We start from the raw sequence: 112,940 nt of genomic DNA, 5'->3' as shown, positions 1-112,940 counted from the left end.
CAAATCTTTGGTTTGCCTCATACGGCAATACAGTGGCGATGACGGGAATCGCCACATCGATTGGCATGATTGCCGGTGCTCTATTCACCAATGATTGGTTTTCTAAAATGGGGTTGATTCAATTGATTGGTTATACCTCCGTCATGATGGCACTGGCGGCAGTGAATTTCTTAGTGATTGGCAACCGCTGGTGGATGATGATCTCGCTCTTTGTTGTCGGTTATTTGATTGGTAAAATCAATCCGCGCCTTTCAGCCTATATCATTAGGGAAATCGATGAAAAACAACTAGCCCTCGTTAGCGGCTTTATCTCGACAGTGGTGATGTTAGGCGGGCCAATCGGTCAATTGGTCTTCTTAGGCATAGCGAACCGTTCATTGATCCTTTGGAGCTGGCTCCTATATATTGTTTTATCCATAACTGTTGCTGCTTTCGCCTGCTATACAGCATATAAAGCAAAAAGACCTGTAGAACGATCAAAAGTTGACATGTAACGATCACAAAAGCGGCCATCCTTCATTGAAAGATGGCCGCTTTGTTTATGCTAATATGATACTTTCCATAGATATAAGCCTTCAGGATGCGCTGTAGGTCCGGCGGCGTTGCGGTCTTTTTGGGCAATGATCTCTGGCAAGCTATCTGGCGCCATACGTCCGTTCCCGATTTTCAGCAATGTCCCTACCATGATCCGAATCATTTTATAGAGAAAGCCATCTCCGCGAAATGTAAATATCAATTCATCCCCAGCAGCATTGACCGCCATTGTTGCTTCATAGATTGTGCGGGTCTTATCTTCCACAGAACTGCCTGTTGCACAAAAACTGGTAAAATCATGGGTGCCTAGCAAATCTGGCAAGGCACGTTGGATTTTTTCTACATCCAATGGGTAAGGAAAATAACTGGCATAATGCCGCCGAAACGGGCTGCGGGGCTTACCGATGTCGACGCGAAATTGATAGGTCTTTTCCTGTACTAAATAGCGGGCATGGAACTGGTCATCAACGATTTCCACTTCTTTGACTGCTATATCCTCTGGTGTTTGGGTATCTAAACCGAAGCGCATTTTTTCGAGGACCCTCGTTTGGGGAAAATCGAAATGAATGACTTGGCCCTCTGCATGGACCCCTGCATCAGTTCGCCCTGACCCATGGATTTGGATAGGATGGCCATTGTTCATGCGGGTCAATGTTTTTTCAATCTCTTCTTGCACTGTCCGTCCGTTCGGCTGTCTTTGAAAGCCTTGGAAGTTGGTGCCGTCGTACGCAATCGTTGCTTTGTATCGTACCATTTCATTCACCTATTTCATTAAAATAAAGAACCGTTGCTTAGACAAATGCGCAGCGCTGAGGTCCTCGCCCACCCTTCATTCAACATGAGCGGTGCCAGCAATTCATCAGACTTGTGCTATATTGTCTTCAGCCACGGTCCTTTTTTTGTTTTTAGCCTCTTAAAAAAATCAGTGCTATCGTAAAGCATGCATAGACGACTACAACCCATGTATCTCGTTGATGCCAATGCAAGACACGATATTTCGTTCGGCCTTCGCCACCTTGATAGCCACGGGCTTCCATCGCTGTAGCCAAATCTTCTGCTCGATTGAAACTGCTGACAAACAAGGGAATCAACAAAGGAACGATGGCTTTCATTTTTTGCAATAGTCCACCTTCACCAAAGTCGACACCTCGGGCTCGTTGTGCATTCATGATTTTCTCAGTTTCATCCATCAATGTCGGAACAAAGCGCAATGCAATCGACAACATGAGAGAAATCTCGTGTACAGGAAAGCGAACAGCTTTTAGCGGCCGCAAAATATACTCGATCGCATCCGACAATTCTAACGGCTGTGTGGTCAGTGTCAATAATGTCGACATAAAGATAATCAAGACAAACCGACAGAAGATAAAGACCCCGTTTTGCAACCCATACTCTGTGATATTGAAGATCCACCATGACCAATACACAGTCCCGCCTGTCGTAAACAAAATCTGCAATGCGACAGTGAATAAGATCAGCCATAATAAAGGCCGTACGCCTCGGGCAAAGAAGCCAAAATCAATTTTAGAGAGCACAATACAACATACGGTAAACACGGCTGCCAGTAGATAACTCTGCCAGTTGTTGGCCAGAAAAATAATCGCGATAAAGTAAAAACTCGCAATCAATTTGACCCTTGGGTCCAAGCGATGAATCAGAGAGTCACCAGGAATGTAACGGCCAAATATCAATTTATTCATCATTGGCTGCAACCTCCTTTGCGACTAGGACATCCGCCAATTCGTCTGCAGTCAGCGGCAAGCCATCGAAAGAAATGCCCTTGGCTTGCAAATGCGCCGCAAACGCAGTCGCGGTTGGAACACCTAACTGCTTTTCTTCCAGCCACTTGATATCTTGAAAGACAACTGCTGGGGTGCCTTTTTTTACGATATGTCCTTTTTCTAAAACATAGACGTAATCCGCGTAATTGGCTACATCATCCATCAAATGGGTCACCAAAATGATGGTCATATTCTTTTCATTGTGGAGCCGTTCAAACATCTCCATCATATCTTTGCGACCTTGTGGGTCTAACCCTGCTGTAGGTTCATCTAGCACGAGCACCTCAGGTTCCATCGCTAGGACACCTGCAATGGCCACTCGGCGCATTTGACCACCTGACAAGTCAAATGGAGAGCGATCAAGGTAGCTTTCATCTAGTCCAACCAATTGAATATATTCTTTGGCTAGTCGTTGCGCTTCTTCTTCTGTCACGCCGAAGTTTTTAGGGCCAAATGCTATATCTCGAGCAACGGTTTCCTCAAAAAGCTGCGACTCAGGAAATTGAAAAACGATACCCACTTTTTTGCGCAGCGGTTTTAAGTTCTTGTTGTCAGTATCTGGCTTGATCACGCGCTCACCAATCGTTACTTGACCACTGGTTGGTTTTAACAAAGCATTCAAATGTTGCAACAAGGTCGATTTTCCACTGCCTGTATGGCCAACCAACGCCGTGTATGAACCTTCCTTGATCGTTAGATCAATATCAAAAAGAACCCGTTGTTCGAAGGGTGAATGCGGCTGATATGTGAAGCCTACTTGTTCAAAATGGATGTCCATAACCAATCCACCATCCCTTCTTCAGTCAAATAGTCCTTAGGCACACGGATCCCCCGCTGTGCCAATGCTGCTTTTAATTTTTCAGGAAAAGGCAGATCCAGCCCTAAGCCAATCAACTCTGGCCCAGCTGAGAAGATTTCTGCTGGTGTTCCCTCACGAACCAATTCCCCTTCTCGCATCACCAACACACGATTGGCATTGGCTGCTTCATCAATATCGTGGGTGATGGATAGGACAGTCAAGTTGTTTTGCTCTTTGATCTTTTTGATGGTAGAGATCACTTCTTCTCTTCCTTCAGGATCCAACATACTGGTTGCTTCGTCCAAAATAATGATATCAGGACGTAGGGCCACGACTCCGGCAATCGCCACCCGCTGCTTTTGACCGCCAGATAAACGTGCTGGTTCTCGCGTAGAAAATTCACTCATCCGTACTTGTTCCAAAGCGTCTTTGACACGTACCAGCATCTCTTCTCTCGGTATACCTTGGTTTTCTAAACCAAAAGCAACATCATCTTCAACAGTCGAACCGACAAATTGATTGTCTGGGTTTTGGAAGACCATACCGACCATTTTGCGTATTTGCCAGATATTGGCTTCATCCAAAGGCCTACTGCCTACAGAAACGGATCCTTCCTGGGGCAAAATCAAGCCATTGATCGTTTTCGCCAATGTAGATTTCCCAGAACCATTATGACCGATCAACGCCACCCATTCTCCTTGATTGATAGAAAATGATACTTTATTTAAAGCGGCACGGTCTTCTTCTTCATGATAACGCACAGTAATCTCTTTTAATTCGATGATTGGCTTCATAATAGACTCCTTCAAATGCGATTGATTCTTTCTAACACTACCAAAAAAGAGGGTGATTTTCAATCATTCTCATTGATTTGTAGACAGTTCTTTTTTCCACTTGCCATGACCTGTCAAGACAGGTAATCGAAAGTAAAAAAAAAGCACTTTATGATGAGTGCGTACACCTCGAAAAATCGAGGTGTATGCGCTGAGCTAGACTCGGAAAGGATCTTCCAACATCATAACACTCTTAATAAACATCTATAAAGTGATGATAAGTGTGATTTTAAACAAGTTCTAGGATAACCATTGGTGCAGAATCTCCGCGTCTTGGTTCTGTCTTCAAGATGCGTGTGTATCCGCCTTGGCGATCTGTGTAACGAGGAGCGATATCATTGAATAGTTTTTGCAAAGCAGATTCAATGACTACTTCTTCGTTTTCTTCACGAACGCTAGCAACTTCATTACGTACGAATGCGGCTGCTTGACGACGTGCATGCAAATCACCACGTTTACCTAAAGTGATCATTTTTTCTGCAGTTGAACGAACTTCTTTCGCACGCGCTTCAGTCGTAACGATACGTTCGTTAATGAATAAATCAGTTGTCAAATCACGCAACATCGCTTTACGTTGGCTAGATGTGCGTCCTAGTTTACGATAACTCACGTGGTTTCCCTCCTTCACTTTCGAAATGTTGTTTCGGTTAAACGAACCGAACTAACGCAGTCGAAAACGGTTTAATCGTCTTTACGTAATCCTAACCCTAAATCATGTAATTTCACTTTGACTTCTTCTAGAGATTTACGGCCTAAGTTTCTTACTTTGATCATTTCAGGTTCAGATTTGTTAGTCAATTCTTGTACAGTATTGATTCCTGCACGTTTTAGACAGTTATATGAACGAACAGATAAATCTAATTCTTCAATCGTCATTTCTAACATTTTTTCTTTTTGTGTTTCTTCTTTTTCTACCATGATTTCAGCGTTTTTCGCTTCATCTGTTAGGTTGACAAAGATGTCTAAATGTTCAGTCATGATTTTTGCAGAAAGACTCATTGCTTCTAATGGCTCAATAGAACCATCTGTCCAAATTTCCATCGTTAATTTGTCGAAATCATCACGACGGCCTACACGTGTGTTTTCTACTTGGTAGTTGACACGACGTACTGGTGTATAGATAGAATCAACAGGAAGAACACCGATCGGCATATCTTCTTTTTTGTTTTCGTCCGCTTGAACATAGCCGCGACCAGGTTTCACTGTTAAGCGAGCATGGAAGTTGGCACCTTCAGAAACGGTACAAATATACATATCTTTGTTAAGGATTTCTACATCGCTGTCAACGATAATATCGCCAGCAGTTACTGTAGCAGGTCCAGAAATATCGATTTCTAGGGTTTTTTCTTCATCCCCGTACATTTTCAATGCAAGACCTTTAATATTCAAGATGATTTGAGCAACGTCTTCCCGAACGCCCTTAACAGTAGAGAATTCGTGTAAAACTCCATCGATTTGAATATTGGTGATTGCCGCACCAGGTAAAGAAGATAATAAAATACGACGTAGGGAATTCCCTAGTGTAGTTCCGTAGCCTCTTTCTAGAGGTTCAACGATGAACTTGCCATAATCTTTGTCTTCATCAATCTTTGCGATTCTTGGTTTTTCGAATTCAATCATTCTTATCTTTTACCCCTTTCAAAACGAAAAGTGTCTTGTTCAATGACGTTTTTGTTACACTCAAAATGAGCAGCACTCATTAAACACGACGGCGTTTTGGAGGGCGGCATCCATTATGAGGGACTGGCGTCACGTCACGGATTGCACTCACTTCCAAACCTGCTGCTTGTAATGAACGAATTGCTGCTTCACGTCCAGAACCAGGTCCTTTAACTGTTACTTCTACAGTTCTTAATCCGTGTTCCATTGCTGCTTTGGTAGCTGTTTCTGCTGCCATTTGAGCGGCAAAAGGCGTAGATTTTTTGCTTCCTTTGAAACCTAATGAACCAGCTGATGACCATGCTAACGCATTACCATGAGTATCAGTGATCATAATGATTGTATTATTGAATGTTGAGTGAATATGTGCAATACCCGCTTCAATATTCTTTTTCACACGGCGTTTACGACTCACTTTTTTTGCTGCCATGAAGTTTAACCTCCTTCACTTAGAAATTATTTTTTCTTGCCTGCGACTGTTTTAGACGGGCCTTTACGAGTACGTGCATTGTTTTTCGTGTTTTGTCCACGAGTTGGCAATCCACGACGATGACGGATCCCACGGTATGAACCAATTTCCATCAAGCGTTTGATGTTCAAGTTCACTTCGCGACGTAAGTCACCTTCAACTTTTAATTTATCGATTTCCGCACGGATAGCGTCTGTTTGTTCATTCGTTAAGTCACGAACGCGAACTTCTTCAGAAACACCTGCGTCTGCTAAAATTTGTTTTGCAGTCGTGTTACCAATACCATAGATATAAGTAAGTGAAACGACCACACGTTTATCACGAGGAATATCTACTCCTGCAATACGAGCCATATTTGTTACACCTCCAATTATCCTTGACGTTGTTTATGTTTTGGATTTGCTGGGCAAATCACCATAACGCGTCCTTTACGACGAATTACTTTACAATGTTCGCACATTGGTTTTACTGATGGTCTTACTTTCATGATAATACCTCCTGTGGTTTTACGGAGTACAATTATTTAAAGCGATAAGTAATGCGGCCACGGTTCAGATCATACGGTGATAATTCCACCGTTACTTTATCTCCAGGTAATATACGAATGTAGTGCATCCGGATTTTACCAGAAACGGTCGCTAGAACTTGGTGTCCGTTTTCCAATTCTACTTTAAACATTGCATTCGGCAAAGTTTCGACGACTGTACCTTCGACTTCAATCATATCTTCTTTTGCCACGCACAGTACCTCCTTGTACTTGTGATTTTCACACGATAAAATGGCGGAAACGCGGTTCCCACCTGATATTCTCAAACTATGCTCCCACCCTACAAAAAAGGTAGAAGTCGGACTGATATATTCTACCATATCCTGTCAAAGGTTTCAAGAGAAAGTTTTAAGCTGCAAGTTGGTCTCGGGCAATCTATGATTAGTCAATGATGTGTTGCACATCTTCGAAGACAGCATCGATGTCGCGATCCCCATCAATTGATTGCAATAACCCTTGGTCTTTATAATAAGACAAGATTGGTTGACTGCTTTCAATATTGACAGCTAGACGATTTTTGACCGTCTCAGGCTTATCATCTTCACGTTGGTAGAAGTCATGACTTCCACAACGATCACAAGTTCCTTCCACTTTTGGCGGATTGAACAATTTATGATAAGTTGCCCCACAATTGCGGCACATGAAGCGGCCGGCTAAACGTTCTACAAGAACTTCTTCAGGAACATGGATATCAATCACTGCATCGATCTTTTTGTTGAGGTCTTTCAACATCTCGTCCAAGGCTTTGGCTTGATCCAATGTCCGAGGAAAGCCATCTAATAAGAAGCCTTTCTCCGTATCGGGCTCTGCCAAACGTTCTTTGACGATACCGTTGGTTACCTCATCAGGAACCAATGCACCTTGGTCCATGTATGATTTTGCTTTAAGGCCTAGTTCTGTTTCGTTCGCCATAGCAGCCCGAAACATATCGCCTGTTGAAATATGAGGAAGACCGTATTCAGCAACGATACGTTCTGCCTGAGTACCTTTTCCGGCACCAGGTAATCCCATTAAAATGAGGTTCATTCTAATTCCTCCTGTAAGTTTTTGAATAGTGTTGAGGAAATCCTCAACACCTCAATAACTTTAATTGATAAAACCAGTATATTTCCGTTTCAGCATAAGTCCTTCTAACTGCTTGGCAGTATCCAGAGCTACACCGATAATGATCAATAGACTCGTTCCACCTAACCCGATCGATTGCGGTAAATTCCAAACCATTTGTGCAATGATTGGCAGCAATGCAACCAAGCCTAAGAACACTGAACCGACAGTACTTAATCGCATCAATAAGCGTGATACATATTCTTCAGTTCCTTTACCAGGACGCACACTTGGAATATAACTTCCTTGTTTTTGCAAGTTTTCCGCTAATTTCTCAGGGTTCACTTGGACAAATGCGTAGAAGAATGTAAATGCAACGATCAAGACCGTGTATACGATCGCACCCGGTACGGTGTTATAACTAAAAATCATTTGAACAACGTCATACCATGTTTCGCCTCTGTACGAACTGCCTAATGCTTGAATGATCGCATTTGGTGTCGTGATCAAAGAGCTGGCAAAGATAACTGGGATAACACCCGCAGCATTTACTTTCAATGGAAGGTAACTGCTTGTTGGTGCGCCTGCTACTCGTTTGGTATATTGGATCGGAATCTTGCGTTCCGCTTGTTGAACATACGTTACAAATGTAATGACGATCAAAACAGCAACAACAAGAATCAGCATAAAGATGGCATTTAGCCAGATATCAGATTTTTCCACGTTAATGAAATAATCTTCAACCAACTCTTTGATGCTTGCCGGCAAGCGTGAAATGATCCCTGCGAAGATGATCATGGACACACCATTTCCAATACCACGTTCCGTGATTTGTTCGCCTAACCAAGTCACTAACATCGTGCCTGCAGTCAGAATCAAACCAATAACGATAAACGTAGCCACGTTGGGGTTGTTTACGAAGCCCAGTTGCGTGTAGTAGTTAAATCCAGCGGTCAATGTCATTGATTGGACAAACGCCAAAACCAATGTCAAATAACGGGTTGCTTGATTCAATTTCTTCCGACCGACTTCCCCTTGCTTAGACCATTCAACAAATTTTGGTACGATATCCATCTGCAGCAACTGGATCACAATTGAAGCAGTAATGTAAGGTGAGACCCCCATCGAGAAAATCGAAAATTGTTGCATGGCACCACCACTGACCAGATTCAACATGTTTAAGAATGGTAAATCGGCAATAGTAGCCAAGCGGCTTGCGTCTACGCCTGGCACAGTAATATGTGTTCCCAGACGAAAGACAAACAAGATAAACACGGTGAACAAAATTCTTGATCTAATATCTTTTACTTTAAAGGCATCCCTCAATAGTTTGATCATTAGATCACCTCGATTGATCCACCAGCAGCAACGATTGCTTCCTCAGCTGCTTTTGAAAATTTCGCTGCTTTCACAGTCAATTTCTTCGTTAATTCTCCGTTAGCTAATACTTTGATTCCTGCTTTTTCGTCTTTGACGATTCCAGCTTCGTGTAAAGCAACAGGTGTTACTTCAGCACCGTCTTCAAAGCGGTTTAAGACATCAAGATTGATGACTGCATATTCTTTGCGGTTTACATTGGTAAAGCCACGTTTTGGTAAACGACGGAACAATGGTGTTTGTCCACCTTCGAATCCTAGACGTACTCCGCCACCTGAACGAGCTTTTTGACCTTTTTGTCCACGTCCAGCTGTTTTACCGTTACCAGATGAAGTTCCTCGTCCAACACGGTTACGTACTTGGCGTGAGCCTTCTGATGGTTTTAATTCATGAAGTTTCATAGGTTTGGCACCTCCTTAATCAAACTAGATCTGCTGATCCTTAGACTTCTTCAACATCCACTAAATGAGAAACAGTGTTGACCATGCCTTTGATTGCATCGTTAGCAGGTTTTACAACTGTTGAGTTCATTTTCGTTAGACCTAACGCTTTTACAGTATCGCGTTGGTTTTGAGGACGTCCGATAATACTGCGTTTTAAAGTAATTTTCAATTCAGCCATTATGTTGTCCTCCTTAACCGATTAATTCTTCAACTGATTTGCCGCGAAGTGCTGCCACTTCTTCAGCGCGTTTTAATTGTTTCAAACCTTCAACTGTTGCGCGAACAACGTTGATTGGTGTGTTAGAACCTAAAGATTTAGATGTGATATCTGCTACCCCAGCTAATTCCAATACGGCACGAACTGGTCCACCAGCAGCGACCCCAGAACCTTCTACAGCAGGTTTCATTAGGATACGTCCGCCACCGAATACACCGATAACTTCGTGAGGGATTGTAGAACCAACCATTGGTACTTCAACCAAGTTTTTCTTCGCATCTTCGATTGCTTTACGGATTGCTTCTGGTACTTCTTGCGCTTTACCAGTACCGAAACCTACGTGTCCGTTTTTGTCACCGACAACGACTAAAGCAGCAAAGCGTAGACGACGTCCACCTTTAACAACTTTAGTAACACGGTTGATCGCAACAACGCGGTCTTCTAATTCCAAATGTTTTGGATCAATATAAACCATGAATGGTGTTCCTCCTTCTCTTAAAATTCTAGTCCATTTTCGCGCGCTGCTTCAGCTAAAGCTGCTACACGGCCATGGTAAAGGTATCCACCACGGTCAAAGACTACGACTTTAATACCTTTTGCTGCTGCACGTTCTGCGACTAATTTACCGACAGCTTGTGCTTGTTCAGTTTTGTTTGCACCTGAAACATCTTTGTCTAAGGCAGAGGCACTTGCTAGCGTCACACCCGCTACGTCATCAATTACTTGTGCGTAGATGTTTTTGTTCGAACGGAACACGTTTAAGCGTGGGCACTCAGCAGTACCAGAGATTTTGTTACGTACGCGACGATGTCTTTTTTGACGTGTCTTGTTTTTATCTGGTTTTGTAATCACAATTTGTCACCTCTTTATATTTGCTAGCCTAAGCTGCTAGTCGTAAAAGTTTACGACTATTTACCAGTTTTACCTTCTTTACGGCGTACAAATTCGCCAACATAACGAATTCCTTTGCCTTTGTAAGGTTCTGGAGGACGAACGCCACGGATATTGGCAGCCAATTCGCCGACAACTTCTTTATCGATTCCTTTGATGATAACAGAAGTGTTAGATGGCACTTCGATTTCAATGCCAGCTGGCGCGTCGATTTCAACTTGGTGAGAATAACCTACGCTCAATACAAGTTTTTTACCTTGTAATTGTGCACGGTACCCAACCCCGATCAATTCTAACGCTTTTTGGAAACCTTCAGAAACACCAACAACCATGTTGTTGAAGTTTGCACGGGTAGTTCCGTGGATAGTTTTCATTTCTTTACTATCGTTTGGACGAGTGAATGTTACTTCGCTTCCTTCGATATTCATTGTAATATCAGAAGAGAAAGTCCGTGTCAATTCACCTTTTGGTCCTTTAACTGTAATGTCGTTTCCAGCTTGTTTGACTTCAACACCTGCAGGAAGAACGACGATCTTATTACCGATACGACTCACTTAGAGGCACCTCCTTGTGTAATATTTTAAATTACCATACATAAGCGACTACTTCGCCGCCAACATTTTTTGCTCTCGCTTCTTTATCAGTGATTACACCGTCAGAAGTTGAGATAATTGCGATTCCTAGACCGTTCAATACTTTAGGTACTTCGTCAGCTTTGACATAAGCACGCAAGCCTGGTTTAGAGATACGCTTTAAGTTAGTGATAACACGTTCGCCGTTTTTGCCGTATTTAAGAAATACGCGGATCACGCCTTGTTTGTCATCTTCAATGTATTCAACATCGCGGACGAAACCTTCACGTTTCAAGATTTCAGCGATATCACGTTTGATTTTTGAAGCAGGTACTTCTAAGCTTTCGTGTTTAACCATGTTTGCGTTACGCACGCGCGTTAGAAAATCTGCGATTGGATCTGTCATGACCATGGGATAATTTACCTCCTTTATGCGAGTATAGTTTACCAGCTAGCTTTCTTCACGCCGGGAATTTGTCCTTTATAGGCAAGTTCGCGGAAGCAAATACGGCATAGATGAAATTTACGATAAACTGAATGTGGACGTCCGCAACGTTCGCAACGTGTGTATTCTTGAGTTGAGAATTTAGCAGGGCGTTTGTTTTTAGCAATCATTGATTTTTTAGCCACGTAGTTCGCCTCCTTTTTTTATTTTTGGAATGGCATGCCTAATTGTGTTAACAATTCACGAGATTCTTCATCTGTGTTTGCTGTTGTTACAATAACGATATCCATACCACGTACTTTGTCGATCAAATCGTAATCAACTTCAGGGAAGATCAATTGTTCTTTGATACCTAAAGTGTAGTTTCCGCGTCCATCGAACGCTTTTTTGCTCACACCGTGGAAATCACGGACACGTGGCAATGAAACACTGACCAATTTGTCTAAGAATTCATACATTCTTTCGCCGCGCAATGTTACTTTCGCACCAATTGGCATACCTTCACGTAAACGGAAGCCAGCGATTGATTTTTTCGCTTTAGTGATCAATGGTTTTTGACCTGAGATCAATTGTAATTCTTCAACAGCTTTGTCTAAGTTTTTAGCGTTTGACACAGCGTCACCTACACCCATGTTGATAACGATTTTATCAACTTGTGGTGCTTGCATGATTGAGCTGTAGTTAAATTTGTCCATTAATGATGGGACAACTTCTTTTGAATATTTTTCTTTAAGGCGGTTCATCTGTTAGCCCCTCCTTCCTTCATCTGATTATTTATCAAGAACTTCGCCGGTTTTTTTAGAAACGCGGACTTTTTTGCCGTCAACTTCTTTGTAACCTACACGTGTTGCTTCACCGTTCGAAGGATCAACCACCATCACGTTTGAAACATGAATGGGTGCTTCCATTTCGACGATTCCGCCTTGAGGAGCAGTTTGAGAAGGTTTTTGGTGTTTTTTCACGACATTGATACCTTCGACAACGACTTTGTCTTTTTTAGGAAACGCTGCTAGCACAACGCCTTCTTTATTTTTGTCTTTACCAGTGATAACTTTTACTTTATCGCCTTTTTTAACAAACATGTTTGTTTCGCACCTCCTTTAGATAAGACTCACTATTACAATACTTCTGGTGCTAGGGAAACGATCTTCATGAAGTTGCCTTCACGCAATTCGCGGGCCACTGGGCCAAAGATACGAGTTCCACGAGGGCTCTTATCATCACGGATAATTACCGCAGCATTTTCATCAAATTTGATATAAGAACCGTCTGTACGACGTGCTCCTGATTTTGTACGAACGATAACGGCTTTAACGACGTCACCTTTTTTGACAACCCCGCCTGGCGTTGCTTGTTTGACCGTAGCAACGATCACATCACCAATATTGGCAGTTTTACGACCAGATCCGCCAAGGACTTTGATCGTTAGGATTTCACGGGCACCTGAGTTGTCCGCGACTCTTAATCGGCTTTCTGCTTGGATCACGATGTGTATCCTCCTTTCAGATTTTGCAATTCACAATCTATATAGGAAAATCTCGTGTGATTAGATAATCACTGCCTTTTCAACAATCTCTACTAGACGGAAACGTTTCGTAGCTGATAATGGACGAGTTTCCATAACTTTCACGATATCGCCAACTTTTGCTTCGTTGTTTTCATCGTGTGCTTTGTATTTCTTAGAATAGTTCAGACGTTTTCCGTAGATAGGGTGGTTTTTCTTTGTTTCAACTACAACAGTAATGGTTTTATCCATTTTGTCGGATACCACGCGACCTTGGTAAACTTTGCGTTGATTTCTTTCTTCAGTCATACGCTAAATGGCCTCCTTCCACTATTACTTAGCTTGTTCACGCAAAACAGTTTTGATGCGTGCAATCGATTTACGTACTTCTTTGATACGTGCAGTGTTTTCTAATTGACCTGTTGCTAATTGGAATCTAAGATTAAACAATTCTTCTTTCAATTGTTTTTCTTGATCTAGCATTTCGGCAGTGGTTAATTCTCTGATTTCTTTAACCTTCATTCGATTCACCACCCATTTCCTCACGTTTTACGATTTTCGTTTTCATAGGTAATTTGTGAGAAGCAAGACGTAACGCTTCACGCGCCACTTCTTCAGATACACCGGCAATTTCAAACATGATTTTTCCACGTTTAACTGGTGATACCCATCCTTCTGGAGCCCCTTTACCTTTACCCATACGAACGCCAATAGCTTTTGATGTATATGATTTGTGAGGGAAAATTTTGATCCATACTTTCCCGCCACGTTTCATATAACGAGTCATGGCGATACGAGATGCTTCAATTTGGCGGTTAGTGATCCAGTGAGATTCAACAGCTTGCAAGCCGTATTCACCGAAAGCCACTTCTTTGCCGCCTTTTGCTTCACCGCGCATTTTACCACGGAACTCACGACGGTGTTTTACACGTTTAGGTACTAACATGATTATTTCCCTCCTTTCTCAGTGTTTTTTTTAGTTGGAAGAACTTCTCCACGATAAATCCACACTTTAACTCCTAGTTTTCCGTATGTTGTATCTGCTTCTTCCCATGCGTAATCAATATCCGCACGTAATGTATGAAGTGGAACAGTTCCTTCTGAATAACCTTCTGAACGGGCGATATCGGCACCGTTTAGACGTCCAGAAACTTGTGTTTTGATTCCTTTAGCGCCAGAACGCATTGTGCGTTGGATCGCTTGTTTTTGGGCACGACGGAAAGCCACACGGTTTTCTAATTGACGTGCAATTCCTTCGCCCACTAATTTTGCATCTAAATCTGGTTTTTTGATTTCAACAATGTTGATGTGAACTCGTTTGCCAGTTAAGCTGTTCAATTCTTTTCTTAGGTTTTCGACTTCAGATCCGCCTTTACCGATAACCATACCTGGTTTCGCTGTGTGGATTGAAACGTTCACGCGGTTTGCTGCGCGTTCGATTTCAACTGTTGACACTGCGGCATCAGCAAGTTTAGATGCGATAAATTTACGGATTTTCAAATCTTCGTGTAGAAATTCAGCATACTCTTTTTCAGCATACCATTTAGCATCCCAGTCACGGATGATGCCTACGCGCATTCCAATTGGATGTACTTTTTGACCCACTGATTGTCCCTCCTTATTTTTCTGATACGACTACAGTAATATGACTTGTACGTTTGTTGATTGGTGATGCTGAACCTTTCGCACGTGGACGGAACCGTTTCATAGTTGGTCCTTCGTTAACGAATGCTTCAGAAACGATCAAGTTTTCAACATCTAAGTCAAAATTATTTTCTGCATTAGCGATAGCTGACATCAAGACTTTCTCGATGATTCCTGCAGCTTTGTTTGGTGTGAACTTTAAGATCGCGATTGCTTCAGCAACGCTTTTCCCTCTGATTAAGTCAATAACTAGACGTGATTTGCGAGGAGAAACGCGGACTGTTTTAGCAGTTGCTTTCGCTGATGTAATTTGTTCTGCCATTTTTGGATATCCTCCCCTCAAAATTAGCGTCTTGTTTTCTTATCATCGGCAGCATGTCCGCGATAAGTTCTTGTTGGTGCAAATTCACCTAATTTGTGTCCTACCATGTCTTCTTGGATGTAAACTGGTACATGTTTCCGTCCATCATATACTGCAATAGTATATCCGATAAAATTCGGGAAAATTGTGGAACGACGTGACCAAGTTTTGATCACTTTTTTCTTTTCAGCGCCTTCTTGTGCTTCAACCTTTTTCATCAAATGATCATCGACGAAAGGTCCTTTTTTCAAACTACGACCCATGGTGTACCTCCTCTCAAAATATGTGACACACGGTCATAAATGTTACTTGGTTTTACGACGAACAATAAGTTTGTCAGATTTTGCTTTTTTGTTACGAGTTTTGTACCCAAGAGCAGGTTGTCCCCAAGGAGAAACTGGTGCTTTACGTCCGATTGGTGCTTTACCTTCACCACCACCGTGTGGGTGATCGTTAGGGTTCATTACGCTACCACGAACAGTTGGGCGTTTACGCATCCAACGAGAGCGTCCAGCTTTACCGATGTTGATCAATTCATGTTGTTCATTACCAACAGCACCGATCGTTGCACGGCAAGTAGCCAAGATCATACGTACTTCGCCTGAGTTCAAACGAATCAATACATATTTGCCTTCTTTACCAAGTACTTGTGCACTTGTACCAGCTGAACGGATCAATTGTCCGCCTTTGCCAGGTTTCATTTCAATGTTGTGGATAACTGTACCAACTGGAATATTTTCAAGTGGTAATGCGTTCCCTACTTTGATATCTGCTTCTGGACCAGAAACGATCTTTGTGCCAACTTCTAATCCTTTAGGTGCTAAGATGTATGCTTTTACTCCATCCTCGTAATGTACTAACGCAATGTTAGCAGAACGGTTTGGATCATATTCAATCGTTTTAACTGTAGCAACGACATTGTCCTTGTTACGTTTGAAATCGATTATACGGTATTGACGTTTGTGACCGCCACCTTGATGACGAACCGTGATACGTCCGTTGTTGTTACGACCAGCATTGTTTTTCAAAGGAGCTAACAATGTTTTTTCTGGTGTTGAAGTTGTGATTTCAGCGAAATCAGAACTTGTCATATTACGACGGCCGTTCGTGGTAGGTTTGTACTTTTTAATCGCCACGTCTTTTTCCCTCCCATGTAAAATTTATACGTAGACTACTTATTCAGCAGCTTCGAAAATTGTAATTTCTTTTGAACCTTCAGTTAAAGTCACAACAGCTTTGCGACGTTTTTTTGTATATCCTGCATATTTACCCATGCGTTTGAATTTAGGACGAACGTTGATGATATTCACGTTAGCCACTTTCACACCGTCAAAGGCAGCTTCTACAGCTTGTTTTACTAAAGTTTTGTTTACTTTTGTGTCCACTTCAAAAGTATATTTCTTGTCATCCATGGCAAGCATTGATTTTTCAGTGATCACTGGGCGTTTAATAACGTCTAGTAAGTTCATTATGCAAGCACCTCCTCGATCTGAGTAAGAGCAGTTTTCGTTACAAGTAATTTGTCACTTGAAACGATGTCAAGAACACTAATGTTGTCAGCAGTTACTACAGAAACTTTCGGCAAGTTGCGCGCTGATAAAGCGGCAAAGTCGTTTTCAGATTCAAGAACTACCAATACTTTAGAATCAATTGTCAAGTTAGCAAGAACTTGTTTGAATTCTTTTGTTTTAGGTGCATCAAAGCTTAATCCTTCGATTGCTACCAAGTTATTTGAAGCAACTTTTTCTGACAATACAGATTTCATTGCTAAGCGACGAACTTTTTTAGGAAGTTTGTAGCTGTATGAACGTGGTGTTGGTCCGAAGACTACGCCACCTCCACGCCATTGTGGTGAGCGGATCGAACCTTGACGGGCACGACCAGTTCCTTTTTGGCGCCATGGTTTACGGCCACCGCCTCGAACTGCACTGCGGTTTTTCACAGCGTGTGTTCCTTGTCTTAATGAAGCGCGTTGCATGATGATTGCATCGTAGACAACTGTTTCATTTGGTTCAATTCCGAAGATTTCTTCGTTCAATGTAATTTCGCCATTTTGGCTTCCATCTTGTTTGAATAATGCTACATTCGGCATTCCTTAGTTCCTCCTTTCTTCCTATCTGTTTATTTAGCTTTCACAGCTGATTTGATTGTAATCAATGATTTTTTCGCGCCAGGAACGTTTCCTTTGATCAGAATAACGTTGCGTTCTGCGTCTACACGTACGATTTCCAAGTTTTGGATCGTGATACGATCGCCACCCATACGGCCAGCAAGACGTTTGTTTTTGAAGACACGGTTTGGAGCTACTGGACCCATTGAACCAGGACGACGATGGTAACGAGAACCGTGAGACATTGGTCCGCGGCTTTGTCCGTGACGTTTGATAACGCCTTGGAATCCTTTACCTTTCGAAGTACCAGTTACATCAATGATGTCTCCTGCTTCAAAAATATCAACTTTGATTTCTGATCCTACTTCTAAGCCCTCAAGCTCTACATTCTTGAATTCGCGAATGAAGCGCTTAGGAGCCGTGTTTGCTTTCGCAACATGACCTTTCGCAGGTTTGTTAGACAAAACTTCACGTTTATCTTGATAGCCGACTTGAATTGCTTCGTAGCCGTCATTTTCGATTGTTTTCACTTGTAGTACTACGTTAGCAGTAGCTTCAACTACAGTTACTGGAATCAATTCGCCAGACTCAGTGAAGATTTGTGTCATTCCCACTTTTTTCCCTAAGATTCCTTTGGTCATGATTACACCTCCAATTTAATTATAGTTTGATTTCGATGTTTACACCGCTTGGCAAGTCTAGCTTCATTAAAGCATCAACTGTTTTTGGTGTTGGATTCACAATGTCGATTAGACGTTTGTGTGTACGCATTTCGAATTGTTCGCGTGAATCTTTGTATTTGTGCGTCGCACGGATGATCGTGTACAAGCTGCGTTCAGTTGGTAATGGAATTGGACCAGATACGCCAGCTCCAGTTCTTTTTGCAGTTTCTACGATTTTATCCGCTGATTGATCTAAAATACGATGTTCATACGCTTTTAAACGGATACGAATTTTTTGTTTTGCCATTGTTTTCCCTCCTTCGCCTATTTTGAAAAGTAGACATAGCTCCACGAAAATTTTCCGTCACGCTCGTCCATGGCAAAGCGTCCGGGCGTGTCGCAACCTCTCGTTTCGTAGCCGGCAGAAATTTCTTTGCTGCCAGTGTGACTTACGCATTTTACGTAAACAGCACCTTTATGATTATATTACGGATAAACATTGATTGCAAGCTTTTTTTATTGGAAATGCGCGATTCTTTTGCATTTCTTTCTGAAAACTTTCTTCAATTATACGAAATAAAAAAAGAAGCATTGTACACTTCTTTTTTATCCATTTATTCTACCGCGAAATGTACGATCCATCGCTGCTTTCAATGGGAAATAAAGTATGGCCACCAGCACGATCGTCACCGTCACATTGATCACCGTCGCCGGCAGTTTGACCAGCGCTGCCGCCCACGCATGTGAGAAGGCACTCCCCATAAACCACAACATCACCGTGTTCTTGATTTGTGTCATCGCTAATTTGGCGATTCCTGTTGCCAGTCCAATAACGACCAATTGCCAGACACGATAGGGTTTCTTTTTAAATAGAAGAAAGGCACCGTACGCTGCTGCGCCAACAATAAAACTTTCCAGGATGAAATAGGGCGCTTCTGCGGCGTAGCCATTCAAGACATCAAAGATGGCAAAACCCAACCCACCTGCCAGCGATCCGTTGATATAGCCCAATAACAATACCGCCAGCAAAAGAACCGCATTCCCTAAGTGGACGAAGGCACCGGTCGGCAGTGGAATCTTAATCATTGTACCAATCACAGTCAACGCGGCAAAAAGAGCGACCAGTACCACCCGTTGAATCTTCCGATCATTCATGGTGCATCCTTCTTTCTGCTTCATTATACGCCCCATGCCATACATGTCCGACATACGGGTTGATTGATACTCCTTGTTCGATCGCAGCTGCCACGAAGGATTTCGCCACACGAACACTATCCAACACTGTCCATCCTTTGGCTAAACCGGCTGTCACAGCTGCCGAAAAAGTACAACCCGCACCATGGTTAAAATCCGTATCGATACGAGGTCCCTCTAACACTGTGAACGTCGATCCATCGTACAAGACATCGATCGCTTGGCTGCCTTGTAAACGGTGACCACCTTTCACCACTACATTTTTTGCTCCTAGATGATGGATCTTCGCGGCAGCTGTTTTCATCTCTTCTACCGTCCTTAGATCCCCTAGCCCAGACAATATACCGGCCTCAACCAAATTCGGTGTAGCGACTTCGGCAAGCGGCAATAAATCCGCAATGATTGCCTCTACACTTTCTGGTTGCAAAATATGCGCGGTACCTTTACAAGCAATCACTGGATCGATGACAACCTGTTTGATCCCGCGCTCTTTGATTACACGCGCCGCCACTTTGATATTTTGTTCATTGCCTAGCATTCCTGTTTTCACTGCATCCATGGCTTCCCCAGCTAGTGCTGAGATCAATTGTTTTTCAACCAAATCCGCTGCTATAGCTGTTACCTCGTGTTGCCAACCCGTCGTCGGATCCATCGTGACAATCGATGCCAACGAAGCAAATCCGAATGTGCCATACTCTTGAAATGTCTTCAAATCGGCTTCGATCCCCGCCCCGCCTGTTGAGTCAGAGCCTGCAATCGTTAATACTTTTTCCATCTTCATGCCCCCTTTTTTCTCAGTATAGTCAATCTTCCCCTTGACGAAAAGAGCCATTTGGCTTATTTTAGAACCATCCAATTGATAAAAGGTGGGTTGTCATGGTACACAAAATCGATAAAAAGAGCAAGCAGCCTCTTTACCAACAAATCGTCGCCTATTTCATTGATCAAATTCAGAGTGGTCTTTATGGACCTGGAGATCGTCTACCGCCCGAGCGGGATCTAGCCGCTGATTTTTCTGTCAACCGTTCGACTGTCGTCAAAGCGTTAGATGAACTCAAAAGCCTTGGCTGGATCTCAAGGAAACAAGGTAGCGGATCTAAGGTGTTGGAAGGACGTTGGGGCAGCAGGCAAGCACCCCTCTCTTATTTAAGAGCTTCTTTAGATAGCCCTTATTTACAACAAGATCCCTTCGTCACAAAGATTCAGCAATTACGACAGGACACTGAGGCCCTTGATTTATACACTGGTGATCTCCCTCCTGACTTGATGCCTAACTTTACGTTCCCGGCATTTACTTGGGAAGAAATCCGTCAAGAAAGTCAGCACCTATCCGCATCTGGTTACCGACCACTAGAAGAAACCTTATTGCGTCACTTGGTGGATTCCTTCGCTTTACCCACTAGTGGTCAAAAATTAGTGATTACCGCAGGCTCCACACAAGGAATCACACTTTTGATGCAAGTATTGTTGCGTTCTGGGGATTGCATTGCCGCTGAAGACCCTTCTTTCTTATTTGCATTGCCGCTTTTTTCAACAATGGACGTTCAACTGGTAGGCATCAAGCAAGACGATGAAGGCATTTTGCCCCTTGCATTAGAACGTACGTTAAAGGAAAAGAAAATCAAGTTTCTTTACTTAAACCCAAGCTTTCAAAATCCAACTGGACACACGATGGGTTTAAATAGGCGGAAAGCAATCATCGCCCTGTGTCAAAGGTATCAAGTTCCAATCATCGAAGACGATGTCTTTGGTGAGTTGTCTTTGTCAGAAACACCACCAAAATTAAAAACGTTAGCCCCAGAAACGGTGATTTATCTAGGTTCCTTGTCAAAACTATTGGGTGCAACGATCAAAATCGGGTGGCTATTGGCACCTGAAGCATTGGCAGAACAGTTTGCTCAAGCAAAACGTCGTATGTCGATTGATACAACCATTTTCCCGCAAGTTTTAGCAAACAGCGCCTTGCAATCACCTGAATTTTTTTCCCAAAAACACCTATTGCTGCAAGAAATGGCGCACAGAAAAACAGCCCTCGAACAAATCCTATTGCCTTTTAAAGATGATTGGCAATGGCAGTCGATCAAAGGCGGGCTTTATTTCTGGTTACAGTGGCGACACCCATCATTACACCGCCACGATTGGCAAGTATTGTTGCGCAATTCACTCTTAGGGGCCCCTGCTTTTTTGTTTAGCAACGAAACGAACGCAGTACGACTGAATTACACACGGTTATCTGAAAAAGACCTCTCGCTGTTTACAGAGCGGTTTCAAAAAGTCACTTCACAATTAAAGGAGCTATCACATGAACGAAACCATTGAACTTTTACAAAACCACAGAACCTATCGTCAATTTGATCCGCAACATCAACTGCCAAAGGAGCAATTACAAGCGATTCTAGAAGCTGCTCGTCAAGCCCCTAGCTGGATGAACGGCCAAGCTTACTCGATCATCGTGATTGATGATATGGCCATTCGTGAACAACTGGTGGCTTGGAATCCAGGAAATCCCCACATCGCTGCAAGCTCTGTTTTCTTGTTATTTCTAGCAGATCTGCAACGGACCAAGCAAGTCGCCGATGTCAAAGGCACGCCTTATTTGGTCGATGAAGGATATCAACCACTCCTGATTGCCACTACGGATGCAAGCATCGCGTTGCAAACAGCATCGATTGCTGCCGAATCTCTAAGTTTAGGGACTGTGATTTCCGGCAGCGTCAGAAAAGATAGTCAAAAAATTGCAAAACTCCTCGATTTGCCAGAGTATGTTTACCCTGTTGCTGGCTTGAGCATTGGAAAACCAATCGTCGACATGAAGGTCAAACCACGCATACCCGAAGCAGCGGTCATCCACTATAACGGCTATCAACCGTATCCATATGATTTGATTGCTGCCTACGATCAAACCATGGCTGCATTCGGGGAAGCGAGAGAAACAAAGACTTGGTCTGATAAGTTCGCTGGGTTTTATAGTCATACGCCTGACCAAGGGTTCGATCATTTTTTGAAAGAGCAGCATTTAACAAAATAACGCAAAAAAAGCAGAAGCGCATGCGCTTCTGCTTTTTGATTCAATCTAATTAAGCTTGGATTGAAGATACAACGCCTGAACCAACAGTACGTCCGCCTTCACGAATAGAGAAACGAGTTCCGTCTTCGATAGCGATTGGGTGGATCAATTCAACGTCGATAGCAACGTTATCACCAGGCATAACCATTTCGATTCCTTCTGGTAATTCAACAACACCAGTTACGTCAGTTGTACGGAAGTAGAACTGAGGACGGTAGTTAGTGAAGAATGGCGTATGACGGCCACCTTCTTCTTTTGTTAAAACGTAAACTTCAGCTTTAAATTTTGTATGAGGTGTGATTGTACCAGCTTTAGCTAATACTTGTCCACGTTGGATGTCTTCACGAGCAACACCACGTAGCAATGCACCAATGTTATCCCCTGCTTCAGCATAGTCTAACAATTTACGGAACATTTCAACACCAGTTACAGTTGTTTTCGCAGTTGCTTCAGCAATACCAACGATTTCAACTTCGTCACCAACGCGAACTTGTCCACGTTCAACACGGCCTGTAGCAACAGTACCACGTCCAGTGATTGAGAATACGTCTTCGACTGGCATCATGAATGGTTTGTCAGTGTCACGTTCTGGAGTTGGAACGTATTCGTCAACTGCAGCCATCAATTCTAAGATTTTTTCTTCGTATGAAGCTTCGCCTTCTAGAGCTTTCAAAGCTGAACCAGCGATTACAGGAACGTCGTCGCCTGGGAAGTCATATTCTGACAATAAGTCACGAACTTCCATTTCAACTAATTCAAGTAATTCTTCGTCATCGACCATATCCATTTTGTTTAAGAAAACAACGATGTATGGTACACCAACGTTACGAGATAACAAGATGTGTTCGCGTGTTTGAGGCATAGGACCATCAGCAGCAGATACTACTAAGATCGCGCCGTCCATTTGAGCAGCACCAGTGATCATGTTTTTAACGTAGTCCGCGTGTCCTGGGCAGTCAACGTGGGCATAGTGACGTGCTTCTGTTTCATACTCAACGTGAGCTGTAGAGATAGTGATTCCGCGTTCGCGTTCTTCTGGAGCGCCATCGATTTGGTCATAAGCAGATGCTTTTGCCAAGCCTTTTTTAGCTAATACAGTTGTGATTGCAGCTGTAAGTGTAGTTTTACCATGGTCAACGTGTCCGATCGTACCAATGTTAACGTGGGGTTTAGAACGGTCAAATTTTTCTTTTGCCATTTTAAAATGTTCCTCCTAAAAAAAAGATTATTTTTATATTTTGATAGGTAGGGAGCAAAAGCTCCCCATCCCTTATCATCGATAATATTGTACACGAAACTCTCCAAAAAATATAGCATTTTGATGAATTTCGTAGAGCTACATCAATTATTCAGCTTTGCCGCCGTTTTTCTTGATGATTTCTTCTTGAACAGATTTAGGTACATCTTCATAGTGATCAAATGTCATCATGAACGTACCGCGACCTTGTGTAGATGAACGTAATGTTGTAGCATAGCCAAACATTTCTGCCAATGGTACGATTGCATTCACGATTTGTGAATTACCATGTGCTTCCATTCCTTCTACGCGTCCACGACGTGCTGTTACGTGACCCATTACATCACCTAAGTAATCTTCAGGGACAGTGATAACAACTTTCATCATTGGTTCAAGAATAACTGGTTTTGCTTTCTTAGCAGCAGCACGTAAAGCCATAGATGCTGCAACACGGAAGGCAGTTTCACTTGAATCGACATCATGGTATGAACCATCATAAAGTTTTGCTTTGATGTCTACTAATGGATAACCGGCTAAGACACCGTTCGCCATTGAGTCTTCAAGACCTTTTTCAACCGCTGGGATGTATTCACGTGGAACCACACCACCGACGATCGCGTTTTCGAATTCGAAGCCTTTACCTTCTTCGTTTGGTGTAAATTCGACCCATACGTGACCGTATTGACCTTTACCACCAGACTGACGTACAAATTTACCTTCCGCTTGTGTTGCTGCACGGAATGTTTCGCGATAAGAAACTTGAGGCGCACCTACGTTTGCTTCAACTTTAAATTCACGACGCATACGGTCAACTAAAACGTCCAAGTGAAGTTCTCCCATACCAGCGATAACAGTTTCGCCTGTTTCAGCGTTTGTTTCCACACGGAATGATGGATCTTCTTCAGCAAGTTTTTGTAAAGCAATACCCATTTTATCTTGGTCAGCTTTTGATTTAGGTTCAACAGCGACTTCGATAACTGGTTCTGGGAATTCGATTGATTCAAGGATAACTGGTGATTTTTCGTCACACAATGTATCCCCTGTTGTTGTATCTTTCAAACCAACTGCTGCCGCGATATCGCCTGAGTAAACCGTTTGGATCTCAGCACGTGTGTTGGCATGCATTTGCAGGATACGACCGATACGTTCGCGTTTGTCTTTTGATGCATTCAATACATATGATCCAGAGTTCAAGACACCTGAATATACACGGAAGAATGTCAAACGACCTACGAATGGGTCAGTCATTACTTTAAATGCTAATGAAGCAAAAGGTGCTTCATCGTCAGCTGGACGATCAGTTTCTTCGTCTGTTTTAGGATTGATCCCTTTGATCGCAGGCACATCAAGTGGTGAAGGAAGATAGTCGATGACTGCATCCAACATCATTTGAACCCCTTTGTTTTTAAAGGCAGATCCGCAAAGTACAGGGAAAAAGTCAACTGTTAATGTTGCTTGACGGATACCAGCTTTCAATTCTGCTTCAGTGATTTCTTCACCGTCCAAGAATTTCATCATTAGTTCTTCGTCAGTATCAGCAACAGCTTCGATCAATTTTTCGCGCCATTCTTCAGCTAATTCGGTATAATCTTCAGGAATTTCAGTCTCTTGGATTTCAGTTCCTAAGTCATTTGTATACATTTCAGCTTTCATTTTAACTAAGTCGATGATACCGACAAAGTCATCTTCCGCACCAATTGGTAATTGGATTGGATGCGCATTTGCTTGCAAGCGATCATGTAAAGTTGATACAGAATATAAGAAGTCTGCACCGATCTTATCCATTTTGTTACAGAATACAACACGTGGTACGCGGTAGTCTGTCGCTTGACGCCATACTGTTTCAGTTTGAGGTTCTACACCTGATTGTGAGTCCAAAACTGTTACAGCACCATCTAATACACGCAATGAACGTTGCACTTCAATCGTGAAATCCACGTGTCCTGGTGTGTCGATGATGTTTACACGGTTTTCTTTCCATTGCGCAGTTGTCGCAGCAGAAGTGATCGTGATTCCGCGTTCTTGTTCTTGTTCCATCCAGTCCATTTGAGAAGCACCTTCATGTGTTTCACCAATTTTATGGATTTTACCAGTGTAATAAAGGATACGTTCAGTTGTTGTTGTTTTACCAGCATCAACGTGGGCCATGATTCCGATATTACGAGTTTTTTCTAGCGAAAATTCTCTTGCCATTCTAGGTTGTTCCCCTCTCATTCATACTTAACTTGCGTTAAGGTCGTATCTCAGCACCTTCAAATAAAAAGCAGTGAGGATCTTACCAACGATAGTGAGCAAATGCGCGGTTGGCTTCCGCCATTTTGTGTGTGTCTTCGCGTTTTTTCACAGAAGCACCAGTGTTGTTCGCTGCATCCATGATTTCTTTCGCTAAACGTTCTTCCATTGTGTGTTCGCCACGCAAACGCGCGTAGTTAACCACCCAACGAAGACCTAAAGTCGTACGACGTTCTGGACGTACTTCTACAGGGACTTGGTAGTTAGAACCGCCGACACGACGTGCTTTAACTTCCAATACAGGCATAATGTTTTTCATTGCTTGTTCGAAAACTTCCAATGGATCATTACCTGTAGATTCTTTGATAATGCCAAAAGCATTATAGATAATATTTGCAGCAACACCGCGTTTACCATCAACCATTACACGGTTGATCAAACGAGTTACTAATTTTGAGTTATAAATAGGATCTGGTAAAACATCACGTTTTGCAACAGGACCTTTACGAGGCATCCGTAACTCCTCCTTCCGAAATATCAGTTCTGATTTAAATACGATTCATTTGATCGGTTTGTTTTAAAGATTAAGCTTTAGGACGTTTTGTTCCATATTTAGAACGAGATTGTTTACGGTCGTTAACGCCGGCTGTATCCAATGCACCACGAACGATATGGTAACGTACCCCTGGTAAGTCTTTTACACGTCCACCACGTAGCAATACCACGCTATGTTCTTGTAAGTTATGACCAATACCTGGAATATAAGCTGTCACTTCAATCAAGTTTGACAAACGAACACGCGCATATTTACGTAGAGCCGAGTTCGGTTTTTTCGGTGTCATTGTTCCCACACGAGTTGCTACCCCACGCTTTTGAGGTGAGTTAACATTCGTTTGAGCTTTCTTGAAACTGTTATATCCTTTGTTCAATGCTGGTGAATTTGATTTTTCAACCTTGGATTTACGAGGTTTACGTACTAATTGATTAATTGTAGGCATCCCTAGTTGTCCTCCTTCCTTGATTCGCTTTATAGTCCCACACATCCAGGTGGTTCTTTTTTTGCGATAAAAAATAATGCAGTTCCTGCATTCGTATCAAACTATGCTTTGATAGACAGTCAGCACGTCTCCAACGAGAGACCTGTAGATAAAGCACCTTTGATAGAATACCATGCTTCAACATTACTGTCAACCTTTTGCCTGCGCTTCTTTTTAAGTTTTCTTGAAATGATCCAACAAAAAATTATTTCTATTCTGTCCTCCTTTTTCACCCATCTTCTATTATAATAGAAAGCAGTAAATGAATTTTTTTAAAGGCGGGGAATAGATGAACTTAAAAGAAATGGTCGGAATCGAAGCGGCGGGTCATGTGAAAGATGGCATGGTCGTCGGATTAGGGACTGGTTCTACAGCTTACTATATGATTGAAGAATTAGGCCGACGTGTAAAAGAAGAAAATTTGTCGATCATTGGCGTACCTACTTCTTTTGCGTCAAAAAAACAAGCAGAATCATTAGGTATTCCGGTACGTACGATCGATGAAGTAGACGCTGTTGATTTGACGATTGACGGTGCCGATGAAATCAGCAGTGACTTTCACGGAATCAAAGGCGGCGGTGCTGCTTTGCTATTCGAAAAAATCGTTGCCACATATTCAAAGAAGGTCCTGTGGATCGTTGATGAATCAAAAATGGTCGATACCCTAGGTGCTTTCCCACTACCTGTGGAAGTTATTCCTTACGGCAGCCAACAGGTTCTGCATCTTTTTGAAAAGAAAGGCTACCACCCTGTACTCCGTGTCAATGAAGACGGCGCACCAATCAAAACTGATTGCCATAACTATATCATTGACCTTCACTTGCAAACGATCGCAGATCCAGTGACTTTGGCTGCTGATTTGGACAAGACAGTGGGCGTGGTGGAACATGGGTTGTTTTTGAATACTGTCCATACAATTATTATTGGCCAACCTGCAGGACCGGCAACAAATCATGTCCGTGAATAAAAAAAGGTGAAATCCCTTTTTTTATTCAAAAAAAAGCTTATGTTTTATTTTTTGTGCAAATTGACCTATCGTTTTCATGTGGTTTGTGCTATATTCAAATAAAAAAGAGAGGCAGGAGGAACTATGAAAGTCATTGGCTACGCCCGCACGACGATTACGGATGATCATACAAGTGAACAATTAAACAAGCTCAAACAATTCGGTTGTCATGAATTTTATCATGATACTTATTCAATCAAAGATGATGAACGCCATACGTTAGAATCAGTAGTTGCCCGCATGCAGCCTGGTGATATGCTTGTGGTTACTGAGCTGCACCGTATCGGTAAAACCACCAGACAATTGACTGAATTAACTGAATTATTGAAGAATAAGCAGATACACCTTGTGTCATTGCAAGAAGGCATCGATACCAGTCAATCGATGGGCTCTATTTATTTCAATTTAATGGAAGGGCTTGCGGTCATGGAACGGTCGTTGATCAAAGAACGGACATTGGTTGGCTTGAACAACGCCCGCAAAAAAGGCAAGATCGGCGGACGCCCAAAAATCGATCCCAAAACAGTCAAAAAAATTCGCCATTTATATTATGAGAAAAAAGAAACGATCCAATTTATTTCGACAAAATGCAATGTTTCTGTAGGTACATGTTATAAGTACATAAAACTACCAGAAGACGAATGGCAAAAATTATTATCTTGATATCACAGAGGCGCCTCCCCTGCAGCCTCTTTTTTTATTTTTTGTTTACTTAAGGATTTTCAGTTAGGTTTTCCGCTAAAATCATGGAAATTCTTTGAGAAAGAGTGTACAATAAACAGGGAATTGAAAATTTCAGAAAAATATCGACTATCTAAAGGAGAGTTTTACATGCCAAAATTAGTATTTTCTCGTCATGGACTAAGCGAATGGAACAAATTAAACCAGTTTACCGGTTGGGCTGATGTTGATCTAGCGCCAGAAGGTGTCGAAGAAGCAATCGAAGGCGGACGTAAAATCAAAGAAGCAGGCATCGAATTCGATGTAGCTTACACATCAGTATTAACTCGTGCCATCAAAACTTGTAACTATATTCTAGAATATTCTGATCAACTTTGGGTACCAACAATCAAATCTTGGCGCTTGAACGAACGTCACTATGGTAAATTACAAGGTTTAAATAAACAAGAAACTGCTGAAAAATACGGAGATGAACAAGTCCACATTTGGCGTCGTTCATACGATGTATTGCCTCCATTGATGGAAGCAACTGACGAAGGTTCTGCTGCAAACGATCGTCGTTATGCAACACTTGATCCTCGTGACGTACCTGGTGGCGAAAACTTGAAAGTCACATTAGAACGTGCTTTACCGTTCTGGCAAGACGAAATCGCGCCTGCTTTGAAAGATGATAAAACTGTTTTAGTTGCTGCACACGGCAACTCATTACGTGCCTTAGCAAAACATATCGAAGGCATTTCTGATGAAGACATCATGGATCTTGAGATCCCAACTGGTCAACCACTTGTTTATGAATTGAACGATGATTTAACAGTTGCGAAAAAATACTATTTATAATATTTCTATCACGACTGTTTCACTTTCTTAGTGAAACAGTTTTTTTGGGTTTCTTTTCTCCCCTGATTCCTCTATAATAAACACCAGATTGAAAGCGTATAAAAAAGGAGATTCTATGGAATTTTACCAAAAAGACACCTGGTTATTTTTAGGAGATAGCATCACCGATTGCGACCGAAACCGCCAAGACCCATACGACTTAGGTCATGGCTTTGCGCACATGACTGCGGATCAACTCAATCATATGTATCCAGACGGCGACTTCACTTTTTATAATCGCGGCATCGGCGGCAACCAATCCCATGATGTTTTGGCACGATTACAAGAAGATTGTCTTGATTTGAAACCTGATATTTTGGTCTTTTTGATTGGCATCAATGATACCTGGCATCATGTCGGCGCAGCAGATTTTGGTTTTGCTGATCGTGGACATCAATTCGAGGAAACCGTCAGACAGATACTGACAAAAGTCACTGCAAACGGGATGACCCGCATCTTATTATTAGAACCTTTTCTGCTTCCCTATCCAGTTGATCGCACGTCATGGCGTGTGGATTTAGACCCAAAGATCCACTGCATCCGACAACTAGCAGCAGAATTTGCGTGTCAATTGGTGCCTCTGGACGGTATGTTTGCTGAAGCAGCCGTTGCACAAGGACCACAAGCTTTGACAGGTGAAGATGGTGTTCATCCGACAACCGCAGGCCATCAACTGATCACCCAAGCATTGCTTGACCGTTTATCTTATACAGACAAATAGTAAAAACGCCATCCCTTCTGGAATGGCGTTTTTTTTATAGATAATTTGATGGTGTTTGCGCATCCTGATAAATGGCGATAACATCGTCAACAGATAGCGGCACATACGCCTGTTGACTAATTGAACTAAAGGCAACTGCTTGTTTGGCCATTTCCTCAAAGTGTTGATCATCTTTGATCCCTACTTCTGGCAATGTCATCGGTATACCGCAAGAAGCAAAAAAGTCATAAAGTTTTTGGATGCCCATCCGTGCAGCCATTTCTGGGACTGACTCTTGTACACCAAAGACCTCTCGGGCAAAACGCGCCAATTTAGGTGCTGTTTCTTCATTTAAGACATGCAGCATCCAGCGTGGTGTCAAAATAGCTAAGCCAACCCCGTGGGTAATATCATAAAAAGCACTCAATTCATGTTCCATTGGATGACAAGACCATGCACCGCCTTTGCCACTGCCCGTCAATCCATTTAAAGCCAACGTACTTGCCCACATCAAATTGGCCCGTGCATCATAGTCATCTGGTGTGTCTAAAGCAATAGGCAAATTCTTGATAACAGCTTTCAGTAAGCCTTCTGCCACCCCGTCTTGCACATCGGTCTGCGGTGTTGCACTAAAGTAATTTTCAATCAAATGGCTCATGATATCCGCTGACCCTGCAGCCGTTTGATAGCGACTGACACTGAACGTTGTCGTTGGGTCTAAGAAAGATACTTGTGGTAAAAAATGCGGACCATGAACACCAAGCTTTTTTTTGGTTGTTAAATTAGAAATGACCGCACCACGGTTCATCTCACTTCCTGTAGCAGCCAGCGTCAAAATCGTCACTAATGGAATTGCTGGTCCTTGATAATTGCGATTCAATACAAGATCCCAAGGTGCCAACTCACTGAATGCTGCCCCAGCGATCACTTTGCTGCAATCGATGACCGATCCGCCACCGACAGCCAGAATCACATCAATGTGATTGTCTCGGCATAGTTGCGCGCCCTCACCCACGGTTTCGATTCTAGGATTTGGATCTACTCCAGATAATTCAGTTACTTTGTTATGATTGGCCGTCAATTGTGCCATGATCGTATCATAAAGACCATTCTTTTTGATACTTCCTCCACCATACACCAATAGCACATTTTTCCCAAAAGTATTTAAAACATCGGGCAGCTCACCTAACCGTTCTTTGCCAAAACGGATATCTGTACTGACATGAAACGTAAAATTGTTCATTTTGTCATCTCCTTTGCATTCTTCTCTATTAAACCACTTTTTGTTGAAAGTGCAACTTTGACCAACCAAAAAAACCTGCCCTCATAGGCAGGTTTTCAAAAAGATAGATTAGCCAATCGCTGTTTCTAAGCCGACTCTGATCATATCGTTAAATGTTGTTTGGCGCTCTTCAGCGGTCGTTTCTTCACCGGTGATGATATGGTCGCTCACCGTACAAATCGCTAAAGTTTGAACGTGGAATTTGGCACCTAAGTAATACAAAGCAGCTGCCTCCATCTCAACACCCATTACACCTAATTCTGCAAGTTGCAGCGTTTCAGTCATATCATCTTTGTAGAATGTATCTTCGGATAAGATATTCCCCACATGGGTAGTAAAACCAGACGCCGTTGCTGTTTCATATGCTTTACGCAATAGATCGAAGTCAGCGATTGGCGGGAAATGGAAACTTTGGAAGTTTTTCGCTACCATGGATGAACTTGTTGCTGCCGCCTGGGCAATCACCAAATCTCTGACATGGACATCTTTTGAGATTGCCCCGCACGTGCCGACACGAATCAGTTTTTTGACACCATATGAGTTGATCAGTTCATGGGCATAAATGGTAGCAGACGGCATCCCCATACCTGTTCCCTGTACAGAAACCCGCTCTCCTTTGTAGGTACCTGTATAGCCTAACATTCCTCGAACATTGTTATAACAAACGGGGGCTTCCAAAAAAGTCTCCGCAATATATTTTGCCCGCAACGGGTCGCCTGGCAATAAGATTTTATCTGCAATCTCACCAGCTTTGGCTTCGATATGAACACTCATTTTTTTCTCTCCTTCACTTTCACTTCTTTATAAAACAGCTAGCGTTTCTTTGATCAACGCTTTAAATTCAGCTTTGACACGTTCAGTGGTTTCCACGACTTCTTCATGGTTTAGGCTGGCTTGCATGCCCGCCGCAAGATTCGTAATACAAGAAACACCTAGCACTTTCAAACCACTATGAACAGCCACGATCACTTCAGGGACTGTCGACATCCCTACCGCATCTGCACCGATCGTCCGGGCAAAACGAATCTCTGCAGGCGTTTCATACGTTGGACCCGAGAAGCCCATATAGACGCCTTCTTTTAGGTGTAATCCTTTCGCTGCGCCAACTTCTTTGGCGGCATTGTGGTAATCGACATGATACGCTTGACTCATATCTGGGAAACGTGGGCCCATGGCTTCATCGTTTGTCCCAATTAATGGATTGGCACCCATGAAATTGATTTGATCGGTGATCAACATTAAGTCTCCCGGTTGGAAGGATTCATTGACCCCACCACAGGCATTGGTCACAACGAGGGAATGGGCATGTAGTGCAGCCATCACACGGACTGGATATGTCACGGTTTGCATAGAATGACCTTCATAGTAATGGAAGCGTCCTTGCATCGCCAAGACTTTCTTGCCCGCCAATGTACCATACACCAATTGTCCGGCATGACCCACTACTGTCGATACTGGGAAATGCGGGATATCGTTGTACGGCAAGATGATTGGGTTGTCGATCTCATCTGCTAATTCGCCCAGTCCTGAACCCAAAATCAAGCCAAACTCAACTTCGCCGACCCCGCTGTCCTTAATAAATGTGGTTGTTTCTTGTAATTTTTCTTGCAATGTTGTCATGTCTTCACCTCTAATTTAAATGATTTAAAAAGCTTTCGCCATTTTCTGTTGCTTGAACCCCGAAGTTTTCGGCGATCGTTGCAGAAATGTCTGCATAATGACCTTGCGGCAAAGCCCCTTGATTCTTGAATTGCTTGCTATAAGCCAACAATGGGACATATTCTCTTGTGTGGTCTGTTCCTGGGAAAGTGGGGTCATTTCCATGATCCGCTGTAATCAAGAGCAAGTCATCTTCCCCCATTGCATCCAAGATTTCTGGAATGCGCAAGTCAAAGTCTTCAATGGCATGGGCATAACCAACAACATCACGACGATGGCCATATAAAGCATCGAAATCAACCAAGTTGGTGAAACTCAAACCAGTAAAGTCTTGTTTCATCACATTTAGCAGTTGATCAACACCATCCATATTACTCTTCGTCCGAACAGAATCAGTTATCCCTTGTCCATTGAAGATATCATTGATTTTCCCAACAGCAATGACAGCTTTACCGGCATCTTTCAATGAATCTAAAACCGTATTGCCAAAAGGATCCAATGCATAATCATGACGGTTGCTGGTCCGTGTGAAGTTACCAGGCTCTCCTAGATATGGACGGGCGATGATTCGTCCGATCATATATGGTTCATCTTTGGTGATATCCCGGACATATTGACAGATGCGGTAGAGTTCTTCTAAAGGAATGATCTCTTCGTGGGCTGCAATTTGCAGCACTGGATCTGCTGACGTATAGACAATCAAATCACCCGTCTTCATTTGATGTTCACCAAAATCATCAATGACTGCAGTACCAGAGTAAGGCAAGTTACACACCACTTTACGGCCAGAAAATTCTTCGATTTGTTTTAATAACGCATCTGGGAACCCTTCAGGAAAAACGCGGAAAGGCTTTTGGATATTCAGCCCCATGATTTCCCAATGTCCAGTCATGGTATCCTTCCCAACAGAGATTTCTTCTAATTTTGTCGCATAACCTTGATGGTCCGCCACATGTTTGACACCCTCCAACGGTCGGATCGTGCCCAATCCAAGTTGTTCCAAATGGGGAATCGTCAATCCGGCTTCTTTCGCAATGTGCCCCAACGTATCTGACCCAGTATCACCAAAATCCGCAGCATCCGGTGCTTCTCCGATTCCGACTGAGTCCATGACGATCAAGTGTATTCGTTTAAACATATCTATTCCCTACTTTCTTTTAATGTTTTCCTTACTATCATACTAAATTCAAGCAAAAAATGCTGAATTGCTTATTTTTTGAATGGTACCGATGTCTACAACAACATAGAAAAAGGGCAGGACATAGCAACACATTCATGTCCCATAGCCCCACCCTTTCATACTGAAAATTATTTAGATTTAATATAATTCTTCCCATTTGCTTTCGGACCAGCTGCTTTTCCAAGGAAAAGAACCAAAACGATGATCGTCAATGCATACGGTGCCGCTTGCAGATAAACTGCTGGGATAGAAGAAATTACTGGCAACTGTCCACCAACGATACTGATGTTTTGCGCGAATCCAAAGAAAATCGCCGCACCCATCGCACCTAGTGGATTCCATTTACCAAAGATCATGGCCGCCATCGAGATGAAACCTTGACCAGCAATTGTCGTGACTGCAAAACGTCCAGAAATTGATTGGGCAAACAATGCACCACCCATACCGCCAAGAAAACCGGAGATCAATACACCTGAATAGCGCATCACATACACATTGATACCCAAAGTATCTGCCGCTTGCGGGTGTTCTCCGACAGAGCGCAAACGCAAACCAAAGCGTGTTTTAAAAATAACGAACCATGCAATGATCGAGATCAAGATGGCAAAATAAGCTGGCAAAAATGTTTGGTTAAAGAAGATTGGGCCAATGATTGGAATATCTTTCAAAACCGGAAAGTTGAAGTAGCCCAATGTACGTTGGATGTTGTCCGTTTGGCCTTTGTTATAAATCGCTTTGACCAAGAAGACAGCCAATGCTGGCGCCATCAGATTCATCACTGTACCACTGATAATATGGTCCGCCCGGAAATTGATCGTTGCCACTGCATGAAGCAGTGAGAAGACCATTCCGACCAAACCGCCGACGAGCATACCCAACCATGGTGTCCATGCTCCAAACTGTGACGCAAACTCAAGATTGAAAACAATCGAACTGAAGGCACCCATCACCATGATTCCTTCAAGCCCAACGTTCACGATCCCACTTCTCTCAGAGAAAACCCCGCCTAATGCGGTCAGGATCAAAGGAGATGCATAAATCAATGTTTGTGTAACGATGGAAGAAATTAAACTAATATTCATTAGATGGTCCCCCCTTCCTGATCTTGATTGTTTGGTTTTGCTTCAATCTCTTGCACGATCGCTGCTTCTTTCTTGCCGTCGAAGATTTTCGCTAACAAGAAGCGAATCACAAAGCTGATGGCAACAAAGAAAATAATGATGGCAATATTCACATCCACCAATTCAGATGGAATTCCTGCAAACTGCATACCTTGTCCACCTAGTTTCAAAATACTGAACAAGAGCGCCGACAATAAAATACCGATAGACGAGCCGCTACCAAGTAACGATACTGCCATGCCGTCAAACCCGATACTCAAAGAAGAACCTTGAACAAAGAAGTTTTCGAAGGTACCTAAACCTTGAACGACACCACCAAGACCAGCCAAGGTACCCGAAATGATCATTGAGATAATGATCGTCCGTTTACTGCTCATCCCAGCATATTCAGATGCGGTTGGATTCATCCCAACTGCACGGATTTCATAACCTAACGTCGTTTTCTTCATTAAGAACCATACCAAAACCAAGAAAATCAATGCCAAGAAAATCCCTAAGTTCAAGCGAGAGTTATTGGTCAAATTTGCCAAGAAAGGTGTTTGTAAGGAGGCATTGTCACCAATCATCTTGGTGACACCTTTCGTAGTGATCATAGATTCATTCATCACATTGTTCACCAAATGATTCCCTGTATACAATAAAATGTAGTTCATCATGATGGTTACGATCACTTCACTCGTGCCAAAGAAGGCCCGTAAGAATCCCGGAATAGCCGCAGCAATGGCGCCGCATAAGGCACCCACAATGATTGCCAAAGGCAAGACAACGAGTCTTGGTGCATCTGGCATGGCCAAAGCAACCCAAATACTTGCGACCCAGCCAGCTAACGCTTGCCCAGAAAGCCCGATATTGAAGAACCCAGCTGAATTTGCTACGGCAAAGCCTAGTGCTGTGAAAATCAACGGCCCAGCCGTTACAAAAATCTCACCGATATTGCGGGCATTGATGCCGCCAGTTTGCGCATTGACAAACACGGTTTTAAACATTTGCTGATAGCCCAAAATTGGACTGTAACCAAAGGCAGCCATGATAATGCCGCCTAGAATAAACCCAAGGAGTACCGCAATGATCGGTACTAGGATATTACGTAATTGTGTCTTGCGATTATTCAACAGAACCACCTACTTCCTCCATTTGCAACTCGCGTCTAGCTTCTTCTAATGAATAGCCAGCCATCAACAAGCCCAATTCTTTCTCTGATGTTTCTTTCGGATCAACAACACCGACGATCTCACCAGCATGGATTACAGCAATTCGGTCTGATACATTCAAAATCTCATCTAGTTCAAAGCTGACAAGCAAGACAGCTTTCAGTTTATCACGCTGTTCAATCAAGCGTTTGTGGATAAACTCGATCGCTCCAACGTCCAACCCACGAGTGGGATTGGCCACGATCAACAGATCTGGATCCCGGCTGATTTCTCTCGCAATGATCGCTTTTTGTTGATTTCCGCCTGATAACGCCTTTGCAGGAACGATTTCATTGACCGTCCGCACATCAAATTCTTGGATCAATTCTCGAGCAAATTCATTGATCTCGCCATAATCGAGCACACCGTAATTACTCAACGGTTTTTGGTAATACGTTTGCAAGGCGATATTTTCAGATAGCATCATATCTAAGACCAAGCCATATTTATGGCGATCTTCTGGCACATGCCCTACCCCAGCTTCCGTTACTTTACGTGGCTTGAAGTTGGTAATGTCATCTCCATTCAATAACACTTTGCCGCTTTCCGCTTTTCTTAGTCCTGTAATGGCTTGAAGCAATTCCGATTGTCCATTGCCATCGATCCCAGCAATGCCCAAAACTTCACCGGCCCGTACTTCTAAGCTCAAGTTCTTCACAGCTTCGATACCGCGATTTTCCTTGACCACCAGGTTTTCAACTGACAGCACCACTTCTTTTGGTGTCGCTGCTTTTTTCGGTGTCTTGAAAGAAACAGAACGACCAACCATCATATCTGCCAATTGTTGTGAATTGACATCTTTTACGTTGACAGTACCGATACATTTTCCACGTCGAATGACGGTACAACGATCCGCTACTGCTTTGATCTCATCTAATTTATGGGTGATCAAAATAATCGATTTGCCTTCTCGTACAAGACCGCGCATGATCGTGATCAACTCTTCGATTTCTTGCGGTGTCAATACAGCCGTTGGTTCATCGAAGATCAACACATCCGCACCACGATACAAGGTTTTTAAAATTTCGACCCGTTGCTCCATACCAACAGAGATATCTCTGACATAGGCATCTGGATCAACTGAAAGGCCGTATTGTTCGGAGACTTTCTTGATTTCCGTCCGCGCCTTTTTGCGGTCTATAAAGCCAAGGCGATTGGGTTCGCTGCCCAAGATGATGTTTTCAGTCACAGTGAAGGCATCGACCAGCATGAAATGCTGATGGACCATCCCGATCCCTAATTTATTGGCAGCAGTCGGACTGGTAACGGCTACTTTTTGCCCATTCATCCAGATTTCGCCAGAGGTTGGTTCCAATAACCCTGACAACATGTTCATTAAGGTTGACTTGCCCGCTCCATTTTCCCCAAGCAGTGCATGGATCTCTCCTGGTCTTACTTGCAAGTTGACATCGTCATTGGCTTTGAATGTGCCAAACTCTTTGGTGATATGACGCATTTCTACAACATATTTTTCCTCAGCCAAATTTCTCACATCCTTACTTTCTCATTCGCTATACTATCGACAATCTATGGTCTAAAATAATGGCTATTGCTTTGGAAGATTACTATCCTCATGAAAACCTAAAGCTTTCATCAATACAGTAAACATCTATCAAAGAATGATTTTGCCCCATGATTGGGGCAAAACCATCACAGAATGACAAGGATTAGTCTTCTGGTGTTTCTGGAACTTCCACTTTACCGTCGATCACATCTTGTTTTGCTGTTTCGATTGCTGCTTTGGCATCGTCTGAAAGGTAACCTTCAGTAATGTCCACGCCGCCATCTTTCAAGCCGTAAACGATATGTTCGCCGCCAGGGAAGTTATCTTCTAATGCACGTGTTGAGATATCTTGTACTGCTGCGCCAACACCTTTTAATGTTGAAGCCAATGTGAAGTTATCGTCAGTACCATCAGCTGAAGTAAATGCACCTTCATCTTGTTGATCGCTATCTACACCGATAACCCAAACTTTTTTGTCTTCAAGATCCGCATCGCTCAATTGTTCGTTGATTGCTTTTGCTTCTTGGAAGACACCAGCACCAGTACCGCCTGAAGCGTGGAAGATCACATCCGCGCCACCTTGATACATTGAAGCAGCTAACGCTTTACCTTTTGCAGGATCGCCGAATGATGCTGCATATTCAGTTACAACTTCGATATCTTTGCCTAATGCTTCTGCCGCATCAGCCACACCAGTTTCGAAACCTGCTTGGAAACGGTCGATGACGACGCCTTCTTCACCACCGATGAAGCCGACTTTATTTGTTTTTGTTGTATAAGCTGCTGCAAAACCTGCAAGGTATGCTGCTTCGTTGTCTTTAAACGTTGCTGAAACGACATTGTCTTTGCCTTCGATGACATCATCAATGATCCCGAATTGTGTATCAGGGTTTTGGTCAGCTGCTGCTGAGATCGCATCTTTCAATAGATACCCTACACCAAAGATTGTTTTGAAACCATTTTGAACGGCGCCATTTACGTTTGTTGTATATTCAGACGCTTCATTTGATTGCACATAGTCATAACCGCCAACACCACGAGCGATACTATGTTCTTCACCCCATGCTTCCAATCCTTCCCAAGCTGATTGGTTGAATGAACGGTCATCCACACCACCGATATCGGTTACGATCGCAACACTGTGTGCTGCATCGGTTGATCCTTCTGCTGCACTGCCGCCAGTTGAATCAGTTGAACCTGAGTTGCCGCTGCCGCAAGCACCTAGTAATGTTAAACCAGCTACTGCAACAATCCCTAAACTAAATAATTTTGCTTTTTTCATTGCTGTAAAGCCCCCTAAAATATAGTTTTTTATCAACAGCCGCATCGACTGAATGAACATGGTTTATAAATCTTTATTGGTAAAGTAATATGGCAATAACTCGCCAACCGTTGTTTCTTTGGTCACACCATTGTCACCGACCAAGGTAACAGGCATCGTTGGCTGACAAAACTCAACCATCACTTGGCGACAAGCGCCGCAAGGTGAGATTGGATCAGGTGTGTGGCCAGCCACAACTAAATGATCAAAGTCCTTTTCGCCCTCAGAAATAGCTTTAAAAAATGCAGTCCGTTCGGCACAGTTGGTTAACCCGAAAGATGCGTTTTCGATATTGATTCCTTGATAAACAGTCCCGCTTTTCCCTACCAAACAAGCACCTACTGGAAACTTAGAATAAGGCACATACGCTTTGTCTAAAGCAGCTACGGCTGTTTCGATCCATTCTTTTTTCGCTGTTGTCATGATAATCCTCGTTCTTTGCGTATTTTTCTTTTAGAAAAAGTGCTGATCAATAGCCGCCGCCAGTTGAGCCTGTGACAATGGCCACACTTGCGCTTGTTCCTAGACGGTTTGCACCAGCTTCAACCATTGCTGCAGCTTCCGCTTCATTATGGATTCCGCCCGAAGCTTTGACACCCATTTCAGGGCCGACCGTTTCACGCATCAAGCGTACATCTTCGATCACTGCGCCACCTGTTGAGAAACCAGTAGACGTTTTGACAAAATCTGCCCCCGCCGCTTTGGCTAATTCACAAGCTTTGACAATTTCTTCATTGTCTAATAAAGCTGTTTCGATGATGACTTTGACGAGCGCTTTGTCCTTCGCTGCGGCAACTACAGCTTCGATATCTGCTTGGACTTTCTTATATTGCTTCGATTTCAATGCACCAATGTTGATCACCATATCAACTTCATCTGCCCCATTATTGATGGCATCTGTCGTTTCGTATGCTTTGACTTCAGATGTATTGGCACCTAAAGGAAAGCCAATCACTGTACAAACAGCTGTAGGTTCACCTTGTAATTGTTCTGCTGCAAAAGCAACCCAAGTGGGATTGATACAAACAGAGTAGAAGTGGTAGGTCTTCGCCTCTTCAATAATGCGCAAAACATCCTCTTCGCTGGCGTCCGCTTTTAGTATTGTGTGGTCGATCATTCGATTCAATTCCATGGTTTATTCGCTCCTTATTCTGTAATCACGTCGTGGATCAGTGGCGGTTCAGCGCCTTCATCCCCAATTTCAATGTTTGCTTCGATCAATGCAATGACTTCATCAATGGCTTCGGTATTGCTGTATATGGTCAGAAGGGATTCTCCCTCAGATACTGCTTCCCCGACTTTTTTGTGCAGCTTGATCCCTACTGCATGATCGATATCTTCTTCTTTTGTTTTACGTCCAGCCCCTAACATCATGGCTGCGATCCCTAATTCATTGGCCACAAGTTTCGTTACGACGCCGCTGGTTTTGGCTGGCAGTTCAACTTCATACTGCGCAGTCAAGATTTTGCTTGGCTCGTCGATCACTGAGGCATCGCCCCCTTGATTAACGATCATTTCTCGAAACTTAGACAATGCTTTGCCGGAATGGAGCGCTTCGGACAACATTTGACGGGCTTCATCTATCGAGTCAGCTTTCTTAGCCAAAACGACCATTTGACTGCCTAATACATAGCACATCTCAGTTAAATCTTCTGGTCCGTTTCCTTGCAAGGTTTCGATGGCTTCCACTACTTCTAGACTATTGCCGATTGCTTCACCTAACGGTTGGGACATGTCTGAAATGACTGCCATCGTTTGTCGATTGGCTAATTTGCCGATACGGACCATTGTTTTGGCCAAACGTTTGGCATCATCAATATTCTTCATAAAGGCGCCGTCACCGGTCGTAACATCTAAGACGATCGCATCAGCACCTGCCGCGATTTTCTTGCTCATGATCGAACTCGCAATCAATGGAATCGAGCTGACTGTTGCTGTCACGTCCCGCAAGGCATACAATTTCTTATCTGCTGGGGCCAGATCTCCGGATTGGCCAATGACTGCCATTTTGCTTTCATTGACTAAGCGAATAAATTCTTCTTCCGGAATTTCGATTTTAAAACCTGGGATTGCTTCTAATTTGTCTAACGTACCACCTGTATAGCCTAAGCCGCGGCCAGACATCTTCGCTACTGGTACACCAACACTTGCAACTAACGGCGCCAAGATCAAGGTGGTCGTATCTCCCACACCACCGGTTGAATGTTTGTCTACTTTGATTCCTTCTATCGAAGAAAGATCGATCACTTCGCCAGAATTGGCCATCGCCAACGTCAAATTTGTGATCTCCTCATCTGTCATATCTACATAGTAAATAGCCATCAACAAGGCGCTCATTTGATAATCTGGGATACTACCTTCAGTATACGCAGTTACAATGTAGTCAATTTCTTCCTTCGTTAATGACTTGCCGTCACGTTTCTTTTCAATTAAATCCACCATTCGCATCGAAATGACCCTCGCTTCCTCTAACATTATACAATAATTTTCTCTCTGGTAAACCACTTTAGTAAAACGGTTTACTAAATACGAGAAAACAATGAAAACACTTACAAGAAGAAATATACCGCATTATTCCTTGCTTGTCAATGTCTTCACGCTCTCACGAATAATTAATTTTGTATCAAAAATCTTATTTGGAATACGACGCGTTGGAAACTCGATCGCATCAACTAAAAACTTGGCTGCGGTAAAGCCGATCTCGAACGTTGGCTGCATCACCGTCGTCAATGGCGGCGTAATATATTCAGATAACTTCAACGCATCAAAACCGATGACTGAGATGTCTTCTGGTACTTTTTTGCCTGTTTCATAAATTGCTTGATAACAGCCAATCGCCATCGCATCGTTGCCGCAGAAAAAAGCGGTGATTTCTTTATATTTCAGCAATGCTTTCGTCGCTTCATAGCCCCCCGACACGGTCAATTCTTCACTCTCTACGTATCTTCCTTTAAATGGAATCTGATGGTCTTTTAACGCATGACGATAACCGTTGAAACGTTCTTCTAATTGATAGTAGCCAGTGCTTTCCTTCAGCATACCAATATTGCGATGGCCATTCTTGATCAAATAACTGACCGCTTGATAGGCCCCTTCATACTCCTTGACGATCAAACGGCCATTGTCCCGCTGATTGATGCCACGGTCGACAAGAATGATTGGACGATCGGCAAAGAAGCCGCTTTTCAATGAATATTCTTCTGGCAGTAAATGTGGCGTTGCCAGCAAAATCCCGTCGACTGAACGATGAGACAGCTCATTCAAATATTGGATCTCCTTTTCTTGGCTATGGCGCGAATTGCATAACACCAGCATGTATCCTAGGGGATTAAAGTAGCTTTCCGCCCCTTCAATGATTTTAGAAAAAAAGAAATCCGTCACATCAGGCACGATCATACCGATCGTCTTGGAATGGCGGTTGATTAGATTTGAAGCAAAAAAATCTGGCTTATAATGGTATTTGTTGACAATATCTAATACCCGTTTGCGGGTCTCTTCACTAAACCGGCTGCCTTTGTTGTTTAAGATCTGAGACACCGTCGTGACAGACACACCTGCCATTTCAGCAATCTGCTTGATGGTCATTTTCATACTTCTCACCTCTCTTGCCTAAAGTGTAGCAAATTTTGAACCAAAAAAATAGCACCCTTTCTCAGCCGACGATACTTTCTTTTTTCGCTGACACTAAAATGTCAGCAATTTCGGGGTGGCCAACGATAAAAAAAGTATCAAGGAGGCTAGGCCTCTTTGATACTTTGAATGATGTAATAGCCCTTGTCCTTCTTGATGATCTCCGCATTCCCGAAGGTTTCTTGCATTTTCTTTTGGGCACTAGGTGCGCCTTGTTTCTTTTGGATCACGATTGTCAGCGTCCCATCGATTTTCAGCAACGGATAGGCCCCTGTCAAAATTTCATGTACGACATCTTTACCCGCACGGATCGGCGGATTGCTAAGGATCGCTGCATATGCTTTTTGGTGCAATGTTTCATAGATATTCGATTGATGGATATCGACTTGTTCGATGCCGTTTCGTTGGGCGTTTCCCACAGCCAACTCCACCGCTCGTTGGTTGATATCGATCATCTCCACAGCTCTTTGACTAGCATATGCTAATGACAAGCCTACCGGACCGTAGCCGCAGCCAACATCCAACAACGCACCTTCTGGTAACTGTGCCCACTCAAAAGTATCGATCAACACACGGGATCCATAATCGACTGTATCCCGAGAAAACACCCCGCTGTCTGTCACAAACTGAAACATTTTGCCCTTTAGTTCAAAGGACCACTGTTCAAATTGATGGGCTGTATCGGGATTTTCTGTATAATAATGATTACTCATCGGCATTTCCTTTCTTTCTAGACAACTATTGCTGCTTTTTTGCAATCTTAACAGAGATTTTAGGTCTTTTCTAGTGGAAGCTGTCTTTTCTATGGTAAACTATTTTCGAGCAGAAGCAAGCCGCCGCCTGAATAAGACAGCCGATTGCCGATGACCGGTTTGACTTCATTGAACCGTGCTGTAAAGAAGGAGCCTATTATGCAAGAAACCATGAATTTTTACCAAATTCCTCGTGAGCAATGGCAAGGTTTTTATACCAACGGCATGATGCCATTTACCCAAGAAGAATTAGACAATATCAAAAGTTTGAACGACCGGATCTCCGTTCAAGATGTAGAAGACGTGTATGTGCCACTCTGTCATTTGATCCATTTGTATATGAAAGAATTCGAATCATTGACCCTCAGCAAAGGACTTTTCTTGCACCGTTATGTCAAAATGCCGCCGTTTATCATCGGCATTGCTGGGAGCGTCGCCGTGGGCAAAAGCACCACCGCGCGATTGGTCCAAAACTTATTAGGACGCCTCTTCCCTAGACGCAATGTCCAGCTGATCACCACTGACGGCTTCTTATACCCGAATGAAGTATTGGAAGCACGCGGCAGCTTAGACCGTAAAGGCTTCCCTGAGAGTTATGATATGGAAGCTTTGATCAATTTCTTGAATGCTGTAAAATCTGGCGAACCAGATATCAAGATTCCTATGTATTCACATGAAGTCTACAATATCATCCCCGATGCCTACGAAATGATCAGCCAACCAGATATTTTGATCGTGGAAGGGATCAATACGTTGCAATTGCCCGCTAATCAACAAATCTATATCAGTGATTTCTTTGATTTCTCGATTTTTGTGGACGCGCAACCTGAACTAATCGAAAAATGGTACATTGAACGCTTCGAGTCGTTGTTGGACACAGCTTTCCAAGATCCGAGCAATTATTATTACCAATATGCCATCGGTGACCGGAAAGAAGCGATCAAAATGGCAAAAGAAGTATGGAAAAATGTGAATTTAAAGAATTTACACGAGTATATCTTGCCTACACGCAGCAGAGCCGATATAATTCTTCATAAAACCAAGCACCATTTGATCGATGAAGTGTTCTTACGCAAGTATTGATCCCTTCCATTATGTTATGCTGTTGAAAGGACCATTCCTTTTTTCAATAAAAATTAAAAGAATTGAGGTAATTTATTGTGACAAACGTTGACAACTTGCCAAACGTCGAAAAAATTATCGTACTCGATTACGGTAGTCAGTACAACCAGCTGATTACGCGCCGGATCCGCGAGTTCGGTGTTTTCTCTGAATTATTGAGCCACCGCATTACCGCTGAAGAAGTTAAGGCCATGAATCCAAAAGGGATCATTCTTTCTGGTGGACCAAATAGCGTCTATGACGAAAACTCTTTCGGTATCGATGAGAAAATTTTTGAACTAGGCATCCCAGTTCTGGGTATCTGTTACGGTATGCAGTTGATTACTTATAAACTAGGCGGCAAAGTAGAGCCCGCCAAAAACCGTGAATATGGCAAAGCAGAATTAGAAGTCTTGTCTTCAGATGCAGCTTTGTTCCAAAACACACCAGACAAACAAACGGTTTGGATGAGTCATGGCGATTTAGTGACAGCCGCACCTGCTGGATTTGACGTAGTCGCGACAAGCAAGGACTGCCCAATCGCATCGATCCAAGATGCAGCCCGCAAAATGTACGGCATCCAATTCCATGCAGAAGTGCGCCATTCTGAATACGGCAATGATTTGCTGCGCCATTTCGCGATCGATGTCTGCGGATGTACTGGCGATTGGACCATGGATAACTTTATTGATATGGAAGTAGCCAAAATCCGTGAACAAGTCGGTGACAAAAAAGTCTTGCTTGGCCTTTCCGGCGGTGTGGATTCTTCTGTTGTCGGTGTCCTTTTACAAAAAGCGATCGGCGACCAATTGACCTGTATCTTTGTGGATCATGGTTTATTGCGTAAAGATGAAGGCGAACAAGTGATGGAAAGTTTAGGCGGTAAATTTGGTCTGAACATCATCAAAGTTGACGCCAAAGAACGCTTCATGTCTAAATTGGCCGGCGTTTCTGATCCTGAACAAAAACGTAAAATCATCGGGAATGAATTTGTCTATGTCTTTGATGACGAAGCAACAAAATTGGCCGGTGAAGAAGGCGTGTCATTCTTAGCGCAAGGTACCCTTTATACCGACGTGATCGAATCAGGCACTGAAACAGCACAAACCATCAAATCACATCATAACGTGGGTGGTTTACCTGAAGACATGCAATTCAAATTGATCGAGCCATTAAACACATTATTCAAAGATGAAGTCCGTGAATTAGGGACCCAACTTGGCATGCCTGACAGTATCGTTTGGCGCCAACCATTCCCTGGTCCTGGTTTGGGTATTCGTGTCTTGGGTGAATTAACCGAAGAAAAACTGACAGTCGTCCGTGATTCTGACGCGATCTTAAGAGAAGAAATCGCCAATGCTGGTTTAGACCGCGACATCTGGCAATATTTCACTGTCTTACCTGGCATCCGCTCTGTTGGTGTGATGGGTGACGGCCGGACTTACGATTATACTGTCGGTATCCGTGCAGTAACCTCTATCGATGGCATGACCGCTGACTTTGCCCGAATCCCTTGGGATGTCTTGCAAAAAATCAGCGTGCGGATCGTGAACGAAGTCGCTCACGTGAATCGGATCGTGTATGATATTACGAGTAAGCCACCTGCTACTGTGGAGTGGGAATAAAGAGCCAACAAAATATGAATGGGGAATGCCGATATATCAACGTTCTTCAACTTTTAAAATGCCTGAATTTCATTAAAAATGATATGCTTCCCTACCTTTTTCCCTACCAAAAAAGCTTGTCTACATTGACGTAAACAAGCTTTTTTTGGGTTGTTCCCTACTTTTATATTTCTAGATTATTAACTAGAAACAACTTCTATCTTAATATTATTTACTATTAACGGAGGTTATTTAGTTATTTTACACAAAAAACATTATATTTTTTGATTTTTTTGACATTTTGTGATAATTTTAGTTTGTAAGAATTATAAATCATGCATTGTTTCTAAGATGAATTTTCTGAATATTCGATATATTAGCGATGATATTAATAGCTTCTAGCAATTACACCCTAAAAAGATCGGTCTACCTCTTTCATTATAAAATAATTAGAAAGCGGTTGAATCTCATATAAACAGCCACAATACAGTCGTCAAGTTATTCTTATCTTGAGCGTGATTAAGACAATGTTGGAATATGATATTTTGTGAAAGTAGGCGATATTGTGAAAAGCGGGCTAGGAATCTTAATTCCATTTTTAATTATGTTGTTTCTTGTGGTAAGAAGGAAGAGAGGTGAGTTATTTATATAAGAACAAAAAATTAACCCAGTTGCCAGTTGTAAGTACCGAAACTTGTTATGTTGCAGAATTTTGTCAATTTTTTTGTTTCCTAATAAATTTAAAAAATAGATAAGGAGAAATAAAATTATGAGAAGACTGAAACTATTTGTAATAGGATCATTTACACTACTTTTTTTAGGACTGGGAATTAATGCAAATGCCCTTGAAATTGTTGAGAATACATTGAACTTGACGGAAGAAGTATCGTATGTTCAAGAGGATATTAGTACCGAAACAATTGAAAAATTAGGTGAGCATTTTAACAATCCAGATAAAATGATTGAAGTTTGGAACCATGAAAATCCAGAAGATCCAATTTCTGAAATTTCGTACCATGGATCTTTAAATGACACCGATTCCCTATTTGCTCCATTTGCAATTATCGGCTCAGATAACAGAACAAAAGTAGCCAATATTTTTACTACTCCGTATCGACAAACAGTATATATTGAAAGTTATTTTAGACGTCCAGCAACATCTGATTTAGCGGTATATAGAGGGAGTGGTGCCGTACTACCTGATGGAAAAATTCTTACTTGTGCCCATATGTTTATTGATATAAATGGGTTCCACCAGCAAGCAGTCGGAGCTAATATATTTTGGGGAATGAGAACAGTACAAGGTACACCTACTATCGATGGTTTTGCTTCTGTGACACATATTGGGCTTCCAAATGAGTACTCTACTACAAATCAAAATCCTTTATTTGATTTCGCTGTTGCAAGGACAGACCGTAATATTGCTTCTATAACCGGAGGACTATCACTAGGTACAGCTACCGGAACCACAGCTATCAGAGTAGGTGGATATCCTGGCGATAAAGGATTCGATCAATATGAGATGACTGGAACAGCCAACATCGTTAATGGTGTATTTAGATATACTCTCGATACAAACCATGGTCAAAGCGGAGCCCCGATTTTAAACACGAGCAATCAGATTATTGGTGTGCATTCTTTTGGCTCTTTCGAATCTGGCGTAGCAGTATATAACGGTGGTCCAGCATTTACTCAGGCGCACCTTAATTTCATCCAATCGATTATATAATATATGAAGCGCTACTTATATTTTTTTAGTGGATTCATGCTCCTAATTTTAGGTGGATTTGTAATTCAAAATATATTTTACGACACACAATCCGAATCAAAACCCACTTCGATAATTACAGGGTATTATTGGTCTGGATGGCTTGACGCCCGTGATAAATATTCAGATGAAAAACAGGAACAAGATTATATGAACAGTGTAAAAAGTGGTCGATATGATCAAGGAACTAGTTTTCTTCTGAGAACACACTCAGAATATTTTTTCAACTGGCATATACTCCCACTTAGCGCTCCTGAAATCCCTAACGGAAGTTATGTGGAAGTACATTTCTCGGGAGTCATATTGGAATCTTATCCTGCAAAAATCACAGAAATTAAGTATGTAGAGATAATTAAGTGATGGTAATTCATACTTGTATTTCTTCTCTTTTTCTAGCAAAAAAATAATTATATCTATGGTTTAAAAGAGAAGAATTAATACAAACATTCATTTTCGAAAGTAGTAAAACAAATGGTATTAAGAGTATCCCCCCTGTAAAAAAAACACCTACACTAGATGTTAAAGCGACCTCCCAAGGTTAAATTTCAGGTCTAACCTTGGGAGGTCGCTTTAAAGTAAACAAGCTTTTTTACCAAATTTAAATTAGTTTACTTTTTTGATTTTATAACAAATCCTTTAATCTTTCTGAATACTCACTAATTTTCAATTGATCTATACCTGCCACACCTACTTTACTTTCTAATTTCAGTGTTGAGATAAACCAATCTGAAACAACTTCAAAATCATACACTGAAAACTTATACTTTAACGAGTTAACTACATGAAAAGCTTTCTCATATTGTCTTTCCATCATATAATTCGTTATAATTTCCCTAACAGAGAAACTTTTCCCATTTTCGTCTTTAATCTCACCTAAATCGATTGATGAAAATTCTTTCTTCATCAGCATACCAAATCCTTGTCCAAGGAGTTCCATTTGTTTTAAAATCCAGTCTTGATTGTCCACTCGGTATCCCCTACCTTCTCGTTTTTCTAATCCATAAACTAAAGATTGTTTAAATCCCTTTCTTAAGCATTCCCCTTAATATCAACGAATCTCTAAAAACAAAATAAAGATAGAATAGGATATATATACTTCAGCAGTGCATTAGAGAGCCGATTTCCAATCTGTCTCTCTTCTTCAAACTTTGGATCATATCTATCTTGAGAATAATTTTGAGGAGGTCTTGACCAAAATAATCCACCTGTAGCTTTTTTACAAATCCAATCCCAATCAAAAAATATAGCTTTCGTTTTGTGAAAGAAGTGAGGGATATGTACAATGAAAAAATTATCGATTCTGATTCCTATATCGAGGTATATGATTATCAGACACCTGTTTATCCAAGGCGTAGTAAGAAAAGTGAAGATGATCCTTCCAATTGTTTCTTAGATGAACAACTCAGTCAAAAAAGAACCTTTGATGAGTTATCAGCTATTGAACAATATGATTCATTGAAACGAAAAAGCAAGCATTACAAGCATATGCGCTTTGAAATCGCTCGCTTAGTTGATTTGAATTTTGATCATAATACAAAATTCTTAGCTCTGACCTTCAAAGAAAATATCGCTAATATCGCCTACGCTAACGGTGAGTTCGAAAAGTTTATCAAGCGCTTAAATTATAGCGTATTCAAAACAAAAAAAGCCAAACTAAAGTATTTAGCTACTTGGGAAAAACAACTGCGAGGAGCAATTCATTATCATATTATTCTGTTTAGTTTTCCTTACATAGATTTTAACAAACTATCAAAAATCTGGGGGTATGGCTTTGTAAAAATAAATAAAATCGATGTTGATGCAAAAGAAAATCGTGGTCGGTACATTAGCAAATATTTTGATAAAGACTTAGAACTGAAAGATCACAAGAAAAAAGCCTTTTTCAAATCAAGAAATCTGAAAGTTCCTTCTGTAACGAAAACAATGGTAGATGAAACCGTTGATACGAGTGACTATGAAATTCTACATTCAAATACGTATACACTGAAACAACCTATCTTTTCAGACAGCCAATCTACCAATGAAAATGGTCTGGAATTCACAAATATAACCGTACAGTACCACAAACTAAAAAAACAAACACGAAAGTAGGTATCCGTATGAAAAATAAAGTTAGCAAAACTGACTTGGAAAAACTCGGCTTCAAAACACACCAAGCAGTCACAATTATCCGACAGGTAAAATTAATGATGGTAACAAAGGGCTATCCCTATTATAATAATAAGAGAGTAGGAGTAGTTCCACGCAATGTTGTTGAAGAAATCATCGGCATTCCTCTTGATTAGGAGGAATGTTACTATGGCAAAAACAAAATATGCTTGTGTGTACCAAAAAGGAAACGGACGCTTTTATTACTCAATTATCTAGGACTCGATAAAATCACAGGGAAACGAATTCAAAAGAAAGCATCAAAAGACCGACTAGGAAAACCATTTTCAAGTGCAAAAGAAGCATATCAAGAAGTAATTCGAATAAAGGAAGAGTACAATATCGCCAATGGTTTCGCCAATTATGATTTGTCCTACAAGGATTTCATGGAACTATCGTATATGCCACATTATCAAGCAAGTGTTCAAGCGATCACTTGGGATTCTCGTCAATCTGGTTTAGTACGAATCACTGATTTTTTTGAAGAAAAGAAATTACGTGAACTAAACGTTAGAGACTGTGAAAGCTTTCGAAACTGGTTATTAAACGATAGTGGCTACTCGCAAGCCTACTGCTCACTTCTCTATGGTATGTTTCGCAAAACACTTGATTATGCAGTGATGCTTCAATTCTTAACTGAGAATGTTTCAAAACGAACAAAAGCAATCCCGAAAGGAAAAGCGATTGTTGCTTACTGGACGAAAGAAGAGTTTTACGAACATATGTGTTTTGTTGTTTTGTGGTTATATTATATGACGGGGATTCGTGTGAGTGAAGGATTAGCCTTGAATTGGAATGATGTTGACTTAAAAAAAAAAGAAGTTGCGAATTCATCACACACTGGAGATGAAAAATCAACAGCAATTCTTCCGAAAGCCGTACACAAAAACGCAGTGCGGCATGAGGATTACCTCATTAGATGATGTCACGATTCAGATTCTGGAAGAGTGGTAAAAAGTTCAAAATGAGCATGGAATCACTCAATTCATTCTAAGCTATACCGATTTACCACTCTTTCGCTCAACTGTCCAACGAATCATCGAGCGTTACGCAAAACTGGCAAAGATTCACCCTGTTCAAGGGAAAGGGCTTCGCCATTCACACGTGAGTTATTTAATTAATGAATTCAATGCCGATATTTTAATCGTTTCCCAAAGATTAGGACATTCGAGTCCTGAAATCACACTAAAACATTATGCCCATCTTTGGAGTCGAAACGATGAAGGGATTGCTCAACAAATGACTGGGAACATTCTCATCAACTTAGCAAAAGAATCAAAAGTAGGAACATTTAATGGAAATCAGGCAGTAAAATTCTAACCCTGCTTATCTCCCTACTACCCCCTGCCAATTCCCTACCAAAATGGGTCTTCGCGAAATAGAACGTTGATATAACAGCGTTTCGAAGCGCCAACTCACTTTGAGTGGGAATAATCAAACGAAAAAGCTTGGAAATACTGATCAAATCAGTGTTCCCAAGCTTTTTGGCTCTATAATTTATTGGACTGATGAATCAGAATTGATTCTTCAGTCCAATTTTCATTTTAGGTATTAAAAAACATATCGTTCTCTAGTATGATTAAATCACCACAAAATAAACAACTGAGAGGACGATATGCTATATGAATGATTCTATCAAAAAATTGTTGAGGATTACAGATAAAAATTTAGAAATTGTAGATGTCTCTTACGAGACAGTGAACAAAAAACAGCGCTTAGTGATCAACGCAACGCTATCTCCTTGCCCGCAAGCTTGTAAATCATGTGGATCCACAGTGAAAGACAGTGATGGTAAAACGATAATTGTAAGAAATGGGAAGAAAAAAACTACTATACGTTTTGATGAATATAATCATATGCCGATGGTTATGCAATTAAAAAAGCAGCGCTACAAATGTAAAAATTGTGAAACCTATTGGACTGCACAATCTTACTTTGTTCTTCCAAAACATTCTATTGCCAATCATTTAAGATACAAAATCATTTCTTTACTAACGGATAAAGTTTCTTTGAGTTTTATTGCTAAGCTTTGCACGGTGTCCTTAACTACAGTGATTCGAATACTAAAAGAACTCAAAAGCTATCTTCAAGGAAACGCTAAAAAGGTTCTTCCCAAAGTATTGATGGTGGATGAGTTTCGATCACATGCTTCACTTGAAGACAAAATGAGCTTTATTTGTGCAGATAGAGAAAGTGGAGAGTTGATTGATATTTTGCCAACACGTAAGCTATCGCGACTAACTACCTACTTTCAGAGCTGCTCTAACAATGATCAAGTAAAATATTTAGTCACTGATATGAACGCAGCTTATTTTCAATTAACCAAAACGGTATTTCCAAATGCCAATCTCGTTATTGATCGATTTCATATCGTTAAACATATGAATCAAGCATTTCAAGACCTACGTGTAAGAACAATGAAATCCTTACAAATAAAAGGTTTCAAAAAGGACGCACAGAAACTTAAAGTAAATTGGCGTTTTCTAACAAAAAATAGACAGAATATAAATCATTCGGAATATAAGTCTTGGCGTAGTTTCCGTTCACCTAAGTACCCTCTTCTTACAGAAGCTATGATGATTGATAGACTACTTACATTTTCCACTTCCCTTAGGGAAGCTTATGAGGCATTCCATGACTTGGCAGATGCATTTAGAGATAAGGACCATATTTTCTTTTTTGACTTGCTCAAACATCTTCCAGAAAGTTTAAATGAGGAATTTAGAAAGAAATTACAGAACTTGCTTAAGTATGAAGAAGGCATAAGGAATGCAATGATTTATCCTTATTCAAACGGTAAAATCGAGGCAAAAAACACACATATCAAAACACTAAAAAGAGTATCCTACGGATTCAAATCATTTGAGAACATGAAAATACGCATTTATATGATTAATCATTTAATTGAAGTGAAATAACATAAAAAACCAAAACAGATTTGTTAGCATCTGTTTTGGTTTCACTTAAATCTTTTCCATCAGTCCTTATTGACAAAGAGCCAGCTTTTTTTAAACCACTAATTCTGCCATAGCTCTCCATAACCATCTCAAAACTCAACCCTCAACACATTATTCAAGTCGGTAAATTTATCTTGCTCCTCAAATGGCACAAAAAAAGCAGGTTCAATCGAAAACATTTCTTCCAGAAGTTGTCTTTGGCATTTAAACTCATTTTCTATTCTCTGCACGTCAGTTAATTTATTCGTTAAAATCAAATTGAAGATACTCCTGATTTTCCCTGGACGTTTTAGCGTGATTTCTCTGTCCAAAGGTTCCTCTTGTCTGTAATCTCTGAGTGCAATTTGACGATAAAAATAACTGTGTTGCTTTGGAGTGAGGAAACCTAGTTTATAGGCTCTCATTTCCAGCGCCTGAATTGAAACATTGTACTTTAATTTCAATGGTGCATAGCTATCAGGATTTGATATTTTTTTCAATTGTTTAAATTCCGATTGCATTATTTCATTGGGCAGTAAAAAACATGAAGCAAAATAATCAGCTTCTCTTTCTTTCAACTGTCTTTCTGTCTTATCCAACACCCCAAAATCAACATGCGCATGCATTAGCAAATGACCTAATTCGTGCGCTAAATCGAAATTTCGTCTTACAGCCGACTTCTTTATGCCAAGCACGATAATAGGTATGTCTTCTGTAGACCATGCACTATAGGCATCTGCTTTTCCGCCTATATTCTTTTCTAAGACATAAATACCTGATTTTTCTAAGGACAAAAAAAGATTGCTATTGTCCTGATAAATACCTAAGAACTTTCTTGCCTGCTCTGCAGCGGCTTCAATTTTCGCATTGGGTCCTCCATCATTGAGCCATTTGAAGCTTTCTTTTCTAAGCGCTAATAAAGTTTTAGGGGGAACATTTACAAATGATTCAAGATAGTTGATCATTTTGGCAGCGACATTTAAGTAAACAACTTCACTATTGATTTTCTTTCTCGAAGATACATCTGCTTTTCGATAGGCAACATTTGTTTCAAAAAACGTTTGCTCCACAATAAATTCTTCAAAGAAGAAATCTGATCGCACTTGTAAGATATCTTTCATTTTAAGAATATTTTCAAAGGACGGTTCTATCATCTGCTTTTCAAATTGCCAAATAGATTGTTCTGACACATTGAGCTTTTCACCAAGTTCTTTACGTGAGAGTCCTTGCAACATTCTAACAACTTGCAGATTTTTACCATGGAACATGTGTATTCTCTCCTTTTCATTACGATGAGAACTAGTTAGATACTTCTTTTCCCTCTTTAGGTACTGTGATCTCATACTCTTCAGACTGAATGATTTCTTCTTTCTCACCTAAAACTGTTGAATACTCTTCCTCCTCAATCATAATAGATGAGGTTTAAATAAACTACTACAAAAATCATCTTTTTTTAAAGTAACCCTGCATCTATATATTCAACACCTTCACCACACACCCCTTTCTAAAAAATCAAACAGACCTTCGCAATTTTTTCGTGGTATCATAAGCATAGTTCTCAAATACGATATAATTGCGCACATATCTTATCTATACAATACACAACACCTAAAAACAAAGGAGGCGCCCATGAAAACCATCGGACTATTAGGCGGTATGAGTTGGGAAAGTACCATCACCTATTATCAACAGATCAACAAACAGATCAATGAAGCACTTGGTGGTCTGCATTCTGCACAGATTCTATTGGCGAGTGTAGATTTTGAGGCAATCGAAGCCTGTCAGAAGAACAATGAATGGGAAAAAGCGGTGAGATCCTGGCTGGCTATGCCCAATCCTTGGAACGAGCTGGCGCTGACTTTTTGCTGATTTGTACCAACACGATGCACAAAGTAGCTCCTCAGATCCAGCAAGCGATCACGATTCCTATCATTCATATTGCCGATGCGACTGTCACAGACCTGCAGGCGAAACAGATCAAGAAAGTCGCGTTGCTGGGAACGACCTATACCATGACGCAAGATTTTTACAAACAACGGGTGATCGATCAAGGCATCGACGTGCTGATTCCAGATGAGGCAGCGATTTATGAACTCAATCGCATCATCTTTGATGAGTTGTGTCATGGTGTCATCAAAGAAACATCGAAAGCCACATTTCTCCGCGCCATTCAAGATCTACAGAAACAAGGCGCTGAAGGCGTGATTTTAGGCTGTACCGAAATTGGCCTGCTGATTGAACAAACCGATGTCGACTTGCCAGTCTTCGATACGACACTGATCTATGCCAAAGCGGCGGTTGAATTGGCATTGTCCTGACTATCCTTATAGAAAGCACCACATGTTTTTGATTTCCCAGAGATGCCATACCTTTTCTTTCCACATAAAAGCACCTCAACGCATCATTGGACCCATGACGTGTTGAGGTGCTTTCCTATCTGAAGAAATATTATAGCTCTCCTAAAGACTGTCCCAGTTTGGGATGGATCTTATGCACAAGCCGCAACCAATCTCTCCAATCAGGTATAGGTTTGAATAATAAGTAGTCTTTGTTTACAATATCTACATTCAAGTACGCTTTATAATTTGTCACGACCAAATCAATATTCTTTTCAGTTAAAAACGCAGTTGAAACTTCATTGATATTGGGAAAAAAGACATCGCAATCTTGACCGATGTATCGCAAGAAACAGGCTTTTATCGACTCACAGACATAAAGATTGCCTTCTAAAATCAAGGCGATACGCTTGATTGGCTGATGATACAATGCCTCGATCGATTCTGTGTATAATGTCAGCGCACAACATATATCTTCTTGATACATATTGTTGATCGCGAGTTTATCCCATACATCCGCCAGAAATTGGCCATTTTTTTCATAAGAGCCATGGGTCCGCCCGACTTGTTTGACCTCTGGAAGGGATAAGTTCAACACTGGTGCAATTTGATCATTGATCTTTTTTGATAGAAAGAAAGAATGCATCAAGACCGACAAATCAGCCTGCTGTATCTTAAAAGTGTCCGCCCATGTTCGGCTATAGATTTTACTTATTTCCTCTAGCTCCGGCCAAAATGTGTATTGTTCAATGAACAGTCGCTCTTTCTCAATGTCAACTATGGTACGCTTGCATACTGTAATCAAATACACCCATATAAATTCTTCTTCAGGGATACTCACATGGAATCTCACACTCATTTTTTCTCTTATAATACGATAGAGTTCAAATTCTTTGATACTCTTGATTTTATCCATCAGATATGTCGGTAACTTGATGTAATTTTTTTTACGATAACGGACCATCGCGATGTATACGCTATAAAAGAAGTCGATTGGTAAAACACCTGTATTTTCAATTTTTACAGATGTTTCAGCCACCGCTTCCGCAACAAGATTTATCAACGCTTTCGGTGGGAGTATAGTATGAAGTGTCACATCCGATTCATAATAAAAATCATTAAAAAATTTTCGGATGTTGGTTTCTTGACCGACAAAATTCACGGGATTCATCGTTAGCTTCAACTCATACCGTGCCAAAACTGGAGCGATTCCTTGAAAATAGCGGCGCATCGTACTTTCAGACATATACAATTTGTCAGCCCATATATCAATTGAATGTAATTTCCCTTGCAAAATCGATTCTAGAATTTGAAAGAAACCCTCTTCTTTGATCAACTGCTGCTTTTTCTTCACATATCCATCTGTACAACGTTCCTTAAACAAATAACCTTTTGAAGAACTTTCTAAATGCAACGTATCAGAAAAATAATGCTTGATATCTTTAATATCGGTTCTAATTGTCCGCTTGGTGACATCTAATTTTTCTTCGAGCATCGCAAGAGAGCAAACCCTCTCTCTCTCAAAATCATTTAACATCTGCAGCCAACGTACAGTAGACTTATTGATAATGAAGTTCAGCTGTAAAGATTTCATTTATTCCTCCGTATTCTATGGTAAAAGGCAGCAAACAAGGATCGGACATCTTATGTAAAAGAGACAATGAACGTCTGACAACAGTCATTGAGAATGGCCTTTATTATGCGCATAAGAAGGCTTGAAAAAAGCCGACTGAAAATCGGCTTCTCCCACATTCTTCGCCTATTCACTTATTCATTGCAAATATAAGCAACACAGTCTCCATTTGCGTCATTATCTATCTTCGCTTAAATAGATAAGCCCCCACGGAGGTGGTGTGCTCATATTATAGCCAGATAACTCCCTGTAATAACATTTTTTATCTGTTTCAACCATTTCGATAAAGGCTTCTTCCTCAAAAGATTCTATAAAATCATCTTTATTTTGGTTTAAACATTCTGCAATTATTTGGAGTTGTGCGTCGATTGCTAATAGCTTGGACATTTTTTCAAACAAAGGCATTTCTTCTTGTTGGTAATGAATGATAAACTGCGCAGATAACTTCTGGTAAAACATATAAATTTTAGGGTATTTACTAGAACATCGACTTTTCTTGATGATTTCATCAAAGTAATATAAATACTCTTTTGGTGTATCAATTTGATTGACATTCATAGTCTTTCGACACTCCTCTCATTCTTGTACTGCTGTATAAATTGATTTGTTAACGATTCTCTGCACCCAGACAGTATGACATAGATCATTCTACTGATTTTTCTGTCTATTTTAAATACCTATAACTGCCTAAGTAAGTGTGAAGAATCAATATAGTGCACCCACCGGCAACTGATAAAATCTGTTAAATGTAATGGTGTCTTATCTTTCAATACGTTCTGGCCACTCCCTTACTCCATATTTTCATACTAAAAGCGCGTTCAAATTATCCCCCATCAGTCTCAAAATTCTTCGTTTTTAAAAAATAAAATAACGATTAATATCTAGGAAATCAAATGTATGCTGATCTTGTTTTCAAGCCACTTCTTCAAAATAATGACTCTCATTTCCACCAGTATTAAAAACGAAGGTTTTTTAGAATAACGTATTTAACCTAAAATTATGGCATAACTTTGTTACAAATCAAACAATATAGCATCTGATATAAAATGAGAAATCAATTATTTCACTATTTAGTGAAATAATTGATAAGACAGTCTTCTTTGTAATCTTCCCCTCTCCTGCCCAAATATCATACACTAATCAAAAAAAGCAAGTAGTTACCCACCTTTATTGGATAACTACTTGCTTATACCTCTTTAATTATTTACATATTATTTATTCAAAACCGGCCTAATCCTTAACAAAAATCCCCGCAATTGCGACCGCTGCAAGTGTAAATCCAACCATCCACCACATCTCTTGATGAAACACTTGTGTGGTGGCTACGATGATCGAAAGCCCGATTGGCCCGCCAATTTGATGCATCATATTGGTGACGCCACTGGCAATACCAGCCATTTCATCTGAGGCCTCATGCACACCAGCTGCTGTTACTGGCGCCAAAATCAACCCTTGGCCGATACCTAAAATGAGCATTGGCAAGAAAATTGCCAGCCAGTACCCTTTTGTAGTGTCCGTCAATGCCAGTGCAGCAAGTCCGGCTGCCAAAATCACTTCTCCCAGCAGCAAGACCCTATGATTGCCAAATTTTGCTGTCAATCGCGGCAGCTGCAACGCTACAATGAAATTGACGATCGTTAATGGCAAAAAGGCCAATCCTGATTCGAAGGCGCTAAAGCCGTACTGACTTTGCATCATTTGTGGCAGGAAAAACCATAAGGGCAGCATTGCCATCATGAACAACAATCGTGTGAAATAGGCGCCTAAGCGGATCTTGTTTTTAAACAGGACCAAGGGCAAGATGGGTGATGCACAGCGAGATTCCCAATAGAGAAAGAGCACCAGCAAAACAATGCCCAGACTGAAGATCCACCACATCGATTCAGTGAGGCCATAAATGATGCCCACCAAACTGAATACCGATAAGATACTGCCTAAATAATCGATTTTTCCCGTTTTGACAGGGGTTGCGTGAATGTATTTCATTGTCAGCAAGATCAATAGGAGGGTGAATGGCACATTGATCAAGAAACCAGCGCGCCAGAAAATCAAACTGGTCAAGCCACCCCCTACCAGCAAGCCTACACTTGCGCCAATCCCTGCGGTCGCACCGTAGTAAGCAATGGCTCTTTGCCGCATGGTGCCTTGATATGCATCCATGATCAAAGCCAATGTCGTTGGTGCAATGATCGAACTGCCGATCCCTTGCAACGCCCGCATGAAAATCATGGTTGTCGCATCTTGCGCACTGCCGATCAGAAAAGAACTGATGGCGAAAATGGTCAAGCCAATCAAAAAGATTCGCTTTCTACCGAGCAAGTCAGATAACCGGCCACTCAGTAATAAAAAGCCGCCAAATGTTAGGGTGTAGGCACTTGATACCCACGAAAGAGCGGTAGCGGTTAAATGTAAACTTTGTCCGATCTCGATCGAACTTGTAAAAATAATGGAATTGTCCATCAAAATCAAAAAATAAGCCAATAATGTAATTGGCAGGATGATACCAAATCGTTGTTTGTTCAATTGATTCCCTTCTTATCCTATCTCGATGGTGTCTAACCATCCTCGATTGTTTGTATTGCTGTCAGCACGTATGCTTCTTTTCTATATCAATTTAAAATAGGAGGCCATGAAGCGGCCCCCTATATAGGATCGTTTAGCGCGTATCAGGAGCTAGATCCTCAATAAAAATCAGGTTTCGTTTTATATTCTGAGCCGGGTTCCCATAGACCAATACTGGCACGGTGGTCTTCCCGCTTGCCAGTGAGGATGTCCAAGACACATTGTGCGATCGCTTTTCTGGTCACTTGTGCGCCCAGAAAGGGGGCGCCTTTGGGACTAGCAACATACTCCCTGCGCTGGCCATTATACAACCAGGTCATTCGCAAATAGACATAATCAAGATCACTTGCTTCGAGTGCTTCGATGCCGCAACCTTTGGCCACAGCTTCGCCCATCATGCGGGTATTCCATGCAGCAAAGGGTTCTGCTACTTCACCGTAGACACTTAAAACCCCTGCTTGAATGATTCGCCGAATGCCCGTTTGGTGCATCGCAGTGATCACCAATTCTGTGATTGCTTTGTCATCAAAATTCATATAGACGATGTCTTGGCCTTGCATCGCTTCTACCAAGTCTGACAGTTAGTCGGCTTGGCCCGTGATTTTCCGTAAACCATCATAAGGCAGCGTATCGGCATGACGCCCGAATAGTGTCACTGTGATAGCTGGTTGTGCCTGCAATAGCGGAATCAAATAACGAGGGATTTGGCCACCCGCACCAATGATCAATACACGGGTCATTTTTCTGTATCCAGCATACGATTCATGAACCATTCGACTTGTTGTGGTGCATCGTGGTCGAAGAAAGCCGATTCCTGTTTGTCCAATGCCGTGATTTTTGCGATGTCTTCTTCTGTTAAGGCAAAATCAAAGATATCAATATTTTCGGCCATGCGTGTAGGACGGACGGATTTTGCCAACACGACTATCCCTCTTTGTATCAGCCAACGCAAGACAACTTGTCCTGCCGTCTTGCCATATTGCGCGCCGATTTCTGTCAATACGGGGTCTTGGAACAATCCATGACGGCCTTCCGCAAAAGGCGCCCAGGCTTCGATCTGCACGCCATATTTGTCATGCCATACTTGGTCTTCTTCCCGTTGATACCATGGATTGACTTCGATTTGATTGATTTGCGGTTTGACCTCGGTCAGTCCAACAAATTCAATCATTTTGGCAGATTTGAAATTGGAGATGCCAATTGATCGGACTTTGCCCGCTTTTTGGGCCGCCGCCAATGCGCGCCAAGCACCATAAACATCTCCATAGGGTTGATGGATCAAGTAGAGGTCCAAATAGGTCAATTGCATCACTTCTAGGGAGTGGTCGATCGTTGCTGCCGCTTTGTCCTCAGGCGTTTGTAAAATGAACAGTTTCGATGTGACAAACAAATCTTCTCTGGTCACGATCTCTTCTTTGATGGCCCGAGCGATGCCTTGGCCGGTTTCTTTCTCATTGCCATAAACAGCTGCTGTATCAATCAAGCGATACCCTGCTTTGATTGCTTCGTATACTGCTTCGGCTGTTTCTTCCAAAGGTATTTGGTATACGCCAAACCCTAATTGCGGCATTTCTACACCGTTATTCAATGTCATTGTATGCATCGTATATCCTCCTTTATTCTTCAGTACAGTCACTACTCTAAACCTTGAAGTCCACTTCAACGCAAGGGAAATCTCTTTATTTTTTTCGTTCCCATAATTTTTCTACTTTATCTGGTGTTCTCTCGCCGGCTTTGAATTTCGCAATATGGTCATCATAGGTATCGATTTTGTATACCAACAACTCTCTGACTTCCTGCATGTCTGCCAATTTTTTGTCCAACTCTTCCAATTGATCATAAAGAATCTGCTTTTGGGCAGCCTCCACGTTTTGGGTTTCTCGCAGCTGTGCCAATTGGGCAAACTCGATCAATGATTCTACAGATAAGCCTGCATTCCGCAGATTTTTGGCCAAATAGATCCAATTCAAATCATTGGTGTTGTATTCCCGATACCCGCTGCTGTTGCGATGCACCGGTGGAATCACCCCCACACGTTCATAATAGCGGAGCGTGTCTGTACTCAAGGCAAACATTTCTGCAGCTTTTTTGATATTCATCTTCTCGACCTCCTTTATGGTCTTTATCATAAACCTTGGTGTGTACGCCAAGGCAAGCAAAAGACGGAAAATCATAAAAAAATAAACTTGTTATCGCTCATATATGCAGCAATCCACATCATTTGTCAGCCTTCTTTCTGCGTGCTATGCTTGACATGGTTCCTTTAAACGGACAGATTCGTACGAGACGGATCAAGCAACAGACAGAAAAGATAAAGGAGAATGGATATGAAGATTTTATTTATTGGTGCTTATGGAAAAGTTGGACAACACTTTGCAGACCTAATCAGCGACCATGCTGCTATCAGCGAGAAAGCATTGATCAGAAATCCTGACCAAGTCGCTTTCTTTGAAGAACGAAACATTGAAACCGTCCTATTAGACATTGCTACCAGTTCGATCGATGAGATTGCCCAAGCCGCAGCAGGTGTTGACGCGATCATCTTTAGCGCTGGTGCGGGAGGAAAAGGATTGGAAAAAACATTTGCTGTCGATTTAGATGGTGCAGTCAAAGCAATGGAAGCTGCAAAAAAAGCCGACGTTTCACGCTTTGTCATGGTCAGCACGTTCCGTGCGGATCGAGAAGAACTACTGAAAGAAAACAGCTTGCGCTCTTATACGATTGCCAAATTTTATGCGGATGAATGGCTGCGGAATCGGACAGATCTGGATTGGACGATCGTTCACCCTGGTGGGTTAACCGATGAACCTGGCACAGGGAAAGTGACTGTTGGCAAGCGCAATGCCTATGGGCCAATCTCACGAGCGGATGTCGCAGCAACCCTAGTGGCCGTTTTAGAAAACAAGGATACGATAGGCAAAGAATTTGAAGTGATCAATGGTGAGACTGCGATCGTAGAGGCAATTGGGTCTTTGTAGCACATCATTTGCTTGCGGATATTTGATAAGGTCACACGAATACAAAAATCAATGCACACTTCCTGCTAGGTAAGATTCCTTATCTAACAGGGCGTGTGCATTGATTTTGATCTATTTAGTTTCTATTACTGGTTAAGGTGATACATCTTACATCTTATATTTTTACCTTTTCTCGCTTTTCAAGTACGAATAAATTTATTTTCATTTTATCAATTTTTTAAAAAAAGTTTGTTTAAAGAAGTGGTTGCCAAGTTTGTTAAGCAAATTCTACTACTAGTTTTTTGCCTAACGCTCTAGCAATATCATCCAGTTTATCAAATGAAACGTTATCTCCTCTTTCGATTCTAGCGATTGTAGCTTGCGTTGTATGTGCTCTTTGTGCAAGCTCGGCTTGCGTGAGACCTGCCTCTTCACGGGCATGATAGAGAGCGACTGCCGTACTAAGTTTTCTTCCTTCTCGATCATATGCTTCTAAAAATTCACTATCTTTCTTCTTTTCTTCAATCACATCTTTGATCAGCATGAGCAAACCACTCCTCTCTCAGTTCTTTTGCATGATTTAATTCATTTATTGGCGTTTTTTCGGTTTTCTTGGTGAAGCCATGGGTGATTACATATCTTCCATGTATCACATGAAAATATATCGCTCTTTGTATATTCGATCCTACCTTACTTCTCAACTCGTATAAATTTGTGTCTAATTTCTTCACCCATTTCAAACGTTGCGCTACAAGCATACCATTTCTTTCTGTTTCTTCAATCGTACGCAAAAGTTTTGCACTATCTTTTTTGGGTAATGTTTCTAACCATTCTAGAAATTCGTCATGACCGTTAGGCCGCTTATACGTCTCAAATGATATTTTATTCATACTCAATTATATCATATATTTTTATTTTTATCTAATTCAGAATATAATATGTTACTTTAGCAAGTCCTTAGCTTTCATTTTATCCAAATTTCGCCAACCATACTTTCGATTCTGCCACTTCTTGATACGCCAACTGATGACTCGGTGTCCAACTATCTGTGACTGTTGCTTGGCGATCTGTGAAAAGTTTTCTGACATAGGCGGCATCTGTCGCTGACACGATGGGATCATGGGAGCCAAAACTCATAAAGACGTGCGTCTGAGCGAGATCCCCAGATGGTAGGTCTTTGACAGGGTACATTGCATGATACAATATGGCTTTGTTAAAGACGGAAGGCTGGGTCAGCAAGAGCCGGATGGCGATGTTGGCGCCATTCGAGTAGCCAACAAGCACCACTTTATCCATGGCAAAGTCGTAGGTTGCTGCCGCATCTTGGATCGAGGCGGCCAATGCATCCCCCCGTTGTGCCAGATCTGCTTCATCATAGATACCTTCTGCCAATCGTTTGAAGTAACGGCGCAGACCGTTCTCCAGCACGTCCCCTCGAAAACTGAGGAGAGATGCTTCTGGAGAAAGCGTACGACCAACGTCCAGCAGCGAATGTTCGTCACCGCCTGTGCCATGTAACAATACCAGCACCGGTGCCTCTGGTTGTCCTGCTTGGTATAGTGCGTGCATCATTTGTCCTCCTTTATTTACTCCGGTCGTTTGATATCGAACATTTCACCAATCGTGGCGTATGTATTGCCGGCCAAGCGACTGACCGCCTGTAAGCCAGAGGGATCGATTTTACCTTCTTGATAGATACTTTCATCAATTTGATAGGCCGTTACTTGAAACAACAATAAATCAACTTGACTACCTGCCTCAATGGGCACATGCTGATACAACTTGGTCTCAAAACGTACTTTCGCTTCCTTTAAACCAGGAACCGCAATCGTTGCGGAGGGAACTGTCGTAAAATCGGCAACTGTCAATTCGCTCTCGCCAGCTGGTAGTTGCGCGGCAGTTTGATTGGCGGCGGCTACATTGTCTTGATCCAAAATGTGTATGACCGCTTCTTTGGTCGCTAGGACATTCCGCGCCGTATCTTTAGCTGCGCCCTCTTTGCGCTGGACTGCAATCGATACGATGGCAGGGTCAGAACTGACGATCGTAAAGAAACTGAAAGGCGCGATATTGAGGACGCCGGATTCAGACACTGTCGTCACAATGGCTACCGGTCTTGGAATCACAGAGCCAATCAATAGCTTATAATTTTCTTTTTGGGTCAATGTCGCTGGGTCTAATTGTCGCATATCTGCTCCTTTCTGCTGCTTCAATCGATGTGCAGCTGTGGTAAATGGGCCATAATATCGTTGCGTTGTGCCTCAAACTGCGGCGGCAGCATCAATTTTTCTCCGACTGAAGCCAGCGGTTCATCCACCAAGAATCCTGGTGCCTCTGTGGCTATCTCAAAAATGATCGATCCTCGTTCTTGGAAATAAACGGCGTGAAAGTAGTTGCGATCTTTGACCTCTGTCACCCCATATTGTTCTCCCTGCAGATACGTTTGCCATTCTTTTTGGACAGCATCAGTTGGTACTGACCAGGCAATATGATGAACAGTGCCGACACCCCAACGCCCTGCTGGCATGGCCTGGTGCGGCACAACGATCTCATGTTGCCATTTGCCCACGGTTTGGAAGTGACTGCTGGTATCTGTTTCCTTGATCAGTTGAAGGCCTAAATCTTGCGTTAAGGTTTGACTCGTGGCTGCTGGTTGTGCCGATAACAGCACCGCCCCATGAAAGCCCAAAATAGCAGGTGTGTCTGCTGATTCTTCGGCTTCGACCAACGCCAAAGCCAAATCATGGGTGTCTGCGAGTACCAATGTTTTTTGATCGAACAGGGTACTTTCTTGTACCTGAATCCCCGCGGTGGTCAACTTTTCTTGCCAATAGTCACTTGTACCTTTGGGGATACGAAAAGCAATGCGTCCAACTTGACCACTGCCCACACGCCCTGCATGGGCATTAGCCCATGGGAAAAAGGTGATGATCATGCCGTTGTCGATAGCCTGATTGCTGTAATATAAATGATAAGTGTAGGGATCGTCAAAATTGACGGTCTGTTTCACCAAGCGCAAGCCTAATACGTCACGGTAAAAGGCGACATTGGCTTGCGGATCGCCAACGATTGCAGATATATGATGGATATGATCGATTGGTTGCATGGGCGGCTCCTTACTGCCGTACTGTATTGAAAGGTGTGATCACGCCTTCGATATAGTCGCGTTTATTTTCTAAAAATGGGGCTAAAGATAGTTTCTCACCAAGCGTTTCATACGGTTCATCCCCCATGAAACCTGGTTCATCCGTGGCAAGTTCAAAGAGAATATGACCGATACGGACATACAGTGACTCAAAGTAATAACGATCGACATAGCCTGAATTGCTTAATCCTAGATTGTCAAAAACTTCTTGCCAGACTGCCAAAGAGGCCCGATCTGCTAAACGAAAAGCGACATGATGCACTTCACCATCCCCTTGCTGCGCTTGCGGACTTGTCGCATCTTCGATCAAGACGATCTGCCCACCGTTGCCGCCTTCCCCCACGGACAACAATGCCTGGTTGGCTTCTTGGGCAATGGTTTGAAAGCCAAAGACATTTTCCAACAGGCCTTTAAAATCTGCAAAGTACGACACTGTGATTTCTACTGGACCTAATCCATAGATAGCAAATTCTAGCGGCACTGGGCCTTTCTTCCATGGTGTACCTGCAGCGACACCGTGGTTCTCTTCATCAGAGATCAATTGATACGCTTGCTGGTCAAAGTCCCAAAAGCGCAAGACTTTTGTGCCAAAAACCGTCGTTACTGCTTCATGTTTGACTGAGAAGGTATCTAGTCGTTGGGCATAATAGTCTAATGCTGCATCGGAGGGGACACGAAAACTGGTTCTTGTGATTGCATTGGTTCCTTTACTGCCTCTTGACGTCTGTGGAAAATCAAAAAAAGTCATCGTCGTTCCCGGTGTACCAATATCATCCGCAAAGTAAGTATGATATGTATAGATATCGTCTTGGTTGACGGTCTTTTTGACCAAGCGCATCCCTAAAATATCCGTAAAAAAGTGATAGTTACGTTCAACGTCACTGGTCATTGCAGTGACATGGTGTACCCCTAATAATTGGTCTTGTGTTCGCATGATAGCTCCCCTTTTCTATGGTTGTTTGATTTTTCGTAAGGTCGATTTTAATGTCGTCAATTCTTCAGTACTGATAGCGTCAAATAGCTGTTCGATCTGCTGCGCGTGAGAGGGAAAAATTGCATCCATCAACGTTTTTCCCGATTCGGTCAAAGAAACCAAACTGATGCGCTGGTCGTGTGGGCTGTGTTGTCTTTGCACATGACCTTTTTTCTCTAACTGATCAATGACATAGGTCGTTGTACTGCTGGCAATCAAAATTTTCTCTTTAATAGCCTGAGTCGCTTGGGTGCCTCGATGATACAACAGTTCCATCACTGAAAATTCGGTGATATTCAAGCCATAACAGCGGACATCCGCTTTGGCCATTTGTGCTAATTGATTGGCTGTTCGAAGCAATCCGATATAGGCAGTTAATGCTGCTTCTTGATGGGTCATATCATTCACCTCATTTATTTCGAATTCGAGATAATCATAACTTACTTTTTGTAAGTTGTAAACGAATATGCTTATACGGAAATAGCAAAATACGCATACCAGCGACCAACGTGCTGTGTATGCGTATAGAAATCAGGATCAACGGGCCGAGGCAATTGGTACGGTGCTTGGTTCTGACAGTGACTGAGCCATCTTTTGCTCCAGTGCCAGTAGCCATTTTTTGCGTTCTAGTCCGCCGCCATAGCCGCCGAGGGTGCCATCACTATTGATAACGCGGTGACAAGGAATCAAAATTGACAGCTGATTCTTGCCGTTGGCGTTCGCCACAGCGCGGCTGGCTTTGTCATTGCCAATGGCTTGTGCCAATTGTTTATAGGAATATGTTTCTCCAGTGTTGATTTGCTGCAGTTGCTGCCAGACTTGTTGTTGAAACGGCGAACCGATCATCGCCAATGGAACGGTGAAGGTCATCCGCTGTCCATTAAAATATTCGCTCAGCTCTTGTGTCAACAGTTGGATAATCTCCGTCTGTTGCGGGATGATGACTGCATTCAAGCGTTTGCGCAGCACCATGATTTCTGTTTCCAATCCTCGCCGGTCAACAAATTCCAGCAAATACAACTGTTCATGGTCACTGATCGCAAGCATCGCCCCTAATTTGGTTTCAAGCCATGTAGAATACAGGACGCGCTTTTCTTTGCTATTGGAAGGCAACTCCCCCATGATTCTGGCAAAAGCATCCCGAAACCCATTGCCTGAATCAAAGCCTGCCTCCAATTGGGCGTCGATGATGGGTTCGCCCTGACGGATATGTTTGAAAGCTAGGCCCAGTCTGCGGGCGCGGGAATATTCAATGAAAGTCATACCAAAGTACTTTTTGAATTGGCGGCGGGCAGTATTCGGATGGATTGCCAAGGAATCAAAGTCTTTATCCGTCCATTTCCGTTCTGGATTGGTTTCTACGGCATCCACTAGTCGTTGGACATCTGGCGACAGATAACTTGGCGCACTCAGGGGCTTGCATCGCTTGCACGGACGATAAGAAGCCAACAAGGCCTCCTGGGCATCGCCGAAAAATTCGCAATTCTTTTTTAATGGTTTTTTGGCGGGACAGGTGGGGCGGCAAAAAACACCGGTCGTCTTGACGCCTACATAAAAAATACCTTCATACTGCGAATTCTTTTCTACCAGCATCTCATAATAATGGTCGATCTGGGTCAATTCTGTGATCATGTTGTTTCCTCCCCTAAGTAGGTTCTGAGCTGCTGCCCAAAAGCTGTAGTCATAGTCGTCACCCTTTCTTCTGTGTATCTGTACTGTACACGAAAGAGACATCGGCTATCCCACCAAAATTAACACCTATTTTTTTAAATCCCATCGGCACCTGCAAAGAAACAAGCACCCTCTTGTCAATTCTCTTGAAGAGATGCGCTTGTTTACATCGCCGAAAATCTGTGATAGAGCCTTCGCACACGTGGTCGGTTGTAGCGTTGGATCAAAATAAACGGCAGATTGACAAGGAGTGCATAGACACAATTGAGCAGTGCTGCCCACATTGGGTTCCATAAGAAAAACACCCCTGCGGCAAAGAGCAGCAACCAGTGTGTCAGTTCTGCACGACAAGTTTCTAACATGAACTGATAAAGATACGCGCCCTCTTTTCTCTTTGTCATACGCGACTTATCAAATCCGCGGCTGTCGATTTGCGTCCCTTCCGGCAGGCGGTCTTTCCATCGTGCGACGCGGAAATACGTTTGCCAAAACTTCCCTTCTTTTTCAAAAGAGAATGAACGAAACCATGCCGCATGTGCCGCGAAAAAAGCCAACGGCACTTGACGTATTCCCCAAGAAATACCGAGATGCAAACAACCCCATGCCAAAATATCTACTAGCAACAGCATAATAGGTTGCGTGATGATCAACATCTGATTTCCCTCCTAAAGATGGATTTTGCGGTCTTTCCAGACAACTGATTTTCGGATATAGGTCTGGATCGCCGACCAGGCAAATAGACAAAGAAAAAAACAGAAATAGCCTGGAAACAAGATGAGCAAGTCCCTACGAAAAGTCCCCACGCGTTTGGCAAAATAGACGTTTTGTCCATAAAAGACTGCGTAACAGACTGCTGCAATGGGCCACGAGTAGCGCAGGCCAACACAGGGGATCGTGCTATTGCCGATGAGCCAAAGAATGATCCCCGCCAGCAGTCCCGGATTCGTGACTTGAGCAGCTGTGGCGAAGTCTTTGGTCCAACCTTGGATCAATTGTTTGAACCCATTAGGATACATGCGAAAAGCCAGCAGCCCACGACCACTATACAAATGGATCGGCATTTGAGCCGCCATAAATCGTTTGGCCAAGGCGATATCGTCTAAAATCCCTAGTGCCATATCCTGATGGCCAGATACTTCTTGATATGCCTGTTTCGTACACAGAAGACATGGACCAAACGCACCACCTGCTTTGACTGATTCACCAAAGACAGAAAATCTGTTCAAGCCAGCCATGAGGACAACGTTAAAGACATAAGAGAGTTGCTCATAGACTTTTGGCACGTGATGATAAGGCTGAACACTCATGAGTCCTTGGTTGCCTTTGTTCTGAAAAGCTGTCACGATCCGGGCAAGTCCTTCTGTTGTCAAAAATGTTGTATCGGCATCAAGAAACAGCAGCAATGTGCCAGTCGCCGCTTGTGCCCCTTGCCAACATGCGGCAGCTTTGCCGGGCTGATCGGTTTTTGTCGCCAATACGGTTGCCCCGAAGCGCTGTGCCACAGCCTGAGTTTGATCTGTCGATCCATCATCGATCACTAACACTTCATGGATGTCGATCTGTTGGGCTTGCAGTGATCGAAACAACTGGGGCAAGTTAGCCGCTTCATTTCGGGCAGGAATAATGATCGATAGACGATCAGGCATGTCCGCCGTTGTGTCTTTGGGTACGTACCCACGTCGGCCAAACACTAGCCAGCCACTGAACCAGGCCAACAACCAACCTACAAGCCAGAGGTACATCTTGATCAGCCTCCTTTTTTCAAATTGTCTATACACCACTAATTAACGTTTGCGCTGGGTGATCATTCGGCTCACTTGCTGTCCGCTCAATGTCACCATCGGCATCCCAGCACCAGGATTGACTGTGCCGCCGACAAAGTACAGGTTATCGTATTTCTCGCTGTGCTTCGGATGCTTGAAGCCATGGTTTTGTTTCCGATCAGAAACAGTACCATAAATTGCACCACGATGAGAGGCATATTGGGCTTCGATATCTGCTGGTGTCCATCGATCTTCAAAAACGATATTTTTTTGCAGATCCGTCAAACCCATCCGCTCCAACTTCTCTAGAATGCGTGTGCGAAAAGCAGCATATTCTGCTTCAGTGAATGGAGAATCTTGCAAGTAGGGAATATGGGGCAAGATTTTTAGATTTTCATGTCCAGGAATCGTTTGACTAGGGTCTGTCTTATTGACATTCACTAAGTAAATCGTTGGATCGTCTGGCAATCGGTGGTCATGGAAGTTTTGGTCAAAATTCGTTTGTGCTGCTTCCGAAAAGAAAAAGTTATGATGCGCCAACTGCGGATATTCTCCTTTGACCCCTAGATGCAAGACAAAGCCAGAGCTGGCGGGTTCGAATTTCTGCTGCACTTTTGCAGAGATTTCCTCGGATAACAATTGCTGATACGCTGGAATGACCTCCATATTTGACACAAAAATGTCTGCCGTCAATCGTCGGCCATCCGCCAAATACGCCGCTGTTACTTGTTGATCTTGGGTGTCTAATTTCGTGACTTTCTGACCGGTGATAAAAGTAACGCCAATTTCTTTGGCTAATTGTACGATGCCTTGCGCAAGATGCTGCATGCCGCCAGGTACATACCATATCCCTTGGGCATGCTGCATATAACTCATCATATTCAAAACTGCTGGGGCATCATAAGGCGAAGACCCCACATATTTACTGAAATACCCTAGCATATCCCGCATATGAGGATTGCTGACCCGTTTGTCGATTGCCTCTTGCATCGTGGAAAAATAATCGAAGCCTTTCAATGCACGCACGATGCCATGATGCCGCAAGACATCTTTTGCCTGATCAAAACCTTCCGCGAAATAGCCTTCTTCCGTCAAATCGTAAATTCCCTTGGCATAGGCCAAAAACGTGCGATATTCTTCCATGTCTTTGGCGTTTAAATCAGGATTTTCTTGTGCCATGCGCGACAGGTCGCCATATAGGTCGATCTTGCTGCCGTCGGGAAAAAAGGAGCGCCATTCGAGGGGCAGACGGCGAATCGGTACATAATCTTTCATTTGCCGCTGACTCTCCGTGAACAATCTGTCGAATATCTGGGGCATCGTCAAAATAGACGGACCCAAATCAAAGCCAAAATCTGCTGTCTTCAAATGATTCAGTTTTCCGCCTAAATGGTGATTTTTTTCCACTACGGTGACTTGATAGCCTGCTTGCGTCAAAGAAACTGCTGCGGACAACCCACCCAGGCCACCACCGATCACTAAAATAGTTGTTTTTTTGTCTGCCATCATTTGCCTCTTTCTGCCTACGTGCCTTTATTAGGCATCTTACTTTATTCTTCCACACCACACATAGGCCGTGGATGCGTCTTGTTTATCTGTCATAGTATCGTTCATTCATTCTACCACGGCGATAAGAATCCATGATGCAGCACGCTTTGGCCAGAAGAAAAAAGGACACCCGTTAGTTCACTGGGTGTCCTTGCGTTTACCTATTTCGTTGTATAGAACAAAGCAGACACCAAAGAGGCCGCCTTATTCCGCTAATTGGATATCTTTCGCAATACCCGCCACATCGATTTCTCGTTGCAAAAAGTCGGCATCATCGATGGGAAAGTGTTGGCGAAACTCTGCCAGTTCCATCAACTCGATTTCACCGGCAGCCAAGTCGAAATCTAGGACATGGCCTGCAAACTGATGATCATCACTTAAAAAATGCCAGTGAAAACCAGCCGCTGCAGCACCATGAAATAATTGGGGTGTAAAAAAGCCCACAATGGTTCCCGCTACATCAGTCCTTTGGAATTCTGGTTGATTGTCGATGATCTCAACAAATTTCGGATAGGGCTTGGTTTGTTTCGGTGCCACCCGCACATGGATGTTAGAGAAGACCCCGCGCATTTTGACAGCCGTAAATAAATTGGGACTCACCTGTGCCAGAATACGTTCTTTGACCCCATCACTATTTGTTTCAGTATGGATCGCCACCTGCTTATTGGGGGCAAATGTGGTCACTGCGGCATACGGTGTTTTTTCGGCACCTGTCAATTGACGCACGTCGCCGGTTTGATCCACATGGTAAATCTGGCCGTCTAATATGATCACTTCGCCATCTGAACCAGCTAACGTGCCGATCCCAGTATCGCCGTCATCCAATAAGCGGCCAATCTGCTCCGTCCCTTCCATCAGATCTTGCATCAAGCCGCCTAATGTCCCATGTTGGTAAAGATAGCTTTTGCTTTGTACCTTCAAGATGATTCCTCCTGTTCTTAATAAAATTGATCTGGCAAAATCGTTTTGCCCAATGCCACATTATCGGAATAATCGACAGGAATATCAATGATGACCGGTCCATCTGTCGCCAGTCCTTCTTCGATTGCAGCAATTAATTCTTGTTTCGTGGTTGCCCGCAGCCCTTTGGCACCAAATGCTTCCGCATATTTGACAAAGTCTACCGGCCCGAAATCTACGCCTGATGCACGGTCATATTTCATTTCTTCTTGGAATTTGACCATGTTATACGTCCCATCGTTCCAAATCAAATGGATGATCGATTGCTTCAAACGAACGGCTGTTTCCAACTCTTGTGCTGAAAACAAGAACCCACCATCACCAGAAATCGAGATCACTTGTGTATTTGGTCGAACCAAGGCTGCTGAAATGGCCCATGGCAATGCAACACCTAACGTTTGCATGCCGTTACTGAACAATAAGTGCCGTGGTTCATAGCTGCGAAAATGGCGGGCCATCCATATATAATGGCTGCCGACATCAACGGTGACTGTCATATCATCAGTGACTTCTTGTTGTAACACATCAATGATTTCTAAAGGATGCACGGTTTGTGCTTGCCCTTCTTTGATTGGTGGTTGTTGTTTGAGTTTCTCTTGCAACGCCTGCAAATACGTCCGCGCATCCTCTGACAATTGATCCCCTGTCATGGTTTGTGCAAGTTGTTCACTGATTTTAGCGATACTGCCCATCAATTCAACTTCTGGTTGCATAAAAGGATCGATCTCCATAGGCACTTCATCGATCACGATCACACGGGCATCTTTTTCAGCATTCCAATTACGGGCCTCATATTCGATAGGATCGTAGCCCACAGCAATCACCAAATCACTGCGCTTCAACAACATATCTCCTGGTTGATTGCGGAATAGTCCAACCCGTCCAAAGAAATGGGCTTCTAATTCCCGCGAGATAATGCCTGCACCTTGGAATGTTTCGACAACGGGTAAGCCTGTCTTCGCCACCAAATGGCGAATCGCTTGCGTTTCTTTGATACCACTTGCCCGCATACCTAGCAACAAAACAGGTAATTTGGCTTCATGGATTCGTTCTGCCAACATCTCAATATCGGCTTGATCCGCTGGACCTAGTTTCGGCGCAGACAAAGGTTCGATCGCTGCACCTTCAGCAAAGCCATCGGTCACATCTTGTGGGATCGACAAAAAGCTGGCACCTTTTTTGGCTGTCTTTGCAATACGAAATGCATTCGCAATGCTTTCTGATAATGTTTCTGGATCTTGGACTTCACTGCTGAACTTAGTTATTGGTGCAAAGAGTGCGGCATTGTTCATGCTTTGATGGGTCAATTTAGATAGATCAGAACGTTTGACCTGACCAGCAATTGCCAATACAGGATCCCCCTCTGCTGTTGCAGTGACCAGTCCAGTGGCCAAATTGCTGGCACCCGGTCCGCTCGTTGCAATCACCACACCTGGCTCCCCTGTCAAGCGGCCAATGGCTTGCGCCATGAAAGCAGCATTTTGTTCATGTCTTGCCAAAATCAATTCTGGCCCATGATCCGCTAATACATCGAAGACACCATCGATTTTTGCACCAGGGATCCCAAAAATATAAGGGACATGATGGTTTTCCAAACTTTCAACAATTAATTCTGATCCTTTTTTACTCACTGTATTACCTCTTTTCGATAACTGTATTACTCACAAATAAAATAATAGCACTTTTTATTTATTTATCAACAAAAAACAACTATTTAAAACTGTATTAAAAAAGTGAGCGTTTTATCGATAACGGTTCCATACTTGCTAGACTAAGCATCTGTTTGCCACCCATAAGCAAAAAAAAATCGCCGATGATCGACGATTTTTTTCTATAAAAGGATTGAATTATTTGGCCTCTGGATGATTTTTTTGATTGATCCATGTAGTGGCTAGATCCATCGCACCACGCGCTGCATTGGTTTGATCTAACGCATGGACCATCGCGAAATCATGAATGATTCCTTGCATCCGCACTTGTGTTACTTCCACACCAGCCTCTCGTAAATGTTGGGCATACGCTTCGCCTTCATCTCTCAACACATCGGCTTCGCCTGTAATGATCAACGCAGGCGGCAGATCAGTGAGGGCTTCAGCGGTGGCTCGTAAGGGTGAAGCTGTCACTTCATTACGGGCCGCCTCGTCAGTCGTGTACTGATCCCAGAACCACTGCATCCCTTCTTTGGTCAAATAATAGCCTTCGCCAAATTCTTGATACGAAGGTGTATCAAAGTTGGCATCTGTGACTGGGTAGAATAAGAGTTGCTGGCCAATCGGAATCCCACCTCTAGATTTTGTCAAAAGCGCCATCACGGTTGCCATGTTCCCACCTACTGAGTCCCCCGCCACGGTCAAACGACTCAAGTCAATGCCTTTTGTTTCAACAAAACCTGGCAGCTGTTGCAAGACAGCATAATTCTGTTCGATCGCTGTTGGATATTTGGCTTCAGGGGAACGACTATACTCTGGAAAAATCACCAAAGAATTGGTCCGCACAGCCAGTTCTCGGATCAATTTATCATGCGTCTTCGCACTGCCAAAGACCCAACCTGCCCCATGGAGATAATAGATGACAGGCAAAATAGCATGGTTGCCTTCAGGACGGACAAAGCGGACATTGATCGTGCCCCATTCGCCGGTATCCACTTGTTGATCTTCGACTACCGCAGCATATGTCTCGACTGGGGTTTCTTGGACTTTTTCCAACAAGGCCCGGCCTTCTTCAGGGGGTAATTCATAGATCCGGGGATGGGCTGCATTTTCCTCGCTAAAATCGATAGCTGCTTGTTCTAATGAAATTCTGTCTGTCATAAGATACGCTCCTTCTTTTTTTATTCTATTATTAGCCTATCATCTGTGCGTCTATAATCAAAACAACTTGCTTTTAGTCAAGATTTTCGAACTTTCTATTAAAAAGCAAAATATTTTTCAAGAAACCTCTTAAATGACATCTGTTCTCAACCGATAATTGGAGGACGCGTGAAGGAAGACTTCCCAAATAGAAAGGTGAAACCTCGATGAATTTTACATTAGCAGGAAATCAGAACGACCATTTACTTAAGGCCATATTTAAAGAACTCGCAGTGATTGTCTTTGATACCAACAAACAAGTGGTTTTTGCCAATGAGATCATGGCCGACGTACTCGGCTATTCCACAGAGGAGATCATCGGTCTGCCACACAAGATTTTTTGTGAAGATGCATATGCCAATAGTCAAGCCTACCAGGACTTTTGGTTTCAGCTTCTTGATACCAAAAAAAGTTTCCAAGACAAGATCATCCGCCGAAACAAGCAAGGAGAAACATTGATTTTAGAAGGTGTCTATTTCCCAGTTCTCGATGAAAACCAGGAAGCGATCCACGTGGTCAAGATTGCTTTTGATATTACCCAGCGGGAAACGACTTTGGCCGTGACCGTCAAAAAAGTCCAAGAAAGTGCGGCTGTATTGAACCGTTTATCTGATACGGGTCACCAGCAAGTGAATCTGCTATCAGCAAACCTCACGCAAGTCAACGTGCTGTCCGATCAAAGTCAACAGACGACCCAAAATCTAGAAACAGAGATTCAAGAAGTCACACATGTCTTGCAGGACATCAACCGCATTGCCCAACAAACCAAACTGCTTTCCTTTAATGCGGCCATCGAAACCGCACGAATCGGCGAACAAGCGGCTGGCTTTCGGGTGGTAACCGATGAAATGCAAAAATTGGCAGAACAAACCAAACAATTGACCCAGTCGATCGAGTCAGCATTACATGCAATCAACGCTGAAGCGGGTTTGGTTTTGACCAGCTCAGAAGCCACAAAAGAAACGTTGCATGCTTCACAACAACACTTGCTGGATGTATTGAAGTCGTATAACCAGTTGCAGGAAACTGCCGGACTACTGAAGGACGAAGCACGTTTTTTGATGAAGGAAAGTGAGTTGACATCCTGATTCTACAACATTAACTGCGGAATAACCTGCGAATCATCGCTATCAGAATTCAGTTGGTGTGATACACTGTAACTAACCTATTTTACAGGAGGACAACAACAATGCAGCCGACGATACGTTTGATCGACCCCAACGACGATCCATTTTTAGCCGCGATCATCCGCCAAAATTTGGCAGATCACCAGTTGGACCTGCCTGGAACAGCTTATTTTGATCCTGAACTAGATCATTTGAGTACATTCTATGCACAACCGATGGCCAATTACTTCACCATCACGGATGCAGCGCTTGGTGTGCTAGGCGGCGGTGGTTATGCGCCTTATGACCAAACCAAAAAAATCGCTGAGTTGCAAAAATTTTATCTCAGTCCTGCAGCAAAAGGGTTGGGGCTCAGCTATTCTTTGCTACAAACCATCGAAGCAAGTGCTCAAGAATTGGGGTATCAACAACTGTACCTTGAAACCCATCATCTGCTTTCGGTTGCCCTCCACGTGTATCAAAAGGCGGGCTATATAGAGATTGATGGACCTTTACAGCACACGCAGCATACAACGATGGATCGTTTTTTTGTGAAACATCTTCTAAATTAATCAACTTGCAAGAGGATGCCCATTATAGTGATATGAAAAAAGTTTCTCCCAACCCTACATCTCGTTGGAGAAACTTTTTTTCTATGTCTTTAGATATTCAACAGCCAAATCAACACTACTGCCGCGCCTGTCTGCACTGCGCCTACCGATAAACCATAATACAAAAAACGCGGTCCTTCATTCAAGAATTTCCTGAAATCTAGCCGTAGACCAATCGCTGCCAGCGCTGTTGTTTCAAACCAGCCGCTGACAAATTGTGCAGTCTGACTTAGCCAATTGGGTAGCTCGGTAAAGCTGTTCAAGATACAAATACCCAGAAAACCTAAGACATACCATGGAATCGGCAAGGTTTTCTTACTGGTGCCTTGCGACGTGTTCTTCGCCATTTTTTTAAAGAGCAGAACGACAAGTGTCAGCAAGATGATGCGGGTGATCTTAAAGAGCATGGCATACTTGACCACGTCACCATCCAACAAGCTTGCGCCCGCCACGACCTGTCCGACCGATTGCAAGGTCCCGCCAAGCAAGGCACTTTTCGCCAATAGATCTTCTCCGTAGAGAGCTAGTCCGAGAAATGGCAAGGTCAACATCATGACCGTACCCAGTAAGTTCACCAGGGTAATGATCTGGCCTTTTTCTTCGTCATCTGCATTGATCGCAGGTGCAATAGCACCAATCGCTGATGACCCGCAGACCGCATTTCCCCCAGCCATCATCATGGCCATCGTTTGACTAAAGCCCAATTTTTTCCCGATCAATATTGCTGACGTGATCACGATACTCATCATCAATAGGATAAAGACAAACCCTTTTAACCCCATTTCACTGATCGTTTGAAAGGTTACTGTAAACCCTAATAAGACCACCGAATATTCCAATAAGCGGCTTTCTGCAAATTTGGTTCCTTGTTGATAGACAGATTGTTTGAAATACGTATTTCCTAGAATAATGCCTAACAAAATCGCAATCGTTGCGCCGCCAATCTGCGGTACCCATTCTGCAGCGAATTTAGCCACCGCTGCCACAATCACTGCCAAAAAAAGCCCTGGCAGCCATCCTTTTTTTCCAACCCAACTCAATGACATCCATCCTTCCATTTAGCATTTATTATACACGATACCAGCCAAAATGGACGGACGAAATCAATCGTTAATTTTTTATTACAGATCACAGAATTCTGGTTGCTGCATGAAGCAATTCATTGTTTCTAAAGAAAATTGTGCTACAATGAAGAGTGCATAAACGGGCTCTTACGTTCCCCTTACTTGTGACGTGATTGTCCGGAGTGAAGAGATTCCCTGATTGCTATATAGAAGAAAGGACGTCCACATGAACGAGCAAATCAAAAACAAATTGGCCTTGCTGCCGGATCAACCTGGCTGTTATTTGATGAAAGACAAAAACGGCACGATCATCTATGTCGGGAAAGCCAAAATACTAAAGAATCGTGTACGTTCCTACTTTACTGGCAGTCACGATACCAAAACAGAACGATTGGTACAAGAAATCAATGATTTCGAGTATGTTGTCACTGAGTCCAATACCGAAGCGTTGTTGCTTGAAATCAATTTGATCCAAAAAAACAAACCCAAATACAACATTATGTTGAAGGATGATAAATCCTATCCCTTTATTAAGGTCACAAAAGAACGCTACCCACGGTTGATCATTACCCGAAAAGTACTAAAAGATGGTGCGTTGTACTTTGGTCCTTATCCAGATGCACGGGCAGCCAATGAAACAAAAAAAGTCATAGATCGCTTGTTTCCTTTGCGAAAATGCGGTCCTTCTCAAAAAAGACCTTGCCTGTACTATCATTTGGGCCAGTGTGTCTGTCCTTATGTCCATGATACGGATCCTAAGGAATATCAGAAAATCGTTGATCAAGTCAAACATTTCTTCCATGGCGGTCATGTCGATATTTTGAAAGACCTGCAAGAAAAAATGGCCGCCGCGATAGACACCTTGTCTTTCGAGCGGGCTGCTGAATTACGGGATCAGATCCAAGCTATCGATACCGTAATGACCCGCCAAAAAATGACGTTGACCGATCTAATGGACCGCGATGTCTTCGGGTACAGTGTGGACAAGGGATGGATGTGTGTCCAAGTCTTTTTTATTCGCCAAGGAAAACTGATTGAACGGGAAGTGTCATTGTTTCCCTTTTATAATGAAGCTGAAGAAGACTTCTTGACTTTTGTCGGGCAATTTTATCAAAAAAACGAACATTTTATCCCGAAAGAAGTCTTCGTTCCGCAGCATATAGAAGCTGAACCCTTAGAAGCTTTATTAGCAACCAAAGTATTACAGCCCCAACGTGGCGACAAGAAGAAACTCGTGGATTTAGCCACCAAAAACGCCCACATCGCTTTGGCACAAAAATTTGCGCTGATCGAACGGACCGAAGAACGGACGATCGGGGCTGTCGACCGGCTAGGAGAGGCAATGGGGATTCCAGCACCTTATCGGATCGAAGCCTTCGATAATTCTCATATCATGGGAACGGATCCAGTTTCAGCCATGGTGGTCTTTGTTGATGGCAAACCATTTAAAGATGACTACCGAAAATATAAGATCCGAACGGCGCAAGGCGGCGATGATTATGGCTCCATGCAAGAAGTCATCTACCGTCGCTACTCGCGGGTCTTGAAAGAAAGCCTGCCCTTCCCAGATTTGATCGTGATCGATGGCGGGAAAGCGCAAGTCGGGGCCGCTCAAGAAGTCCTGCATGATCAACTCGGCATCGACATCCCTGTAGCTGGATTGGTCAAAAACAACAAACATAAAACCAGCGAGCTGATTTTTGGCGAATTTTTGGATCCTATCCATTTAGAACGCAATTCAGTTGAATTCTTTTTGCTGCAACGCATCCAAGATGAAGTCCATCGCTTTGCGATTACTTTCCATCGCCAATTGCGCAGTAAAAACAGCTTTTCTTCTAAATTAGATGAAATTCCAGGCCTTGGGCCAAAACGGAAGCAGCAACTGATGAAGACGTTCAAATCACTGAAAAATATTCAAGCAGCGTCTGTTGCAGATATTCAAGCAGCCGGGATTCCTCAAGCTGTGGCTGAAACAGTTTTAGCCAAATTGAACACATAAAGAAAAGACCTTATCCGTTTTATAATGGATAAGGTCTTTTGATTCAGATGGTTAGCGAATCGTTGCAAAGGCTTTTGACCATGCGGTCAATTCATCTAGCATATCATTCACACCAGCTTGCATATGTTCACCAGGTTTGAAGACGGTGAACTGATCAAAATCGGTAAATAAATTGAATGCTGGATTGGTACGTACCGTCGCGACTTTTTGTTCTGCTAAAACGGTTCGTAATTGTTCTGCTGCGCGGATCCCGCCGCCAGAACCGTAACTCACGATCCCCGCTGCTTTATCGAACCATTCTTCTCTCGCACTGTCGACGGCATTTTTCAATGAAGCCGCAAAACCATGATTGTATTCTTGAACGATGAAGATATAGCCGTCAAGGGCTGCAATTTTGTCATTCCAAGCGGTATTTGGTGCATCTGTGCCCATAAATGGCAGGTTAAAATCCTTCACATCTACGATTTCAAAGCTGTGTTGTGTTCTTTGCGCAGCGATAGATTGAATATATTCCCCTACTTGCGGACTCACGCGTCCTTCTCTTGTGCTGCCTAAAATAATGCCGAATTTCATGTTTGTTTCCTCCTTATCCTTCTGCACGATCTGCAAATACATCTGCCCAATCAAGCAATTCCGTTAACATATCATTCACGCCAGCAGTCATATGCGGCCCTGGCTTAAAGTCTGCAAAATTTTCAAAATCAGTGAATAAATTGAATGCCGGATTGGTACGCACCGTTGCGACTTTTTGTTCTGCTAGGATCAATCGTACTTGTTCAGTGGCGCGAATGCCGCCCGCAGAGCCATAACTTACGATCCCAGCTGCTTTGTTGAACCATTCTTCCCTCGCACTATCCAGCGCATTTTTTAGCGCGGCGGATAGCCCGTGATTATATTCTTGTACAATAAAGATATAGCCATCCATGGCTGCGATTTTGTCATTCCACGCCTGATTCGGTGTTCCTGTACCCATAAATGGCAGATCGTAGGCTTTGATATCGATTATTTCATATGTGCGGTCACTATGGGCCTTTGCTGTTTCTAAAATATAATCAGCGACTTGTGGACTCACACGACCTTCTCTTGTACTGCCAACAATAATACCAATATGCTGGGCTTTCTTCTTTTCCTTTGTCACAAAAATTTCTTTCGTCACTTCTTTTTCAATCACTTGCGGTTCTTTCTTGCCAAATCCAAATACCATCGTGTTTACTCCTTTTTTATCATTTCTTTAACAATGTGCTCAGTCTACCAACTTACTTTTTGTAAGTCAATCATTTTGCTTACTTTTTGTTAGAAAAATTTTTTTAAATTTATTGTTGACATTCGTTCGGTACCGAACTATACTGAACACACAATATCGTTAGGTACCGAACGATAAATAAAAAGGAGTGTTTTCAATGTCTAAAACAACCGATGATTTGATGAAACAATTACGCTTTATCAGTGAAGCAAGCAATGCCTTTATGAGTCAACGCAAACAACGTCTAACTGGCCAACAGCGGGTATTGGCGATTTTGAAATTAGAAGATGGCTTGGTACAAAACCATTTAGCAGAAGTCTTGGATCTACGTCCTAGTTCTTTGGCAGAATTGCTGAAAAAAATGGAAAATAATGGGGAGATCCAGCGTAAAGAAGACCCAGAAGACAAACGGAGCAAACGGATTTTCCTTACAGATGCCGGCCGTGAGAAAGCGGACACGCTGACTGCCCAAAAAGAAGCAACTTCTAGTGAAACCTTCTTTAGCGGCTTACAAGAAGAAGAACAAGCCACTTTTGCAGCATTACTTGAAAAAATTGCTGCCGGTTGGGAGAAGGATTTTCAAGAACAAGCGGAACGCTTTGTAGATCCTATGGACCGTTTCCAAGCGATGCAAGGGATGCGAGAAGCCATGATGGATCAATGGGGCGGCAACTGGCAAGAGATGAGTAATGAAGAACGCCGAGCCATGAAAAAGCAAATGAAAGAAGCCATGCGTCAAATGCCATTTCGCGGTCGTCCGGGTATGCATGGTGGCCATCCTTTTGGCGGACGCAATCAAGACTGTCGTCAAGGATGGGGCCAACACCCTTTCTTTAAAGGTCAAGACTTCAATGGTTCTGACAAAACAAAGCAAAACCGTGATACAGATCATACACCTCAAGATGAATGGCAAGATTTTTAATTGCACCAAGTGAAGGAAGGAAGACTTTTGGCGTTTGACGTCAAAAGGAAAGGAAGAAAAACATGCAACAAGAAGCAAGATTGACAACATTACCACAAGCGAATGGTTCATTTAAAATGAAAGACTTTATCCGATTGATCGTTAGTGTGAATCCAAAAAAATCCCTTTTCATTCTAGGGATGGTGCTAAGCCTGATCACAAGCGGTGCTAGTTTGATCGTCCCACAATTGACAAAAGGTTTGGTGGATAACAGCGGGACTGCCACTTTTGATCGTCACATGTTGATTGTATTGATTCTGGCATTTGCCCTCCAATTAGGTTTAGGTACATTAGGCGGCTTCCTCCTTCGTTACGTGGGAGAAAGTGCCGTGCAAACTTTACGAGAACGACTATGGACACATCTGCTTCACTTACCTGTTGGGTATTTTGATGCCCATAAATCTGGGGAGAGCAGTTCTCGCTTGGTCAACGATACAACTGTCATCAAAGAATTGGTCACCTCTCAGTTTCCAAGTTTTGTGACCGGATCGATCCAATTGATTGGCTCCATGGCGATCTTATTTTGGATGGACTGGAAAATGGCTGCGATCATGTTCAGCGCGGTTCCTTTGATTGCCTTGATCATGCTGCCGATTGGCAAGATCATGTCCAAGTTAGGCCGTCAGCTTCAAGCAGCCACGGCTGATTTCAATGCTGACGCTAGTGAGAAGCTGGGTGAAATCCGTTTGATCAAATCCAGCAATGGCGAAAAAAGCGAACAAGCAAACGGTCACCGCTTCATCAGCAACATCTTCACCCTTGGTGTCAAAGATGCCAAAGTGGAAGCTGTTTTACAACCAGTCATGATGACCGCGATGTTGGGTCTATTTGTTGGTATTCTAGGGTATGGCGCAGTGCGGGTACAAGCTGGAACATTAACAAGTGGCGCATTGGTGGCATTCTTGCTTTACCTGTTCAACATTATTGCCCCTGTCACAACTTTTGCGCTGTTTTTTTCACAAGTCCAAAAAGCGATGGGTGCTACAGAACGTATCCAAGAGATTTTAAATACCGCCATCGAACCTATCCATGGTCAAGAAAAAGCCCTAGTAGAAGGTGCCACTTTATCCGTACAGCATCTCAACTTCAGTTATGATTCAACCAGACCGATTTTGACCGACATTTCCTTCGAGGCGAAACCCAATAGCGTGATTGCTTTTGCTGGTCCTAGCGGTGGCGGAAAATCAACGATTTTCGCTTTACTTGAACGCTTTTATGAACCAACTAGCGGAGAAATCAAGATCGGTGATCAAGCCATCACCACGGTCAACTTACAAGACTGGCGCAGCCAAATTGGCTACGTGTCACAAGACAGTGCAGTATTTGCAGGTACGATTCGCGACAACTTGCAATATGGCTTGCAACGAACATTAACTGACGACGAACTATGGCAAGGGTTGTCTTTGGCTTATGCCGATCAATTTGTGCATGATTTCCCTCAACAACTCGATACGGAAATTGGGGAGCGGGGCGTCAAACTATCCGGTGGCCAAAAGCAACGTATTGCCATTGCCCGTGCCTTTTTAAGAGACCCGAAAATTTTGATGTTAGATGAAGCAACGGCTAGTCTTGACTCGCAATCTGAAGAAAAAGTCCAACGGGCCCTTGACCATCTGATGACTGGACGAACGACTTTAGTGATTGCCCATCGCTTGTCAACCATCGTTGATGCAGATCAAATCTATTTTATCGAAAATGGCCATGTGACCGGACAAGGGCGTCATCGAGAACTTATTGATGCACACCCTCTTTATGCCACCTATGTCAACGAGCAGATGGTCCAATAATCCCTCTTCTATCCATTGGATACCACTGCTGACACCTATTGCGTGATCCTCACGATCGGTACTTGCAAAGATGTACGTCGTCTTTTGCAATTGCCGACCGGGAGGATCACGCTTTTTTTATACTTTATCCACTAGATGTACCTTTCTCTTGCTTTTGCAACTGCTGCATCAAATGCTGGTTCTCTAATTTCAAAAAATCTCTTTCACTACTTGTCTCAGCCAGTTTACTTTGGTAGACAGCCAAATGCTGCTGGTATTGTTGGTCTAGTCGTTGATTTTCTGCTTCTATATGTGCCAATTTGACGGTCAACTCTTGATTCATTGTTTCATATTTATGATACAACTTTTGGGCATTGTCGATGTTGGTTTGTTCCAGCGAAGCTTTACTTGATACCTTGGCCGCAAAGAATGTCACCAGACCAGTGATAAGTGCTGGGATTATGACCGTGTAAACGGATGCTTCCATATCCTTTCTACCCCCTTCGATACAAAACGTATCTCTATAAAGGTAGTATAAAAGATACGAATCGTATCGTCAACAGATATAGATATTTTATGTATCTTTTTATATCGAATAGATACATTTCATATCGAATATGGTATACTAACAAAAAAAGGAGGCGTTGACGTATGCTAGGGGCACGTCTTAAGACATTGCGCTTGCGATCTAATCAAACGCAACAACAGATTGCAGCACAATTAGGCATTAGTCGCGGTGCCTATTCACATTTTGAAAATGATCGAAATGAACCTGATGGCACGACGATCGTGAAATTAGCCGAGATTTTCCACGTATCGACTGATTTTCTTTTGGGCCGACCTGATCAGCAGTTCCAGCCGCAATCTGTTAAAGCACAAACAGTGGCTGCCCATATCGATGAAGATGTGACAGATGAACAAATGGATGATATCGTCAGTTATATCGAATTTATCAAACAACGCCACAGTAAAAGGAATGATGTGCATGGATAAAGTGGAAGAACTGATGGCCGCTTATCCAGATTTGGCTTTTGTCTTTGACAAAAATATGCCTGCTGGACAACAAGGGTTGTACATTGACCACCACGTTTATCTCAATCCTGACCAGTCACAAGAAGAGCTGTTACAGACACTGGGAGAAGAAATTGGCCATTATTTGACCAGTGCCGGCGACATTACCGCACAAGATACCAATGAAAAGCGAAAGCAAGAACACAAAGCCCGCGCCATTGGGTCGGCCATTGTTGTTTCTCCTTATGATATCATTCGCTGTTTCGAAGAAGGTTGCACAACATTAATGGACTGCGCTGCTTTTTTAGCAGTACCGCCACAAACCCTAAAAGACGCGATCACATACTATGCCCGCCGTTTTGATGGCATCAAAACAGAAGACAATTATACGCTGTTTTTCCATATTGATGGAACGATCGAAGTGGTCAAGACATTTTGATTCTTGATATGTTATGGAGGGAGTTCTGCTATGAATACTTTGCGATTTAGCGAACAATCGCCTGCAACCCCAGATGCCCAACTATTGTTGGGCGAGTTGTCCGCTATTTTGACCAGCGTCACGGGGAACAATGGTCAGCGTCACTTTCTTCCAAATACGATGTCTGAACCTGGAAGTTACTTTGTCGTCGCTTATCGGCATCAGCTTCCTGCAGCTTGTGGTTCATTGCAACGTAGGGATGCAGACACTGCCGAATTGAAAAGAATTTATACCCGTCCCAATAAAACCGGAGACGGCAGTCAGCTATTGCAGCATCTTGAAGGGGTGGCCAGACAGAATGGCTATTTGAGGCTGGTGTGCGAAACACGTACGATCAATACTGCTGCAGTGGCTTTCTATTTGAAGAATCACTATCATCGCATCGAAAACTATGGTCCCTACCAAGGGCGTTCTGAAGCAATCTGTTTCGAAAAAATGCTTTGAAGACACCAATCTGCTATGTAGTCATTTTACAAAAAATTCTCTTTGTTCTTACCATAATACATTACCATCAATTCCTTTCTGTGAAATAATTAACATATATTAATATATATGTTATAACAAGGAGGACTAAATAATGGATATCGGGTTATTTACGTTAACGCTTTCATCATTAGCATCGCTTGCGAGTATTTTTAAATTAAATTCATCACCGAATTTTCTAATCGGCTACAGAACTAAACAAAGTATGTCTAACGATCAAAACTGGAGGTTTGCTCAGAAAACTTTCTTCCCTATATCGTTTATTTTTGTTTTAATCGTAATACTATTTAATAGGAATGGGTTCACTGGAGATGGGGTCTATACTGTTTTATGTCTTGTCGCTTATATGCTTGCAGGTGTAGTCACTGAATATATGTTGTATAAGAAGAATAAGAATAAAAAGTAATAAACAAAATTGATCACTTAAAATTATAGTAAAAATTTTCAGGATATTGTTAAAGTTATATAATAAAAAGTTTAAAACTGATTCTATATGTAAAATTTATCACAAATATTAATTTAAATCAACATATTAGCTATAAACTGCTAAAAAAGTGCCTTTTTTTAGATTAGGTATTTTATAGTAAATAAAACATCATACTTAATTCCTCGACAATATTTCCATAGATTTCATTCATCCTTTTTATCGAATTTTTCCCGACCATTAGTGATCTAATATGTTTGCAAACCATTATAATACTTTTAGCATTGCAGCAAAAAGCCGCTCCCTAACCTCTATAAATGCAAGCGCCTTTTTTAAGCTAGTCGCGACTGCCAGCATATGAGTTGGATAGCAACTTGCTAGCTATCTTCTTTGTCTTTCTCATCCAACCAGTGAGAAAATAGCTCAATGATTAGGTCAACAATATTTTGGGGGACAACCAACAATAGATAATGCATAAATACTACAGACACCTCATTTGGAAGCAATCCGCCTATTCTATTATATCAAAACCATATTTACTATTATTATTCTTCATAAAATAAACTTCAGCTGCACCAAAAAACTTATATCTAGCTAATTTTGATACTCAATTGTATACCCTTTTTTATTCTTTCAGTCTATGCTTGATGTTATCTAATACTTCAATGTATATTCAATGATTAGAATTTCTCCTACTAACAAAATTCTTTTATTTTTAAAATAGTTATTTCCCCAGACCAATATCTCAGGGCCAAAAAGTGTACGCTTTTCATATCGGGTAGCTTGCTTTACTAACAAAAATAGCCCATCCCTTTAAGTTCTTTCGTTGTCTCTAAACAACGATTAGTGAATCTGTCATGATAAATAATTACTGCATTGCATTTTATTTTCAAAAGAAAATCCTCGTATTACGTTATTTAAACCTCTTAAAAATTTCTATTTTTTCTAATAAAAACACCATTGATACCGCCGCAAGTAACAGTCGCTATCAATGGTTTTCCTTACGCTTCGATCAGCGTTGTAATTTAGATATTCTTGGGTACATAGAAGCTACGGTTATCCATGCCGAAAATGCGGTCACTATACTCACCAGGTTCGGTTAGGCGGATCGATGTCAGCATCATTTGCATGGAAGCATCCAGATTATCGATTTGATGCAAGACTTCGGCTTCCATAATGCGTGGTCTAACAGGTGAGCCGTATTCTAATAAGCCGTGATGGGCTAAGACCATGTGCCGCAATACCACGATATCTTCTTGCTTGTCATCGAATTTTAATGCGATACATGCTTGTGTGATTTCCTCATCGACCAAGACTAGATGACCAACGAGATTACCAGCTAATGTGTACTCCGTCGTCATCGGTCCAGTCAGCTCAATCACTTTTCCCAAGTCATGCAAGATAATGCCTGCATACAGTAAAGACGCATTCAACTCAGGATATTCTTTGACGATGGCTTTGCCTAAGCGCAACATAGTCGTTGTGTGGTAAGCCAAACCGCTGGCAAAGGCATGATGATTGCGTTTTGCTGCCGGAAACTCAAAGAATTCTTTTTTGTATTTATTCAACAAAAAGCGTACGATACGGTTCCAATGGGGATTGATGATCTCAAACAGTGTTTGATTGATCTCTTCCTCCATATCCTCTTTTTTCATAGGGGCTTTTTCCATATATTGGCTTGGATCTTGCCCTTCTTCGGGTTTTGCCAGTCGCAAATGGATGATTTTGACTTGCGGATTCCCTTGATAGACTTCTCGTTTGCCATCTAACATCACCACACGACCGGGTTCAAAGCGGGCAATCTCTTCTTCTGAAGCATCCCAAAACTTGCCATCGATCGTTCCTGAGGTATCTTGAAAGGTAAAAGCAATGAATTTTTTCCCGTTCTTTGCGATTCGTACATCAGCATTCTTGATCAATAAAAATAGTTGGAAGGTTTCATCCACGGTTAACTCTTTAATTTTTTTCATTGGGTTATTTGGCGATCAACCAAATATTCACATCCTTTGCTAAGGTCATAGACTGGCTGTTGATACTTCTGATAATAGCTTACCATTTCTTGGTCAGAAGACAAACAAATTACTTGATAACTTTGGCCAAATTCTGTCAACAAGCGGACCAAACTTTCTTTACGGGCACTGTCATAATGCAACCAGCCATCATCGATAATGATTGGACTGATCGGCTGATTTTTTTGTAATGATAGGTACCCAAAACGAATAGCCATAATCAATTGATCCTTGGTACCAGTCGACAAATCAATGATTGAGTAGGTGTCACTTTGACTGGCAACAGTCAATAAACCTTCCTCAAAGAGGATTTGCTGGTATTGTCCATTGGTCAATTGGGCGAAGTACGTTGAAGCTGCCGTCAGCAATTGCGGCAATTGCTGTTCTGATAGTTCAGTGGTGATATCTCGCAAAATGGCCGCTGCCAATTGCCGACTCCCCCACGTCACAGCCAGCTCTTGGATCGCGGACCGCAGTTCGCTTTCTTCCTGATACAGCTGGTTCAATGTGCCATTTCTTTGACTGGCAGCGACTTCCAGTTCTAATTTCTGTCTGTCTTCTGTCAGTGCACGTATGTCTTCTTGAACGCGTACCTGGCTCGTCTTCAACCGTTCTTTTTCCTGTATCAAAGCAGCTTCATCGACTGCCTCTGGGAAAATCGGTGTCAGCATCGCCTGCAGTTCGGCTGCCCGTCGGTTGGTGCGCTGCGCACTCTCCCATTGTTTGAGCCATAAACTGATCTCAGCGGGCTGCTCTAGTCCTTGCTGCTGCAAGAGTTCTTTCGCATCAGCCACGATGTCTTCTCGCTCTTTGCGTAAACGGGTCAATTGTTGTGCCAATAATGTACTGGGTTGCTGCAGGCGGGTCAACTTGATTGCTTGCATATCTTTAGCAAAAGCTGCCAGCACTGTCAGTTTATCCGTGATCGATTTATTTTGCAGCGGCAGCCAATCTGTATACGGTTGAAACAATACGTCAAAAGGCGCCAGCGCCTCGCTTACTGTTTGCCGTACTTGACTCGCCTCAGCTTCTTCTTCTAAATAATGTTGATAGGCTGCGACATCTGCTTCATACGCGTCCAAATAATCGGACCATTCTTCATGCGGCAACTGTCCGAAAAAAGGCAATAACCCTTGGGTTTTGCGTTGGATCGACTGTTGCTGTTGTTGGGCTTCTTGTCGCAGTTCAGCCTGCTCTTCTTCGATCAAATCCAATTGCAGCAACGCTGCCTGCCATTCTTGTTTGTTCTGTGGTTGATTTTTAGGCCGTTTTTGACTGAGAACCAATCCGCTGATGAGGAGGATCGCCCCTGCACCGCTAATCACCCACTGCCAAGGACCAGTAAAGAAGCCTAGAATAACCAGTATAAGTCCAATGGCCATCAATAGCCGCAGACCAGTGTGCTTTTTCTGTGTACCGCCTAATGCAGGTTGTTGGTGTTCCAATCGAGAAACTGTTGCTTCAAGGGGGCTGGCTTTTTCGGCTAACCATTGTTGACGGCGCTCGATTTCACCCGCTCGCGCTTTCAATTGATCTAATGACTGCAACGCTTCACGGATCGGTGCGGTCAAAAAAGGGGGTGATTCACTGCGCCATTGCCTTTTGGTCACGAGTTGATTCAATTGCTGGATGGCATGGGAACGATTGGCATCTGCTGCTGCCTGACGGTCAGCTAAGCGCGCAATCTCTACTTGCTGTTGCAAGAGATGATCAATAGGCTGCTCATGATCCAGATAAAAGAAATATTTATCTGATCCTTGCCCTTGTTCCAGTTGATCCAATTCTGCTTCTTTCTTACGTAATTCTTCTGTGATTTGCTGATAGGTCTGGTAGAACGACTTGATAGCCTGCGCCTGCTCGGGATCTGCAACAGGTACATCTGCAATCTGCTGCCACTCTTCATACAGTGCCCAATGGCTGATTCGTTGCTGATTCTCTTGGTAAGCATCATTCAACGATTGACTGCGGGCTTGCAGGGAATCGATATCAGATTGGATGAACGCAATTTGCTGATATTGGTGTTGCAAATGTGCTTCTTCACTTTCTTTATCTGCGATTTGCTGCTGCAGCTTTCCTAATTGTTTCAGTGCTTGATTCAACGGCAGTTTTTGGCCACGGGGTTTGTACAGTTGCTGATTGCTGGTCCCTAAGCGCACAACTTGCTGCAGCATATTTTGACTGCCGGTGATCCCCAACGATATCAATGACTGATGGAGCTCTTCTTCCCCCAGCTTATCGATTTGGTTCAACTGCTCTTGCTGAAAGGTGAAGACATCAAAAAACAAGGTGCGATTCAATGGCTGCACATGCTGTTCAAGCCACGCTTCATCGGTTATTTGTCCATTGACATACACTTTCCCTCGTCCGCGATCAATTTGCCGATACCGTTCTATGACGATCTCACCATAAGGTTCGATCTCCAACCACAATTTCCCACCATACGCGGCGCCATTGCGCGGCGTGTAATCTTTCTTCTTGGCTGTTTTTTTGGGGAATCCAAATAGCATCGCCGCTATAAACTGATACAGTGTTGATTTTCCAATTTCATTTTGCCCAAAAAGCAATTGGTTGCCACGGTCAAAATGGAACTGTTGTCCATGGTATTTGCCAAAACCGGTGATTTCCGCTTTAAGAATGATCATAGCTGTCACCTGCCCAATCAAAGGTTTGTTGTAATAAGGCAGCTGTTTGCGCCAAGACATCCGCTTTGAAGGAATCTTGGTCGATGCCTCGTTGGATCATCGGATGTTGCAGCAACTCTGCCAGTCCCTCCGCAAAGATGTCTGGGTCTTGATATAACTTGAGGCTTTGTGCCAGATAGGCTTCAGAGATTGCCAACGTATATTTTTCAGCAGCAGTCTGTGAAGCGGTTATACCATAGATGACTTGCAGCGGCTCCAGCTGTGCCAAGCGTTCATTTAAATAGGAAATCCATTCATTTTTTTCCGCATCACGCAGCCAGTCTGAGGGCAGCTGTTGATCATCCTCAATCACCAAATGCAGCAGTCTTCCTCTTTGACTTTGCACTTGTTGCAGGATTCTCGGCAATACCTCATTGGCTTCTCTGATGCCAGACAAAGATATATGCGCTGTTTCCCAAAACAACTCGGCCACCGATAGTTGTTGGATCTTGGCGCCTTGCGGGGTCAGATCAGCAAGCACGACGCCTGAAGCAGTTTCCTTTTTGGTCTTGCCTTGCGGCGTACCAGGATAAATGATTGGTGGTTGTTCGGAGAGTATTTTAGGAACATGGATATGTCCTAACGCCCAGTAATCATAGCCTTTATGTTTCATCTCGCTGACAGAAAACGGCGCATATCGAGTGCCTGCTTGATCGCCATGATACATCCCGATATGATAATCTACTGCTTTTCTTGCTGGGAAAGTAGGAACTTTGTCCATTTCGATCCATGGATGCTGATAACTGAACCCACTGATCGCATAACTTTCTCCGTGTTTTGTGACCCCTTCGATCGTTTTTACAGTTTCTGATTCAAACAAGTGTACGTTCTCAGGAAAGGAAAACCAGTACCGTTGCGGATCATAATAATCGTGGTTGCCGAATAGCATATAAACCGGAATCTCAGCCGTCGCCAAACGGTTGATTTCGGTAAAAAAATCATGTTGTACTTTCAAACTAGGCCGTGCTTGATGAAAGGTGTCACCTGCGAATAAGACGAAATCCACTTCCTCCGTCAATGCCACATTTGTCAAATGATGCAGGACCTTTTGATTGATGGCTGGGAGTTGTGCTTTCACTTTTTCAGATAACAAATGAAGGCCTTCAAATGACCGATCGATATGTAAGTCAGCACTATGTAAAAATCGCATATTGACTCCTCCTTAGTGCCTCTATCATAACATTTCTTTGGTATTTCGTCAGTAAAATACGAAAATTTGTTCCCATAAAAAAAGCAGATCTGAAATGATTCAAATCTGCTTCACTGATACGATTCAGGTTTTATGCTTCGTATAGATCCCGGACAGGGCCCATAATGATCCGATTCAAGTCATTGGCAACTAAGCTGAAGGCTTGTTCTTTTTGCATCAAGTCAGAAACGATCTCATCTTCTTGAATTTTTTGCGACAAGCTTTGGGCTTGTTGTGCTTCTTCTTCTGACATTTCCTCGCCAGCCATCATTTTTTGTTGCAACGTTTGTTGTAGTGTTTGGAATTCTTTGAATAAGGCATACGCTTCTTCATTGGCTTTCAAGCGGTCAAATGAGCCTCTTAAATCTTGAAATTGCGCTGATTCTCGCAACTCGCGTTCTAATTGATTTGCTGTATCATATATATTTGCCATCATATCTCCGTCCTTTCTCTTTTCTTTAGTATACCATTGTTGCCCCATTCATGCCTAGCGCTTGCATGGCTGTTTAATTGCCATTGATTGAGTTCCACAGACCACCGAACAACTCTTTGGTCCCTTCTTTGATCTTACTGCCAAATTCTTTCACGCCTTCTTTGGCACTCTCGGCAAATTCATCCACCGATTGCTGCCAGTTGTTGGTGCTACTATTATAATCAGTCTGCGTATCAGGTACTTCGTCTGCAGCCATCAATTGACCACCTGTTACGTAAGCATCGGCAACTTGGAAGGCGGTGCCTTGCGTATATGGCAATATATTTTCAGCCTCTGCTTTAAAGACCTTCCCTACTACTTGTCCACTGGTTCCGGTCAAATAATGTTCCGCGCTGGATTGCTCAAAACCTAGCCAAGTCGAGATCACTACATCAGGGGTATAGCCCATGATCCATTGGTCATTGACCTTAGAAGCATCGAAATTGGTTTCAGTCGTACCAGTTTTCCCAGCGATCGTGAAGCCATACGGACTTGCGCTGACCCCTGTTCCATTCGAGTACGTGCCCAGCATCATACTGGTCATTTTGTCTGCCGTGTCTTGAGAAATGATGCGTTTGCCTTGTGCTGTCGTGTTATCCACGATAACGGCCCCCGTCGAGTCAACGATTTTCGTGATCAAATGAGGCTGATAGTAATAACCCCCATTGGCAAAAACAGCGTATGCTGCAGCCATCGTCATTGGTGATTCGCCTTTTTCCAAACCACCTAAAGCCAAGCCCCAATAATTGTCTGAGTCTGTTAGAGACAAGCCGAAGTCTTGGGCCTCATTGTAGCCGCGATCCAGACCAATCTCATGCAGCAACCAGACAGCAGGTAAATTCAAACTTTGCGCCAAAGCTTGATACATCGCCACTTCACCAGAATAGGTGCCATCAAAGTTCTGCGCGTCATAAAAATCTAATGGTTGATCTTCCAGAATACTGTCCGGTTCATAACCTGCTTCTAAAGCCGGTGCATAGACACTGATTGGCTTGATGGTCGATCCGGGCGAGCGTTTCATTTGCGTCGCAAAATTGAACCCGCGAAAGACATGTTCGCCCCGACGTCCCACCAAGGCCTGTACGCCGCCAGTATTCGGATCTAATGCAACTGATCCAGATTGGACCATGGTGCCGTCTGCAGCATTTTCAGGGAACAATGTATCATTTTTGTAGGTGGCTTCCATTTGCGCCTGATAATTTTGATCCAATGCCGTGTAAATTTTGTACCCTCGGTTCATGACATCATCCGCATCTAAACCATACGATTCTGCTTCATCGATGACTGCGTCAAAATAATAAGGATATTTGTAACCTGACTCGGAATTTCCATAGCCATCATAAAGGAGATCTGCTAAAGCAACTTGTGCTTGCTGATCAGCCGTACTTTGATCCAATACCCCATTGTCTACCATCAAACCCAATACCGTATCGCGGCGATTGGTGGCATTTTCTAGATGATCGATAGGATTATAGATCGAAGGCCCCTTCAGCATCCCTACTAAAGTAGCTGCCTCTCCTATCGACAATTCAGAGGCATTGACGCCAAAGTATTTCAGCGCAGCATCTTGAATCCCCCATACCCCATTCCCAAAATAGGAACTATTGAGGTACATTTCTAAAATGTCATCTTTAGAATATTTTTTTTCGATCTCGATTGCCAAGAAAAGCTCTTTGGCTTTCCGGCTAAACGTCTGGTCGAGGGATAGATACGCATTTTTCGCTAATTGCTGGGTGATCGTACTTCCCCCGCCGCCTTCTGTACTGCGATTGATCACCACGCGCACCGCGGCTCGGGCAATCCCTTTGATATCAAAACCATGATGATTGTAAAAATTCCGGTCTTCCGTTGAAATCAGGGCATCGATCACATCTGACGAAATACTGTCTAATGCCACGTAAGTCCCTTTTTGAGAATATAATTGGCCTGCTTCATCGCCATTGGCATCATAAATGACGGTCGATTCTTTCAAGCCTGATTCCAATTCGCTGACTTTGGTGTTTTTGGCAATATAAAATAAATAGCCGCTCATCACTAAAAGTGCAACTAAACTAAGTAAAATAAAAATCTTATTGACGTGATATTTTTTCCATATGCGCTTGCGCCATTGGTGAAATTGTTGAAGATAGGGTTTGATCCAGCGCCAAAAGGTCAGCCAGCCGGTTTTTATTTTCTGAAGGATGGACTTCCACTCCATTGCTTCACGCTCCTTTTATCAAAGTGTAGCATATAGATGCCGGTTTGTTATACGGCTTCAGTCGGAAATTTAGGGGAAGAAACCTCTACTAGTGTAGCACTGAAAGCTCTTTTTTTTCTATATTTTTTCATAAGAAAAGCTTAAAAATGCTATAATAACAACAAACAATTAGAAATGAGGTCCACCTTTACATGGAATACACAATGATTCTGCCTGCAGATCAATCCGAAATGACCCTAAGGGAATTACTTGAACATGAGTGGCTAGTGCCTCGAAAAGTCCGGCATTTCTTGCGTACCCGCAAAGAGGTGCAGATCAATGACCAACCGGCGCTGTTCCATCAAATCGTCACAGCCGGCGACAAAGTCACACTCGTGATCGAAGACAGTGATTATAGCTATCAGCCCGTGTTGCCAGGTGACCCCAACCAAGTCGACGTGTGCTATGAAGACCAGCATCTGATCATCGTCAACAAACCCGTCGGTATCAAAACCCATCCCAATCAACCTGATGAGCAAGATACACTTCTGAACCATGTCGCCGCTTATTTGAGGCCAGAGCAGACACAGCCTTACGTGGTCCATCGCTTAGATAAAGAAACAAGCGGTGTTGTGTTATTTGCCAAAAATCCATTTGTCTTACCGATCCTTGGCCGTATGTTAGAACAAAAACAATTATATCGCCGGTATCAAGCGATTGTTTGGGGAACGATCAAAAAAGACCAAACCATCGATAAAAAAATCGGTCGCGACCGCCATGATCGCCGCAAACGGATCATTGATCCCCGCAATGGAAAGTCTGCTGTTACCCATGTCACCATCGCAAAAAACAACGGCGAAACGACCAATGTTTACTGCGTACTAGATACAGGCCGTACCCACCAAATCCGGGTGCACTTAGCAAGTATTGGTCATCCAATCGTGGGAGATCCTTTGTATCAGCAACGTGCAGCACCTCGATTGATGTTGCATGGACGTGAACTGCATTTAGTCCATCCATTCACCAAAGAACGTTTGGTAGCTATTGCGGATCCCGGACTGTGGTAAAAAAAGCCTGCACCGTCATTGTGCAGGCTTTTTGGCTATGCTTTGTTCTTTGGCTGCGCCAGTATACGCAGCTCATCATCTGTCAAACTACGGTAGCTGCCAAGGGCTAGATCTGCCGGCAAAGCTAAGCCGCCCATACGAATCCTTTTGAGATAGCGCACTTCTTTCCCTACAGCTTGAACCATCCGCTTCACTTGATGAAATTTCCCTTCATGCAAAATCAATCGGATCTCACTGGTTTGTTCAGCTTCATCTACCTTTGTGATCGTCAATTGGGCTGGCAAAGTCCGCTCGCCGTCTAATTCGAGCCCTTGTTCAAACACCGCTTGATCCTCGCTGGTCATGATGCCATCTACGTGCGCATAGTATTCTTTTTCAACATGTTTTTTTGGTGATAGTAGTTGATGGGCTAACGCACCGTCATTGGTGATCAGAAGAAACCCTTCTGTGTCTTTATCCAGACGACCGACGGGAAATAAATCGTCGCGAAAATCTTCTTCAGAAAACAAATCCAATACCGTCTCTTCATAAGAATCAACCGTCGCCGAAATGACCCCTGCTGGTTTATGAAGCAAGTAATAATACCAACGCTGATACTGGATCAGTTCTTGATCGAAACAGACTTGATCAGATTGTTCATTGACCTGCGTTTTATCGCTTTTGATCACCTGGTCATTGACAGTGACTCGGCCTTTTTTGATATAGCCTTTGACTTCTTTACGGGAACCATAACCCATATCAGCCAAAAATTTATCTAATCGCATCCTTGACACTTCCTTTTCTCATCAATAAAGCAGCCAACCCGCACAAACATATGAGCCGGTGGCTGCTAACGTGTAATTATTTGATACGTAACTTGCGACGCAAGCGAATCATTGATGACCCAAGTAATTTTTCGGCAAGGCGTAGCTTCAAAGCGATATAGACATACACGCCCCCGCCTACTGCCGCAACAAGCATACTCAAAATAAATGATTGAACCTTGCTTTCTGAACTTAAGACCAACCCAAACAATTGGCGGGCCATTAGTGCCGCAATGACCATGATCAATGTCAGTACTGCAATCAGTAAGGTGCGTCTTAAGGTCAATGTTACGTTGAAATGACCTTTGCGGGCCATTTTTCGCACATTCAGCCAACAAGTGATTGCTAGGGCAATCGATGTCGACACTAATGGGCCATAGACTTGGAAAATCCGGATGGCTGGATATTGTAAGAGCAGCTTCACCACCAAGCCAATAAAGAAATAGACCACAGCTTCTTTATTATGGTACATCCCCTGCAGCATACTGGAACTCAACATAAACAAGCCCAATACCAATCCCGACAAACATGCAGCAACCAGCACACTGGAGCCTAAATTATCTGGTCGGTAAAACAACGTGTACAACGGATAGGCCAAAACAACCATCCCAAACGTTGCCGGAAACATCACAAATGAATACAATTGCAAGTTGTTGCTGATTAGCTTCGCCAGATTTTTGTGGTCTTTTTTCGCCACAGCTTCACTGATCAAAGGCAAACCTGTCGATGCCATTGATGTCGCCAAACCAATCACGACCATCGTTAATTTATCTGGATTGCTGCCGAAAATAGCCATCAAATCAAGCAACTGATCATTAGAAAACTCTGTAAAGCCCTTCATGATCCGAACAAAGGTATATTGATCCACTAATTTGAAAATCGTGATCCCAGAACCAACGATGATGAAAGGGATCGCTTCTCTGATCGTCGACAGCATCAATTCTTTGGTCTGGATCTCGGTTTCTTCTTTGCTCATATCGATCAGCACGTCCATCCGAACCCGCTGCTTTTGGTAATAATACCCCAAAACGACGACACTGGCTAACACACCAATAAAAGCAGCAAATGTCGATTGTGTCACGGCTGCTGTATAATCGCCTTCGATCACGCGCATAATAATAAAGGTCGCCAGCAACATATAGAACACCCGCGCGATCTGCTCGATGATCTGTGAAATCGCAAAAGGCTTCATGTCTTGATTGCCTTGGAAATAGCCGCGCATGACACTCATACAAGGAAAGACTAGCAGCGCCACACTCAACGAGCGCATGGTGGGAATCAATTCTGGTCCACCGCCAGAGGCTGTGGCTAACCACGGCGCAGCCAAATACATGATCCCTGCTGTCATTACCCCAAAACCAGCCATCAATTGGAGCGCTCTCAGAAAGAGACGCTGACTGGTGCGGTACTCTTGTCGTGAATTATAATAGGCAATCTGCTTCGCGATCGCTGCTGGAATACCGGCGGTCGAAATCATTAAAAATAAGGCGTAGACATTATAGCCCATCCCAAAAAGTGCATTTGCTTTATCTCCATTGGCACCCATCCAATAGTACCAAGGTAAAATATAAATGGCCCCTAACAGTCGTGAGCCAATATTGCCCATCGTCATCCAAGCTGAACCTTGGGCCATTTTTTCTTGTGTGGTCAACTCTTTTGAAACCGATCGCGTGTCTTTATCCATCGCCATTCTCTCCAACTTTCTACAAACATATCCCTTTCATTTTAATTCGAAAAGCAAGGAGTCGCAATCTATTTTTGCAACATCTTAAAGTTTCTTCAAAATATGTTCGGATTCACAAAAACTTTCCTTCAAGAAACCGAGGTATTTCAGTGTTATGCTATAATAAGAGAAATGTTTAGCAGAATGAAGGAGAACTTGTATGCATAACGCAACCATGACCGTTCAACAGATCCGAACTATTTTGTTGCAAAATAACCTTTTAAAAGAATTGATCACACCACTGGAATGGGCTTATACCATCCCTGAAGAAATGATGGAATTGTCTTTTACGTCAGTCCATTATGACTCACGCCTAGCTATCAAAGACACGCTCTTTTTTTGCAAAGGGGCTGCCTTTGAGCAGCGGTACTTAGAAACAGCTATTCAACAAGGTGCAACGTGTTATATTGCCGAACAGCCTTATGAAGCAGTGGCTGCCTTCGGGATCATCGTCACTGATATTCGAGAAGCAATGGCTGTCATTGCCCCCGTGTTTTATGGCAACCCTCAGAATCAACTGGTGACGATTGGCATCACAGGAACAAAAGGCAAAACCAGCTGTGCCTATTTCGCCCGCGCGATCTTGGCCAAATCCACCAATGATACAGTCGCTTTTTTCTCATCAGAAGAAAATTCAGTGGATGGCCGTTCGTTTCGCAGCGCTGTTTTGACCACACCAGAAACATTGGATCTTTATGCCATGATGGCAGAAGCTGTCGCCAATGGCATGAGCCATCTTGTGATGGAGGTTTCCTCTCAAGCGTACAAAACCAAGCGCGTAGCTGGACTCACATTTGATATAGGTGTTTTCTTGAATATTTCCCCTGATCATATCGGTCCTGTCGAGCATCCCACCTTTGACGATTATTTGTATTGCAAACGGCAATTGATCCGCAATAGCCGCCAAATGATCTTAAACCGTCAAAGCGATCATTATCCATTGTTGCGAGAAACATGTGAAGTCCATCAAGTACCCTTTATTACATATGGTCGTGCTGAAGCCGATTATATCGTCCAAGACGGGGTCGATCCGAAATCATTCACCATTGCTACTTCATCAGATGTTTTGCAAGTCGCGGGGCTGTATCAGCTTGGCTTGTTGGGTTCTTTCAATCACGAGAATGCAACAGCAGCGATTTTGGCGGCTTGCCTTGCAGGCGGACATGCAAGTGATGCCCGAGAAGAATTGCCTAAAGTAGTCATTCCTGGCCGAATGGTGGTTTTGGAAAAAAATAATGGTGCGGTGCTGATCGTGGATTACGCCCATAATTATTTAAGTTTTCAATCCTTGAGCCAACTGGCGCGACAATTACGGCCATCTGGCAAACTAATCTTCGTGACTGGCAGTGCTGGAGGTAAGGCTGAATCTCGCCGCAGTGATATGGGGCGTGCATTATCCGAATACGCAGACAAAGTCTATCTGACAAGTGATGATCCTAATTTTGAAGATCCACAGGCAATTGCTGCTGAGATTGCAGCGGCGATCACCACTGATCGCTTAGCTGTTGTCTACCAAATGGACCGAGAAGCCGCTGTGACTGCCGCCATTGCCGAAGCGCAAAAGAACGACATCGTGATTCTCGCCGGTAAAGGAACAGAAACCTTCCTTAAAGTCAACGGCCAAAAAGAACCCTATCCAGGTGATCTCGTACTTGCGCAACACTTTGCTGCAAACACACAGTAAAATCGACCCAAATGAAAAAGACAGCACATCCATTGACGAGGGCTAATATGCACCCGCAAGGATTCGCTGTCTTTTTTCAATTATTTATGGCTGTTCATCTTCATGGGTTTCGTAGACATAGGGCGCGCCATCGTAGCGAAACTCTGTCGAAATGGCAGCATCCAGATCTTCGGTAAACATTAATTTACTGAAAGGAAATAAAAAGGGTTGTCCTTCTTTGGCTGCTTCTGCAGGTAAACGATAAAATAATTGTTCTTCCGCCAATTGCTGATTCAGCTGCGCCAGCACATCCGTCGACACGGTGTCTTCATCAAATGGTTCTTTGGCGATTCGTGCGTAGTCCTCAAAAAAAGCCGTTTGGCCTTCAAATGCTTGATAGTCCATCTAAATCCCTCTTTCTTTATTCTCTGATTTTATTATACGGGAGTGCGCGCGGAACAGCGAATAATATGATTGCTGATTGGGTATAGGTAAAGTTGTCGTGGTTTTGTGTCAAAATGATTGCAGTGATATTACGAATCAATGATTTGACAAATTCTTATTGAAGACCCTTGCAACTTTTGTATAATAATACGTAGAGAATATAAAAGGGGCAGACGGCATGAACAACGTTAAGAAAAAAATCTTCTACGGCACCAGCGCGACACTTGGCTTTATCGCAATGATTGCTTTGACAACACAATTTGTCATTTCTAATCATTTACTTGGGGGAAATGACTCTTCAGAAATTTTCACCCGTGCAACATATCCCAACGGATTATTGTTGGTGATTTTGATCCCGCTTATCGCTACTGCCATTTTGTTTTACGGCATTATTCGCAAAAAGTGAGCAATCGACACCCTTTAGCGGTGTCTTTTTTTGTATCCTCGTTCAACTAAAAACAAAAAAAGGAAAGCAGTCGACTCACTGCTTTCCTTTTTCCTTAGTTTGCGACGATATTGACCAATTTATTCGGTACAACAATGACTTTACGAATCGTCTTCTCTTGAAGTTGTTCTTGAACAAGGGCATTTTCTTTGGCTAATGTTTCAAGTGTGTCTTTATCTGCATCGGCTGGTACTTTTGCCTTCGCACGCACTTTGCCGTTCACTTGGAAGACAACTTCGATTTCATCTTCGATCAAAGCTGATTCGTCATAGGTCGGCCATGACACATAAGAAATCCCTTCTTCATTGCCTAAAATCGCCCACAACTCTTCACCAATATGTGGAACGATCGGTGCCAACAATTGGACGAAACCTTCCACATATTCATAAGGCAAAGCATCCACTTTATAGGCTTCATTCACAAAGACCATCAATTGCGAAATGGCTGTATTGAAGTGCAGCTGTTCGAAATCTTCCGTGACTTTTTTAACGGTTTGATGATACACCTTCGTCAAGCTGCCATCATTGAAGGTAGTGATTCGGTCACGCATCTTCCCTTCTTCATCAACGATCAAGCGCCATACGCGATCCAAGAATTTACGGCTGCCTTCCAATCCGTTTTCATTCCACGCAATCGATGCATCCAATGGTCCCATGAACATTTCGTATAAACGCAAAGTATCTGCTCCGTATTGATCGACCACATCATCTGGATTGACGACATTGCCACGAGATTTAGACATTTTTTCATTATTTTCCCCAAGAATCATTCCTTGGTTGAATAATTTTTCAAATGGCTCTTTCGTTGGTACGACACCGATATCGTACAAGAATTTATGCCAGAAACGGGCATAAAGCAAATGCAGCACAGCATGTTCTGCTCCGCCGATATATATATCAACTGGCATCCAACGTTTCAATTTGTCGTAATCCGCCAAAGCTGTTTTGTTATGCGGATCGATGAAACGTAAGAAATACCACGAACTTCCTGCCCATTGCGGCATTGTGTTGGTTTCGCGACGGCCTTTTTTGCCAGTTTCAGGATCGATGACATTGACCCAATCTGTCACATTGGCTAATGGAGATTCTCCTGTGCCACTCGGTTTGATATTGTCTGTGATTGGCAAGCGCAGCGGTAGTTGTTCTTCGCTTAATGCCGTAGTTGTGCCATCTTCCCAATGGATGATCGGAATTGGTTCACCCCAATACCGTTGGCGAGAGAATAACCAATCCCGCAGACGGTAGCTGATTTCTTTTTTGCCGACTTTGTTTTCTTCCAGCCACGCGACCATCTTGTCGATCGCTGTTTCTTTGTCTAGGCCATCTAGAAAATCAGAATTGATATGAAGCCCGTCTTCTGTGTAGGCCGATTCCGTCACATCACCACCTGCAAGTACTGGCACGATGTCTAAACCAAATGCTTTGGCAAAATCGTGATCTCGCGCATCGTGGGCAGGTACTGCCATGATTGCGCCTGTTCCATAAGAGGCCAAGACATAGTCTGCGATCCAGATAGGAATTTCTTTGCCATTGACCGGATTGATGGCATAGGCACCCGTAAAGACACCGGTTTTCTCTTTGGATAGGTCCGTCCGATTCAAGTCCGATTTTTTGGCTGCTTCCGCCACATAGGCTGCTACATCCGCTTGTTGATCGGCGCTTGTGATCTCCTCGACTAAAGGATGTTCGGGTGCCAATACTGCATATGTTGCACCAAACAATGTATCTGGTCGTGTAGTAAAGACGGTGAAGTCTTTGTCTGAATGGGCAACTTTGAAGGTTACATTCGCCCCAATCGAACGACCGATCCAGTTGCGTTGCATTTCTTTGATGCTCTCTGGCCAGTCAACATCTTCTAAATCATCCAACAGACGGTCTGCATAAGCAGTGATTTTGAGCATCCATTGTCGCATCGGTTTGCGAATGACATCATACCCGCCACGTTCGCTTTTGCCATCAATGACTTCCTCATTGGCGATCACAGTCCCTAATTCTGGCACCCAGTTGACTGGGACTTCTGCTTCATAGGCTAATCCTTTTTCATACAATTTCGTGAAGATCCATTGGGTCCATTTATAATATTCTGGATCTGTTGTATTGATCTCACGGTTCCAGTCGTAACTAAAGCCCAATGAATTGATTTGGCGACGAAATGTTTCAATATTTTTTTTGGTGAATTCGGCTGGATCGTTCCCAGTATCTAATGCATATTGTTCTGCTGGCAGACCAAATGCATCCCACCCCATTGGATGTAAGACATTATAGCCTTGGCTACGTTTAAAACGACTTAAAATATCAGTCGCAGTATACCCTTCTGGATGTCCAACATGTAATCCTTGCCCAGATGGATAAGGAAACATATCTAATGCATAAAATTTGGGTTTGTCTGGCGCATCATGGGTATTGAATTCATTTTTCTTTGCCCAATATTTTTGCCATTTTTTTTCAATTTCTTTGTGATTGTAATTCACGACGGACGCCTCCTATAAAATTGGTGTTTTGTTTGCTGTCTTGCAAACAAAACTGATAAAAAAAAATCCTATAAAAATCAATTTGATTTTTATAGGACGTTATCAACGTGGTACCACCTAAGTTTATCTGTTCCGCAAAGAAACAGACCTCGATGTTGTAACGGCCATCGCCGTATCTGCCTAGTCATTGTTCAGTCAGATATCACTTGAAGGCGAGTTCGAAAGGTGTGCTATGCATTCTCACCAACCATGCACTCTCTGAAGCTCCAACGCTTTTCTACTATTCCTTCTCAAATGTGAAAAGATTCATTGCATTTATCCTATCAAAAATCCAACGGAATAGCAATCTATTTTACCCTTACGCTTTGACCAGGATAAATAAAATTATTTTGGATATTGTTCCATTGAATAAATTGATCGGTAGAAATCCCAAATTGGTTTGCGATCCCCCAGACTGAATCCCCAGAAGCAACTGTATAGGTACCTGTTGAAGAGGTCGTGCTTGTCGTACTAGAAGATGCGCTTGTTGTCGTACTTCCTGAGATCGATAATTGCTGGCCTGGATAAACAAAATCATTTTTGATATTGTTCGCGCTGCGTAATTGATCCATGGAGATATTGTTTTTATTTGCGATCGACCAAACAGAATCACCAGCTGCCACTGTATACGTGCCATTTGATGTAGTCGTCGTTGTGCGCGCAGTGCTGGTTGTATTGGTGGTGCTTGTCGTTGTTGAACTACCTGAGACCGATAATGTTTGGCCTGGGTAAATAAAATCATTTTCGATGTTGTTCAAACTACGCAATTTGTCCATGGAAATCCCATATTTATTGGCGACTGACCAAACGGAATCCCCTGATACCACCGTATACGTTGAACTGCTCGCCGTACTAGATGCCGTCGATGTCGCATTTTTATTGACCAGTGATACCGATGTACTGGTCGTTGCCGAATTTGTTGTCGATCCAGATACAGCTAACGTTTGTCCTGGATAGATAAAGTCATTTTTGATATTGTTGGCGCTGCGCAATTGATCCATGGAGATACCATGTTTGTTTGCAACAGACCAAACGGAATCCCCTGACACCACCGTATACGTTGAACTGCTGCTTGTTGTAGTGCTCACTGAAGAGGCACTTGTACTTGTACTACTGCTGACAGTTGCCCCACCACCAGCATTTCCTGAAGCAGGTGTATCATACTTGGTCAAGCCATATTGTTGGATCACCGCATTCAAGGAAGACGCATAGTTTGGTGCAGTCGCATAGCGTCCCGTCAACCATGCCGTTGCATCTAGATACGAGCTTGTATTGCTTTTCCAAGCACCTGAATAATAGCTATTGCCGCGAATCACACTGGCATTGTCTTGGAATGACTGTGTGTATGAAGGATATTGTCTGAATGGCTCACTCATAGTGACCCATTGCCCATTCAAATACTCTAACGTACTCATATAGACCGTTTGACCATTGTATGAACCTTTGACACCAAATAGGTTATAATTTGGCGCTTTAGATAGACTGCTTCTTCCCCAGCCACTCTCAAGGATCGCTTGTGCGATCATAACCGATGCATAAAGGTCGTTGGCTTGTGCGACTGGTTGTGCATAAGTCGCGATCTCAGTAATAAAAGCGGATGTGTTCGGCGCAGCAAAATTGCTGGTAGAAACTTGTGCCACTGACGTTTCTACTGCTTCTGCTTCAACAGCAGGCATCAGAGGAGTAACAACAGAGAGCGCAGTTAACGTGGTACCTAAAACAGCTGCACTTTTTCTCATGATTTGATACAATTCACCCGATTGTTCTCTTTGCCGTTGTACTTTCTGTGTCTGACTTGTTTCCATGACCCTAAATCCTCCGTTTTTTCTTATATTGAACGTAGATTAAGTATACAGTTTCTTAAGATTTTATAAAAGATATTTGGGCGTTTTTTATAAACTGTAAACTCTCTGTAATCAAACGAACATTTAGTGAAATATGCGCATCGCTAGAAAAACATGTGTTATCATCCGGATTTCTGGCTTATAATCATGAAAATCGTCGGCTTCTCTGCCTAATTAATGCTATAATTGCAGGTATGTATTGTCAAATCTGATGTAGAAGCGAGGCATTGATTGATGCAAAAAAAATTATATTATCAATACGCGGGCAGCTGTTTCTTATTGCTCTTTGTTTTTTTAGGATACATCGTAAAATTTTATCCAAGTTGGCTGAACCCTTTTGACGAGTCGCTGACACGGGTGATCCGCAGTGGCTATCCTTTGATGACCCCTTTTTTCTTATGGGTCACAAAATTTGCGAACCCAGTGACGATCATTCTTTTATTCTTAGTGGTCCTAGTTGTCTTTTTGATCAACAAATACTATGCGGAAGCATTGTGGCTCAGTCTAGGGACGATCGGGATCGCCGGACTTTTTAACCCGTTGATCAAACTGGTCTTCTTGCGTGAAAGACCGACATTAGAGCATCTGGTCGTTGAAACAAGTTCCAGTTTTCCTAGTGGCCATTCCACTGGCAGTATGGTTTTTTATGGGACCCTGCTATTACTGGTCCCGATTCTGTTCAAGCAGCCTTTTTGGCAATGGTGTCTGCGCATCTTGCTTGGTTTGTTGATTCTCTTGATAGGTATCAGTAGAATCTATGTTGGGGTGCACTTTCCTAGTGACGTGCTTGGCGGTTTTTGTGTTGGCTTGTCATGGCTGCTCCTGACGTATCCTTATTATTTACAGAAACGCTTTGTCTGGCGTTTTACCCGAAAACAACTATAGAAGAGAAGGCGAATGTCAATGGATTCATTTCCCTATGCAGAGGACAAGAATAAACGATATCATTCTTGGAATTATGCTTTGCGCCAGCAATTTGGCGAAAAAATTTTTAAAGTGCCTATCGATGCGGGCTTTGACTGCCCCAACCGTGATGGGACAGTTGCGAAAGGTGGATGTACTTTTTGCAGTGTCTCTGGATCTGGCGATATGATCATCGCCCCTGAAGCGCCATTACCCGAACAATTTCATCAAGAGATCCATATGATGCACAAAAAATGGCCCCATGTCGATCAATACATCGTATATTTTCAAAATTTCACGAATACCCATGCACCCGTCGCAGTCATTCGCGCGCGCTTTGAACAAGTATTGACGATGCCTGGCGTTGTAGGCATCTCGATTGGTACCCGTCCTGATTGTTTGCCCGATGATGTGGTGGACTATTTGGCCGAATTGAACCAGCGCTATTATCTTTGGGTCGAATTGGGTTTGCAAACGACTTTTGAAGCTACGAGCGAAGCCATCAATCGTGCCCATGACTATCAAACCTACCTAGATGGTGTAGCAAAACTGAGAAAACATCAGATTCGGGTCTGCACGCATTTGATCAATGGATTACCTGGCGAAACGATCGAAATGATGCAAGAAAACGTCCGGCGAACGATCCAAGATTCAGACATTCAAGGGATCAAATTGCACTTATTGCATTTGATGCGTAATACGCGGATGTTGCGGGATTATCATGAAGGCCGATTGCAGCTCATGGATCGAAAAAGTTATGTTTCCTTGATCTGCGATCAATTAGAAATGATTCCGCCTGAAATCATCATCCATCGTTTGACAGGAGATGCCCCATGGGATGCCTTGATTGGTCCTATGTGGAGCTTAAAAAAATGGGAAGTGCTTAATGAAATCGATCGCGAAATGCAGCGCAGAGATTCTTATCAAGGGAAATTCTCAGTGAGAGAGGGGACTGTTCATGCTGCCAACAGCCATGCACTATAGTCATACCTTATTAAAAGAAGTTGTTCAGCCGGGGCAAACTGTCGTTGATGCCACTATGGGCAATGGTTTTGATACCGAACTATTGGCAGCTCTGGTTGGGGACAAAGGACAGGTGTTCGCCTTCGATGTGCAAGAACAAGCGCTGGAAGTCACGAAAAATCGTTTAGCAGTGAAACACCTTCTTGCTCAAGCAACCTTGATTCACCGCAGGCATGAGCACTTAGGCGACTATGTCACTGAACCGGTTCAGGCAGCCATCTTCAATCTTGGCTATCTTCCAAGAGGAAATAAGGACATTATTACAATGCCAGAAACGACGCAACAGGCATTAAACGCATTATTGCCTCTTTTGGCGCCTAAAGGCAGGATCGTGATTGTCTGCTACTATGGGCATCAAGGTGGAGAAGCTGAACTGGACACTGTGCACCGATTTTGTGCAGGATTGCCGCAAGAGTCCTATAATGTTCTATCCTATCAATTTATCAACCAGCGCAATCAGCCCCCTATCCTCTATTGTATTGAGCGCAAAAAAACAGCACTTACCTTAATGTGACGGTAAGTGCTGTTTTGTTATGCTTCATGAAGCCAGGCAAGAACTCTTTGGATCCATTGATCCCAAAACTGCCAATCATGGACACCAATCCCCGATTCAAATGTCACTGGAATTTGGTGTTTGGTTAATTTTTCCGCTGCATATTCGCTGGCAGGAAACAGTTGATCTTCTGTTCCGCAGCTGATATAAAAGCGTGGTGCTGTCTCTGGATCAAGTGTATCGATCAAATGAATCAGATCATTTTCTGATCCTTTGAAGGCACTTAAAGGACCAAAAATCCCTTCCCAATAGGCTTGTCCGCGCACTTGCAGTAAATTCTCCATACTCTCTGCCATCGCCAATGCACCCGAAAGTGAGGCAACAGCCGCAAATCTTTCTGGTTGCCGCAAACCTAATTTCATCGCACCATAGCCACCCATTGATAAGCCGGCAGCATAGGTATGTTCTCTTGCTGTCGTCAATTGTGGAAAGAGTTCTTGAACGATCTTCGGTAGTTCTTCAGAAATAAAGGTCCAATACTTCATTTCATACGTTGTATCCGTATACCAGCCTAAATCAGTTGAAGGCATGATAACTGCCAATTGATAAGCTGCTACATAACGTTCGATCGCAGTTCTTCTTTGCCACACACTATGGTTGCCTCCCATGCCGTGCAGCAAATATAGCACTGGGATTTCAGTCCCTTTATTTGTTGTTGCGGTACCGATCTTTTTTTCCGTTTCCTGAGGAAGAATGACATCGACCATTACTTCCATCTCCAATACATTGGAGTAAATATTCGCTTGTAAAAAAGCCATGTGATCACCTGCGATTCTTTTTTTATATTGTAACAGATTCTTTTCTGATTGTCCGTGTAAAAAGTAACGGAAGGCACACCCCCAGCATGATAAGCCCTTTACAGCACAAGAAAAAAGCTCAATCGAATATGATCGATCGAGCTTTCGGAATTTACGCTTTCACGCTTTGTTGTAAGGCTGTAACTTTATCTGTCCGTTCCCATGGCAGCTCAATATCTGTCCGGCCAAAATGTCCATAAGCAGCAGTTTGACGGTAAATTGGACGGCGCAAATCTAACATGTCGATAATGCCAGCTGGTCGTAAGTCAAAATTTTCACGAATGGCGCGAATCAAGCGTTCGTTGCTAACTGTGCCAGTACCGAATGTATTGACACTGATCGATACGGGTTGTGCCACACCGATGGCATATGCCAATTGAACTTCAGCTTTTTGCGCCAGTTTAGCCGCTACGATATTTTTGGCGATATAACGAGCTGCATAACTCGCTGAACGGTCAACCTTGGTGGCATCTTTCCCAGAAAAAGCACCTCCACCATGGCGTGCATACCCACCATACGTATCTACGATGATTTTTCTTCCCGTCAGGCCGGCATCCCCTTGCGGCCCACCGATCACAAAACGGCCAGTTGGATTGATATAATATTTTGTCTGCGCATCTAAAAGATCTGCAGGTATCACTTCTTTGATCACTTGTTCGATCACATCGTGACGAATCGTTTCATTGTCTGCTGCATCATCATGTTGTGTACTGATCACGACGGTATCGACCCGTTGCGGCTGATCGTTGTCATCATACTCCACTGTGACTTGTGATTTGGCATCAGGACGCAAGTAAGGCAATGCATCTGATTTACGCAACTCAGCTAAGCGTCGCACCAAACGATGGCTCAACGCGATTGGTAAGGGCATCAATTCAGGTGTTTCGTCAATAGCAAATCCAAACATCAGGCCTTGGTCGCCAGCGCCGATATCTTCTTTATCGGTTTCTTCGCGAATTTCTAAAGCCGCATCTACACCTTGCGCAATATCTGGCGATTGTTCATCGATTGCCACTAATACGGCAACAGTGTCACCATCAAATCCGAACTTTGCACGTGTATACCCAATTTCCTTTATGGTTTGTCGAACGATCTTTTGAATATCGACATATGCTGTTGTAGAAATCTCACCAAAAACCAAAACCAATCCTGTCGTTACAGACGTTTCGCATGCTACTCGGGCCATTGGATCCTTGGCTAATAAAGCGTCCAAAATCGCATCACTGATTTGATCAGCAACTTTGTCTGGATGTCCTTCAGAAACGGATTCTGAAGTGAATAAGTGTTTCTCTGTCATTTTTTATATTCCCCCTAAATATGATTCGGTTACAAGGCATCTTCGCAGCTGCGAATCCTTTCGGGAACTTGCAACGAACTGATTATATCAGACTTTAGCGGTTTTGACTTTAAAAAACCTAAAAAAGGTGTTTTTTGGCAATAAAAAAAAGCACTCACAAGAATGCTTACATGATCCGTACGGGAATCGAACCCGTGTTACCGCCGTGAAAGGGCGGTGTCTTAACCGCTTGACCAACGGACCAAATGAAGATAATGGGCCTAAATGGACTCGAACCATCGACCTCACGCTTATCAGGCGTGCGCTCTAACCAGCTGAGCTATAGGCCCTTAATAAAAAATGCTAAAGCGGGTGACGAGAATCGAACTCGCGACAACAGCTTGGAAGGCTGTAGTTTTACCACTAAACTACACCCGCATTTCTATGGCGCGGGACAGAATCGAACTGCCGACACATGGAGCTTCAATCCATTGCTCTACCAACTGAGCTACCGAGCCAAAAACGGTCTGGACGGGACTCGAACCCGCGACCTCCTGCGTGACAGGCAGGCATTCTAACCAACTGAACTACCAAACCGAAACATTTCTGTTTGTTTGCTTTAAAAAAGCAATTGCGGGAGCAGGATTTGAACCTACGACCTTCGGGTTATGAGCCCGACGAGCTACCAGACTGCTCCATCCCGCGATAATAAGTTGAAGGAGAGGAAATCACCATTTCCAATATCAACCAAATAACAATAGATAAATATGTAAAAAAGGAGGATAAGGGATTCGAACCCTTGCACGGTTTTACCCGCCTGACGGTTTTCAAGACCGTTCCCTTCAGCCGGACTTGGGTAATCCTCCAAAAGTACAATGATCCGTACGGGAATCGAACCCGTGTTACCGCCGTGAAAGGGCGGTGTCTTAACCGCTTGACCAACGGACCAATAAAAAAGAACGGAGAAGGAGGGATTTGAACCCTCGCGCCAGTTTCCCGACCTACACCCTTAGCAGGGGCGCCTCTTCAGCCACTTGAGTACTTCCCCAAATGTATATATACATTTATATGGGCCTAAATGGACTCGAACCATCGACCTCACGCTTATCAGGCGTGCGCTCTAACCAGCTGAGCTATAGGCCCCTAAAATAAAAGCTAAGCGGGTGACGAGAATCGAACTCGCGATAACAGCTTGGAAGGCTGTAGTTTTACCACTAAACTACACCCGCATGGCGGTCTGGACGGGACTCGAACCCGCGACCTCCTGCGTGACAGGCAGGCATTCTAACCAACTGAACTACCAAACCATATTAGCTTTTATAACGCTTTTGATGAACAAAAGCAATTGCGGGAGCAGGATTTGAACCTACGACCTTCGGGTTATGAGCCCGACGAGCTACCAGACTGCTCCATCCCGCGATAATAAGTTGTCCTTCAGGAAACGACGTTTCCTTAAACAACCGAGTAAACAATAGATTAAAACTGAAGCAAAGGAGGATAAGGGATTCGAACCCTTGCACGGTTTTACCCGCCTGACGGTTTTCAAGACCGTTCCCTTCAGCCGGACTTGGGTAATCCTCCAAAAGTAAAAATGATAGAATGCCTTGATGGACCTTGTAGGACTCGAACCTACGACCGGACGGTTATGAGCCGTCTGCTCTAACCAACTGAGCTAAAGGTCCAGGCTCTAAAAATCGCGGCGGAGGGGATCGAACCCCCGACCTCCCGGGTATGAACCGGACGCTCTAGCCAGCTGAGCTACACCGCGAAAAAATCATTTATTCAAATGATATGGAGCCTAGCGGGATCGAACCGCTGACCTCCTGCGTGCAAAGCAGGCGCTCTCCCAGCTGAGCTAAGGCCCCTTTTGTAAATTTATCGGGAAGACAGGATTCGAACCTGCGACCCCTTGGTCCCAAACCAAGTGCTCTACCAAGCTGAGCTACTTCCCGTAAAACAAGCGCGCCCAAGAGGAGTCGAACCCCTAACCTTTTGATCCGTAGTCAAACACTCTATCCAATTGAGCTATGGGCGCATCATATAAAAATGCCGAGGACCGGAATCGAACCGGTACGGTGATCACTCACCGCAGGATTTTAAGTCCTGTGCGTCTGCCAGTTCCGCCACCCCGGCTTTATTGCGTTGGCAAAAGCGGAAAACGGGGTTCGAACCCGCGACCCCCACCTTGGCAAGGTGGTGCTCTACCACTGAGCTATTTCCGCATAAATCCTGATGCCGGCTAAAGGACTTGAACCCTCGACCCTCTGATTACAAATCAGATGCTCTACCAACTGAGCTAAGCCGGCGATTTAAGTGCGGGTGAAGGGACTTGAACCCCCACGCCCGAAGGCGCTAGATCCTAAATCTAGTGCGTCTGCCAATTCCGCCACACCCGCATAGGTTATTACTATGAGCCGTGCAGGGCTCGAACCTGCGACCCTCTGATTAAAAGTCAGATGCTCTACCAACTGAGCTAACGGCTCATATGGGGGTTAACGGGTTCGAACCGCTGACCCTCTGCTTGTAAGGCAGATGCTCTCCCAGCTGAGCTAAACCCCCATAAGGTAAAAAAAACGCGTGGCGACGTCCTACTCTCACAAAGGGAAACCCTTCACTACAATCGGCGCTAAGAAGCTTAACTTCTGTGTTCGGCATGGTTACAGGTGTATCCTTCTTGCTATCGCCACCACACTATTCAATTG

Annotated in this window: 120 protein-coding genes, 25 tRNA genes, 1 rRNA gene, 3 pseudogenes, 1 riboswitch and 1 other annotated feature (1 of these 151 running past the window's edge); of the genes and pseudogenes, 31 read left to right on the top strand and 118 right to left on the bottom strand. The window is 43.0% G+C overall.

Annotated elements, in window-relative coordinates; translation table 11 throughout:
• Positions 1-494, top strand: partial view of an MFS transporter gene (locus AEQ18_RS07515; protein WP_054115719.1) — the 3' end only. Its footprint begins 760 nt before the window's first position; the window shows 494 of its 1,254 coding nt (coding positions 761-1,254); the start codon falls outside the window, past its left edge; its stop codon occupies positions 492-494.
• A 50-nt stretch (positions 495-544) separates the two neighbouring features.
• On the opposite strand, the gene truA is transcribed toward AEQ18_RS07515, so the two are convergent.
• From truA to thiD, 35 genes are all read right to left on the bottom strand, one after another.
• Complete coding sequence (gene truA / locus AEQ18_RS07510) at positions 545-1,288, bottom strand: tRNA pseudouridine(38-40) synthase TruA (RefSeq protein WP_054115718.1); 744 nt, start codon at positions 1,286-1,288, stop codon at positions 545-547.
• A gap of 151 nt (positions 1,289-1,439) precedes the next feature.
• Entirely contained in the window at positions 1,440-2,237 is a 798-nt protein-coding gene (locus tag AEQ18_RS07505; RefSeq protein ID WP_054115717.1) for an energy-coupling factor transporter transmembrane component T family protein, read from the bottom strand.
• A complete protein-coding gene (locus AEQ18_RS07500) occupies positions 2,227-3,093 on the bottom strand; it encodes an energy-coupling factor ABC transporter ATP-binding protein (RefSeq protein ID WP_054115716.1) in 867 nt (288 codons plus the stop codon). The genes AEQ18_RS07505 and AEQ18_RS07500 overlap by 11 nt, the downstream gene beginning before the upstream one ends.
• On the bottom strand, positions 3,069-3,908 hold the full coding sequence (locus AEQ18_RS07495; RefSeq protein ID WP_054115715.1) for an energy-coupling factor ABC transporter ATP-binding protein: 840 nt from the start codon (positions 3,906-3,908) through the stop codon (positions 3,069-3,071). The genes AEQ18_RS07500 and AEQ18_RS07495 overlap by 25 nt, the downstream gene beginning before the upstream one ends.
• 268 nt (positions 3,909-4,176) lie before the next feature.
• Positions 4,177-4,557, bottom strand: coding sequence for a 50S ribosomal protein L17 (rplQ, locus tag AEQ18_RS07490; protein ID WP_054115714.1), 381 nt, complete (start codon positions 4,555-4,557; stop codon positions 4,177-4,179).
• Between the two features lie 71 nt (positions 4,558-4,628).
• Positions 4,629-5,567, bottom strand: a complete 939-nt coding sequence (locus AEQ18_RS07485; protein WP_054115713.1) for a DNA-directed RNA polymerase subunit alpha — start codon at positions 5,565-5,567, stop codon at positions 4,629-4,631.
• 79 nt (positions 5,568-5,646) lie between these two features.
• Positions 5,647-6,036, bottom strand: coding sequence for a 30S ribosomal protein S11 (gene rpsK, locus AEQ18_RS07480; protein WP_054115712.1), 390 nt, complete (start codon positions 6,034-6,036; stop codon positions 5,647-5,649).
• A gap of 26 nt (positions 6,037-6,062) precedes the next feature.
• Positions 6,063-6,428 carry a 30S ribosomal protein S13 gene (gene rpsM / locus AEQ18_RS07475; RefSeq protein WP_054115711.1) on the bottom strand — a complete coding sequence of 122 codons (366 nt, stop codon included), beginning with the start codon at positions 6,426-6,428 and terminating at the stop codon, positions 6,063-6,065.
• A gap of 17 nt (positions 6,429-6,445) precedes the next feature.
• Positions 6,446-6,562, bottom strand: coding sequence for a 50S ribosomal protein L36 (gene rpmJ / locus AEQ18_RS07470; protein WP_002288710.1), 117 nt, complete (start codon positions 6,560-6,562; stop codon positions 6,446-6,448).
• Positions 6,563-6,594: 32 nt separating this feature from the next.
• Positions 6,595-6,813 (bottom strand): translation initiation factor IF-1, encoded by a 219-nt coding sequence (gene infA / locus AEQ18_RS07465; RefSeq protein ID WP_002288695.1) that lies wholly within the window; start codon positions 6,811-6,813, stop codon positions 6,595-6,597.
• A gap of 190 nt (positions 6,814-7,003) precedes the next feature.
• Positions 7,004-7,648, bottom strand: a complete 645-nt coding sequence (locus AEQ18_RS07460; RefSeq protein ID WP_054115710.1) for an adenylate kinase — start codon at positions 7,646-7,648, stop codon at positions 7,004-7,006.
• Positions 7,649-7,708: 60 nt separating this feature from the next.
• Positions 7,709-9,004: a preprotein translocase subunit SecY gene (secY, locus tag AEQ18_RS07455; protein WP_054115709.1), complete on the bottom strand. Its 1,296-nt coding sequence runs from the start codon at positions 9,002-9,004 to the stop codon at positions 7,709-7,711.
• Positions 9,004-9,444 carry a 50S ribosomal protein L15 gene (rplO, locus tag AEQ18_RS07450; RefSeq protein ID WP_003128016.1) on the bottom strand — a complete coding sequence of 147 codons (441 nt, stop codon included), beginning with the start codon at positions 9,442-9,444 and terminating at the stop codon, positions 9,004-9,006. The genes secY and rplO overlap by 1 nt, the downstream gene beginning before the upstream one ends.
• Before the next feature lie 40 nt (positions 9,445-9,484).
• Entirely contained in the window at positions 9,485-9,664 is a 180-nt protein-coding gene (gene rpmD, locus AEQ18_RS07445; protein ID WP_054115708.1) for a 50S ribosomal protein L30, read from the bottom strand.
• Positions 9,665-9,677: 13 nt separating this feature from the next.
• Positions 9,678-10,178 carry a 30S ribosomal protein S5 gene (rpsE, locus tag AEQ18_RS07440; RefSeq protein ID WP_003128014.1) on the bottom strand — a complete coding sequence of 167 codons (501 nt, stop codon included), beginning with the start codon at positions 10,176-10,178 and terminating at the stop codon, positions 9,678-9,680.
• 20 nt (positions 10,179-10,198) lie between these two features.
• Positions 10,199-10,555 (bottom strand): 50S ribosomal protein L18, encoded by a 357-nt coding sequence (gene rplR, locus AEQ18_RS07435; protein WP_054115707.1) that lies wholly within the window; start codon positions 10,553-10,555, stop codon positions 10,199-10,201.
• 56 nt (positions 10,556-10,611) lie between these two features.
• Positions 10,612-11,148 carry a 50S ribosomal protein L6 gene (gene rplF, locus AEQ18_RS07430; RefSeq protein ID WP_054115706.1) on the bottom strand — a complete coding sequence of 179 codons (537 nt, stop codon included), beginning with the start codon at positions 11,146-11,148 and terminating at the stop codon, positions 10,612-10,614.
• A 31-nt stretch (positions 11,149-11,179) separates the two neighbouring features.
• On the bottom strand, positions 11,180-11,578 hold the full coding sequence (gene rpsH, locus AEQ18_RS07425) for a 30S ribosomal protein S8 (protein ID WP_005227093.1): 399 nt from the start codon (positions 11,576-11,578) through the stop codon (positions 11,180-11,182).
• A gap of 32 nt (positions 11,579-11,610) precedes the next feature.
• Complete coding sequence (locus tag AEQ18_RS15420; RefSeq protein WP_003128010.1) at positions 11,611-11,796, bottom strand: type Z 30S ribosomal protein S14; 186 nt, start codon at positions 11,794-11,796, stop codon at positions 11,611-11,613.
• An 18-nt stretch (positions 11,797-11,814) separates the two neighbouring features.
• On the bottom strand, positions 11,815-12,354 hold the full coding sequence (gene rplE / locus AEQ18_RS07420) for a 50S ribosomal protein L5 (protein WP_054115705.1): 540 nt from the start codon (positions 12,352-12,354) through the stop codon (positions 11,815-11,817).
• A gap of 27 nt (positions 12,355-12,381) precedes the next feature.
• Positions 12,382-12,693 (bottom strand): 50S ribosomal protein L24, encoded by a 312-nt coding sequence (gene rplX, locus AEQ18_RS07415; RefSeq protein WP_054115704.1) that lies wholly within the window; start codon positions 12,691-12,693, stop codon positions 12,382-12,384.
• A 35-nt stretch (positions 12,694-12,728) separates the two neighbouring features.
• Entirely contained in the window at positions 12,729-13,097 is a 369-nt protein-coding gene (rplN, locus tag AEQ18_RS07410; RefSeq protein ID WP_003128006.1) for a 50S ribosomal protein L14, read from the bottom strand.
• Between the two features lie 60 nt (positions 13,098-13,157).
• Positions 13,158-13,424 carry a 30S ribosomal protein S17 gene (gene rpsQ / locus AEQ18_RS07405; protein WP_054115703.1) on the bottom strand — a complete coding sequence of 89 codons (267 nt, stop codon included), beginning with the start codon at positions 13,422-13,424 and terminating at the stop codon, positions 13,158-13,160.
• Between the two features lie 24 nt (positions 13,425-13,448).
• Complete coding sequence (gene rpmC / locus AEQ18_RS07400) at positions 13,449-13,637, bottom strand: 50S ribosomal protein L29 (protein ID WP_002288664.1); 189 nt, start codon at positions 13,635-13,637, stop codon at positions 13,449-13,451.
• Positions 13,627-14,061: a 50S ribosomal protein L16 gene (gene rplP / locus AEQ18_RS07395; protein ID WP_054115702.1), complete on the bottom strand. Its 435-nt coding sequence runs from the start codon at positions 14,059-14,061 to the stop codon at positions 13,627-13,629. The genes rpmC and rplP overlap by 11 nt, the downstream gene beginning before the upstream one ends.
• Positions 14,062-14,063: 2 nt before the next feature.
• Entirely contained in the window at positions 14,064-14,720 is a 657-nt protein-coding gene (gene rpsC, locus AEQ18_RS07390; RefSeq protein ID WP_054115701.1) for a 30S ribosomal protein S3, read from the bottom strand.
• 13 nt (positions 14,721-14,733) lie between these two features.
• A complete protein-coding gene (rplV, locus tag AEQ18_RS07385) occupies positions 14,734-15,081 on the bottom strand; it encodes a 50S ribosomal protein L22 (RefSeq protein WP_003127973.1) in 348 nt (115 codons plus the stop codon).
• A 23-nt stretch (positions 15,082-15,104) separates the two neighbouring features.
• Positions 15,105-15,383, bottom strand: coding sequence for a 30S ribosomal protein S19 (gene rpsS, locus AEQ18_RS07380; protein WP_054115700.1), 279 nt, complete (start codon positions 15,381-15,383; stop codon positions 15,105-15,107).
• A gap of 42 nt (positions 15,384-15,425) precedes the next feature.
• A complete protein-coding gene (gene rplB / locus AEQ18_RS07375) occupies positions 15,426-16,256 on the bottom strand; it encodes a 50S ribosomal protein L2 (protein ID WP_054115699.1) in 831 nt (276 codons plus the stop codon).
• Between the two features lie 39 nt (positions 16,257-16,295).
• Positions 16,296-16,589, bottom strand: a complete 294-nt coding sequence (locus tag AEQ18_RS07370) for a 50S ribosomal protein L23 (protein ID WP_054115698.1) — start codon at positions 16,587-16,589, stop codon at positions 16,296-16,298.
• Complete coding sequence (gene rplD, locus AEQ18_RS07365) at positions 16,589-17,212, bottom strand: 50S ribosomal protein L4 (protein ID WP_054115697.1); 624 nt, start codon at positions 17,210-17,212, stop codon at positions 16,589-16,591. Before rplD ends, AEQ18_RS07370 begins: the two co-directional genes overlap by 1 nt.
• 29 nt (positions 17,213-17,241) lie before the next feature.
• Positions 17,242-17,871 carry a 50S ribosomal protein L3 gene (gene rplC, locus AEQ18_RS07360; RefSeq protein WP_054115696.1) on the bottom strand — a complete coding sequence of 210 codons (630 nt, stop codon included), beginning with the start codon at positions 17,869-17,871 and terminating at the stop codon, positions 17,242-17,244.
• Between the two features lie 19 nt (positions 17,872-17,890).
• Positions 17,891-18,199, bottom strand: a complete 309-nt coding sequence (rpsJ, locus tag AEQ18_RS07355; RefSeq protein WP_003127966.1) for a 30S ribosomal protein S10 — start codon at positions 18,197-18,199, stop codon at positions 17,891-17,893.
• A gap of 299 nt (positions 18,200-18,498) precedes the next feature.
• Positions 18,499-19,047: an ECF transporter S component gene (locus tag AEQ18_RS07350; protein WP_054115695.1), complete on the bottom strand. Its 549-nt coding sequence runs from the start codon at positions 19,045-19,047 to the stop codon at positions 18,499-18,501.
• Positions 19,040-19,861 (bottom strand): bifunctional hydroxymethylpyrimidine kinase/phosphomethylpyrimidine kinase, encoded by an 822-nt coding sequence (gene thiD, locus AEQ18_RS07345; RefSeq protein ID WP_054115694.1) that lies wholly within the window; start codon positions 19,859-19,861, stop codon positions 19,040-19,042. Before thiD ends, AEQ18_RS07350 begins: the two co-directional genes overlap by 8 nt.
• Before the next feature lie 101 nt (positions 19,862-19,962).
• On the opposite strand from thiD, the gene AEQ18_RS07340 reads away from it, so the two are divergent.
• Together AEQ18_RS07340 and AEQ18_RS07335 are read left to right on the top strand one after the other, a co-directional pair.
• Complete coding sequence (locus AEQ18_RS07340; RefSeq protein WP_054115693.1) at positions 19,963-21,405, top strand: aminotransferase-like domain-containing protein; 1,443 nt, start codon at positions 19,963-19,965, stop codon at positions 21,403-21,405.
• Positions 21,389-22,114, top strand: coding sequence for a nitroreductase family protein (locus AEQ18_RS07335; RefSeq protein ID WP_054115692.1), 726 nt, complete (start codon positions 21,389-21,391; stop codon positions 22,112-22,114). The genes AEQ18_RS07340 and AEQ18_RS07335 overlap by 17 nt, the downstream gene beginning before the upstream one ends.
• 49 nt (positions 22,115-22,163) lie before the next feature.
• Here the strand turns inward: AEQ18_RS07335 and tuf are convergent, their stop codons facing one another.
• The 4 genes from tuf to rpsL form a co-directional block, all read right to left on the bottom strand.
• Entirely contained in the window at positions 22,164-23,351 is a 1,188-nt protein-coding gene (tuf, locus tag AEQ18_RS07330; RefSeq protein WP_054115691.1) for an elongation factor Tu, read from the bottom strand.
• A gap of 147 nt (positions 23,352-23,498) precedes the next feature.
• A complete protein-coding gene (fusA, locus tag AEQ18_RS07325; protein ID WP_054115690.1) occupies positions 23,499-25,583 on the bottom strand; it encodes an elongation factor G in 2,085 nt (694 codons plus the stop codon).
• Positions 25,584-25,665: 82 nt separating this feature from the next.
• Positions 25,666-26,136 (bottom strand): 30S ribosomal protein S7, encoded by a 471-nt coding sequence (rpsG, locus tag AEQ18_RS07320; RefSeq protein ID WP_003127957.1) that lies wholly within the window; start codon positions 26,134-26,136, stop codon positions 25,666-25,668.
• A 70-nt stretch (positions 26,137-26,206) separates the two neighbouring features.
• A complete protein-coding gene (gene rpsL / locus AEQ18_RS07315; protein WP_003127956.1) occupies positions 26,207-26,620 on the bottom strand; it encodes a 30S ribosomal protein S12 in 414 nt (137 codons plus the stop codon).
• Positions 26,621-26,948: 328 nt separating this feature from the next.
• Between rpsL and rpiA the strand changes: the two genes are divergently transcribed.
• The 4 genes from rpiA to AEQ18_RS07295 all read left to right on the top strand — a co-directional run bounded on the left by rpiA (position 26,949) and on the right by AEQ18_RS07295 (position 29,943).
• Positions 26,949-27,626 carry a ribose-5-phosphate isomerase RpiA gene (gene rpiA / locus AEQ18_RS07310; protein ID WP_054115689.1) on the top strand — a complete coding sequence of 226 codons (678 nt, stop codon included), beginning with the start codon at positions 26,949-26,951 and terminating at the stop codon, positions 27,624-27,626.
• A 123-nt stretch (positions 27,627-27,749) separates the two neighbouring features.
• Positions 27,750-28,328 (top strand): recombinase family protein, encoded by a 579-nt coding sequence (locus AEQ18_RS07305; protein WP_054115688.1) that lies wholly within the window; start codon positions 27,750-27,752, stop codon positions 28,326-28,328.
• Between the two features lie 168 nt (positions 28,329-28,496).
• Positions 28,497-29,183, top strand: coding sequence for a 2,3-diphosphoglycerate-dependent phosphoglycerate mutase (gene gpmA, locus AEQ18_RS07300; RefSeq protein ID WP_054115687.1), 687 nt, complete (start codon positions 28,497-28,499; stop codon positions 29,181-29,183).
• A gap of 115 nt (positions 29,184-29,298) precedes the next feature.
• Positions 29,299-29,943: an SGNH/GDSL hydrolase family protein gene (locus AEQ18_RS07295; protein WP_054115686.1), complete on the top strand. Its 645-nt coding sequence runs from the start codon at positions 29,299-29,301 to the stop codon at positions 29,941-29,943.
• A gap of 34 nt (positions 29,944-29,977) precedes the next feature.
• Here the strand turns inward: AEQ18_RS07295 and AEQ18_RS07290 are convergent, their stop codons facing one another.
• The 13 genes from AEQ18_RS07290 to AEQ18_RS07230 all read right to left on the bottom strand — a co-directional run bounded on the left by AEQ18_RS07290 (position 29,978) and on the right by AEQ18_RS07230 (position 43,522).
• The gene (locus tag AEQ18_RS07290) at positions 29,978-31,165 is read right to left on the bottom strand and encodes an iron-containing alcohol dehydrogenase (RefSeq protein WP_054115685.1); all 1,188 of its coding nucleotides are present in this window, start codon (positions 31,163-31,165) and stop codon (positions 29,978-29,980) included.
• A gap of 108 nt (positions 31,166-31,273) precedes the next feature.
• Positions 31,274-31,978, bottom strand: a complete 705-nt coding sequence (gene deoD / locus AEQ18_RS07285; protein WP_054115684.1) for a purine-nucleoside phosphorylase — start codon at positions 31,976-31,978, stop codon at positions 31,274-31,276.
• 27 nt (positions 31,979-32,005) lie between these two features.
• Positions 32,006-32,824 carry a purine-nucleoside phosphorylase gene (locus tag AEQ18_RS07280; protein WP_054115683.1) on the bottom strand — a complete coding sequence of 273 codons (819 nt, stop codon included), beginning with the start codon at positions 32,822-32,824 and terminating at the stop codon, positions 32,006-32,008.
• A 10-nt stretch (positions 32,825-32,834) separates the two neighbouring features.
• Positions 32,835-34,001: a phosphopentomutase gene (gene deoB / locus AEQ18_RS07275; protein ID WP_054115682.1), complete on the bottom strand. Its 1,167-nt coding sequence runs from the start codon at positions 33,999-34,001 to the stop codon at positions 32,835-32,837.
• Positions 34,002-34,171: 170 nt separating this feature from the next.
• Positions 34,172-35,125, bottom strand: a complete 954-nt coding sequence (locus tag AEQ18_RS07270; protein ID WP_054115681.1) for an ABC transporter permease — start codon at positions 35,123-35,125, stop codon at positions 34,172-34,174.
• A complete protein-coding gene (locus tag AEQ18_RS07265; protein WP_054115973.1) occupies positions 35,125-36,276 on the bottom strand; it encodes an ABC transporter permease in 1,152 nt (383 codons plus the stop codon). Before AEQ18_RS07265 ends, AEQ18_RS07270 begins: the two co-directional genes overlap by 1 nt.
• Positions 36,269-37,810, bottom strand: coding sequence for an ABC transporter ATP-binding protein (locus AEQ18_RS07260; RefSeq protein ID WP_162838225.1), 1,542 nt, complete (start codon positions 37,808-37,810; stop codon positions 36,269-36,271). The genes AEQ18_RS07265 and AEQ18_RS07260 overlap by 8 nt, the downstream gene beginning before the upstream one ends.
• Positions 37,811-38,021: 211 nt before the next feature.
• Positions 38,022-39,140: a BMP family lipoprotein gene (locus AEQ18_RS07255; protein WP_054115679.1), complete on the bottom strand. Its 1,119-nt coding sequence runs from the start codon at positions 39,138-39,140 to the stop codon at positions 38,022-38,024.
• Positions 39,141-39,203: 63 nt separating this feature from the next.
• Positions 39,204-39,602, bottom strand: coding sequence for a cytidine deaminase (locus tag AEQ18_RS07250; protein ID WP_054115678.1), 399 nt, complete (start codon positions 39,600-39,602; stop codon positions 39,204-39,206).
• A gap of 46 nt (positions 39,603-39,648) precedes the next feature.
• Positions 39,649-40,311 carry a deoxyribose-phosphate aldolase gene (gene deoC / locus AEQ18_RS07245; RefSeq protein WP_054115677.1) on the bottom strand — a complete coding sequence of 221 codons (663 nt, stop codon included), beginning with the start codon at positions 40,309-40,311 and terminating at the stop codon, positions 39,649-39,651.
• Positions 40,312-40,325: 14 nt separating this feature from the next.
• The gene (locus AEQ18_RS07240) at positions 40,326-41,627 is read right to left on the bottom strand and encodes a pyrimidine-nucleoside phosphorylase (RefSeq protein WP_054115676.1); all 1,302 of its coding nucleotides are present in this window, start codon (positions 41,625-41,627) and stop codon (positions 40,326-40,328) included.
• Between the two features lie 123 nt (positions 41,628-41,750).
• Positions 41,751-42,770 (bottom strand): LacI family DNA-binding transcriptional regulator, encoded by a 1,020-nt coding sequence (locus AEQ18_RS07235; RefSeq protein WP_054115675.1) that lies wholly within the window; start codon positions 42,768-42,770, stop codon positions 41,751-41,753.
• Positions 42,771-42,916: 146 nt separating this feature from the next.
• The gene (locus AEQ18_RS07230; protein ID WP_054115972.1) at positions 42,917-43,522 is read right to left on the bottom strand and encodes a class I SAM-dependent methyltransferase; all 606 of its coding nucleotides are present in this window, start codon (positions 43,520-43,522) and stop codon (positions 42,917-42,919) included.
• A gap of 198 nt (positions 43,523-43,720) precedes the next feature.
• On the opposite strand from AEQ18_RS07230, the gene coaA reads away from it, so the two are divergent.
• The 3 genes from coaA (at position 43,721) to AEQ18_RS07215 (ending at position 47,995) form a co-directional block, all read left to right on the top strand.
• Positions 43,721-44,644 carry a type I pantothenate kinase gene (gene coaA, locus AEQ18_RS07225; RefSeq protein WP_054115674.1) on the top strand — a complete coding sequence of 308 codons (924 nt, stop codon included), beginning with the start codon at positions 43,721-43,723 and terminating at the stop codon, positions 44,642-44,644.
• Positions 44,645-44,721: 77 nt separating this feature from the next.
• Positions 44,722-46,287 carry a glutamine-hydrolyzing GMP synthase gene (guaA, locus tag AEQ18_RS07220; RefSeq protein ID WP_054115673.1) on the top strand — a complete coding sequence of 522 codons (1,566 nt, stop codon included), beginning with the start codon at positions 44,722-44,724 and terminating at the stop codon, positions 46,285-46,287.
• A 748-nt stretch (positions 46,288-47,035) separates the two neighbouring features.
• Positions 47,036-47,995: a trypsin-like serine peptidase gene (locus AEQ18_RS07215; RefSeq protein ID WP_054115672.1), complete on the top strand. Its 960-nt coding sequence runs from the start codon at positions 47,036-47,038 to the stop codon at positions 47,993-47,995.
• Positions 47,996-48,656: 661 nt separating this feature from the next.
• Here AEQ18_RS07215 and AEQ18_RS07205 read toward each other — a convergent pair.
• Positions 48,657-49,001: a hypothetical protein gene (locus AEQ18_RS07205; protein WP_054115670.1), complete on the bottom strand. Its 345-nt coding sequence runs from the start codon at positions 48,999-49,001 to the stop codon at positions 48,657-48,659.
• Between the two features lie 290 nt (positions 49,002-49,291).
• Between AEQ18_RS07205 and AEQ18_RS07200 the strand changes: the two genes are divergently transcribed.
• The 4 genes and pseudogenes from AEQ18_RS07200 (at position 49,292) to AEQ18_RS07185 (ending at position 53,100) form a co-directional block, all read left to right on the top strand.
• Positions 49,292-50,125 (top strand): rolling circle replication-associated protein, encoded by an 834-nt coding sequence (locus AEQ18_RS07200; RefSeq protein WP_235505509.1) that lies wholly within the window; start codon positions 49,292-49,294, stop codon positions 50,123-50,125.
• A gap of 8 nt (positions 50,126-50,133) precedes the next feature.
• Positions 50,134-50,319 carry a DUF3173 domain-containing protein gene (locus AEQ18_RS07195; RefSeq protein ID WP_054115668.1) on the top strand — a complete coding sequence of 62 codons (186 nt, stop codon included), beginning with the start codon at positions 50,134-50,136 and terminating at the stop codon, positions 50,317-50,319.
• A gap of 13 nt (positions 50,320-50,332) precedes the next feature.
• A pseudogene (locus AEQ18_RS07190) lies at positions 50,333-51,502 on the top strand (tyrosine-type recombinase/integrase).
• Positions 51,503-51,804: 302 nt separating this feature from the next.
• Positions 51,805-53,100 (top strand): ISL3 family transposase, encoded by a 1,296-nt coding sequence (locus AEQ18_RS07185; protein WP_054115667.1) that lies wholly within the window; start codon positions 51,805-51,807, stop codon positions 53,098-53,100.
• Positions 53,101-53,228: 128 nt separating this feature from the next.
• On the opposite strand, the gene AEQ18_RS07180 is transcribed toward AEQ18_RS07185, so the two are convergent.
• Positions 53,229-54,386 (bottom strand): spr1629 family repressor/antitoxin, encoded by a 1,158-nt coding sequence (locus AEQ18_RS07180; RefSeq protein ID WP_054115666.1) that lies wholly within the window; start codon positions 54,384-54,386, stop codon positions 53,229-53,231.
• A gap of 361 nt (positions 54,387-54,747) precedes the next feature.
• Here AEQ18_RS07180 and AEQ18_RS07175 point away from each other — a divergent pair.
• Positions 54,748-55,436: pseudogene (locus tag AEQ18_RS07175) on the top strand (aspartate/glutamate racemase family protein).
• 130 nt (positions 55,437-55,566) lie between these two features.
• Here AEQ18_RS07175 and AEQ18_RS07170 read toward each other — a convergent pair.
• The 7 genes from AEQ18_RS07170 to AEQ18_RS07145 all read right to left on the bottom strand — a co-directional run bounded on the left by AEQ18_RS07170 (position 55,567) and on the right by AEQ18_RS07145 (position 61,748).
• Positions 55,567-57,048 carry a helix-turn-helix domain-containing protein gene (locus AEQ18_RS07170; protein ID WP_054115665.1) on the bottom strand — a complete coding sequence of 494 codons (1,482 nt, stop codon included), beginning with the start codon at positions 57,046-57,048 and terminating at the stop codon, positions 55,567-55,569.
• A gap of 216 nt (positions 57,049-57,264) precedes the next feature.
• Positions 57,265-57,645, bottom strand: a complete 381-nt coding sequence (locus AEQ18_RS07165) for a DUF7006 family protein (RefSeq protein WP_054115664.1) — start codon at positions 57,643-57,645, stop codon at positions 57,265-57,267.
• 672 nt (positions 57,646-58,317) lie between these two features.
• The gene (locus tag AEQ18_RS07160; RefSeq protein WP_054115663.1) at positions 58,318-59,610 is read right to left on the bottom strand and encodes an MFS transporter; all 1,293 of its coding nucleotides are present in this window, start codon (positions 59,608-59,610) and stop codon (positions 58,318-58,320) included.
• 158 nt (positions 59,611-59,768) lie between these two features.
• On the bottom strand, positions 59,769-60,221 hold the full coding sequence (locus AEQ18_RS07155) for an NAD(P)H-binding protein (protein ID WP_268760927.1): 453 nt from the start codon (positions 60,219-60,221) through the stop codon (positions 59,769-59,771).
• Positions 60,222-60,230: 9 nt separating this feature from the next.
• Positions 60,231-60,389, bottom strand: coding sequence for a hypothetical protein (locus AEQ18_RS15925; protein ID WP_235505507.1), 159 nt, complete (start codon positions 60,387-60,389; stop codon positions 60,231-60,233).
• Positions 60,386-61,252 (bottom strand): aldo/keto reductase, encoded by an 867-nt coding sequence (locus AEQ18_RS07150; RefSeq protein ID WP_054115662.1) that lies wholly within the window; start codon positions 61,250-61,252, stop codon positions 60,386-60,388. The genes AEQ18_RS15925 and AEQ18_RS07150 overlap by 4 nt, the downstream gene beginning before the upstream one ends.
• 76 nt (positions 61,253-61,328) lie before the next feature.
• Positions 61,329-61,748, bottom strand: a complete 420-nt coding sequence (locus AEQ18_RS07145; RefSeq protein ID WP_054115661.1) for a MerR family transcriptional regulator — start codon at positions 61,746-61,748, stop codon at positions 61,329-61,331.
• 228 nt (positions 61,749-61,976) lie between these two features.
• On the opposite strand from AEQ18_RS07145, the gene AEQ18_RS07140 reads away from it, so the two are divergent.
• Complete coding sequence (locus AEQ18_RS07140) at positions 61,977-62,627, top strand: SDR family oxidoreductase (RefSeq protein WP_054115660.1); 651 nt, start codon at positions 61,977-61,979, stop codon at positions 62,625-62,627.
• A 256-nt stretch (positions 62,628-62,883) separates the two neighbouring features.
• Here the strand turns inward: AEQ18_RS07140 and AEQ18_RS07135 are convergent, their stop codons facing one another.
• The 14 genes from AEQ18_RS07135 to AEQ18_RS07070 all read right to left on the bottom strand — a co-directional run bounded on the left by AEQ18_RS07135 (position 62,884) and on the right by AEQ18_RS07070 (position 75,476).
• The gene (locus tag AEQ18_RS07135; RefSeq protein ID WP_054115659.1) at positions 62,884-63,150 is read right to left on the bottom strand and encodes a helix-turn-helix domain-containing protein; all 267 of its coding nucleotides are present in this window, start codon (positions 63,148-63,150) and stop codon (positions 62,884-62,886) included.
• Positions 63,128-63,496: a type II toxin-antitoxin system RelE/ParE family toxin gene (locus tag AEQ18_RS07130; RefSeq protein WP_054115658.1), complete on the bottom strand. Its 369-nt coding sequence runs from the start codon at positions 63,494-63,496 to the stop codon at positions 63,128-63,130. Before AEQ18_RS07130 ends, AEQ18_RS07135 begins: the two co-directional genes overlap by 23 nt.
• Before the next feature lie 79 nt (positions 63,497-63,575).
• Positions 63,576-64,175, bottom strand: a complete 600-nt coding sequence (locus AEQ18_RS07125; protein WP_054115657.1) for an alpha/beta hydrolase — start codon at positions 64,173-64,175, stop codon at positions 63,576-63,578.
• Positions 64,176-64,192: 17 nt separating this feature from the next.
• The gene (locus AEQ18_RS07120) at positions 64,193-64,795 is read right to left on the bottom strand and encodes a flavin reductase family protein (protein ID WP_054115656.1); all 603 of its coding nucleotides are present in this window, start codon (positions 64,793-64,795) and stop codon (positions 64,193-64,195) included.
• Between the two features lie 20 nt (positions 64,796-64,815).
• Entirely contained in the window at positions 64,816-65,712 is an 897-nt protein-coding gene (locus AEQ18_RS07115; protein WP_054115655.1) for a VOC family protein, read from the bottom strand.
• Between the two features lie 10 nt (positions 65,713-65,722).
• Positions 65,723-66,685 carry a ring-cleaving dioxygenase gene (locus AEQ18_RS07110; protein WP_054115654.1) on the bottom strand — a complete coding sequence of 321 codons (963 nt, stop codon included), beginning with the start codon at positions 66,683-66,685 and terminating at the stop codon, positions 65,723-65,725.
• 15 nt (positions 66,686-66,700) lie between these two features.
• Entirely contained in the window at positions 66,701-67,123 is a 423-nt protein-coding gene (locus tag AEQ18_RS07105) for a MarR family winged helix-turn-helix transcriptional regulator (protein WP_054115653.1), read from the bottom strand.
• Between the two features lie 138 nt (positions 67,124-67,261).
• Positions 67,262-68,356 carry a bifunctional transcriptional activator/DNA repair enzyme AdaA gene (locus AEQ18_RS07100; RefSeq protein WP_054115652.1) on the bottom strand — a complete coding sequence of 365 codons (1,095 nt, stop codon included), beginning with the start codon at positions 68,354-68,356 and terminating at the stop codon, positions 67,262-67,264.
• 203 nt (positions 68,357-68,559) lie between these two features.
• The gene (locus tag AEQ18_RS07095) at positions 68,560-69,048 is read right to left on the bottom strand and encodes a hypothetical protein (RefSeq protein ID WP_054115651.1); all 489 of its coding nucleotides are present in this window, start codon (positions 69,046-69,048) and stop codon (positions 68,560-68,562) included.
• Between the two features lie 12 nt (positions 69,049-69,060).
• Positions 69,061-70,137 (bottom strand): glycosyltransferase, encoded by a 1,077-nt coding sequence (locus tag AEQ18_RS07090; RefSeq protein WP_082348622.1) that lies wholly within the window; start codon positions 70,135-70,137, stop codon positions 69,061-69,063.
• Positions 70,138-70,179: 42 nt separating this feature from the next.
• Positions 70,180-71,664 (bottom strand): phytoene desaturase family protein, encoded by a 1,485-nt coding sequence (locus tag AEQ18_RS07085; protein WP_054115650.1) that lies wholly within the window; start codon positions 71,662-71,664, stop codon positions 70,180-70,182.
• 246 nt (positions 71,665-71,910) lie between these two features.
• On the bottom strand, positions 71,911-72,627 hold the full coding sequence (gene budA / locus AEQ18_RS07080; RefSeq protein WP_054115649.1) for an acetolactate decarboxylase: 717 nt from the start codon (positions 72,625-72,627) through the stop codon (positions 71,911-71,913).
• A gap of 17 nt (positions 72,628-72,644) precedes the next feature.
• Complete coding sequence (gene alsS / locus AEQ18_RS07075) at positions 72,645-74,297, bottom strand: acetolactate synthase AlsS (RefSeq protein ID WP_054115648.1); 1,653 nt, start codon at positions 74,295-74,297, stop codon at positions 72,645-72,647.
• Between the two features lie 216 nt (positions 74,298-74,513).
• A complete protein-coding gene (locus AEQ18_RS07070; RefSeq protein WP_054115647.1) occupies positions 74,514-75,476 on the bottom strand; it encodes an alpha/beta hydrolase in 963 nt (320 codons plus the stop codon).
• Positions 75,477-75,682: 206 nt separating this feature from the next.
• On the opposite strand from AEQ18_RS07070, the gene AEQ18_RS07065 reads away from it, so the two are divergent.
• Complete coding sequence (locus AEQ18_RS07065) at positions 75,683-76,603, top strand: PAS domain-containing methyl-accepting chemotaxis protein (RefSeq protein WP_054115646.1); 921 nt, start codon at positions 75,683-75,685, stop codon at positions 76,601-76,603.
• A gap of 101 nt (positions 76,604-76,704) precedes the next feature.
• Positions 76,705-77,193: a GNAT family N-acetyltransferase gene (locus tag AEQ18_RS07060; protein WP_054115645.1), complete on the top strand. Its 489-nt coding sequence runs from the start codon at positions 76,705-76,707 to the stop codon at positions 77,191-77,193.
• Positions 77,194-77,282: 89 nt separating this feature from the next.
• Here the strand turns inward: AEQ18_RS07060 and AEQ18_RS07055 are convergent, their stop codons facing one another.
• Positions 77,283-78,278 carry a YeiH family protein gene (locus tag AEQ18_RS07055; RefSeq protein WP_054115644.1) on the bottom strand — a complete coding sequence of 332 codons (996 nt, stop codon included), beginning with the start codon at positions 78,276-78,278 and terminating at the stop codon, positions 77,283-77,285.
• Between the two features lie 244 nt (positions 78,279-78,522).
• On the opposite strand from AEQ18_RS07055, the gene uvrC reads away from it, so the two are divergent.
• Positions 78,523-80,295 (top strand): excinuclease ABC subunit UvrC, encoded by a 1,773-nt coding sequence (uvrC, locus tag AEQ18_RS07050; protein WP_054115643.1) that lies wholly within the window; start codon positions 78,523-78,525, stop codon positions 80,293-80,295.
• A 51-nt stretch (positions 80,296-80,346) separates the two neighbouring features.
• Here uvrC and AEQ18_RS07045 read toward each other — a convergent pair whose 3' ends face one another.
• Together AEQ18_RS07045 and AEQ18_RS07040 are read right to left on the bottom strand one after the other, a co-directional pair.
• The gene (locus tag AEQ18_RS07045; protein WP_054115642.1) at positions 80,347-80,868 is read right to left on the bottom strand and encodes an NADPH-dependent FMN reductase; all 522 of its coding nucleotides are present in this window, start codon (positions 80,866-80,868) and stop codon (positions 80,347-80,349) included.
• Between the two features lie 13 nt (positions 80,869-80,881).
• Positions 80,882-81,499, bottom strand: a complete 618-nt coding sequence (locus AEQ18_RS07040; protein WP_054115641.1) for an NADPH-dependent FMN reductase — start codon at positions 81,497-81,499, stop codon at positions 80,882-80,884.
• A gap of 196 nt (positions 81,500-81,695) precedes the next feature.
• Here AEQ18_RS07040 and AEQ18_RS07035 point away from each other — a divergent pair, with 196 nt between their 5' ends.
• Together AEQ18_RS07035 and AEQ18_RS07030 are read left to right on the top strand one after the other, a co-directional pair.
• Entirely contained in the window at positions 81,696-82,460 is a 765-nt protein-coding gene (locus tag AEQ18_RS07035; RefSeq protein WP_054115640.1) for a MarR family winged helix-turn-helix transcriptional regulator, read from the top strand.
• A 62-nt stretch (positions 82,461-82,522) separates the two neighbouring features.
• Positions 82,523-84,286, top strand: coding sequence for an ABC transporter ATP-binding protein (locus AEQ18_RS07030; RefSeq protein WP_054115639.1), 1,764 nt, complete (start codon positions 82,523-82,525; stop codon positions 84,284-84,286).
• Between the two features lie 124 nt (positions 84,287-84,410).
• On the opposite strand, the gene AEQ18_RS07025 is transcribed toward AEQ18_RS07030, so the two are convergent.
• Positions 84,411-84,752, bottom strand: a complete 342-nt coding sequence (locus AEQ18_RS07025) for a hypothetical protein (RefSeq protein ID WP_054115638.1) — start codon at positions 84,750-84,752, stop codon at positions 84,411-84,413.
• Between the two features lie 164 nt (positions 84,753-84,916).
• Between AEQ18_RS07025 and AEQ18_RS07020 the strand changes: the two genes are divergently transcribed.
• From AEQ18_RS07020 to AEQ18_RS07005, 4 genes are all read left to right on the top strand, one after another.
• A complete protein-coding gene (locus tag AEQ18_RS07020) occupies positions 84,917-85,258 on the top strand; it encodes a helix-turn-helix domain-containing protein (protein ID WP_054115637.1) in 342 nt (113 codons plus the stop codon).
• Positions 85,251-85,715 carry an ImmA/IrrE family metallo-endopeptidase gene (locus tag AEQ18_RS07015; protein ID WP_054115636.1) on the top strand — a complete coding sequence of 155 codons (465 nt, stop codon included), beginning with the start codon at positions 85,251-85,253 and terminating at the stop codon, positions 85,713-85,715. Before AEQ18_RS07020 ends, AEQ18_RS07015 begins: the two co-directional genes overlap by 8 nt.
• A 30-nt stretch (positions 85,716-85,745) precedes the next feature.
• Positions 85,746-86,198 (top strand): GNAT family N-acetyltransferase, encoded by a 453-nt coding sequence (locus tag AEQ18_RS07010; protein WP_054115635.1) that lies wholly within the window; start codon positions 85,746-85,748, stop codon positions 86,196-86,198.
• 133 nt (positions 86,199-86,331) lie between these two features.
• Positions 86,332-86,643, top strand: coding sequence for an SdpI family protein (locus tag AEQ18_RS07005; protein ID WP_054115634.1), 312 nt, complete (start codon positions 86,332-86,334; stop codon positions 86,641-86,643).
• A 395-nt stretch (positions 86,644-87,038) separates the two neighbouring features.
• On the opposite strand, the gene AEQ18_RS15580 is transcribed toward AEQ18_RS07005, so the two are convergent.
• From AEQ18_RS15580 to AEQ18_RS06980, 6 genes are all read right to left on the bottom strand, one after another.
• Entirely contained in the window at positions 87,039-87,137 is a 99-nt protein-coding gene (locus AEQ18_RS15580; protein ID WP_152911896.1) for a type I toxin-antitoxin system Fst family toxin, read from the bottom strand.
• Between the two features lie 549 nt (positions 87,138-87,686).
• A complete protein-coding gene (locus AEQ18_RS07000; protein ID WP_054115633.1) occupies positions 87,687-88,631 on the bottom strand; it encodes a 3'-5' exoribonuclease YhaM family protein in 945 nt (314 codons plus the stop codon).
• Positions 88,628-91,312, bottom strand: coding sequence for an ATP-binding protein (locus tag AEQ18_RS06995; protein ID WP_054115632.1), 2,685 nt, complete (start codon positions 91,310-91,312; stop codon positions 88,628-88,630). The genes AEQ18_RS07000 and AEQ18_RS06995 overlap by 4 nt, the downstream gene beginning before the upstream one ends.
• Positions 91,299-92,501 carry a metallophosphoesterase family protein gene (locus AEQ18_RS06990; RefSeq protein ID WP_054115631.1) on the bottom strand — a complete coding sequence of 401 codons (1,203 nt, stop codon included), beginning with the start codon at positions 92,499-92,501 and terminating at the stop codon, positions 91,299-91,301. Before AEQ18_RS06990 ends, AEQ18_RS06995 begins: the two co-directional genes overlap by 14 nt.
• 130 nt (positions 92,502-92,631) lie before the next feature.
• The gene (locus AEQ18_RS06985) at positions 92,632-92,973 is read right to left on the bottom strand and encodes a YlbF family regulator (RefSeq protein ID WP_054115630.1); all 342 of its coding nucleotides are present in this window, start codon (positions 92,971-92,973) and stop codon (positions 92,632-92,634) included.
• Between the two features lie 73 nt (positions 92,974-93,046).
• A complete protein-coding gene (locus AEQ18_RS06980; protein ID WP_054115629.1) occupies positions 93,047-95,209 on the bottom strand; it encodes a PBP1A family penicillin-binding protein in 2,163 nt (720 codons plus the stop codon).
• A gap of 191 nt (positions 95,210-95,400) precedes the next feature.
• Between AEQ18_RS06980 and AEQ18_RS06975 the strand changes: the two genes are divergently transcribed.
• Positions 95,401-96,255: an RluA family pseudouridine synthase gene (locus AEQ18_RS06975; RefSeq protein ID WP_054115628.1), complete on the top strand. Its 855-nt coding sequence runs from the start codon at positions 95,401-95,403 to the stop codon at positions 96,253-96,255.
• 35 nt (positions 96,256-96,290) lie between these two features.
• Here the strand turns inward: AEQ18_RS06975 and AEQ18_RS06970 are convergent, their stop codons facing one another.
• Both AEQ18_RS06970 and AEQ18_RS06965 read right to left on the bottom strand, forming a co-directional pair.
• The gene (locus AEQ18_RS06970; RefSeq protein WP_054115627.1) at positions 96,291-97,019 is read right to left on the bottom strand and encodes a pseudouridine synthase; all 729 of its coding nucleotides are present in this window, start codon (positions 97,017-97,019) and stop codon (positions 96,291-96,293) included.
• 76 nt (positions 97,020-97,095) lie between these two features.
• Positions 97,096-98,742 (bottom strand): putative polysaccharide biosynthesis protein, encoded by a 1,647-nt coding sequence (locus AEQ18_RS06965; protein WP_054115626.1) that lies wholly within the window; start codon positions 98,740-98,742, stop codon positions 97,096-97,098.
• 199 nt (positions 98,743-98,941) lie between these two features.
• Between AEQ18_RS06965 and murE the strand changes: the two genes are divergently transcribed.
• Positions 98,942-100,465: a UDP-N-acetylmuramyl-tripeptide synthetase gene (murE, locus tag AEQ18_RS06960; protein ID WP_054115625.1), complete on the top strand. Its 1,524-nt coding sequence runs from the start codon at positions 98,942-98,944 to the stop codon at positions 100,463-100,465.
• 84 nt (positions 100,466-100,549) lie between these two features.
• Here the strand turns inward: murE and AEQ18_RS06955 are convergent, their stop codons facing one another.
• Entirely contained in the window at positions 100,550-100,849 is a 300-nt protein-coding gene (locus tag AEQ18_RS06955; protein ID WP_054115624.1) for a DUF5960 family protein, read from the bottom strand.
• A gap of 217 nt (positions 100,850-101,066) precedes the next feature.
• On the opposite strand from AEQ18_RS06955, the gene AEQ18_RS06950 reads away from it, so the two are divergent.
• A complete protein-coding gene (locus tag AEQ18_RS06950; protein WP_054115623.1) occupies positions 101,067-101,294 on the top strand; it encodes a hypothetical protein in 228 nt (75 codons plus the stop codon).
• Between the two features lie 94 nt (positions 101,295-101,388).
• On the opposite strand, the gene leuS is transcribed toward AEQ18_RS06950, so the two are convergent.
• Positions 101,389-103,803, bottom strand: coding sequence for a leucine--tRNA ligase (leuS, locus tag AEQ18_RS06945; protein ID WP_054115622.1), 2,415 nt, complete (start codon positions 103,801-103,803; stop codon positions 101,389-101,391).
• 89 nt (positions 103,804-103,892) lie between these two features.
• Positions 103,893-104,106: a binding site (T-box leader), on the bottom strand.
• A 47-nt stretch (positions 104,107-104,153) separates the two neighbouring features.
• Positions 104,154-105,647 (bottom strand): annotated as a pseudogene (locus AEQ18_RS06940) (LysM peptidoglycan-binding domain-containing protein); the annotation flags it as partial.
• Between the two features lie 273 nt (positions 105,648-105,920).
• Here AEQ18_RS06940 and AEQ18_RS06935 point away from each other — a divergent pair.
• Genes AEQ18_RS06935 through AEQ18_RS06925 form a run of 3 tightly spaced genes read left to right on the top strand, consistent with a single transcriptional unit; the run spans position 105,921 to position 108,126 of the window.
• Entirely contained in the window at positions 105,921-106,571 is a 651-nt protein-coding gene (locus AEQ18_RS06935; RefSeq protein ID WP_054115620.1) for a phosphatase PAP2 family protein, read from the top strand.
• An 18-nt stretch (positions 106,572-106,589) separates the two neighbouring features.
• Positions 106,590-107,573 carry a TIGR01212 family radical SAM protein gene (locus AEQ18_RS06930; RefSeq protein ID WP_054115619.1) on the top strand — a complete coding sequence of 328 codons (984 nt, stop codon included), beginning with the start codon at positions 106,590-106,592 and terminating at the stop codon, positions 107,571-107,573.
• Positions 107,548-108,126 carry a tRNA (mnm(5)s(2)U34)-methyltransferase gene (locus AEQ18_RS06925; protein ID WP_054115618.1) on the top strand — a complete coding sequence of 193 codons (579 nt, stop codon included), beginning with the start codon at positions 107,548-107,550 and terminating at the stop codon, positions 108,124-108,126. Before AEQ18_RS06930 ends, AEQ18_RS06925 begins: the two co-directional genes overlap by 26 nt.
• A gap of 17 nt (positions 108,127-108,143) precedes the next feature.
• Here AEQ18_RS06925 and AEQ18_RS06920 read toward each other — a convergent pair whose 3' ends face one another.
• From AEQ18_RS06920 to rrf, 28 genes are all read right to left on the bottom strand, one after another.
• Positions 108,144-108,923: an alpha/beta hydrolase gene (locus tag AEQ18_RS06920; protein WP_054115617.1), complete on the bottom strand. Its 780-nt coding sequence runs from the start codon at positions 108,921-108,923 to the stop codon at positions 108,144-108,146.
• Positions 108,924-109,074: 151 nt separating this feature from the next.
• A complete protein-coding gene (gene metK, locus AEQ18_RS06915) occupies positions 109,075-110,259 on the bottom strand; it encodes a methionine adenosyltransferase (RefSeq protein WP_054115616.1) in 1,185 nt (394 codons plus the stop codon).
• Positions 110,257-110,338: riboswitch (SMK box riboswitch) on the bottom strand. Its footprint overlaps the gene before it by 3 nt.
• Positions 110,339-110,430: 92 nt before the next feature.
• Positions 110,431-110,502, bottom strand: a tRNA-Glu gene (locus AEQ18_RS06910).
• A gap of 12 nt (positions 110,503-110,514) precedes the next feature.
• Positions 110,515-110,588, bottom strand: a tRNA-Ile gene (locus tag AEQ18_RS06905).
• Positions 110,589-110,605: 17 nt separating this feature from the next.
• Positions 110,606-110,676, bottom strand: a tRNA-Gly gene (locus AEQ18_RS06900).
• A gap of 7 nt (positions 110,677-110,683) precedes the next feature.
• Positions 110,684-110,756, bottom strand: a tRNA-Phe gene (locus tag AEQ18_RS06895).
• Between the two features lie 5 nt (positions 110,757-110,761).
• Positions 110,762-110,835 (bottom strand) — tRNA-Asp (locus AEQ18_RS06890).
• A gap of 34 nt (positions 110,836-110,869) precedes the next feature.
• Positions 110,870-110,943 (bottom strand) — tRNA-Met (locus tag AEQ18_RS06885).
• Between the two features lie 71 nt (positions 110,944-111,014).
• Positions 111,015-111,104, bottom strand: a tRNA-Ser gene (locus AEQ18_RS06880).
• A gap of 10 nt (positions 111,105-111,114) precedes the next feature.
• Positions 111,115-111,186, bottom strand: a tRNA-Glu gene (locus AEQ18_RS06875).
• Positions 111,187-111,198: 12 nt separating this feature from the next.
• Positions 111,199-111,286, bottom strand: a tRNA-Ser gene (locus AEQ18_RS06870).
• A 21-nt stretch (positions 111,287-111,307) separates the two neighbouring features.
• Positions 111,308-111,381, bottom strand: a tRNA-Ile gene (locus tag AEQ18_RS06865).
• Between the two features lie 15 nt (positions 111,382-111,396).
• Positions 111,397-111,467, bottom strand: a tRNA-Gly gene (locus AEQ18_RS06860).
• A gap of 1 nt (position 111,468) precedes the next feature.
• Positions 111,469-111,545 (bottom strand) — tRNA-Asp (locus AEQ18_RS06855).
• Positions 111,546-111,583: 38 nt separating this feature from the next.
• Positions 111,584-111,657, bottom strand: a tRNA-Met gene (locus tag AEQ18_RS06850).
• Positions 111,658-111,729: 72 nt separating this feature from the next.
• Positions 111,730-111,819, bottom strand: a tRNA-Ser gene (locus tag AEQ18_RS06845).
• A gap of 27 nt (positions 111,820-111,846) precedes the next feature.
• Positions 111,847-111,920 (bottom strand) — tRNA-Ile (locus AEQ18_RS06840).
• 12 nt (positions 111,921-111,932) lie between these two features.
• A tRNA-Met gene (locus AEQ18_RS06835) sits at positions 111,933-112,006 on the bottom strand.
• Between the two features lie 24 nt (positions 112,007-112,030).
• Positions 112,031-112,103, bottom strand: a tRNA-Ala gene (locus tag AEQ18_RS06830).
• 13 nt (positions 112,104-112,116) lie between these two features.
• Positions 112,117-112,190 (bottom strand) — tRNA-Pro (locus AEQ18_RS06825).
• Between the two features lie 9 nt (positions 112,191-112,199).
• Positions 112,200-112,273: transfer RNA gene (locus AEQ18_RS06820), tRNA-Arg, on the bottom strand.
• 12 nt (positions 112,274-112,285) lie between these two features.
• Positions 112,286-112,371: transfer RNA gene (locus AEQ18_RS06815), tRNA-Leu, on the bottom strand.
• Between the two features lie 17 nt (positions 112,372-112,388).
• Positions 112,389-112,460 (bottom strand) — tRNA-Gly (locus tag AEQ18_RS06810).
• 11 nt (positions 112,461-112,471) lie between these two features.
• A tRNA-Thr gene (locus AEQ18_RS06805) sits at positions 112,472-112,544 on the bottom strand.
• Between the two features lie 8 nt (positions 112,545-112,552).
• A tRNA-Leu gene (locus AEQ18_RS06800) sits at positions 112,553-112,634 on the bottom strand.
• A gap of 14 nt (positions 112,635-112,648) precedes the next feature.
• Positions 112,649-112,721: transfer RNA gene (locus tag AEQ18_RS06795), tRNA-Lys, on the bottom strand.
• Between the two features lie 3 nt (positions 112,722-112,724).
• Positions 112,725-112,797 (bottom strand) — tRNA-Val (locus AEQ18_RS06790).
• Positions 112,798-112,813: 16 nt separating this feature from the next.
• Positions 112,814-112,929, bottom strand: a 5S ribosomal RNA gene (gene rrf / locus AEQ18_RS06785).
• Positions 112,930-112,940 lie beyond the last annotated feature (11 nt).

Origin of the sequence: Enterococcus sp. RIT-PI-f (assembly GCF_001297065.1) — a bacterium.
Taxonomy (GTDB): Bacteria; Bacillota; Bacilli; order Lactobacillales; family Enterococcaceae; genus Enterococcus_D.
Note: the sequence above shows the minus strand (reverse complement) of the source record. Positions and strands in the feature narration are given on the sequence as shown.

Excerpts from the sequence above, each read along its gene's own strand:
- AEQ18_RS07485 (WP_054115713.1), bottom strand. The coding sequence starts at position 5,567 with ATGATTGAATTCGAAAAACCAAGAATCGCAAAGATTGATGAAGACAAA.
- fusA (WP_054115690.1), bottom strand. The coding sequence starts at position 25,583 with ATGGCAAGAGAATTTTCGCTAGAAAAAACTCGTAATATCGGAATCATG.
- rplE (WP_054115705.1), bottom strand. The coding sequence starts at position 12,354 with ATGAACCGCCTTAAAGAAAAATATTCAAAAGAAGTTGTCCCATCATTA.
- AEQ18_RS07255 (WP_054115679.1), bottom strand. The coding sequence starts at position 39,140 with ATGAAAAAAGCAAAATTATTTAGTTTAGGGATTGTTGCAGTAGCTGGT.
- rpsK (WP_054115712.1), bottom strand. The coding sequence starts at position 6,036 with ATGGCAGCAAAAAAAGTGAGTCGTAAACGCCGTGTGAAAAAGAATATT.
- AEQ18_RS15580 (WP_152911896.1), bottom strand. The coding sequence starts at position 87,137 with ATGCATTATCTATTGTTGGTTGTCCCCCAAAATATTGTTGACCTAATC.
- AEQ18_RS07125 (WP_054115657.1), bottom strand. The coding sequence starts at position 64,175 with ATGCACGCACTATACCAAGCAGGACAACCAGAGGCACCGGTGCTGGTA.
- AEQ18_RS07250 (WP_054115678.1), bottom strand. The coding sequence starts at position 39,602 with ATGACAACAGCGAAAAAAGAATGGATCGAAACAGCCGTAGCTGCTTTA.
- AEQ18_RS07085 (WP_054115650.1), bottom strand. The coding sequence starts at position 71,664 with ATGGCAGACAAAAAAACAACTATTTTAGTGATCGGTGGTGGCCTGGGT.
- rpsM (WP_054115711.1), bottom strand. The coding sequence starts at position 6,428 with ATGGCTCGTATTGCAGGAGTAGATATTCCTCGTGATAAACGTGTGGTC.
- rplX (WP_054115704.1), bottom strand. The coding sequence starts at position 12,693 with ATGTTTGTTAAAAAAGGCGATAAAGTAAAAGTTATCACTGGTAAAGAC.
- AEQ18_RS07115 (WP_054115655.1), bottom strand. The coding sequence starts at position 65,712 with ATGCAACCAATCGATCATATCCATCATATATCTGCAATCGTTGGCGAT.
- rpsH (WP_005227093.1), bottom strand. The coding sequence starts at position 11,578 with ATGGTCATGACAGATCCAATCGCAGATTTTCTAACGCGCGTGCGTAAC.
- AEQ18_RS07505 (WP_054115717.1), bottom strand. The coding sequence starts at position 2,237 with ATGATGAATAAATTGATATTTGGCCGTTACATTCCTGGTGACTCTCTG.
- rpmJ (WP_002288710.1), bottom strand. The coding sequence starts at position 6,562 with ATGAAAGTAAGACCATCAGTAAAACCAATGTGCGAACATTGTAAAGTA.
- AEQ18_RS07110 (WP_054115654.1), bottom strand. The coding sequence starts at position 66,685 with ATGCGAACACAAGACCAATTATTAGGGGTACACCATGTCACTGCAATG.
- AEQ18_RS07150 (WP_054115662.1), bottom strand. The coding sequence starts at position 61,252 with ATGCATACAATGACATTGAATAACGGTGTAGAAATGCCGCAATTAGGG.
- AEQ18_RS06920 (WP_054115617.1), bottom strand. The coding sequence starts at position 108,923 with ATGGCTTTTTTACAAGCGAATATTTACTCCAATGTATTGGAGATGGAA.
- AEQ18_RS06935 (WP_054115620.1), top strand. The coding sequence starts at position 105,921 with ATGCAAAAAAAATTATATTATCAATACGCGGGCAGCTGTTTCTTATTG.
- rpmD (WP_054115708.1), bottom strand. The coding sequence starts at position 9,664 with ATGGCTGAATTGAAAATTACTTTAAAACGCAGTATTATCGGACGTCCT.
- AEQ18_RS07030 (WP_054115639.1), top strand. The coding sequence starts at position 82,523 with ATGCAACAAGAAGCAAGATTGACAACATTACCACAAGCGAATGGTTCA.
- rplV (WP_003127973.1), bottom strand. The coding sequence starts at position 15,081 with ATGGCAGAACAAATTACATCAGCGAAAGCAACTGCTAAAACAGTCCGC.
- AEQ18_RS07015 (WP_054115636.1), top strand. The coding sequence starts at position 85,251 with ATGGATAAAGTGGAAGAACTGATGGCCGCTTATCCAGATTTGGCTTTT.
- AEQ18_RS06925 (WP_054115618.1), top strand. The coding sequence starts at position 107,548 with ATGCTGCCAACAGCCATGCACTATAGTCATACCTTATTAAAAGAAGTT.
- secY (WP_054115709.1), bottom strand. The coding sequence starts at position 9,004 with ATGATCAAACTATTGAGGGATGCCTTTAAAGTAAAAGATATTAGATCA.
- AEQ18_RS07020 (WP_054115637.1), top strand. The coding sequence starts at position 84,917 with ATGCTAGGGGCACGTCTTAAGACATTGCGCTTGCGATCTAATCAAACG.
- murE (WP_054115625.1), top strand. The coding sequence starts at position 98,942 with ATGCATAACGCAACCATGACCGTTCAACAGATCCGAACTATTTTGTTG.
- AEQ18_RS15925 (WP_235505507.1), bottom strand. The coding sequence starts at position 60,389 with ATGACCCGTGTATTGATCATTGGTGCGGGTGGCCAAATCCCTCGTTAT.
- coaA (WP_054115674.1), top strand. The coding sequence starts at position 43,721 with ATGCAAGAAACCATGAATTTTTACCAAATTCCTCGTGAGCAATGGCAA.
- AEQ18_RS07025 (WP_054115638.1), bottom strand. The coding sequence starts at position 84,752 with ATGGAAGCATCCGTTTACACGGTCATAATCCCAGCACTTATCACTGGT.
- rpsG (WP_003127957.1), bottom strand. The coding sequence starts at position 26,136 with ATGCCTCGTAAAGGTCCTGTTGCAAAACGTGATGTTTTACCAGATCCT.
- AEQ18_RS07350 (WP_054115695.1), bottom strand. The coding sequence starts at position 19,047 with ATGAATGATCGGAAGATTCAACGGGTGGTACTGGTCGCTCTTTTTGCC.
- AEQ18_RS06950 (WP_054115623.1), top strand. The coding sequence starts at position 101,067 with ATGAACAACGTTAAGAAAAAAATCTTCTACGGCACCAGCGCGACACTT.
- rplO (WP_003128016.1), bottom strand. The coding sequence starts at position 9,444 with ATGAAACTTCATGAATTAAAACCATCAGAAGGCTCACGCCAAGTACGT.
- metK (WP_054115616.1), bottom strand. The coding sequence starts at position 110,259 with ATGACAGAGAAACACTTATTCACTTCAGAATCCGTTTCTGAAGGACAT.
- deoD (WP_054115684.1), bottom strand. The coding sequence starts at position 31,978 with ATGAGTGTTCATATCGAAGCCAAAGCTGGTGAGATTGCAGATAAAATC.
- AEQ18_RS07140 (WP_054115660.1), top strand. The coding sequence starts at position 61,977 with ATGAAGATTTTATTTATTGGTGCTTATGGAAAAGTTGGACAACACTTT.
- rpiA (WP_054115689.1), top strand. The coding sequence starts at position 26,949 with ATGAACTTAAAAGAAATGGTCGGAATCGAAGCGGCGGGTCATGTGAAA.
- AEQ18_RS07235 (WP_054115675.1), bottom strand. The coding sequence starts at position 42,770 with ATGAAAATGACCATCAAGCAGATTGCTGAAATGGCAGGTGTGTCTGTC.
- AEQ18_RS07240 (WP_054115676.1), bottom strand. The coding sequence starts at position 41,627 with ATGCGAATGGTGGATTTAATTGAAAAGAAACGTGACGGCAAGTCATTA.
- AEQ18_RS07260 (WP_162838225.1), bottom strand. The coding sequence starts at position 37,810 with ATGCGTCATATCACCAAAGAGTTTGGCACATTCAAAGCCAATGACGAT.
- AEQ18_RS06955 (WP_054115624.1), bottom strand. The coding sequence starts at position 100,849 with ATGGACTATCAAGCATTTGAAGGCCAAACGGCTTTTTTTGAGGACTAC.
- AEQ18_RS07335 (WP_054115692.1), top strand. The coding sequence starts at position 21,389 with ATGAACGAAACCATTGAACTTTTACAAAACCACAGAACCTATCGTCAA.
- rpsL (WP_003127956.1), bottom strand. The coding sequence starts at position 26,620 with ATGCCTACAATTAATCAATTAGTACGTAAACCTCGTAAATCCAAGGTT.
- AEQ18_RS07280 (WP_054115683.1), bottom strand. The coding sequence starts at position 32,824 with ATGACAACATTGCAAGAAAAATTACAAGAAACAACCACATTTATTAAG.
- AEQ18_RS07040 (WP_054115641.1), bottom strand. The coding sequence starts at position 81,499 with ATGGTATTTGGATTTGGCAAGAAAGAACCGCAAGTGATTGAAAAAGAA.
- AEQ18_RS06930 (WP_054115619.1), top strand. The coding sequence starts at position 106,590 with ATGGATTCATTTCCCTATGCAGAGGACAAGAATAAACGATATCATTCT.
- AEQ18_RS07130 (WP_054115658.1), bottom strand. The coding sequence starts at position 63,496 with ATGAATAAAATATCATTTGAGACGTATAAGCGGCCTAACGGTCATGAC.
- thiD (WP_054115694.1), bottom strand. The coding sequence starts at position 19,861 with ATGGAAAAAGTATTAACGATTGCAGGCTCTGACTCAACAGGCGGGGCG.
- AEQ18_RS07105 (WP_054115653.1), bottom strand. The coding sequence starts at position 67,123 with ATGACCCATCAAGAAGCAGCATTAACTGCCTATATCGGATTGCTTCGA.
- deoC (WP_054115677.1), bottom strand. The coding sequence starts at position 40,311 with ATGGAATTGAATCGAATGATCGACCACACAATACTAAAAGCGGACGCC.
- AEQ18_RS07000 (WP_054115633.1), bottom strand. The coding sequence starts at position 88,631 with ATGAAAAAAATTAAAGAGTTAACCGTGGATGAAACCTTCCAACTATTT.
- uvrC (WP_054115643.1), top strand. The coding sequence starts at position 78,523 with ATGAACGAGCAAATCAAAAACAAATTGGCCTTGCTGCCGGATCAACCT.
- AEQ18_RS07065 (WP_054115646.1), top strand. The coding sequence starts at position 75,683 with ATGAATTTTACATTAGCAGGAAATCAGAACGACCATTTACTTAAGGCC.
- AEQ18_RS07370 (WP_054115698.1), bottom strand. The coding sequence starts at position 16,589 with ATGAACTTACTAGACGTTATTAAACGCCCAGTGATCACTGAAAAATCA.
- AEQ18_RS07185 (WP_054115667.1), top strand. The coding sequence starts at position 51,805 with ATGAATGATTCTATCAAAAAATTGTTGAGGATTACAGATAAAAATTTA.
- AEQ18_RS07230 (WP_054115972.1), bottom strand. The coding sequence starts at position 43,522 with ATGAGTAATCATTATTATACAGAAAATCCCGATACAGCCCATCAATTT.
- AEQ18_RS06980 (WP_054115629.1), bottom strand. The coding sequence starts at position 95,209 with ATGGAGTGGAAGTCCATCCTTCAGAAAATAAAAACCGGCTGGCTGACC.
- AEQ18_RS07500 (WP_054115716.1), bottom strand. The coding sequence starts at position 3,093 with ATGGACATCCATTTTGAACAAGTAGGCTTCACATATCAGCCGCATTCA.
- AEQ18_RS07035 (WP_054115640.1), top strand. The coding sequence starts at position 81,696 with ATGTCTAAAACAACCGATGATTTGATGAAACAATTACGCTTTATCAGT.
- gpmA (WP_054115687.1), top strand. The coding sequence starts at position 28,497 with ATGCCAAAATTAGTATTTTCTCGTCATGGACTAAGCGAATGGAACAAA.
- rplP (WP_054115702.1), bottom strand. The coding sequence starts at position 14,061 with ATGTTAGTACCTAAACGTGTAAAACACCGTCGTGAGTTCCGTGGTAAA.
- AEQ18_RS07100 (WP_054115652.1), bottom strand. The coding sequence starts at position 68,356 with ATGATCACAGAATTGACCCAGATCGACCATTATTATGAGATGCTGGTA.
- AEQ18_RS07290 (WP_054115685.1), bottom strand. The coding sequence starts at position 31,165 with ATGAACAATTTTACGTTTCATGTCAGTACAGATATCCGTTTTGGCAAA.
- deoB (WP_054115682.1), bottom strand. The coding sequence starts at position 34,001 with ATGTTTAAACGAATACACTTGATCGTCATGGACTCAGTCGGAATCGGA.
- AEQ18_RS06970 (WP_054115627.1), bottom strand. The coding sequence starts at position 97,019 with ATGCGATTAGATAAATTTTTGGCTGATATGGGTTATGGTTCCCGTAAA.
- rpsS (WP_054115700.1), bottom strand. The coding sequence starts at position 15,383 with ATGGGTCGTAGTTTGAAAAAAGGACCTTTCGTCGATGATCATTTGATG.
- AEQ18_RS07145 (WP_054115661.1), bottom strand. The coding sequence starts at position 61,748 with ATGAATATCAAAAAAGCTGCAGAAATGTTTGCCTTGAGTACAGACACG.
- AEQ18_RS07295 (WP_054115686.1), top strand. The coding sequence starts at position 29,299 with ATGGAATTTTACCAAAAAGACACCTGGTTATTTTTAGGAGATAGCATC.
- rpsQ (WP_054115703.1), bottom strand. The coding sequence starts at position 13,424 with ATGACTGAAGAAAGAAATCAACGCAAAGTTTACCAAGGTCGCGTGGTA.
- AEQ18_RS07010 (WP_054115635.1), top strand. The coding sequence starts at position 85,746 with ATGAATACTTTGCGATTTAGCGAACAATCGCCTGCAACCCCAGATGCC.
- AEQ18_RS07270 (WP_054115681.1), bottom strand. The coding sequence starts at position 35,125 with ATGAATATTAGTTTAATTTCTTCCATCGTTACACAAACATTGATTTAT.
- truA (WP_054115718.1), bottom strand. The coding sequence starts at position 1,288 with ATGGTACGATACAAAGCAACGATTGCGTACGACGGCACCAACTTCCAA.
- AEQ18_RS06985 (WP_054115630.1), bottom strand. The coding sequence starts at position 92,973 with ATGGCAAATATATATGATACAGCAAATCAATTAGAACGCGAGTTGCGA.
- AEQ18_RS07055 (WP_054115644.1), bottom strand. The coding sequence starts at position 78,278 with ATGTCATTGAGTTGGGTTGGAAAAAAAGGATGGCTGCCAGGGCTTTTT.
- rpmC (WP_002288664.1), bottom strand. The coding sequence starts at position 13,637 with ATGAAGGTTAAAGAAATCAGAGAATTAACCACTGCCGAAATGCTAGAT.
- AEQ18_RS06975 (WP_054115628.1), top strand. The coding sequence starts at position 95,401 with ATGGAATACACAATGATTCTGCCTGCAGATCAATCCGAAATGACCCTA.
- AEQ18_RS07095 (WP_054115651.1), bottom strand. The coding sequence starts at position 69,048 with ATGTTGATCATCACGCAACCTATTATGCTGTTGCTAGTAGATATTTTG.
- rpsJ (WP_003127966.1), bottom strand. The coding sequence starts at position 18,199 with ATGGCAAAACAAAAAATTCGTATCCGTTTAAAAGCGTATGAACATCGT.
- AEQ18_RS07070 (WP_054115647.1), bottom strand. The coding sequence starts at position 75,476 with ATGACAGACAGAATTTCATTAGAACAAGCAGCTATCGATTTTAGCGAG.
- rplC (WP_054115696.1), bottom strand. The coding sequence starts at position 17,871 with ATGACCAAAGGAATCTTAGGGAAAAAAGTGGGAATGACACAAATCTTC.
- AEQ18_RS07495 (WP_054115715.1), bottom strand. The coding sequence starts at position 3,908 with ATGAAGCCAATCATCGAATTAAAAGAGATTACTGTGCGTTATCATGAA.
- rpsE (WP_003128014.1), bottom strand. The coding sequence starts at position 10,178 with ATGGTTTATATTGATCCAAAACATTTGGAATTAGAAGACCGCGTTGTT.
- AEQ18_RS07195 (WP_054115668.1), top strand. The coding sequence starts at position 50,134 with ATGAAAAATAAAGTTAGCAAAACTGACTTGGAAAAACTCGGCTTCAAA.
- AEQ18_RS07060 (WP_054115645.1), top strand. The coding sequence starts at position 76,705 with ATGCAGCCGACGATACGTTTGATCGACCCCAACGACGATCCATTTTTA.
- rplD (WP_054115697.1), bottom strand. The coding sequence starts at position 17,212 with ATGCCGAATGTAGCATTATTCAAACAAGATGGAAGCCAAAATGGCGAA.
- AEQ18_RS07180 (WP_054115666.1), bottom strand. The coding sequence starts at position 54,386 with ATGTTCCATGGTAAAAATCTGCAAGTTGTTAGAATGTTGCAAGGACTC.
- AEQ18_RS06965 (WP_054115626.1), bottom strand. The coding sequence starts at position 98,742 with ATGGATAAAGACACGCGATCGGTTTCAAAAGAGTTGACCACACAAGAA.
- AEQ18_RS07170 (WP_054115665.1), bottom strand. The coding sequence starts at position 57,048 with ATGAAATCTTTACAGCTGAACTTCATTATCAATAAGTCTACTGTACGT.
- AEQ18_RS07340 (WP_054115693.1), top strand. The coding sequence starts at position 19,963 with ATGGTACACAAAATCGATAAAAAGAGCAAGCAGCCTCTTTACCAACAA.
- AEQ18_RS06995 (WP_054115632.1), bottom strand. The coding sequence starts at position 91,312 with ATGATCATTCTTAAAGCGGAAATCACCGGTTTTGGCAAATACCATGGA.
- AEQ18_RS07215 (WP_054115672.1), top strand. The coding sequence starts at position 47,036 with ATGAGAAGACTGAAACTATTTGTAATAGGATCATTTACACTACTTTTT.
- AEQ18_RS07005 (WP_054115634.1), top strand. The coding sequence starts at position 86,332 with ATGGATATCGGGTTATTTACGTTAACGCTTTCATCATTAGCATCGCTT.
- AEQ18_RS07305 (WP_054115688.1), top strand. The coding sequence starts at position 27,750 with ATGAAAGTCATTGGCTACGCCCGCACGACGATTACGGATGATCATACA.
- AEQ18_RS07165 (WP_054115664.1), bottom strand. The coding sequence starts at position 57,645 with ATGAATGTCAATCAAATTGATACACCAAAAGAGTATTTATATTACTTT.
- AEQ18_RS07045 (WP_054115642.1), bottom strand. The coding sequence starts at position 80,868 with ATGAAATTCGGCATTATTTTAGGCAGCACAAGAGAAGGACGCGTGAGT.
- AEQ18_RS07135 (WP_054115659.1), bottom strand. The coding sequence starts at position 63,150 with ATGCTGATCAAAGATGTGATTGAAGAAAAGAAGAAAGATAGTGAATTT.
- AEQ18_RS07460 (WP_054115710.1), bottom strand. The coding sequence starts at position 7,648 with ATGAACCTCATTTTAATGGGATTACCTGGTGCCGGAAAAGGTACTCAG.
- AEQ18_RS07120 (WP_054115656.1), bottom strand. The coding sequence starts at position 64,795 with ATGCGACAATTAGACCCAGCGACATTGACCCAAAAAGAAAATTATAAG.
- AEQ18_RS07090 (WP_082348622.1), bottom strand. The coding sequence starts at position 70,137 with ATGTACCTCTGGCTTGTAGGTTGGTTGTTGGCCTGGTTCAGTGGCTGG.
- tuf (WP_054115691.1), bottom strand. The coding sequence starts at position 23,351 with ATGGCAAAAGAAAAATTTGACCGTTCTAAACCCCACGTTAACATTGGT.
- AEQ18_RS06990 (WP_054115631.1), bottom strand. The coding sequence starts at position 92,501 with ATGCGATTTTTACATAGTGCTGACTTACATATCGATCGGTCATTTGAA.